Below are 115,343 nucleotides of genomic sequence, written 5' to 3' on the forward strand. Positions count from 1 at the left end.
GAAAAACGCATCGGCCAGAACGCCGGTCGCTTTCGCGATGCCGAGCTGGATCGACTGTTGGCCGCGGCACGGCGCAGTCACGATCCGGCGCAGTTGCAACCGCTGTACAGCAAGGCACAGCAGCGTCTGGCCGAGTTAGTGCCGGTGGTGCCGTCGTTCGAGAGCCATGTGCTGGTGGCGTATTCCAAACGCCTTGCCGGGGTGATCTTCGACACCTCCCACAACACCGTTTTCCTGCCCAGCCTGTGGCTGCAACCGGAGGCTGAATGAACAGTATCGCAATCAGGATTTTCTGGCGGCTGCTGGCCGGTGTCGGGGTGCTGTGGGGCGCGGCCAGCCTGACCTTTCTGGCCATCAACCTCAGCGGTGGCGACCCCGCACTGGCCATTCTCGGCGGCCCGGAATCCATGCCGACCCCGGAGATGATCGTGCGGGTGCGCGCCGAGTATGGCCTCGATCAGCCGCTGATCGTGCAGTACGGCCACTACATCGCTCGCCTGGCCCAGGGCGATCTGGGCGAGTCCTATCGCCTGCGCATTCCGGTCACGCGGGCGATTGGCGCACAGATCGGCGCCACGGTGCAGCTGTCGATCTGCGCGGCGCTGGTGGCCGTGCTGCTGTCGGTCATTAGCGCGATCACCACGGCCAAGCGCAGCCCGTGGGTGCGCTCGCTGGTGTCGGGAACCGAGTTGGTGCTGTCGTCGGCGCCCTCGTTCGTCATCGGCATCCTGTTGCTGCTGGTGTTCGCCTTTCACTGGCATGTACTGCCACCTTCGGGGTCGGGCAGCTGGCAGTCGCTGATCCTGCCGACCCTGGCCCTGGCCCTACCACTCGCCGCCGTACTGACCCAGGTGCTGCGTCAGGAGCTGGAAGACATCCTCGACCAACCCTTCATCGCCATGGCGCGCGCCCGGGGCATGTCCGAAACCGGCGTGCGCCTGCGCCATGCCCTGCGCCATGCGCTGGTGCCACTGGTGACCCTGGCCGGTTTCGTGTTCGCCAGCCTGCTGGGCGGGGCGGTGATCGTGGAGTTGCTGTTTTCCCGCCAAGGCATCGGCCGGCTGATGCTCGATGCCGCCAATGCCAAGGACGTGCCCATGGTCTTGGGCATCACCCTGTTGGCGGCGGCGATCTATGTGGCGGTGAACCTGGTGGTGGACCTGATCAACCACTGGGTCGACCCGCGAGTGAAGCCCGCATGACCCGAATTTTCATGGCTGCTCGGCAGCCCGATGACGCAAGGAATGATCATGAGTGTTGAACAGCGTACCGGCGGTTTTCCGCTGGCTTCCGACTACGCCCGCCTGCGGGCCCCCTTTGCCGAGATCTTCGCGCGCATCGAGGACACCGCGCTGGCCCGCGAGCAGCATCGCGAGCTGGCCTTCGATGCGGTGAACTGGCTGCGCGAGGCCGGCTTCGGCGCGCTGCGCGTGCCTCACGAGCAGGGCGGCGGTGGCGCCAGCCTGCCGCAATTGTTCGAGCTGCTGATCGAGCTGGCCGAGGCTGATTCCAACCTGCCGCACATCCTGCGCGCGCATTTCGGCTTCGTCGAAGGCCGCCTGTCCCGCGACGAAGCCGAGTCCCAGGCGTACTGGCTGGGCAAGGTGGTCGCCGGTGACCTGTGGGGCGCCGCCATGGCCGAGCGCACCGACACCAGCAAGCAGAGCGTGACCCTCACGGCCGAAGGTGAGCAGCGCTGGCGCCTGGACGGCAAGAAGTTCTACTGCACCGGCACCCTGTACGCCGACTGGATCGCCGTGTCGGCGCTGACCGGTGAGGACTTCGTCAGCGTCTCGGTGCCGACCAACGCGCCCGGCGTGAGCCGCGATGACGACTGGGACGGCTTCGGCCAGCGCCTGTCGGGCAGCGGCACCACGCGTTTCGACAATGTCCCGGTGCCGTCCGAGTACGTGTTGCGCCGCTATGCAGCCGGCGAGCAGCGTCCCGAGTCCTACATTTCGGCGTTCTATCAGCTGTTTCACCTGGCGACCCTGGCCGGGATCGCCAGGGCGGTGCTGCGCGATGCCAGCGAGTTCGTTCAGGGCCGGACCCGCGCCTTTGGCATGCCGGGCCAGTCCAGCCCCAAGGAAGATCCACTCGTACAGCGCGTCGTCGGTCGCCTGTCGAGCCTGGCCTATGCCGCGCAGACCCAGGTGCTGGCGGTCGCCCAGGTGTTGCAGAACGTCTACGAGGCCGAACGTGCCGGGCAGGCCAGTGAAGCCCATTACACCGAGGCCGAAGTGCGCGCCTTTCAGGCTCAGCAGATCGTGCTGGAGCAGGTGCTGGAGGCCACCACGCTGTTGTTCGAAGTCGGCGGCGCCTCGGCCACCAGCCAGTCGCGGCGCCTGGACCGGCACTGGCGCAACGCCCGCACGCTGGCCTCGCACAACCCGGCGATCTACCGCGAGCGGGCGCTGGGTAACTACTACCTCAACGGCATCAGCCCGAATGCCGCCTGGCGCGCCTCGCAGGCCGCGCACGACGCCGCCCAGTCCGAACCCGACGCTGCGCTGCACGACGAAGCCAGCGCCGTCTGAACCGTTTCCAAGGAACCGTCATGAGCCCCAAACCGCAAATGAGCATCGGCATGAACATCCTCGGCTTCGGCGCCCACGCAGCCGCTTGGCGGGCGGAGGAGGTGCCGGCCAATGCCTATCTGGACGCCGAGTATTACTGCAACATCGCGCGCATCTCCGAACGCGGCACGCTGGATGCGATCTTCCTCGCCGACGGTCCCGCGCTGGGCGGCGACGTGGCGCAGCACCCGGCCGGTCGCCTGGAGCCCACCGTGCTGCTGACCGCCGTGGCGCTGGCCACGCAACGCATCGGGGTGATCGCCACCGCGTCCAGCACCTACAACGATCCGTTCAACCTGGCGCGGCGCTTCTCTTCGCTGGACCACATCAGCGGCGGCCGGGCGGCCTGGAACGTGGTGACCAACGCCGGCGATGCCGCCGCGCAGAACTTCGGTCTGGCCGGCGCGCCGCTGCATGTGGACCGCTACGCCCGCGCCGACGAATTCATCGACATCACCCTCAAGCTGTGGGACAGCTGGGAAGACGACGCGATCATCGGCGATGCCGCCAGCGGCCGTTTCGCCGACCCGACCAAGGTGCACACACCCAACTTCGTCGGCGAGCACTTTTCGGTCAAGGGCCCGCTCAACCTGCCGCGCTCGCCCCAGGGCCGACCGGTGCTGGTGCAGGCCGGCTCCTCCGAAGGCGGCAAGGCGCTGGGCTCGCGCTACGCCGATGCGATCTTCACCACCCAGACCACCCTGGAAGACGGCCAGGATTTCTATCAGGAAATGAAACACCGCGCCCGGCAGTGGGGGCGCAATCCGGCGCACCTGAAGATCATGCCGGGCCTGTCGACGGTGATCGGCAGTACCGAAGCCGAAGCCCACGCGCGCTTCGATCGGCTCAACGATTTCCACGGCGAAGAAGGCTTGCTGTATCAGGTGGCGGCGCGCGTCGGCCTGAGCGTGGCCGAGCTGGACCCCGACGCACCCTTGCCCTGGGACAAGATCGGCCCGGTGGCCTCGTTCGAACGCGGCTCGCACGGGTTTCTCGAAGCCCAGCTGAACCTGGCGCGTCGGGAAAACCTCAGCATCCGTCAGTTGTCGCGGCGAATTCTGGTCGGCCACCGCCTGGTGGTGGGCACCCCGGAACAGGTCGCCGACACCCTGGAGCACTGGTTTCTGGCCGGTGCCGCCGACGGCTTCAACATCATGCCGGACATGTTTCCCTCCGGCGTCGAGATCTTCGTCGATGAAGTGGTGCCGCTGCTGCGCCAGCGCGGCGTGTTCCGCCACGAGTACAGCGGCCACACCCTGCGCGATCACCTGGGCCTGCCGTATCCGGCCAGCCAGTACGCACACAGCGCCTGAACCTCTCTCGCCCGCAACGGACCGATTCGAACCATGAACTATCGCACCCTTGGCAACACCGACCTCAACGTCAGCCTGCTCGGCCTGGGCACCATGACCTGGGGTCATCAGAACAGTGAGCAGGAGAACTTCAGTGCGCTGGACATCGAGTTCAGCCCAACCCTGCTGGACAAGATCGCCGAGATCCATCGCGCGACCCCCAACCCGGCGCCTTGATCGGCGCTTGCCGTACGGAGAATCGTCCATGGCAATCAGTTCATCGCCCACGATGCTGGGCCCGGTCCCGGCGGGCACCCTGGACGCCGGCATCGGCCGTCGGCGCGCCCGCACCCGGTTGCGCCCAGGCCTGGTGCTGGCCGGCGCCTTCGTGCTGCTGCTGGTGGTGGCGGCCATCGCCCCAGGCCTGTTGACGTCGAGCGATCCGCTCGATGCCGTGGCGCGCCAGGCGTATCGCGCGCCCGATGCGCTGCACTGGCTGGGCACCGACGAGAATGGCCGCGACGTGTTCAGCCGCCTGATTCACGGCGTGCGACCCTCGCTGCTGCTGGGCCTGGCGGCCACGGCCATGGGGCTGGCACTGGGCACCTTACTGGGCGTGGTGGCAGGCTTGGGTCCACGCTGGCTGGATGCTGCGGTCATGCGCAGCGTGGACGTGCTGCTGGCGTTCCCCGATCTGCTGCTGGCGCTGGTGATCATCACCTTCTTCGGCCAGGGCACCCTGAACCTGATCATCGCCGTCGGCATCGCCAGCGTGCCGCGCTACGCTCGCCTGGTGCGTGCGCAGACCCAGGTGGTGCGCGGCGCAGGCTACGTGGAAGCCGCCACCACCCTGGGCCTGGGGCGCGCCGCGGTGATCGGGCGACACGTGCTGCCCAATGCGATCAAGCCGGTGTTGATCCTGGCCACCATCGGCATTGGCAGCAACATCACCGCAGGCGCGGCGTTGAGCTTCCTCGGCTTCGGTGCGCCGCCGCCTGCGCCGGAGTGGGGGACCATGCTCGCCATCGGCCGCAACTTCCTCGCCAACGCCTGGTGGCTGGTCGCCTGGCCGGCGCTGGCGATCACCTTCACCGTCATTTCGATCACCGCCATCGGCCGTGAACTGCTGCGTCGCAGCGAAGGAAAACGCTTATGAATGCCATTGTCCAGCCAGCGCCGCCGGTCCTCGATGTACAGAATCTGCACGTCGCCTTCCCCGGCCAGGCGCAACCGGTGATCCGCGGCATCAGCTTCCAGTTGCACGCCGGTGAATGCCTGGCGCTGGTGGGCGAATCCGGTTCGGGCAAGAGCGTGACCTCGCGTACCTTGGCCGGGCTGACAGGGGCACACGCTCAGGTCCGCGCCGAGCGCCTGTCGTTCGCCGGGCGGGATCTGCGCACGCTGCGCGAGAAGGACTGGCTGCAACTGCGCGGCGCCCAGTTGGGGTTCGTCATGCAGGATGCGTTGGGTTCCTTGGACCCGCTGCGGCGGGTCGGCCAGGAAATCGCCGAGCCGCTGCGCCTGCACACCGACCTGAAGCGCCAGCAGCGCGATGCGCGGGTCATCGAGCTGTTGCGTTCGGTGGGCGTTCCCGAGCCGGAACTGCGTGCGCGCCAGCATCCGGGCCAGTTGTCAGGAGGCTTGCGCCAGCGTGCCCTGATCGCCTCGGCCATCGCCTGCAACCCGCGCCTGCTAATCGCCGACGAACCCACCACGGCGCTGGACGCCACCGTTCAGGCGCAGGTCATGAGCCTGCTCGAATCACTGCGCGGCGCAGACACGGCCATGCTCATCGTCAGCCATGACCTGGCGGTGGTCGCACGCCTGGCCACCCGGATTGCGGTGATGCATCAGGGGGTGATCGTGGAGCAGGGCAGTGTCGACCAGATTCTGCGCGACCCTCGCCATCCCTATACCCAGAGCCTGCTGTCAGCCGGTACCGCGGTGCATTTTCGCCGCGCCTACGGTGACTCCGCGGCCATTGCCGAGGTACCCCAAGCCGGCGAAGTTCTGCTTCGCGTCGAACACCTGAGCAAGTCGTTCCCAGGTCCGGACGGGCGGGTGCGCAGGGTGGTCGCGGAGGTGTCCCTGCGCCTGGAGCGCGGTCGGACCTTGGGTATCGTCGGCGAATCCGGCTCGGGCAAGACCACACTGACGCGCATGATCCTGGGGCTGGAACGTCCCGACAGCGGCCAGGTGTGGATCAACGGCCAGCGCTGGTCCGATCTCGACAAGGCGCAGCAGGCGAAGGCTCGGCACAGCATTCAGGTGGTGTTCCAGGATCCGCTCAGCTCGTTCGATCCGCGCTACACGGTGCAAAAGGTGCTGTTCGAGGCGTTGCAGGTGGCGGGTCATCCCCGTGCAACGTGGGAGAGCCGGGCCCAGCACTTGCTGGCGTTGGTGAAGATGGACGCTGCGGTACTCGATCGGCGGCCTATCGAGTTGTCCGGAGGCCAACGCCAGCGCATCGCGATCGCTCGCGCGCTGGCGGCCGAGCCGCAGATTCTGGTGTGCGACGAGCCGGTGTCGGCGCTGGACGTGTCGGTGCAAGCGCAGATTCTGGAATTGCTCGACGACCTCAAGAATCGGCTGGGGCTGGCGTGCCTGTTCATTTCCCACGATCTGGGGGTGATCAACCACGTCAGTGACCATGTACTGGTGATGAAGGATGGCGAGGTGGTGGAGGCGGGCGCGGTGCGACAGGTCCTCGACCGCCCGCAACACCCGTACACCCAAGCCTTGCTCAGCGCCGTACCGACCCTGCAGACCGGCGCCCTGCGTGCGCTCACCTATCTGCCCCTGGCAATCTGAGCCGAGCCCTACAGGGTCCGCTCGGCACACCGGACGCGGCTTGCGCCGCTGCTACACGGCGCGCTCGGCACACCGGACGCGGCTCGCGCCGCTGCTACAGGGTCCGCTCGGCACACCGGACGCGGCTTGCGCCGCTGCTACAGGATCCGCTCGGCACACCGGACGCACGGTCCACGCGTTCCTCTGTAGCAGCGGCGCGAGCCGCGTCGGCGGTATACGCGGTGCACCAGTAGAAACGCAACACCCCAAACGCGGCCCGCGCCGCTGACACTTGGAGACTACCGTTTGAAGCACTCGTACAAGGAACGTCAACACGCCCTGCGCAGCTGGAACATCCACTCGCTGCCGGAGACACCTTTCGCCTTCGCCCGTTTCTTCGTCGGCCATTTCCGGGGTTGGTACCTGGCGATCCTGCTGTTGCAGGTGGTGGCAGTCATCTGCACGGTGCTGGTGCCCTGGGTGCTGGGGCAGATCACCCGCGTGGTCAGCACCGCCAGCGCGGACAACCTCAACTGGCAGACCTTGAGCAAGCCGCTGCTGCTGTTCGCCGGCCTGCTGGTGCTCGAAGTGCTGTGTACCCGCGGCGCCACCGGCGCGCACATCCGGGTCTTGCCACTGCAACGGCGCACCGTGACCCACCCTGCAGCGGCATTCCCATCGCTTCGTCAGCAGCGAATTCGCCGGCGCCCTGGCGCACAAGATCTCCGAAGTCTCCATGGGCGTGGGCCAGGCGCTGGCGCTGTTGCTGTTCGACCTGATTCCGCTGCTGGTCACCCTGACCCTGGCCGTGGCGGTATTGGCCACAGCGTCGGTCTGGCTGGCGTTGTTCATGCTCGGCCTGGTCGGTGGGGTTCATCACCGTCTGCTATTTCCTGGCCAAACGCAGTCACCCGCTGTCCCAGCAATACTCGGCGGCGCGCAGCACCAGCAACGGCAAGGTGGTGGATGCGGTGTCCAACCTGACCAACATCCGCCTGTTCGCCCGGCATTCGTTCGAGCATCGCTACCTGGGCGATTACCTGGACCGCGAGCTGAAGGCCGCCGGCCGCTCGTTCGGTTACATGGAGAAGATCCGCTGGTTCCAGTCGATCTGCGGAATGTCGCTCAAGGTCGGCATGCTGCTGATCGCCCTGTACCTCTGGCGCCTGGGCAGTATCGACATCGCGACCTTCGTGATGGCCACCAGTCTGTCGCTGTTGATCATCACCGACGTCGCCAACCTGTCGCGGCGCTTCCTGGATTTCTTCGAGGCCACCGGCAACATCGCCAACGGTGTGCGCACCTTGATCCGCCCCCATGAAGTGGTGGACGAACCCGACGCGCAGCCGCTCGCCGCGGTGCGCGGGGCCATCGAGTTTCGCGATGTGAGCTTTGGCTACTCGCCGCAGAAGCCGGTCTTCGAGCACCTGCAGTTGTCCATCCCGGCAGGACAGCGGGTTGGCCTGGTCGGCACTTCCGGCTCGGGCAAGTCGTCGCTGCTCAACCTGCTGTTGCGGCTGTACGACGTCAATCAGGGTCAGGTATTGATCGACGGCCAGGATGTACGCAGGGTGACCCAGCATTCACTGCACCAGCAGATCGGCCTGATCCCTCAGGAGCCTGGATTGTTTCACCGCAGCATCGCCGAAAACATCAACTACGGTCGTCTGGATGCCAGCCCCCAGGAACTGGCCCAGGCCATCCACCGCGCCGGTGCGAGCGCGTTCATCGACGGCATGGACCAGGGCGCCGAGTCGCTGGTGGGTGAACGTGGCGTGAAGCTTTCCGGGGGCCAACGGCAACGCATTGCCATCGCCAGGGTGTTGCTCAAGAACGCGCCCATTCTGGTGATGGACGAGGCGACTTCGGCGCTGGACTCGATCACCGAACGGTTCATCCAGGAGAAACTCGACGAAATCATGCAGGACAAGACCGTGATCGTCGTCGCCCACCGGCTGTCGACGGTCGCCCACCTGGACCGCATCCTGGTGTTCGAAGACGGCCGCATCATCGAAGACGGCTCCCACGATGACCTGCTGGCCCAGCAGGGCCAGTACTTCCGCCTCTGGAGCCGCCAGGCCCAGAACCCCTACGACGAGGAGCTGGCGTTGGCGTAGTCCGGTGAAAACGCGTCAAGCAGGCCAGGCCCCTTCGCGGGCAGAGACCCGCTCCCACATTGGTGCGGCGGAGTCATCCCTGTGGGTGCGGGTCTCTGCCCGCGAAAGCGCCCTGGGGCCACGACACATCCAGTAGCCATTACCCTACCTCCCACAGCCACACCGCCCGGATCGCCCCTGGCCCATGTGGGAGCGGGTCTCTGCCCGCGAAAGCGCCCTCGGCCACGACACATCCAGTAGCCATTACCCTGCATCCCACAGCCACACCGCCCGGATCGCCCCTGGCCCATGTGGGAGCGGGTCTCTGCCCGCGAAAGCGCCCTCGGCCACGACACATCCAGTAGCCATTACCCTGCATCCCACAGCCACACCGCCCGGATCGCCCCTGGCCCATGTGGGAGCGGGTCTCTGCCCGCGAAAGCGTCCTCGGCCACGACACATCCAGTGATCATCAACCCGTTCCCGAGCATCACTGACCCTATACATTGCTGCTTTTCATCAAAGAGCCCGGCATGCCGAACTACACCTCGAAAAGCCTACGTCTTGGCCGATATTCCGAGCCTGGACGTCCGTATCTTCTCACCACCGTCGTGCTCGCACGCCAGCCCGTTTTCCTCGACTGGTCATTGGGTCGGCACGTCGTCACCGAACTACGGCGGGCACAGGCCAGTGGGCGTGTAACTTCGCTGGCATGGGTACTGATGCCCGACCACTTGCACTGGCTGATCGAGTTGCACTCCAGCTCGCTGGCGAATGTGATCCGCGAGGTGAAATCCCGTTCTGCGAAGTCTTTCAACCGGCACACCGGCCGCACCGGACCACTCTGGCAAACGAGTTTCCATGACCGCGCATTACGTCGCGAAGAGAACGTCGTGGCCGCTGCACGGTATGTGGTGGCCAATCCGCTGCGCGCTGGACTGGTCGAGCGTTTGGGCGACTATCCGCTCTGGGATGCTGTGTGGGTCTGAGTAGAGGTGGCAGGCAGGCCAGGCCCCTCTGCCCGCGAAGACGGTTTTCGATCCGCCGATGAACCCGGATCTGCAACGCAGAGAAAGCTTCCCACCAGCGGCGTGAGCCGCGTTGGCGGTGGTGGCGGTGTGCCTGATGCAGCGCGGTGAGGCCGGACGCGGCTTGCGCCGCTGCTACACGGATCGCGGTAGATGGGCGTGCCTTGTCGTCAGGGAGTCTGGCTGTGGCTGTGGCCATGGCGCTGCAAGGCTACCCAGATGATCACGGCCAAGATGCCGATCAAGGTCGCGGCGGACATCAGGACCAGGCTGTGCGAGGTACTGAACGCTGCTTGACCGGCAGCGACCAGGTCGGCCGCCTGCGGACCTTCCAGGGTCTTCGCCGCACTCATGGTTTCGCCGATCGACTGCCGGGCGCTGTCGGCAATTTCTGCCGGCAAGCCATCGGGCAATCGGATCGAACGGGTGTAGCCGCTGCCCAGCACGAGGCCGAAACCGGTGATCCCCAGGCCCGTGCCCAGGTCATAGCTGGTGGCTTCCAGTGCGCCGGCCGAGCCGGCCTTGTGCGGCGGAGTGCTGCTCATGATCGCCACCGAGGAAGCGGTCAGGCCGATGCTCAGGGACAGGCCCAGCACCACCAGCAGCCCGACCACCGCCCATCCGCTGTGGTGCAGATCAGCCATGGCCAGGCCCGCCAGGCTGGCGCTGGCTGCACCCAGCGACAGACTGCCGACCCAGCGCAGACCGATGGCCCGCAGCAGCAACCCGGCCATGGGGCCGCCGACCGCCGAGGCGACCATCAATGGCAACAGGAACATCCCGGCCTGCAACGGCGTCTGTCCGAGGACGAATTGCAGTTCCTGCGCCAGCATCAATTCCACCCCCGCCAAGGCGCCCATCACCACCAGCGCCATGACCACCCCGGCGCTGATCGCCGGCGAGCGGAACAGGCTCAGGTCCAGCATCGGCCGCTCGGCGTGCAACTGTTTGTGCCCGAACCAGCCCAGCATGCCCAGGCCCAAAACTACCGACACCGTGGTGAGCGACGCCGAACTGCCAGGCTTGAATCCCGACTTGAGCGCATAGACCGAGGCCATGATGCCCAGCATGAGGATCAAGGCCTGACCAATGGTCCAGTTGCCGTCGCCGGTGATGGCGGTGCGCGGTACGTGCCTGAGCACCAGCGGCATCACGATCATCATCACCGGCACATTGACCAGAAACACCGCGCCCCACCAGAAATGCTCCAGCAAGGCACCGCCCGCCAGCGGACCGATGGCCGCGCCTGCCGAACCCGTCGCACCCCAGATACCCAGCGCCAGCGCGCGCTCGCGCTCGTCGTCGAAGGTCTGGCGGATGATGGCCAAGGTGCAGGGAATGATCATCGCCGAGCCAAACCCCATGAACGCCCGCGCGGCAATCAGCGCCGCGACACTGGGCGAAAAGGCGGCCAGTACCGAACCGAGGCTGAAGATGCGCAGCCCGGTGATCAGGAGTTGGCGATGACCGATCCGGTCAGCGAGGGTGCCCATGGGAATCAACAGGCTGGCCATGAGCAGCGGATAGATGTCGATGATCCACAGCACCTCGGTGCCGCTGGCCTGCAACGCCAGGGTCAGCGATGGAACGGCCACGTGCAGGATGGTCACGTCCAGCACCACCGGCAGAAACACCATCATGACCGCGACCAGCACCCACCAGCGTTTTACAGATTCAGACGATGACACGGGACTTCCTTGTTTTATATAACGGGGCCAAACGGGTGCAGATACCAGCATGTCATCGGTTGCGAAGCAAGCGGCGGTGCTTTGCAACGCCCGACAACAAATCGGTCGGTAAGTCGGTTTACTGGCGTTGATGCGTAGCGGCGGCAGTGCCGGTGACGCTTTTTCTTAACAAACCTGTTTCGCAGGCGTTGCACATCCTATTCGGCTGCAATCGGCTGAACCCTCGCGAACCTTGGGTTGCGCCATCGAGTCGTGAGACTTTGCCAGGCTTTCGCCAATGAACCGTCGCCGGTTGACGGACTTTCGTCTTGCGCTGACAGGGAAACCTTTATTGGCGCCAATAAAAATAGCGCCATTGGCCTGCAGATATTTGGCGCCATCATTTCAGAATATACAAGTCTATGATTTTAAAGGGATTTATAAAAAATCAGGCTTTCGATTATTTATTTGGATGCCAGTAATAGCACTCAGCTTGCACTGCCGGAGTTTCGACACCTAGTATCACCTCGCCTTACCGATGCCGCCCCAGAGTCGGCACTGACAAAGAGCGACCGAACAGGACGCACACGATCGCCAATGCCATGGGTACACCACAGTTGCAGCGCCTCACAGTGCTGGGCAGGACGTGTACCTGATTTATTTTGCTCCAATGCCATGCTTATACGATGTCCGCACTGAACCTTGCTGCAATAGCTTGTCCAAGGTCAGCTCCTCAGGATGAACCGTCGGGCGTTGCACTGGTTGTTATTGCTTACCAAAGACTCTGGAGATTTGCATGAAAGCGATTGTCACCGGTGTAACCGGCCAGGATGGGGCGTATCTGACGCAGCTGTTGTTGGAAAAAGGCTATACCGTCTACGGGACCTACCGCCGTACCAGTTCGGTGAACTTCTGGCGCCTGGAAGAGCTCGGTGTAGCGACCCATGCCAACCTGCACCTGGTCGAGTACGACCTCACCGACCTGTCGGCCAGCATTCGCCTGCTGCAGAACACCGAGGCCACCGAGGTCTACAACCTTGCGGCGCAGAGCTTCGTCGGCGTGTCCTTCGAGCAGCCGTTGACCACGGCCGAGATCACCGGGGTAGGGGTGGTGAACCTGCTTGAAGCGATCCGCATCGTCAACCCCAAGATCCGCTTCTACCAGGCGTCCACCTCCGAGATGTTCGGCAAGGTGCAGGCGATTCCGCAGATCGAGAGCACGCCGTTCTACCCGCGCAGCCCCTACGGTGTCGCCAAGCTGTACGCCCACTGGATGACTATCAACTACCGCGAGTCGTACGGCATCTTCGCGACCAGCGGCATCCTGTTCAACCACGAGTCGCCCCTGCGCGGTCGTGAGTTCGTGACCCGCAAGATCACCGACAGCGTAGCCAAGATCAAGCTGGGCAAGCTTGACGTGCTCGAACTGGGCAACCTGGACGCCAAGCGCGACTGGGGTTTCGCCAAAGAATACGTGGAAGGCATGTGGCGCATGCTGCAAGCCGATGAGCCGGACACTTTCGTGCTGGCCACCAACCGTACCGAAACCGTGCGCGACTTCGTCAGCATGGCGTTCAAGGCCGTCGACATCAGCCTGGACTGGTCGGGCAAGGACGATTCGGAATGCGGCACCTGCCGCGCGACCGGCAAGGTGCTGGTCAAGGTCAACCCGATGTTCCACCGTCCGGCCGAAGTCGATCTGTTGATCGGTGACCCTGCCAAGGCGCGTGAAGTGCTGGGTTGGCAGCCGCAGACCAGCCTCGAAGAGCTGTGCCGGATGATGGTCGAGGCCGATCTGCGACGCAATGAAATCGGCTTTTCTTTCTAGTCGCCTCTGGCGTCTACCCGAATTACGCAGTGGGAATGGATATGAATAAACAACAGTGGATGGCATGCCTGGCGCTGGCGCCCTGGCCCTTGAGCGCTTGGGCGTTGGAACCGGCAAAGGTCGAGTTGGGCCCCGTGAACTTCACTCCGACACTGGAGATAAGCGAACGCTACGACGACAACTTTCGCGCCGTGGATCGCAATGAGGACGCGTCGTGGATCACCTCGGTCAAGCCGACCCTGTTGTTTACCCGCGAAACCCGCAACACCGGCTACAAGTTCCAGTACTCGGCCGACAGCCAGACCTATCTGGACCACGCCGACGCCAGCCACATCGACCACGATGCCGAGCTCAGCGGTATCTGGGCCTTCGATTCGCGCAACCGTCTGGACGCCACGCTCGATTACAAGCGCGGCGAAGAAACCGTCGACTCCGCCGACGAGCGTGAGAACGACAAGTACACCCGCCAGGGTGGTCGCTTGAAGTACACCTTCGGCGCCCTCAGCGCCATGAACCAGATCGAGCTGGGTGGCGGCTATCGTCAACAGCGCTATCGCAACGCCGATGGCATCAACGACGACAAGGAATACGACGCCACCAGCGTCAGCGGTACCTGGTTCCATCGTCTGGGCGGCAGCACCCGCGCCCTGGTCCAGCTGGACCACGTCGACTACGACTATCTGGACTTCGACCGCCGCAACAGCAAGGGCAACCGCGTGCTGTTCGGTATCGACCGCGACGTCACCGCCAAACTCAGCGGTACCGCCCGCGCCGGTTACGAGCGCAAGGATTTCGAAAGCTCGCAGAGCAACGACTACGGCAGCGGCACCTGGGAAGTGGGCATGGACTACAAGCCACGCACCTATTCCACCATCTCGGTGAACATGCGCCGCGCCTTCGACGAAGGTGACGACGGTGCCAACACCGTGCACGTGACCAGCAGCCGCCTGGGCTGGCGCCACAGCTGGTCGTCGTTCTTCGCCACCGACGTCAACTATCGCCACGCACAGCGCGAGTACCTGGGCACGGGCGGTCGCGACGACACCCAGAACGCCGCCGGTGCCGAGATCATCTACACCGCCAGCCGTTGGGCCGAGGTCTCCCTGGGCTACAACCGCGTGGACAACAACTCGAACGTGGACAGCGAAGACTACGTTCGCAACATCTACCTGCTCAGCCTCAAGCTGTCCCTGTGAACCTGACCCAAAGGGGAGAAGCCACCATGTTCAAGCAAGCATTGATCGTCGTACTGGCACTGTTCAGCCTGGGAGCCCAGGCCGATGCCTACAAACTCGCTTCGGGCGACGTCATCCGGGTCTCCGTCCTGGGTGAACCTGACCTGACCAACGAAGAAGTCCACCTCAACGACTCCGGGACCTTTTCGTACCCCTTTCTGGGCAACGTGAAAGCGCTCGGCAAGACCACCGACGAGATCGAGCGGGTCATCACCAAGGGCCTGAGCGGTGACTACCTCAAGGATCCGAAAGTGACCGTGAGCGTCGTCGAATACCGTCCTTTCTACATCGGCGGTGAAGTCAAGGCGCCGGGTGGGTATCCCTACAAGCCGGGCCTGACCATGGACCGCGCCATCGCTCTGGCGGGCGGTCTGACCGAGCGTGCTTCGGTCAACCGCATCAACATCAACCGCGGCGGCAGCGCCAAGCCGGCCCAGTTGGCAACACCGGTAGAACCGGGCGACACCATCACTATTGATCAGGGGTTCTTCTAAGATGAGCCAGATTGCCGTAAGAAACAGCCAGGGCATGGCCCCATGGCAGGCCTCGCCCGCGCCGGAAGATCGCGACGCACTGGACTCACGTAAACTGTGGCGCACGCTGTGGCGTCGCCGCGGCATGATCCTCGGCGTCTTCGCCGTAGGCACCGCTGCCGCCGTGATCTACGCGCTGAACATGACGCCGACCTACCGCTCCGTCGCCACCCTGGTGATCGAGCCCAGTGGCAACCAGGTCATCACGTTCCAGCAGACGCCGGACCGTCCGGATCCCAACAGCGACTACCTGCAGACCCAGATGGGCCTGATCCAGAGCCGCGAAGTGGCCGAGCGCGCCGTGCGTGAGCTGGACCTGTCGCACCATGAAGAACTGGACCCACGGCAGAAAGCCTCGCGTCTGTCCAAGATCAAGGCGCAACTGTCCAACTGGCATGCCGACTGGTTCCCACAGAGCTGGCACCAGGAGCTGAACTACACCGACGAGCAGGCCTTCAACAGCGCGGTGATGGAATTGCGTCAGCGCACCAGCGTCACGGTCGTCGGCAAGAGCCATCTGGTCAGCATCGGCGTGACCATGGCCGACGCCGAAACCGGCGCGGCCACCGCCAACGCCCTGGCCCAGGGCTACCTCGCCAGCCGCCAGTCTTCGCAGCAGCAGGAATCGCTGAACGCCAGCCGCTGGATGAACACCCGCATGGTGGAACTGCGTACCCAACTGCAGCAGGCTGAAAGCAAGCTGCAGGCCTACCGCGATGGCCAGGGCCTGGTCGACGTCGGCGGCGTTGCCACCATCACCGCCAACGAGCTGGCTCGCACCAGCGACCGTCTGGTCGATGCGCGCCGTGAACGTGCCGATGCCCAGAGCCAGTACCGTCAGGTGCAGGGTCTGTTGGCCCGCGGCGGCAACCTGGACCTGTCCAGCGTGCCTGCGGTCATCAACAACCCGGTGATCCAGCAGTTCCAGGCCGTCGCCGCCACCGCCCAGGCGCGTGTCGACGAATACAGCCAGCGCTACGGCGACAAGCACCCGCAGATGGTTGCCGCACGCTCCGAACTGCAAGCCGCTCAGGCCAGCCTGCGCAGCCAGGTGAGCCAAGTCGTCGCCGGCCTGCAGCACAACTATCAGTTGGCGCAGGACAACGAGAACGCACTGCGCTCCTCGTTCAACAGCAACAAGCAGGAAATCCAGGACATCTCCCGCAAGGAGTTCGCCCTGCGTGAACTGCAGCGCGACGTCGACAGCAACCGTGATGTGTACAACACCTTCATGACCAAGCTGCGCGAAACCATGGCGACCGCCGACCTGGTCTCGGGCAATGCCCGCGTGGTCGATCCGGCCATCGCACCGCTGTTCCCGACCACGCCACGCAAGGCCATCCTGGTGGTCCTGGCTGCACTGCTGTCGCTGATTGCCGGTTGCGCCATTGCCCTGCTGCGTGAAGCCTGGAACAACAGCTTCAAGAACAGCGCCGACGTCGAACGCAATCTGCACCTGCCGGTTCTCAGCGTGGTGCCGATGCTCAAGCGCCGCAACCGTTCGCGCATCCATCGCCAGTTCGAGCGCAACGACGACGCGGCTTTCGCCGAAGCCGTACGGACCCTGCGCACCGGTGTGATGCTCAACGACGATGATGTCCGTCGCAAGACCCTGGTACTGACTTCGACCACGCCGGGCGAAGGCAAGACCACCCTGGCCATCAACCTGGCCGGTGCCATGGCTCGCGTCGAACGCGTGCTGCTGGTCGAAGCCGACCTGCGCCGTCCGAAAGTGGCCACCAACCTGGGCCTGGACGCTCACCACATCGGCCTGGCCGAGTTGCTGGCCGGCAAGGCGGGCGTCGATGACTGCCTGCAGAGCATCGGTAGCCTGGACGTGATCTGCGCCGGCGAAATGCCCTACAACCCGCAGGAACTGCTGGCCAGCACGCGCATGCAGACCTTCCTGGAGTGGGCACGTCACCGCTACGACCGCGTGATCCTCGACACCCCGGCCAGCCAGTCGGTGAGCGATGCGGCACTGCTGTGCGGCATGGCCGATTCGGTGATCTACGTGATCAAGTCCGAGGCCACGAGCATGCCGCTGGTACGCAAGAGCATCGGTCAGCTGTTGCAGACCGGCGCGCCGATCACCGGCGTGGTGCTCAACCAGGTCTCGCGTCCCGAGCCCGGTCAGCGTCGCGACCACTACTACGATTACCTGCCGGCAGCCCCGGCCCAATAAACCTTTCCGACCTTGCAGCCGCGCCGCTCACCCCTTGGGGCGAGCAGTGCGCCCGGCTGGCCGCGTTACGGAAAATGCCAATCCACGCCGCATTTGTCTGCTGAGGAAACTTCCATGATTGCGCCTCGCTTGCACCCGATGGTAAACCGCCGGGGCCTGACGTTCTGGACCATGTGGCTCGCGGGTGCCGCTCTGGCATGCGCGCTCACATTCAGTGTGCTGTACGCACACTTCAATGAATTCCCGCCGCAGTACCGCGTGCTGATGATGATCGGGGTGCTTGCCTCGGTTCCGGTCTACAGCTTCCTGCACGTCTACCACAAACGCCTGAACTACCTCAGCGGCCTGCTGCGCCTGCTCGGCGGCTGGCTGACCCTGGTCGCCGCGCTGGCCGTGGTCATCTACCTCAGCGGCAGTCCGCAGAGCCTGGCGCCCGGCATGGCCGTCAAGCTGATCGTCTACGGCTTCCTGGCCCAGGCGGCGACGTTCATTCCCTTGCGCTTCCTGCTCAACCGCCATAACCAGCGGCTCAAGAACGAACGCAAGGCAGTGATCATCGGCGCCGGGGAACTGGCCGGCAAGCTGGCTCGTCAGCTCAAGCCGCGCGTTCCGGTGCTGGGCGTGATTGCTCCCGACGCCGAAGTCGATGCCGACTGGGTGCCGGTGCCGGGTGTACCGCACCTGGGTGGTTTCGACGAACTGCGCGACATCGTCCAGCGCGAACAGGTACGCCGGGTGTACATCGCCTTGCCACTGGATCGCATGGTGCAGATCGAATCGATCTACGTCGACCTGCTCGACCTGGCTGTGGACGTGGTCTGGGTGCCGGACTTCGGCAGCATGATGCTGCTCAACCAGTCGATCTCGCAGATCGAACAGTTCCCGGCCATCTACCTCAACGAAACCCCGTTGAGTTCGCACCCGGCCGCCGCCATGGCCAAGGATCTGATCGACCGCAGCCTGGCACTGCTGGCGATCGTGGTCCTGGCTCCGGTGCTGATCACCTGCGCGGTGGCGGTGAAGCTGTCCTCGCCAGGCCCGGTGTTCTTCCGCCAGGGGCGCGACGGTTGCAACGGCACCGTGATCCACGTCTTCAAGTTCCGCTCGATGCGCATGCACGACGACCAGGAAGTCAAGCAGGCCACCCGCAACGACTCGCGAGTGACCCGCGTGGGTGCATTCCTGCGTCGCTCGTCGCTGGACGAACTGCCGCAACTGATCAACGTGTTGCGTGGCGAAATGGCCCTGGTCGGTCCGCGTCCCCACGCGATCGCCCACAACCATTACTACTGCGACAAGCTGATGGCCTACATGGCGCGTCATCGCATCAAGCCGGGCATCACCGGTCTGGCCCAGGTCAGCGGTTTCCGCGGCGAAACCGATACCCTGGACAAGATGCAGGGGCGCCTGGAGCGTGACTTGGCCTACATCAATCACTGGTCGTTGTGGCTGGACATCAAGATCCTCATCAAGACCCCGTTCACCTTGTTCTCACGGAACATCTATTGAGCCCGGAGGCTGGGATGGAACACGACTTGAGCCAGGGGCCGGCAGCGGCCCCCGGCCTGATCCAGCAGCTGCGCCAGAACCGCATGGTGCGAAACCTGGCGACAGCGCTCGGCGGCTCGGCCGGCGCGCAGCTGATCAACCTGGCGCTGATCCCGGTGATCATGCGTATCTACGGCCCCGAAGCGTTCGGGGTGGTGGGTACCTTCCTCAGCCTGACGATCATCCTGATTCCGGCCTGCAGCCTGACCTGGTCGATGGCCATCGTCCTGCCGCAGCGCCATCGCGACGCCAGCGGGCTGGCCAAGCTGGCTACCGTGGTCGCCTTGCTGGTGTCCCTGCTGGTGGCGGTCGTGCTGTTGTTCTGGGGGCCGATGCTGGCCGAGCGCTGGAACCTGGAACTGCTCACCCCGTACCTGATGCTGCTGCCGCTGGTGATGTTCAGCTCGGCGGTCCTCGAAGTGCTCCAGCAGTGGCTGTATCGCCATGGCCGCTACCGCCTGACCGCCCGCGCGGCCACCAGCCATGCCCTGGTCTACAACGGCATGCGCAGTGTCGGCGGCCTGTTCAACAACAGCGCGACCATGCTGGTGGTCACCAGCGCGCTGTACTACGTGGTTCACAGCCTGCTGATCCTGATCGGCATGGCCATGAGCAAGCCAGCACCGGCCGACGCGACCGAGGTCGACGAGGCCCCGCGCAAGACCCTGCGCCAACTGGCCAGCGAATACCGCGACTTCCCCCTTTTCCGTGCCCCGCAGGTGTTGATCAACGCGCTGTCGGTGCACATGCCCACACTGGTATTGGCCTCGCTGTTCGGTGCCATACCGGCGGGCTATTTCGCCCTGTGCCTGCAAGTGCTGGCCATGCCCAGCAATTTCATCGGCAAGGCCATGGGCAGCGTTTTCTACCCGCGTATCGCCGCCGCGGTGCACGCTCGTGAGGCGGTGGTCGGCCTGCTGCTCAAGGGCGTCGGCGCGATGACCGCGATCGGCGCATCAGGCTTTCTGATTCTGGTCATCGCCGGGCCGTGGCTGTTCACCCTGGCCTTCGGCGCCCAGTGGCACGAAGCGGGCGAATACGCGCGCTGGCTGGCCCTGGCAGAACTGGCCCGGTTCGCAGCGATGCCGTGCGAAGTCGCCATCCCGGCGTTGCGCCTGCAGGCCTACTTCCTGGGCTTCGAAGTCTTCGCCACCTCCTTGCGCTTCGGCGCCGTGGCCATCGGCGCCCTGTGGGGCGGCTCGGCCCTGGCGGTGGTGATCGCTATCGCGGCAGCAAACATTTTCATCTATCTGGCGATGATGTCGATCGTCGTATTCAAGGCGCGTGCCTGGCAGAACCGCCAGAGTGGCACTCTACAGGAGGCTCAAGCATGACCCGATCCAACAACGATGTGTGCGCGATCATCCTCAACTGGAATGGCGCCGATACCACCATTGACTGCATCCGTGCCCTGGATGCCCATTGCCGCGTCCCGGTGGTGGTGATCGACAACGATTCCAAGGACGACAGCGTGTCGCGCCTCAAGCAGTTCCTCAACGACTCGACCGGCCCGGACGTTCAAGTCATCGACGAGCGCGCAGCCGGCAGTTATGACACACCGCACGAGCGGGTATTGATCATCAACGAAGGCAACCACGGCTACGCCGGCGGCAACAACGTGGGCATCGACTACGCCGTGCGCGCAGGCTATCGCTACATCTGGCTGCTCAACAACGACGTCACCGTCGAGCCCGGCGCCCTGGAAGCACTGCGTGACACCCTGGAACAGTCGCCCAAGTGTGGCTTCTCGGCCTCCGTGCTGGTGTACTCGGACCGCCCTCAGGTGGTCCAGTGCGTCGGCGGCGGCACCTTGTTCCCCTGGCTGGGCAAGACCAAGCTGATGGGCAAGAACATGGACCGTGCGCAACTGCCCACGGCTGGCCTGCCCGAGCCCGACTACCTGATGGGCGCGAGCCTCATGATACGCCGCGAGGTGATCGAAGAGGTCGGCATGATGGACCACCGCTACTTCATGTACTCCGAAGAAGTGGACTGGGAACGTCGTGCCGCCGCCGTGGGCTGGCATGGCCGCGTGGCCCTCGACAGTTTCGCCCGTCATGGCGACAGCGGCAGCACCAAAGGCCGCAGCCACATGTTTCATTTCTACCGCAACCGCGCCGCGATCATGTACAACAAGCGCTTCCATTCGACCGCATGCACCTTCTTCTCGGCGATCGCCCTGGGCGCGATCACCGTGTTGCAGAACCGCGGCAGTGCCAAGAACATCAAGTTCGGCATCAAGGGCATCACCGAGGGCTTGGCGTTCAAATGGCGCTGAGTGATCTATCGTCCACGAGGTAACGGACATGCTCCAGGCTTTGTTCAATCCGCGCACGTTGTTGTGCCTGCTGGTGGTGGTCAACTCCGGCTTTCTTTTCCTGACCGACAACAAGCTGGCAGGCTTGCCGTACCTGCGCGAACTGTACCTGGCCGGCGTGGTAGGCGCGGCCGTGCTGCTGCTGGCCATGTGGCAACGCCCGTGGCAGTCGCGGGCCAGTATGTGGATCCTGTTCATGGGCGTGGCACTGCCGGTGATGTCGGCACTGTTTTCCTGGTATCACTTCGAGCAGCCTGTGTTCTACGGCCTGCTCGAAGAGCGCCGCAACTTTCTGTACCTGCTGTTCTTTCCGGCGCTGTACCTGATGCTCAAGGCGCAGCCAACCCAGGAGCAGCTCGAGCGCTGCTTCCTGATCGGCGGCCTGGCGTGTGTGGCGGTCGGCTTTCTCTACTACTTCAAGATCGTCCCGGAAAACGCTGCGGTCGCCTTCAACGTCGACGAGAAGGACTACGGCCTCAACCCTCTGCGTCCGGACCGCTTCAGCATTGGCGGCTCCTACGTCTCGCTGTGCGCCATGATGCTGATGTACCGCCTGCGCCGCCGTATCGAGTTGGTACCGGTGCTGTTGCTGGGCCTGTTCGCCGCCTACCTGTGGCTGGTGCTGCAGACGCGTAACACCATGCTGGTGTGGACCCTGGCCGCGTTGTGGATCTTTCGCGCGCACCTGCACGTGCTGGTCAAGCTGGGCCTGGCGATCATCGTCGTGGGCGGGGTGGCCTACATGGTGATGCCAGCGCCGTTCGAAGCCCAGTACGAGCGTTTGATGGCCCTGGTGCAGGAAGCGACCGAGCCGGGTGGGGTGCGTGCCGATACAACGGCGATCATCCTGCGCGATACGGCCGCGAACTGGTACGTGGGGATGGGCGCACTGTCGCTGCAGTGGCAGGGCGGTTTCTCGCGCCTGTACAGCTCCTACTTCTACCTGTCCGACGTGGGTGTGCTGGGCGTGATGTACCGCTACGGCTTCATCATGCCGCTGATCATTCTGGTGTATTTCGTCGGATTCTGGAGAATCAGTCGCCAGTGCCGGAACAAAGGTGACCTGCTCGCTGCCTTTGTTCTCGACATGTGCTTCAACCTGATCAACCTGTTCCTGTCGCCGGCCATGATGTATGACGGCAACATCGCAGCGCTCGCGGTTGCGGCATTCGTGTATTACGGGCAGGTGAGGGTGCCGGCTTCGCAACCGGCCGATCGTCCGCTGGGACGACCGGCCGATACTGCGGGCCTTGCAGTTACGTCGGGCCGATAGCCTTGCACTTCGGCTCTTTGAGGAACCGGCCCATGACTGTCCATTGAGGACGAGGCTGGCCGTTGATCGGCTCGACCGCCATGAAGTAACCACCCCAGTAGGGGCCGCTCGACCAGTAGGTGAGGGGCATGCACTGCTGGGCCAGGTACTTGTGCAGACGCTCGGCCGCGTCCAGCCAGCGCGGGTCGTTGTCAGGGATGCCGAATTCGCCGATGTGGCCTTTCTTGCCGTTGCGCTTGAGCCACTCGACGAAGGGTTTGACCCGGTTCACGGCGATATCCGGATTCCATGTGCCGGAAATTCGATTCTTGTAGTTACCACTGCCGTCAGGATCGAGGTAGATATGCGCGGAAAAGATCAGCTTGTTGGACGGGTCCTTGAGCTTGAGCAGATCGTTGTTGTAGTTCGGCCAGCGCTCGGCACTGGCCCACGAACGACCCTCGACGTAGATCGGACGGTTCTTGTCGATCGCCCGAATGGCGTCGATGCCCGCCTGAGCGGCCGTCGGCCAGATGGCGTCGGATTCGTCGTGGGGCTCGTTCATCAGGTCGTAGCCGGCCAGGGCGCTGTAACCACTCCAGCGGCGCGCTATCTGACTCATGAGGTTCTTGTAGTGATCCACCGTGACGTCCCGGGTCCCGATGATCTTGCCGCGGTAGCGCCCGTAGTTGTGCACGTCCAGGATCACCTGCATGTTGGCCTGTGCGGCCTGCACCAGCATCTTGTCGATCAGCTTGGCGTAGACAGGGTCCAGCGGCCCCCCCAGCGTAGGCTGCAGTCGCTCCCATTTGAACGGGAAGCGCACGCTTTGAACGCCACGACGCTTCCAGTTGGCAAAGAAGCCTTCGCGCGGGAAGAAATAGTGCGTACCTTCCACGCCCGGAAACACATTTTCGGAGAACTCGGCCCCCGATACGTTGACCTGTGTCATCGGCACATCCGCGAATGCGGCGCCAGAGCCCAGCACCAACGCCATCGCCGCACTCAGCAGTGTGCGGCGAGGGCGTGAGGCATCGAGTTTCGGCACGAAAGGTACTGCGCGCCCGGACACTGCACGTGAATACAACCTTTTGATGTTCATGGGCTCAGCCTATGGATAGAAGACAATCGATTACCACGCTTCAGACGAATAAGCCGAATCGTCCAAGCTCCCGCAGCCTTTCTACGGCGCTGCATTAACGCATTCTAGAACTGATAGGACGGCCTGGATGAAAGTTTTTGGGATAGATTTCTACAAAGGTGACCAAAGGGACCTGATCCGTGCCATCAAGGGCGACGTGAACAAGCCTTTTGGTTACGTAGTGACCGCCAACGTCAACCACGTTGTGCTGCTTGAAAACGACTCGGTCTTCCGCAGTGCCTACGACGCTGCGGCCTACCGGGTCTGCGACAGCCGGGTATTGATGCCGGTATTGCGCAAGTTCGACGCCGGCGTGCCCGAGGCCATCCCCGGCAGCACCCTGACCGTGTCGGTGATGGACGAAGCCCAGCGCGAAGGCTGGACCGTGACGGTCGTCGGCTCCACCACCGATGTGGTGGAAATACTGACCCAGCGCTATCCGGCGGTGACGTTCCTGCACTACAACCCGCCGATGGGCTTCATCGACAACCCTGCCGAAGTGGAGGCCACCTTGCAGTTCGTCGAGCAGCATCGGGCGCAGCTGTTGATCATGTCGGTCGGCTCGCCGCGCCAGGAAATGCTGTGCAAGCTGATCGCCGATCGCGGTCGTACCCATGGCGTGGGCCTTTGCACCGGTGCGGCGCTGAACTTCCTGTCGGGCAAGGTCCAGCGTGCGCCGATGTGGGTACAGAAGCTCTCTCTGGAATGGCTGCACCGCATTCTCAGCGAGCCGAGCCGCCTGGCCGGACGCTATTGGAACGACGGACGGCGCATCCTGCCGATCATCCTGCGCCAGCGTTCGCAGCAGCGGCAATATGCGCAGCAGCGCGACAAGCCCTGAACCTGGTACACCCTGAAAATGACAAAGCCACCTTCGGGTGGCTTTGTCATTCTGGCGTCCTGACGAAAGGTATCAGCGCTTGCCCATGGAGCGGCGAGTGCCGTTCGGGGCGCGGCCTGGGGTCTTGTCATGGTTGGACTTGCCCGCGCCGGGGTAGCTGGCCGCTTGCTTGGTCGCGAACGCGCCGGGCTTGAACGGGAACGTAAAGGCCGGGATCGCTGCCTGGCCATCGACTTCGGCGTCCTGAACGATCGGCTCGGCATCGGGATGTTGGTTGGCAGGCATGGTGACTCCGGGGCAGCACGTTGAAAGGGAGCGGCAGTATACCCGAGCCTCCCTTGCAACGCTTGGTGCTGCGTGTGAACCCAGGCCCGCCGCTAGGCCGGGCAGGCGGTGTGGCCGTTGTCCAGGCCCTGCTTGACGTTGCGCGAGAGCAGGCTGGCCTTGCCATCGTGCCAGGTCAGCGTGAGCACGTACACCGAATCGAAGTCGTTGGCGGCCCAGTCTTCGGTGATGTTCATCTCCTGGCCCACCGCGCGGCCGGCCACTTCGTTGATCAGCTCGGGCAGGTAGCCATGGGACCAGGCGGTGTAGATCACCGCGTTGTGGTACTTGTCGCGCATCAGCTCACGGGCCAGGTCCTGGGTATCGTTGGCGCCATAGTCGATGTTCACCGGCAGGCCGAGCTTAATGGCGCTGGGGCTGATGGTCATGAGCGGACGCAGGTAGCTGTAGGATTCGTCGTTCTCGCCTTCCTCGACGTGCCGGCCGGGGTCGGCCGCGAACACGTAATCGGCATTGCCGAACCGCTCCGGCAGCAACTCGGCCAGGTTCAGCGCGCGGTTGAGGCCTTGGCAATTGAGCTGGCCAAGGCCGCCGGCGGGCTTCTCGGCGTGACGCAGGAACACCAAGGTCTGCGTGCCATCGACCGACTCGGCGCGGCTGTCGCTGATTTCCAGGGCGAGGAAGGAGCAGGTACCCGCCAGCAGCAGCGCAGGCAAGGCGTAGGAGGAGCGTTTCAACTGTCGGACACAGTTGCTCAGGATTTTCATAGGAAGGGTCTTCAACTCTCTTGGGTTAGCTGACACACCCGACGGCCGCGCGCTGGCGCCTGGGCTCTCCCTGTCTTTGTTTTTCCTGCCCATTATCCAGTGGCAGGGACGACTCTCTGAGTGTCATGTTGCCCGTTTGTTCACGGTTCGCGCTGATCAAAGTAATAGCATTTTGTTTCAAATTGACGATGGCTCGCTGGCACGCAAGCCCGCGCTGAGGACACCGGCCAGGGCCTCGCGAGTGTCGAACAGCGCTTCACGGAAGAACGCATGCTGCGCCTCGACCCGCCATACCGGACCCACCAGTGCCAGCGCGTACTGACCTTGCGAGGTCTGCAGGGCCACGGCCATGGCGCCCACACCCATCATGTGCTCGTTGGCGTCGCAGGCATAACCCCGCTCGCGGACCTCGGCCAGCTGTTCGAGCAGGCGTGGCAGATCCGGGGTGCTCGGGGTCAGTGGTTCCAACACCGGGCCGAGCAGTTGCACCACGGCCTCGTCGCTCATCTTGGCCAACAGTGCCTTGCCGCCCGAAGTCGCGTAGACACTGAGGAAGCTGCCCGAGGAGGGCGCTACTCGCAAGGGCTGCGGCGACACCACCGAATGCAGCAGCATCAGGTGAGTGCCGTTGCGGTTGACCAGCACTGCCGTCTCTCCGGTGCGTTCGGTCAGTGCCTCCATATAAGGACGCACCTGAGTAATCAGGTCGACATGGCTGTTCGACGCCAGGCGCATCAATGCCGGGCCAAGGCACACCCCACCGGCGCCTTGGACCTTGAGCAGCTCCTCATGGGCCAGCGCATCGACCAGCCGTTGCACCGTGGAGCGGGGCAGGTCGATGCGCTTGGCGATCGCGCCCAGGCTCAGGCCGTCGGGCTCGCTTTCCAGGCAGCGCAGAATGGCCGCGGCCCGAGAGATGACTTGTATGCCGCTACGGTCGTTGTCGCTGGTCATGCAATTTGCCTTTTGTATCGCTGTTCGGTACAGTGTATCGCAATTAGTGGTTCATCGTCATTTGCAGCAAGCAGGTCCCATCCGTGTCCCCACCTTCACCTCCGGTCCCGGCGCCGTTCGGCTGGCGCCTGGCCATCGGGCTGGTCGGCGTGCTGATCGCCGCCTTGACCTCCGGCATCAACGACCGCGTCACCGACATCACTCTGGCGGACCTGCTGGGGATCTATGGCTTCGGCCACGACGAAGGCAGCTGGATCAGCTCTGCCTACGCGGCGGCCGAAGTCTCGGCGATGCTGCTGGCGCCCTGGTTGGCCGTGACCTTTTCGTTGCGGCGCTTCGCTATTGTGGTGACCGTGGCCTTCGCCGGCTTCGGTGCACTGTGCCCGTTCGCCCCCAACCTGGAAAGCCTGCTGCTGTTGCGCGTGCTTCAGGGGCTGGCCGGAGGCGCGCTGCCGCCACTGCTGATGACCGCCGCACTGCGTTTCCTGCCGTGGCACATCAAATTGTACGGGCTGTCGGCCTACGCGCTCACCGCAACCTTCGGACCGAACCTGGCCATGCCCCTCGCCGCGCTGTGGACCGAGGGCAGCGACTGGCGCATGGTGTTCTGGCAGATCATCCCGGCGTGCCTGATCGGTGCCGCGTGCATCGCTTATGGTCTGCCGCAGGATCCACTGCGTCTGGAGCGCTTCAGGCAGGCCGACTGGCGCGGTGCACTACTGGGCACGGCCGGCCTGAGCATGCTGATCATCGGCCTGACCCAGGGCGAACGGCTGGACTGGCTGGAGTCGCCCTTGATTGCCTTGCTGCTGATCGGTGCCGGTGTCTGCCTGCCGCTGTTTCTGCTCAACGAATGGTTTCATCCACTGCCGCTGTTCAAACTGCAGTTGCTGGGGCGGCGCAACTTCGCCTTCGGCATCACCACGCTGTGCCTGTTCCTGTTCGTCGGCATGGCCGGCAGCGCGATTCCGGCGGGCTACCTGACTCACATTCAAGGCTATCGGCCGTTGCAGACCATGCCCACCGCGTTGTGCATTGCCATCCCGCAGTTGCTCATCGCGCCGCTGGTGGCGTTCGTCATCAACCGCAACTGGGTCGACTCGCGCTACGTGATGGCCGCAGGTTTCGGCCTGCTGACCCTGGCGCTGCTGGGCGGCTCGCAGCTCACCGGCGAATGGATTCGCGACGACTTCTATCTGTTGCAGGCGCTGCACACCTTCGGCCAGCCGATGGTGGTGGTGCCGCTGCTGATGATCGCCACCGGGGTCATCCATCCGCTGGAGGGGCCGTTCGCCTCGTCCATGGTCAATACCCTGCGCGGCTTGTCGTCGGTGGTCGCCGGCGTGGTGCTGGAAAACTTCGTCACCGCCCGTGAGCACCTGCATTCCAACACCTTGCTCGATCAGGTCGGCAACAGCTACCAGAGCCTGTTGCCGCTCTACGGCGAGCCGGCTGCCGAACTGGCCGGCCGCGTTCGCGCCCAGGCTTTCGTGCTCAGCTACAGCGACGCGTTCCTGGCGCTGCTGGCCTTCATCGCCGTGCTGCTGGTGGTGTTGCTGACCCTGCCCAAACGCGCCTATCCACCGCAACCCCCGGTACCGTCATGAAATCTGTCATCAAACATCGCACCGCTGTCTTCCTCATCGTTGCTGTCATCCTCGTCTGCGCCGCCTATGGCCTCTACCAGGTGCTGCACCGCAGCGGCGTACAGAGCACGGACGACGCCTACATCCGCGCCGACTCGGTGCTGGTGGCGCCGCGGGTGGCCGGGGTGGTCACCGAGGTACTGGTGCAGGACAACCAGTCGGTCAAGGCCGGGCAGTTGCTCGCGCGCCTGGACCCGCGCGACTACACGGCCTCGGTGGCGGCGGCCCGGGCCAACGTCGATGCCGCACAGGCGCAGGTGAAGAACCTGCGCGCCAGCATCGAGCGGCAGGGAGCGGTGATCGACCAGGCCAGCGCTGCCACGCGCGCCACCGCCGCTTCCCTGAAGTTCGCCCAGGCCAATGCTCAGCGTTACCGCAACCTGTCCCAGGCCGGCGCCGGCACCCAGGAAGAGCGGCAGAAGGCCGAGGCCGAGTTGCAGGGTTGGGAAGCGTCGCGCGACCGTGATGGCGCCTCGCGGGTCGCCGCCCAGCGCACCCTGGATGTGCTCAAGGCCGAACTGGAAGTGGCCGAGGCGGCGGTGGACAAGGATCGCTCGGCGCTGGAACAGGCCGAGCTGAACCTGTCCTACACGCAGATTCTGGCACCGGCCGACGGCATGATCGGTCAGCGCTCGGTGCGCGTCGGTGCCTATGTCGCCCCCGGTCGACCCCTGCTGGCCGTGGTGCCGCTGCATCAGGCGTTCGTGGTGGCCAACTTCCGCGAGACGCAACTGGCGCACATGCATGCCAATCAGCGCGTGGACATTCATGTCGACAGCATTCCCGACCAGGTCTTCCACGGCCACATCGACAGCGTGGCGCCGGCCACGGGTCTGTCGTTCGCGCAGATCAGCCCGGACAACGCCACCGGCAACTTCACCAAGGTGGTCCAGCGCATTCCGGTCAAGGTGGTGTTCGAAACCGATCAGCCCCATCTGGACCGGCTGCGCGTTGGCTTGTCAGTGGTTGCGTCGGTCGATACCACCCAGGAGCCCTGAGATGAAACGTGCATTGCTTGCCCTGACCCTGAGTGGCCTGGCTGCCTGCAGCGTCGGGCCGGACTTCCAACGCCCCGCAGCGGCGCTGCCCGCGCAGTGGCAGGACAGCGCCGGTACCCGCGGCGACGCAGCGCTGGACCGCGCCTGGTGGCAACAGCTGGGCGACCCGCAATTGACCGCGCTGGTCACCCGGGCTGCCAAGGCCAACCTGGACATCCGTTCGGCGGCCAACCGCGTGCAGCAAAGTCAGGCCCTGCGCCAGGTCAGCGGCAGCGAGCAGTTGCCGGGGCTCAGCGCGCGCGGTGGCTACCAGCGCGAGCGCAACAGCGCCGAAGGCCTCAACGACCCGTCAGGGCAGAGCGGCCGAGCACCGTTCGAGCTGTGGAGCGGGGCGCTCGACGCCAGCTGGGAGGTCGACCTGTGGGGGCACGTCCAGCGCAGCGTCGAGATGGCCGAGGCCGACGTCCAGTTCAGCCAGGCCCAGCGCGACGCGGTCGGCCTGAGCATCGCCGCGCGTACGGCCACCGACTACATCCGCCTGCGTGGCGTGCAGGCGCGCCTGGCCGTGGCGCGGGAGAACCTGGAGATCGCCCGGCAGAGCCAGCGTCTGACCCAGACCCGCTACGAGAACGGCGTCACCACCAACCTGGACACCGCCAACGCCGCCGCGCTGGTGGCCACCATCGAAGCCTCGCTGCCCGTGCTGCAGGCGCAGCAGGACCGTTTGATCAACGCGCTGAGCTACCTGCTGGCCGAACCGCCGCGCGCCCTGGCCGACGAACTGCGCACTCCACGCGCCATTCCCGACCCGGCCCCGGACGTGCCCATGGGCCTGCCCTCGGAGTTGGCCCAGCGCCGGCCCGACATCCAGCGCAGCGAGGCGGCATTGCATCGGGCCACGGCCGCCATCGGCGTGGCCAAGGCCGATTTCTATCCACGGGTGAGCCTGGGCGCCAGCTTCGGCTTTCAGGCCCTGAATGGCTCCGACCTGGGCGGCTGGGATTCGCGCAACTGGTCGTTCGGCCCCAGCCTGTACCTGCCGATCTTCCAGGGCGGACGCCTGACCGGCACCCTGGAGCTGCGCGAGCATCAGCAGCAGGAAGCGGCGCTGGACTACCAACGGGTGGTGCTGGCCGCCTGGCACGAGGTCGACGATGCCATGAGCGACTACGCCGCCGAACAGCAGCACCATGCTGCGCTGAGCGAGGCGGTGCGGCAGAACACGGTGGCCCTGGGTACGGCCCGCGACCGCTACAATCAGGGCGCGACCGACTTCATCAACGTCCTGGGTGTGCAGCGCGCGCTGCTGGCCACGCAAAGCCAGCTGGTGGACAGCGCCACCGCTGCGGCGATCGACCGCGTGCGTCTGTATCGGGCCCTCGGCGGCGGCTGGCCGAAAGACGCCTGAAGAAGCCGCGATGCACCCGGCAAGCCGTGCTAGGGTAAGGTCTGTCAGCCAACAGGAGCCTGCCCATGCCCGACCACGTCCCGCTCAAGCTCAGCAATCCGCCCGGCCTGTTCGACCCGGCGCCCTATGGTTACTCCCATGTGGCCGAGGTCGCCGGAGGCAGCAAGTTGTTGTTCATCGCCGGGCAAGGCGGTGAAAGCCTGGACAGCAGCATTTCCGCGGACTTTCAGTTGCAGGCCGGGCAGGCCCTGGCCAACCTGCGCACCGCCCTCGGTGCAGCCGGTGCCGACTACGCCCACGTCGCCAAGCTGACCGTATTGATCGTCGACCACGACCATGAGCGCCTGGCCATCTGGAGCGACACCCTGCGCGAGGCGTGGGGCGATGCCATGACCCCGGCCTGCACCTTGATCCCGGTGCCACGCTTGGCCCTGGACGGCATGCTCATCGAAGTCGATGCGGTGGCGGTGATGCCGCAATGAGCGAATTGATCAGCGCACTCCGAAATATCGTCGGCGCCAGCCATGTGCTCACCGACTCGGCCGAGACCGAACGCTTTCGGCAGGGTTTCCGCTTCGGCAGTGGCAACGCGCTGGCCGTGGTCCGCCCCGGCTCGCTGCTGGAGCAGTGGCAGGTGGTCAAGGCCTGCGTGGCGGCCGATGTGATCGTCATCATGCAGGCGGCCAACACCGGCCTGACCGGAGGTTCCACCCCCGACGGCGGTTACGACCGTGAAGTGGTGATCATCAGCACCTTGCGCATGCGCACGGTGCACGTGATCGAGGAGGGCCGTCAGGTCATCTGCTTCCCCGGCTCGACCCTCGATCAGCTGGAGAAGGTCCTCAAGCCTTTGGGTCGCGAGCCCCATTCGGTGATCGGTTCCTCGTGCATCGGCGCGTCGGTGTTCGGCGGCGTCTGCAACAATTCAGGCGGCTCGCTGGTGCGTCGCGGCCCGGCCTACACGCAGATGGCGGTGTACGCCCAGCTCGGCGCCGATGGCACCTTGCAACTGGTCAATCACCTGGGCGTCGAACTGGGCGATACGCCCGAGCAGATCCTCGGCAACCTGGACGCTCAGCGCTACACCGCCGCCGATATCAAGGCCGACGCCGGGCTGGGCTCCGACCAATTGCTACGCCGCCTATGTGCGCGAGGTCGACGCGCCCACGCCCGCACGCTTCAATGCCGACCACCAGCGCCTGTACGAGGCCAGCGGCAGTGCCGGCAAGCTGGCGGTGTTCGCGGTACGCCTGGACACCTTCGCCGCCGAGCGCGACACCGCGGTGTTCTACATCGGCAGCAACGACACCGCCGACCTCACCCAGATCCGCCGGCACATGCTCGAACGGTTCGACGAGCTGCCGATCGCCGGCGAGTACATGCACCGCGACGCCTACGACGTGGCCGCCGAATACGGCAAGGACACGTTTCTGATGATCCACCACCTGGGCACCCAGCGCCTGCCCAAGCTGTTCGCCTTGAAGAGCCGCGCCGACACTTTTCTCAAGCGCCTTCCCTGGCTGCGTGCCAACCTCGCCGACCGTGTCCTGCAACTGGCGGCGCGCTGCTTTCCCGAGCACCTGCCGCCACGCATTCGCGAGTTCCGTCAGCGCTATGAACACTACTTGATGCTCAAGGTGTCCGCCGGCTCGGTGGCGCCGACCCAGAAGCTGCTGGAAGAGCTGTTCGCCGGACGTGACGGTGATTTCTTCCGGTGCACCGCAGAAGAGGGCAGCAAGGCCTTCCTGCATCGCTTCGCTGCCGCCGGTGCTGCGGTGCGCTACCGCGCCGTGCACGATCGGGAGGTGGAGGATATCGTGGCGCTGGACATTGCCCTGGCGCGCAATGATCGGCAGTGGTTCGAGACGCTGCCCGCAGACATCGATCGGCAGATGATCGTCAAACTCTACTACGGGCATTTCTTCTGCCACGTGTTCCACCAGGACTACATCCTGCGCAAGGGCAGCGATTGTCTGGCGGTGGAGCATCGCATGTGGGCCCTGCTCGACGAACGCGGCGCCGAGTATCCGGCCGAGCACAACGTCGGCCATCTGTACCCGGCCAAGCCCGCGCTCAAGGCCTTCTATCAGCAACTGGACCCGTGCAACGCCTTCAATCCGGGTGTCGGCCAGACCTCGAAGTGCCGCCACTGGCACGAATGACCGCGGCGCCCCCTTCGCGGGTAGAACCCGCTCCCACAGGGTCACCGTTGTTTCTTGTCCATAAGGCCACCGCCGTTTCCTGTGGGAGCGGGCTCTGCCCGCGAAGGGCTCGACGCGGTGCATCAGGTAGACCGCTGCACCCCTTTCGCGGGTAGAACCCGCTCCCACAGGTCACCAGCGTCTCTTGTCCACAAGGCCACCGCCGTTTCCTGTGGGAGCGGGCTCTGCCCGCGAAGGGCTCGACGCGGTGCATCTGGTAGACCGCGGCGTCCCTTTCGCGGGTAGAACCCGCTCCCACAGGTTTCCACTGCTTCTTGCACGGGGCTGTTTCTTGTCCAGGGGGTTGCCGCCGATTCAGTCGGGCAGCCATTCCTGCAGGGTCAGTTCCACGGTGATGAACGACAGGTTGCGGCCGCGCTCCAGGCGTCCGGCGAAGATGTTGCCGTCGGCGTCGGCCACCACGGCTTGCAGTCGGCTCTCACCGATGACGATCTCGCCGCTGATGCTCAGTATCTCCACGCCGGGCCCGGGCACGGTCAGGGTCTTCATGCCCTGTCGGCCCAGATAGCCCAGCTGTGCGTCGATCAGGCTGCCCAACCCGCCGCGAATCACGGCCAGCTCGATGCCGTGGCTGGCACACAGGGCTTCGGCGCTTTCGACGATGTCTTCGTTGGGCTTGAGCCGCGCCACCACCAGACGCCCCAGGCGGCCGGTCTGGACGGTTGAAGGGGACAGGTCGGGTTCGAGTACGGCGCTGGGGTTCATGAGGCCTCCTGATCGATCGGGTGCAACAGGCTGAAATGGGTTTCCGCGTCGGGCTGGGCCTGGTAGGCCACCTGGTCGAACAGGCACAGGCGGATCACCAGGCTTTCGCTGCCGACCACCAGCCTGTCGAGCAGCAGATGGCCGCCGTGCTGCTCGCCGTCGCGATCCAGAAAGCCGGCGTGGCAGTGCAGCAATGGCCTGTTCTGCGCATCCCGGCCCACGGTGATGGCACCGCTGATGAAAGTGATGTAGCCGTCCAGCACCACCGGGGCGCCGTAGTCGTAGGGGCGCTCCGGCTTGTCGGTGACCACCATGCGGTGGTAGCTCAGGTGCGCCGCGCCACCACACAGGATGCGGCCCACGGCGCTGCCGTACCGACGCCCCTGCAGGGCTTGCAGTACGCCTGCGCCGACGTTGCACGCCAGCGGCAGCACCAGGCGCAGTTCTTCACCCTGGGCCACGCTGCGGTCCAGCCGACGCGGCTGCTGGGCCGGCCCGCCATGGACGAAAACCCGCACGCCGTCGCGCTCCTCGAAATGGGGATTCATCAGGCCACCTCCTCGCGTTCCTGCAGCAGGGTGCGGATCTGCTTCTTGACGATCTTGCCGTAGCCGGACTTGGGCATGGCGTCCCAGCGCACGAAGCGCTTGGGCCACTTGTAGCGGGCCAGGCGCGGCTCCAGGTGGGCCAGCAACTGCTCGTCGCTGACCTGGCCGGTGGTGACGATCACCGCGCAGCCGCACTCGCCCCATTTCTCGTCCGGCATGCCCAGCACCGCCACCTCGTTGACCGCCGGATGCGTCAGCAGCGCTTCCTCGACCTCGCGCGGGTACACGTTGGAGCCGCCAGAGATGTACATGTCCGAGGCGCGGCCGGTGATGAACAGATACCCCTGTTCGTCGACATGGCCCAGGTCGCCGGTGTGGAACCAGCCGTGTTTGAAGCAACTGGCGTTGGCCGTCGGGTTGTTGTAATAGCCGCTGAACACAGCCGGTCCGCGTACGCAGATCTCGCCGTCCTCACCGGTGGCCAACTCGTTGCCGGCGTCGTCCAGAATGGCCACCTGCATGCCCGTGCGCGGATAGCCGCAACTGCCGACCTTGGCGGCGGGCGAGTCTTCGGCGTCGTGGCAATCGGCGGGCAGCACGGTGATGTTGCCGGTGACCTCGCCCAGACCGTAATACTGCACCAGCACCTTGCCCAGCTTGCGCAGGGCGTGGCATTGATCGGCGCGGTACATCGGCGCGCCGGCGTAGATCACATGGCGCAGGCTGCTGTGGTCGTAGCGGTCGACGGCAGGGTCTTCGGTGAGCATCTTGACGATGGTCGGCACGGTGAACAGGTTGTCGACGCGGTGTTCCTGTACCAGGCGCCAGGCTTCGTCGCAGTCCAGCCGGTCGCTGGCCGGCAGTACGCAGGCGGCGCCACGCGCCACGTTGACCAGCGCGTGGATGCCGGCCCCGTGAGACAGCGGCGCCAGCACCAGCGAGCGCGAATGCTGGGAGAGGCCCGGCATCAGGTCGGCAATGTGGTTGTTGATGACGAAGGCCATCTGCCCGTGGGTGAGCACACCGGCCTTGGGATGACCGGTGGTGCCGGAGGTGTAGAAGAACCACAGCGGGTCATGGTAATTGACGTCGGCGGCGCGGAACGTGCTGGCGTGTGGCGCGCCTTCGTCGAGCAATTGCCCGTAGCTCAGTTCGCCCGCGCGCGGCTCGCCGATGGCGATCACCTGCGCCAGCGCCGGCGACTCGGCGCGCACCGCATCCACGTAATGCGCCAGCCCCTCGTCGTAGAGCATCGCCACCGCACCGCTGGAACTGCCCAGGTAGGCGGCCTCGGGCGGGGTAATGCGCACGTTGGTCGGCACCCACACCGCACCCAGGCGGAACGCCACCCAGGCGCTTTCGAACAGCGGCAGGTTGTTGCGCGAATGCACCAGCAGCTTGTCGCCCTTGCCCACCCCCCGCGCGCGCAGCGCCGCGGCGACGCTGTCGACCCGTTGCGAAATGCTGCGCCAGGTGTGCACCTGCTCGCCGCGAATGAAGCCCGGCGCGTCCGGATAGCGCCGGGCGATCTGGTTGAGCAGTTCGCCCAGGTTCATCACGTTGTCGATGCCGGTCATTGCACGCGCTCCAGAATGCTCACGTAGTTGGTCACCGCCGCGCCGCCCATGTTGAAGACGCCGGCGCGATCGGCCTTGGCCAACTGCATGTCGCCGGCCTGGCCGCTGAGCTGCATGGCCGCCATCACGTGCATCGACACCCCGGTGGCACCGATCGGGTGGCCCTTGGACTTGAGTCCGCCGGACGGGTTGACCGGCAGGCGACCATCCTTGCGGCTGATGCCTTCGGCAATCACCCGCGCGCCCTGGCCACGCTCGGCCAGGCCCATGGCCTCGTATTCCAGCAGCTCGGCAATGGTGAAGCAGTCGTGGGTTTCCACCAGCGACAGATCAGCCAGGCTCAGCCCCGCGGTGTCCAGCGCCTGTTGCCAGGCTCGCGCGGCGCCTTCGAACACCGTCGGGTCGCGGCGCGACAGTGGCAGGTAGTCGTTGACCTGCACCGCCGCCCTGAAGCTGATCGCCTGGCCCCGGCCGGGCGCGTGGTCGTCGCGGCTGATGATCAGCGCGGCAGCGCCGTCGGTGATCAGCGAGCAGTCAGTGCGCTTGAGCGGTCCGGCCACGAACGGGTTCTTCGCCGACGGTTCGCGACAGAAGTCATAGCCCAGGTCGCGACGCATGTGCGCGTAGGGGTTCAGTGCGCCGTTGGCGTGGTTTTTCGCGGCAATCATCGCCAGCGCGTCGGACTGGTCGCCGTAGCGCTCGAAGTAGGTCTGGGCGATGGTGCCGAACACCCCGGCGAAGCCACCTTCGATCTGCGCTTCCTCCTTGGCGTAGCAGCACTTGAGCAGGATCTTGCCGACCTCGTCGGTGGGCAGCGTGTTCATCTTCTCGAAGCCCACCACCAGCGCGTGCCGAGCCTGCCCCGAGAGCACCGCCTGCAGCGCCGAGTGGATGGCTGCCGAGCCGGTGGAGCAGGCGTTTTCCAGACGTACCGACGGGGTGAAGCGCAGCGCCGGAATATGATTGGCGAGCAGCGCGGAAGGAAAGTCCTGATACAGAAAGCCGGCATTGAAATGGCCGACGTGGACCGAATCGATCTGCTCGGCGTCCAGCCCGGCATGTTCGAGCGCGCCCACGGCCGCATCGGCCACCATCTGCTCGGGGTCGAGCTGGTCGAATTTGCCGAAGGGGGAGTGGAACCAACCGCTGATGACTGGCGAACCCATGAGGTGTGTCCTCGATTGAAGGCTTGTTGATGTTGTTTGCCAAGGGCGATAGCAAGAGCGGTGCCAAGGCCTTGAAACGCCAGCCGGCGGCGGGCTGGCTGTTACCCCGCAGACGTCGGGTGTCGCCCCAGGTGTCGCTTCGTCGGTGCTGGGCGACACCTGAGGGAGACACCTGTTAGATCGAGCCGGGCAGGGCTTGGCGCCTGACATCTGCGGATACATTCACATCGGTACGAGTTTGTTCAGACAAAACAGCAGCTTGCTGTCCGCTGCACGCCGATGGGCACGGTTTTTCCGCGGGTCGGGCAGGGGTGGCACCCGATTTGCTTTCTCACCGGTACCCCAGCGCCTGCCCCGGCAGCCCGGTGAATGAAAGCTGGTCAATAAAAACAAGAAGGTCAGGAGAGCTACATGAGTGATTTCTCGCGCCGCCGTTTTATCAAGACCGCCACCCTCGCATCGGCGGCCGTTGCCGCCACGGGGCTGGGCTTGTTCAGCCCACGCAGCGAGGCAGCGGATTTCAGGCTCAAGTTCGCCAACAACCTGCCCATGATTCACCCGATGAACGTGCGGGCGCGGGAAATGGCCAAGGCCATCAAGGAAGAAACCAACGGCGCGGTGCAGATCCAGGTGTTCCCCAGCAGCCAGCTGGGCAGCGATACCGACACCCTGGCCCAGGTGCGTTCCGGCGCGGTGGACCTGTTCGCGTTGTCGCCGGTCATCCTCGGTACCTTGGTGCCTTCGGTGCAGATCAGCGCCGTGGGTTTTGCCTTCAAGGACTACGATCAGGTCTGGAGCGCGATGGACGGTGACCTGGGCGCCCACGTGCGCAGCGAGATCGCCAAGACCGAAACCCTGTTCGCCTTCGACAAGATGTGGGACAACGGCTTTCGCGTCACCACCACCAGTACCCGCCCGGTGCTCAAGCCCGAAGATCTGGTGGGCATGAAGCTGCGCGTGCCACCCAGTCCGATCATCATGTCGATCTTCAAGGCATTCGAGGCGGCGCCCACCAGCATCAATTTCGCCGAAGTGTATTCGGCCCTGCAGACGCGCATCGTCGAGGGTCAGGAAAACCCGCTGACCCTGGTGTCGTCGGCCAAACTCTATGAAGTGCAGAAGTACTGCTCGCTGACCAACCATGTGTGGGACGGCTTCTGGATGCTCGGCAACAGCAAGTCGTTCGCCCGCCTGCCGGCCGACGTGCAGGCGGTGGTGCGCAAGCACATCGATGCTGCGGTCATGGGCCAGCGCGCCGACCTGGCCGCCTTGCAGGGCAGCATCCGCGACACCCTCAAGGAAAAAGGCCTGGAGCTGGCCGACACCGAGCCGCAGGCGTTCCGCGAGAAGCTGCGCAGCGCCAACTATTACGCCGACTGGCACGAGAAGTTTGGTGAGGCCGCCTGGGCCATCCTCGAAAAATACTCCGGGAAGCTGGCATGATGAGCGCCGAGGCGATGCCGGCCGAAACCGTTGCCATGCGCCTGCCGGCCCGGGCGCTGACCTGCCTCAATCGCTGCGCCATGCGCGTGGTCGAGGTGCTTGCCGTGGCCTTGATGCTGGTGGAAACCTGCGTGCTGCTCGCCGGCGTCGTCTCGCGCTACGTGTTTCACAACCCGCTGGTGTGGACCGACGAGCTGGCCTCGTCGCTGTTCATCTGGCTGGCGATGTTCGGCGCCGTGCTGGCGCTCGATCGGGGCGAGCACATGCGCATGTCGGCGCTGGTCAACAAGCTGCCGCCGGCCTGGCGCGGTTTCAGCGAAACCCTGTCGGCGCTGATCGTGGTGCTGTTCGTGGCCATGATCATCACCCCGGCGATGGTCCACTCCCACGAACAGATGGCGATCACCACGCCGGCCCTGGGCATTCCCGACGGCGTGCGCGCCGCCGCGCTGCCGGTCGGCGCCATGCTCATGCTGCTGGCGGCGGTCGCGCGCATGGCGCGCTATTCCACCCTGCGCCAGTTCGTCGCCGGCGTGGCCGTGGTCGCCGTGGTAGGCGGTACGCTGTGGCTGGCCCAGCCGCTGCTCGCCGAGATCGGCAACTACAACCTGGTGGTGTTCTTCCTGGTACTGCTGGGCGCCTGCGTGTTCGGGGGCATCCCGATCGCGTTCGCCTTCGGCACCGCCACCATGGCCTATCTGGCGCTGGCGACTCACGCCCCGTTGTCCATCGTCGTCGGGCGCATGGACGAAGGCATGTCGCACATGGTGCTGCTCGCCGTGCCGCTGTTCGTCCTGCTGGGCGTGGTGCTGCAGCTATCGGGCATGGCCCGCACGCTGATCGACTTCATGGCCTCGCTGCTGGGTCATGTCCGCGGCGGTCTGCAATACGTGCTGCTTGGCGCCATGTTCCTGGTGTCGGGGATTTCCGGCTCCAAGGTGGCCGACATGGCAGCGGTTGCGCCGGCACTATTTCCGGAGATGAAGAAACGCGGCTCCGAGCCCGAAGAGCTGGCCGCCCTGCTGGCGGCCACCGGGGCGATGACCGAAACCATTCCGCCGAGCCTGGTGCTGATCACCATCGGCGCCGTGTGCAGTGTCTCGATCACCGCGCTGTTCATCGGCGGCCTGATGCCGGCGGTGGTGGCCACCGTGGTCATCGCCATCGTCTGCTGGTGGCGCTCGCGCAAGGAAGCCATGCCCACCGTCAAGCGGGCACCGATGTCGGTGGTGGCGAAGACCTTCATGGTCGCGCTGCCGGCCCTGGCCTTGCCATTGCTGATCCGCGTGGCGGTGCTCGAAGGTGCGGCCACGGCTACCGAAGTCTCGACCATCGGCGTGGCCTATGTGGTGCTGGTGGGCTTGGTGATGCACCTGTTCATGCGCCACATCGAGTTCCGCAAGGTCTACCCGATGATGATCGAGGCCGCGGCGTTGTCCGGGGCGATCCTGTTGATCATCGGCATGGCTTCGGCCATGGCCTGGGCACTGACCCAGTCGGGGTTCTCGGCCAATCTGGTCGACCTGATAAGCGAAATCCCCGGCGGCGCCATCGGCTTCATGTTCGTCACCATCGTGACCTTCCTGATTCTAGGCAGCGTGCTCGAAGGCATTCCAGCCATCGTGCTGTTCGGCCCATTGATGTTCCCGCTCGCCGAAATGCTCGGCATTCATCCGGTGCACTACGCCATGGTGGTGATCCTGGCCATGGGCATCGGCCTGTTCGCGCCGCCCCTGGGCGTGGGTTTCTACGCCGCCTGTGCGATCAGCAAGACGCCGTCCGACCATGTCATCCGCCGCGTCTGGGGTTACCTGGCAGCATTGGTAGTGGCGCTGGTCATCGTTGCCTGTTTTCCGTGGATTTCCATCGGTTTCCTTTAAGAGAGTCCTGGTCATGAGCCAAGCAGTCAGACAGCTTCCCAGCAAGAGCGGCGAGGGCCGGGTGGCCTTCATCACCGGCGCGGCCATGGGGCATTGGCGCGGCGATCGCCCAGCGCCTGGGCGAGGACGGCCACAGTGTGGTGGTGGCCGACATCAACCGCGGCGCCGCCGAAGAAATGGTCGCCGGTTTGCACGCCCAGGGTATCGAGGCGCGGGCGGTGGTGATCGATATCGGTGATGCGCAGTCGATCGCCGAGGTGTTCGCCGGTCTGTCGCGTTGCGACGTGCTGGTGAACAATGCCGGCATCGCCAGGACCCAGGCCTTTCTGGACTGCGACCTGGCCGATTGGCAGCGGGTGTTGAACATCAACGTGACCGGTGCGCTGCTGTGCGGTCAGCAGGCCGCGCGGCTGATGAAGGAGCAGGGCTGGGGGCGGATCATCAACGTCGCGTCAATCAGTGGCATGCGGGCGAGCACGGGGCGCACGGCCTATGGCACGTCGAAGGCCGCGGTGATCGGTCTGACCCGGCAGATGGCGGTCGAACTGGCCGAGTACGGCATCACCGTCAATGGCATCGCGCCGGGGCCGGTGGATACACCACTGACCCAGCGCCTGCACTCCAGCGCCACCCGCGACTCCTATGCCCGCGCCGTACCCATGCGCCGCTACGGCACCCCGGCGGAAATGGCCGGCGCGGTGGCCTTCCTCGCCTCCGACGATGCTTCCTACATCAGCGGTCATGTGATTCCTGTGGATGGCGGCTACATGGCGTCCGGCATTCTGGAAATCTGAGCGCGTCGGCGAGCGCGAACGCTGACTTGTCAAAATCCCTGGGGTAGTGGAGCTTCCTATGGGAGCGGGGCAGGCGGCGAGCCCTCTGCCCGCGAAGGCCGCGCTTCGGTACATCAGACAGATCGCATGCACCGCCGACGCGGCTCGCGCCGCTGCTACAAAAGCACCGCTCCCATAATGTCAGCTCACCTGCCGGGTCAGCCTCCAGGATGTATCGCCCCTCACTGATCCTGCAGCGTCGCCTCTTCACCCGCGCGCATGGCGCTTTCCACGAAAGTGGCAATGCAGGGATTGTGATTGTCGGCCTTCCACACCGCGACCACCTCGACCACTGGCGGCGCCACCAGCGGGCGGAAGGTGGTGGTGGTCAGGCGCATGTTGCGCATCGAGCGCGGCACGATGGCGATGCCCAGGCCTTCGCCGACCAGGTTGACGATGGTCTGCTGCATGTTGATTTCCAGCCCGACGTTCGGCGTCACGCCATGCTGCAGGCAGTAATTGACGATCATGTCATGCAGCGCCGGGGCGATACGCCGTGGCACGATGATGAAGGTTTCCGCCGCCAGGTCGCGCGGATCGATCAGCGGCTGTTCGAGCAACCGATGCCCCGGCGGCAGCACCACCGTCATCTCTTCACGGTAGATGGTCACCGTTTCCAGCCCGCTGCAATCCTGCGGCCGGTACATGATCGCCACATCCTTGCTGCCGCTGCTGATGTCCTGGGCCAGGTCCATGGGCAGGGTTTCGGTCAGCTTGAGGTTCACCTGCGGGTACTGCGCCGCGTAACGCCGGGTGATGGCCGGAGTGACGCTGTAGGCCGTCGACATCATGAACCCCACCGACAGCTCACCCGCCGCCCCCCGCGCCGCCGCCAGCGCATTGCGCTTGGCCTGCTCGAACGCGGCGAACACCGTGCCGGTGTCCAGATAGAACCGCTGGCCGGCATCGGTCAGCTCCACATGGCGCCGCGAGCGATCGAACAGCTTCACGCCCAGCTCTTCCTCCAGCAGCGCAATCTGTCGCGACAGCGGTGGTTGGGAGATGTGCAGGCGCTCGGCGGCACGGCCAAAGTGCAGGGTTTCAGCCAACGCACGAAAATACTGTAAATGCCTGAGCTCGATCATGATGCTCGCAAAGGTATCAGTGGGTACCTGATTATGGATTGGAAAACATAACTCCGCCTGCCGTATTGTGAAATGGCCACAGCGTCGAGGCTTGCGTCACGAGCGCCAGACCTCGAGATAGTCACGAGCTATAAAACAATAAAAGGTGACGCCGATGTCTTCCGTTCGCGAACACACTGCACGTACCACTTCGCCCGCACTGTCCTGCGCGCCACTGCCCGAATCCGATATCGCCAACGACAGCGACCCACAGGTGCGCCAGGCCTTCCGCCGCGCCCTGCGCCTGATGGAACGCGGCATCGCCGTGCTCGTTCAGGGCGAAACCGGCACCGGCAAGGAAGTGCTGGCCCGCGCCCTGCATGCCCACAGCCAACGCCATCGGGCCCAGTGCGTGGCGCTCAATTGCGCCTCCATTCCGGAAAGCCTGATCGAGAGCGAGCTGTTCGGCTACTCGCGCGGCGCCTTTTCCGGCGCGTTGCCCTGCGGCAAGAAAGGCAAGGTTCAGCAGGCTGACGGCGGCACGTTGTTTCTCGACGAAATCGGCGACATGCCCTTCGAACAGCAAACCCGCCTGCTGCGGGTCATCGCCGAACGCGAAGTCAGCCCTCTGGGTGCCGAGCGCAGCGTCAAGGTCGACTTCGCGCTGATCTGCGCCACCCACCAGAACCTCACCGGTCTGGTCGAGCAGGGTGCTTTTCGCGAAGACCTGTTCTATCGCATCGCCACCGGCGTCGTACAGTTGCCGCCCCTGCGCGAGCGTACCGACCGCGCCGAACTGGTCTGCCGGATGGTGGCCAGCGAACTGCCCGGCTGCGACCCGCGGCAGGTCATCGCTTCGGATGTCTGGCCGCTGCTGCTCAATCACCCCTGGCCAGGCAATCTGCGGCAGATGCGTGCAGTGATTCGCTACGCCTGCGCGGTGATGGAGGGCAGCCGCATCCAGCGCAGCGATCTGCCTGCGGACTTTGTTGCGCAACAGGGTACGTCTACTCTGGCAGCGCCTGCCAACGTCACGCCGATCCGTCGTCCGGTAACCCTGGCGACGCCGGTCGACGAGCGCGCCGACGTGCTGGATGTGCTCAACGCCTGCCGCTGGAACATGTCCGCGGCAGCCCGTGCCCTGGGCATCTGTCGGCCGTCGCTGTACCGGGTATTACGCCGGCTGGGTATCCCGCCGCTCAAGGACCAACTCGCCCAGGGCGTTTACCAGCCGGCCTGACGACCCGCTTTGCGCTGCAGGCTCTTCAACCAAGGGAACAACAATAATGAATGCCCCTATCAGTCTTGCCATCACCGGCCAGGTGGCGGTGGTGACCGGTGCCGCGCGCGGTATCGGCTTTGCCATCGCTCAGGCGCTGGGTCAATGCGGTGCACGGGTCGCGATTGCCGATCTCGACGGCGCGGCCGCCAGCGCCGCTGCCGGGCAATTGTGCAAACTGGGCATCGACGCCATCGGCGTGGCCGTGGACGTGGCCGACGAAGGCCAGGTGCAGGCCATGGTCGAGACCATCGAACGAGCGCTGGGCGGTATCGACATTCTGGTCAACAATGCCGGGATCGTCTCGACCGGGCCGTTGCTGGACGTCAGCGCCGCCGAATGGAACCGGGTCCTGGCCATCGACCTCACCAGCGTGTTTTTCTGTGCCAAGGCCGTGCTGCCCGGCATGATGGCGCGGCGCGCCGGGCGCATCATCAATATCGCCTCGGTGGCCGGCAAACGCGGCGGTGGTCTGTTGGGCAACAGTTGCTACGCAGCGGCCAAGGGCGGCGTGATCGCCTTGACCAAGGGCCTGGCCCGCGAAGCCGGGCCATTCAACATCACCGCCAACGCCATCACCCCGGCCTTGACCGACACCGAGATGACCCGAGCTCTGGCGCCCGAAGCACGCGCCCGGGTGCTCGCCGACATGCCCCTGGGCCGTGCCGGCTCACCGCGGGACATCGCCGCAGCCGTGTGCTTCCTTGCCAGCGACGCCGCCAGCTTCGTTACCGGCGAGATCATGGACGTCGACGGCGGCTACATGCGCGACTAGCGCTGCACCGCAGCCGGTATCAACGCCAGGATCAGCGATACCGTGACCAGCGACAACAGGGTCGATACCAGAATCGCACGGGACATGGTATCAGCCTCGCGGCCATACAACGCGGCCAGCATGAACGGCCCGTTGCCGATGGGCAGGGCACTCACCAGCAGCGCTGCCCAGGCCCACATCGCCGGGATGTCGAACACCCAGAACGCCAGCCACGCCGTCAGCGCCGGTTGCAGCAGCAGTTTCATCGCTACCAGCATGGCCAGGGTCTTGCTGTCGGCTTTCTGGGATTTCTCCGCCGCCAGGAACAGCCCGATCGACACCAGCGCACAGGGCCCCGCCGCAGCACCCAGAAACTGGAACAACTGGCGAACGCCCACCGGGAGCACCAGGCCGCTGTAGGCCACCAGCGAGCCCAGCACCGGAGCCACCATGATCGGATTGCGCAGCAGCGACTGGCCGACCTTGAGCAGCGTGCGCCCCAGGTGTTTCTCGGTCTGCTGGAAGGTCTCGATCATGATGATGGCCACGGCGAACAGCAGGCAGGCGGTCATCACCGCGCCGATCACTGCCGGAGCGATGCCGGGGTCGCCAAAGGTCAGCAGGCACAGAGGAATGCCTAGAAATCCCGAATTGGGATAGCCGGCGCCCAGCGCGTCGATGGTGGCGTCGAGAAAGTGCGCGTGGGCGCGCAACCGCAGCCACAGGGTCAGCAGAAAAACGATGCCCATGCCCAGGCCGAAAGCCAGCACGTAGCCCAGGTTCAGACCCTGCAAGGTACCCAGCCGCGCCATGGCTTCGAACAGCAGGGCAGGGAGGCCCAGATAGATCACGAATCGGTTGAGCTCGATGGAGGCATTGGGCCCCAGAACGTTGCGCCGACGGCAGACGAAACCCACCAGAATCAAGCCGAACACTGGAAAGGCGACGTTGAAGATTGCAAGCATCGGGCACGGTGTCCTTTGCACGGTTGGATGCCGAAGTGTAGCAGTGCCGCGGTGGACGGCACGCCCGTTCGCCGCCGCCGGTTGCGGAGCGATTCGAGCCTACCGTTGGGCGTCTCGTCGTTTTTTACTTGAAGGGAGGGGGGGAGGTCCATCTACACTGATGGCACTATCACATTAGGAGGCGATAGTGCGTCATGACAGCCGATAACCTGATGGACCTGGTTGCGCTGAAGCCGTTGTCTGCCACCGAGGCGGGCTGCGTGGATCGTGTGTTGCGCGCCATGCGCACACATCTAGGCATGGATGTAGCGTTCGTTTCCCATTTTCGCGACAGCGACCGCGTGTTCACTCACGTCGATGCCGCCAGCCCGGTGCCGCTCAGCCCAGGGGATGTGCTCGAGATGAGCGCTGGCTACTGTCGCGGCGTTGTCAGCGGCGAACTGCCCGGATTGATTCGTGACACCGGTCAATTGCCGGCCGCCATGGCCGTGCCCCAAACCCCAGGCCTGCCGGTCGGTGCGCACATGAGCGTGCCCATCCACTTGAGCGATGGCCGATTGTACGGGACCTTTTGCTGCTTCAGCCACACGCCCGATCCGGGGCTGAGCGAGCGCGATCTGAAGATGATGAACGTCTTCGCCGAACTGATCGCCGAGCGGCTCGAGACCGATCTGCAGAGGGCCCGCGACCACGACATCAAGACCTCGCGAGTGCTGGAAGTCATCGAGTCGCGTCAGCCGCGAGTGGTCTATCAGCCGATCTTCGACCTGCACACCATGCGTGTGGCGGGGTGGGAGTGCCTGTCACGTTTCAGCGGCGTACCGGCACGCACTCCGGACGTGTGGTTCAAGGAAGCCGCCGAAGTCGGGCTGGGAACGGAGCTGGAATGCCTCGCCATCCGCGAAGCGCTGGCCGGGCTGTCACGGCTGGCGCCGGACACCTACCTGAGCATCAACTGCTCGCCGGAGCTGGTGCTCAGCGGCGTCTTGCTGGGGGTTCTCCAGGAGTATCCCGCCGAACGCCTGGTGCTGGAGCTGACCGAACATGCCGTGGTGCAGGATTACGCATCGTTGCAGGTGGCGTTGCAGCCATTGCGGGTGCGAGGCGTACGGGTGGCGATCGATGACGCGGGCGCCGGCTATGCCAGCATGCGGCACATCCTTCAGGTGCGCCCGGACATCATCAAGCTCGACATGAGCCTGACCCGCGGTATCGATCAGGATTTCCAACGACGCGCCATGGCGTCGGCCTTGATCGCCTTCGCCCGGGAGACCGGCAGCGTGATTGTCGCCGAAGGCGTGGAAACCGAAGCCGAACTGGCGCAACTCAAACGCCTGGGCGCCGCCAACGCCCAAGGCTTCCTCCTCGGCCGCCCCGAACCCCTGTAGCAGCAGCGCCCCCAGACGCGGCTCGCGCCGCTGCTACAGGGACCGCGCCCGCACCATCTCTGGGAACGTTCGCTTACCCCTGTAGCAGCGGCGCAAGCCGCGTCGGCGGCGCACGCGGAGAGTCAGAACAAACGCAGCGCCCCCGGACGCGGCTCGCGCCGCTGCTACACGGATCGCGCACGCACCGTCTCTGGAAACGTTCGCTCACCCCTGTAGCAGCGGCGCAAGCCGCGTCGGCGGCGCACGCGGAGGGTCAGAGCAAACGCAGCGCCCCCGGACGCGGCTCGCGCCGCTGCTACAGGGACTTGGGGTTTAGAAAACCACGCCTTGGCTGCGCAGGTAGTCGTCGTACGTGCCGCTGAAGTCGACCACGCCGCTGGCGCTCAGCTCGATGATGCGGGTGGCCAGGGAGGAGACGAACTCGCGGTCGTGGCTGACGAACACCAGCGTGCCAGGGTAGTTCTCCAGCGCCAGGTTCAGTGCCTCGATCGACTCCATGTCCAAGTGGTTGGTCGGCTCGTCCATGATCAGCACGTTGGGCTTCTGCAAGGTCAGCTTGCCGAACAGCATGCGCCCCTGCTCACCACCGGAAATCACCTTCACCGACTTGAGAATCTCGTCGTTGGAGAACAGCATGCGGCCCAAGGTGCCACGCACCATCTGCTCGCCCTGTGTCCACTGGCCCATCCAGTCGAACAGGTTCATGTCGTCTTCGAAATCGTGCGCGTGGTCCTGGGCGTAATAGCCAAGCTCCGCGCTCTCGGTCCACTTCACCGCGCCCGCGTCCGGGGTCAGTTCGCCGACCAGGGTACGCAACAGGGTGGTCTTGCCGATCCCGTTCGGGCCGATGATCGCCACACGCTCGCCAGCCTCGACCACGAAACTGAAGTTCTCGAACAACGGCTTGCCGTCGAAACCCTTGGACATGCGCTCGATGGTGACCGCCTGGCGGTGCAGCTTCTTGTTCTGCTCGAAGCGGATGAACGGGCTCACACGGCTCGAAGGCTTGACCTCGGCCAGTTGGATCTTGTCGATCTGCTTGGCCCGCGACGTCGCCTGCTTGGCTTTCGAAGCGTTGGCCGAGAAGCGCGAAACGAAGGTTTGCAGCTCGGCGATCTGGGCTTTCTTCTTGGCGTTGTCCGACAGCAGCTGCTCGCGCGATTGGGTCGCCGCAGTCATGTACTCGTCGTAGTTGCCTGGGAACAGACGCAGCTCACCGTAATCCAGGTCGGCCATGTGGGTGCAGACGCTGTTGAGGAAGTGCCGGTCGTGGGAAATGATGATCATGGTGCTGTTACGCGCCGTGAGAATGTTTTCCAGCCAGCGAATGGTGTTGATGTCCAGGTGGTTGGTCGGTTCGTCGAGCAACAGCACTTCAGGATCGGAAAACAACGCCTGTGCCAGCAGCACCCGCAGCTTCCAGCCCGGCGCGACTTCGGTCATCGGGCCGAAATGTTGTTCCAGCGGAATGCCCAGACCCAGCAACAGCTCGCCGGCACGGGACTCGGCGGTGTAGCCGTCCATTTCCGCGAACTCGGTTTCCAGCTCGGCGACGGCCATGCCGTCTTCTTCGCTCATTTCCGGCAGCGAGTAGATACGGTCGCGCTCGGCCTTGACCTTCCACAGCTCCTCGTGGCCCATGATGACCGTATCGATCACGCTGAACTGCTCGTAGGCGAACTGATCCTGACGCAGCTTGCCCAGGCGTACGTTCGGTTCGAGCATGACCTGCCCACCCGAGGGCTCCAGGTCGCCGCCCAGAATCTTCATGAACGTCGACTTGCCACATCCATTGGCGCCGATCAGGCCGTAGCGGTTGCCGTTGCCGAATTTCACGGAAACGTTCTCGAACAGCGGCTTGGCGCCAAACTGCATGGTGATGTTAGCTGTGGAGATCAAGGAGCTTACCTATCAATAACTGGGGGGAGCGTTGGGTTCAGGCGATACCGATTCGAGGCCGACGCGATAACACGCTGGAGCCGGGCAATAAAGGCGGGATGCAGACCGGACAGTGCGGCTATTGTCGCATAGGTACGGCGGTAGTTGTACGGCGGCCGGTCGCGAATTCATGGCCCCTGAAGCCCAGACAGGACATGGCTTTGCCCGCCGATCACCCGCAGACGCCGCGAAGGGCAGGGGTTGTTTTCTGTGATTCGAGCTCTGAAAATGTCGGCTTGGATTTTTTGATCAGGGATGAAACATTGAAGACTCTCGTCTGTTTGGTGGTTGCAGCCATTATCGCCTGGAAGTTTTTCCCACAGATCGCTGGATGGCTGAATTCCGATTCCTCAGCCAATTCAGGCGGCCTTGTATCCCCAACGCCGCTGAAGCCTCTGGCCAGCCGCGTCCCATTCAATTGTGATGGTCGACAGTACTGCTCTCAAATGACGTCCTGTGCCGAGGCGATGGCTTTTCTGCAGAATTGCCCTGGTATGAAAATGGATGGCAACAATGACGGCATTCCCTGCGAAACCCAGTGGTGCAAATGACAGCGTTTTTCCTACGCGGCTTCTGTACACAGAGGAGGCTAATCAGTAGTGCTTTCAGTTTTTCACCATCCGCCTAAGAGAGCCAAGCGACCGTCGACCTCTGCATGCACGGTCGCTGACGCGGCTCGTTCAAATAGCGTCGTTGCCAAATGATCAGGCAGCTTCAACTGAAACGGCGAGACGCTTGCCCATGGCAGCCAGTGCCGTCTCGATCTGCTCCATCTTGGATGTATGCAGAAAATCTACCAGACGATCCCCTTGGGTTTGATGAACCCCCAGCAACCGGCACAGATCGGCTTTGCGCATATCTCGCTCTATCATCGTATTCCAAAGCACAATCTTCGCTACGGTTACAGCAGGCAGGTGAATGATTCGCTCGCCCTGTTGCGGCGCTGATGCCTGCGGAATTGGACGTCGTTGGTCAACGTAGATCGACAGCGTTGTTTCTATTGCGTCAACGGCCTCGTTGGCAGCGTGCTGTTCGTCCTCCCCAAAGCTGTTCAGTTCGGGCAGGTCTCTGCAGTAGACCGCGAGACCCGGAACAGAGTCTTGTTCAAATCTGATTGCATAGTCATACATGGCTTCGTTCTCCGGGTAATAGTCCTGCTGTCAGGAAAGCGAAAACACTATCAAAGCCCCAGTTGTTTAATAATCCCCTTTCGGGTTCCTTCGGGCAGTTCCTCCGGCAGATAGAGCTCAGCCCTCACGCCCCAACCGCGCCAGACTCATCGCCAATTCATTTTTCCGAAACGGCTTGCTCAGCCGCGGCAGGTCGGGGTCGAGGCCTTCGCGCTCGGCATAGCCCGAAACCAGCAGGATCGCGGTCCCCGGCCGGGAGCAGCGGACTTGCCTGGCCAGATCGGTGCCGCTGATGCCCGGCATGAGGTGGTCGGTGATCAGCAGATCGAAGGCCTCGCCGGTGTCCATCAGGGCGATGGCTTCCTCGCCGGACGCGGCCTCGATGACGCAATAGCCCAACTCGGCCAGCATGTACGAGGTACTCGCCCGTACCAGTTCTTCATCATCCACCAGCAATGCGACGCCACGGCTGGAGGACAGCTCCGGCGTGTCGACCAAGCGCAGGGCCTCGGCGGGAAGGGCAACGCTGCGCGGCAGCCACAGCTCGACGTTGGTCCCCAGGCCCGGTGAGCTTTGAATGGTCAGCGCGCCGTTCAACTGCGAGGCCAACCCATGCACCATTGACAGACCCAGGCCGGTGCCCTGGCCAACGCCTTTGGTGGAGAAGAACGGTTCCACCGCACGCGCCAGCGTGGCGGCGTCCATGCCCGAGCCGGTGTCCGCGACGGACAGGCAGAGGTAGTTGCCCACGGCAAGCCCCGACCGATGCCCTGCCTCAATCGATTCCGTGCAGGCGGATATGCGCAGTGTTCCGCCCTCGAGCATTGCGTCTCGGGCGTTGACGGAGAGGTTGAGCAGCGCCATCTCCAGTTGGTTGACGTCGGCGATTGCGGCGGGCAGATGCTCCGGCGCATCGACGACGACCTTGATCTGCGGGCCGGTGGTGCTGGCCAGCAGGTCGCCCATGTCAGTGACCAGCTTGCCGACGTTGACGGCAACCGCCTGCAGCGGCTGGCGCCGGGCAAAGGCCAGTAGCCGCTGTACCAGCGTCTTGGCGCGGTCCGCCGATTGCACGGCGCCTGAGATCAGCCGTTGTTCCCGCTCGCCGCCCACGCCTCGACGCTGGAGCATGTCCAGCGTGCCGACGATCGGGGTGAGCAGGTTGTTGAAGTCATGAGCCACGCCACCGGTGAGTTGCCCCATGGCTTCCATCTTCTGGCTCTGCCGCAAAGCCAACTGGACTTCTTCACGCTCGGCGATGGCTTGGGCCACGCGCCCTTCGAGGGTGGCATTGAGCTCGCGCAGCTTTTCATCGGCATTCTTGCGGGCGGTGATGTCCATCGCCGTGCCAGTGACGCGCAGACAGCGTCCGTGCTCATCGAACACGGCCCGTCCCTTGGCCGCCACCCAGCGCACCACACCATCCTCGCGACCGATGGTACGGTAGTCCACATCGTAGAGCGCCCGGCGCTCAGGATCCATGGCCGCTGTGAAGGCCTCTATGGTCGCCCTGCGATCGTGAGGGTGAAGACCCTGATAAAAATCTTCCAGGGTGACCGACACATCGGCCGAGATGCCGAACATCGCCTTGGTCTGCGGTGGCCACACCAGCGTGTTCTGCACCAGGTCCACATCCCAGAACCCGACATCGGCGTGGTCCACCGCCAGGCGCAACCGGGCTTCGCTGGTGCGCACGGCGACATCGACTTGCGCGCGGTGCACCATGAGGCCAATGGTCTGCACGACGAAATCGATGATCTCGACGTCTGCCGGAACGGCCTGCCGTACCTCTGTGTGATACAGCACGACGGCACCCATCACGGCGCCCTGCGTGGAACGGATCGGAGTCGACCAGCACACCTGCAAGCCATGCTCGTTGGCCAGCACTGCCAGCTGGTTTGCCAACACGTCGTTCGAACTGTCGCCGGTGCTTGTCTTGCCAGCGTCCAAGTCCACGCAGAGGCCTTCGACCGCCCCGGTGTAGTGACCAGGAAGGTTGGGGCCCACGCAGCGCTGCACGTGCCGCCCCTGTTCGTCCAGCAGCAGGACGTTTCCCAGCAGACCGGACGTGGACAGAGTCTCGACCTCGCGCACGATCGCTTCCAGCGTGACGTCCAGGCTGCCTTCGGCCACTGCCAGCGCCAGCATGCGGTTCTGCGCAGCGCCGATGGCGGCCGCGCGGTTGCGCGCCTGGGTCAGACGCGCGTTTTCAATGGCAATGGTGGCCAGACGCGCCAGGCTTTCCAGGCGTTCGATGGTGTCGCGGTTATGGGGGCGCACCTGCGACCAGTACGCGCCGAGCGCGGCCACCGCCAGCGGTTTGCCGATCGGGACCATGACCAGGCTGCGCACGAACGTCGGGTCGTAGGCTTCCCGCGGGATACGCGGGTCCAGCCGCACGTCCGGGATGACGTAGGTCTTGTTGTCGAGCATCGCCCAGCCGGACACGCAGCGATCGATCGGAAACGTCTTGCCGCTCCACAGCGGGGAAACCGCATCCTCGGCCACGTAGGTGCAGTGCCCGCCGTTTTCGATGACGATCGCGATGCCCTCGGCACCCACCGTCGCCCGAGCCGTGTCGCGAAGAACGCTGACCACTTCCTCGATGGACTCGGCCATGGCCAGCCGTTCGCTGGCCTGCAACACGTGGGACAGTCGTTCATCACTGCCCAGACCCTTGGGTACGATGTGCAAGCGGAGCTCCGATGGATGAGAGAGGTACCGGGCGAGGTGCCCGACGGTCCAGTTTCTCAGAAATGCGGCCGAGCCGATAGCACGGCCGTAAAGCTGAAAACTGCCGTTGGTCTCCCTACCTGAGCACCGACAGCCGATACACACCGCCATCGTTCTCGATGCCATGGGTATCGTGGGCGAAGCCGGGAAACGCGCGGTCGAAACTCTCCAGCGCTTTGAGGTAGGCGAGCAGCGGACCGTCCGCAGCCCCGGCGTTCTCGCCGGGCATCAGCAGCGGAATGCCGGGCGGGTAGGGCACGATACCCGTCGCCACGACCCGTCCGGCCGCATCGTCCAGCGTCACCAGTTCGACCTCGTTGCGCACCAGTTTCTCGTAGGTCTGCACCGGGCTGAATTCGGCCTGTGGCAGCGTACCGAAGGCTGCGGCCATGGCGGCAGTGGTGCGGTTGGCCTTCATCGCCGTGAAGATCTCTTCGGCCAGATCGCGCAGGCCCATGCCGTTGTAGCGCTGCTGCGTAACGGCGAGCAGGTCGGGCAGGCACAGTTCCAGCTCAAGGTTGGCGTCGTAGTCGCGCTTGAAATCCAGCAGTGCGTTCACCAGGGTGCCCCACTTGCCCTTGGTGATACCGATGGAGAACAGGAAGAGCAGGGTGAAGTCGGTGGTTTTCTCGACCACGATCCCTTGCCGGCCCAGATACGCACTCACCACACAGGCCGGAATGCCGAAGTCCAGCAACTGCCCGTCGTCGCCCATGCCGGGGGTCAGAATCGACACCTTGATCGGGTCGAGCATGCAGTAACCGTCTTCGATGTCGCCGAAACCGTGCCAGATCTCGCCGGGGTGCAGCACCCAGCAGTTCGGGTCGGACTTGAGCCTGAGCGGGTCGACTTCATGGAAGTCGATGGCGGTCCCGCCGATGTCTATCGACGGCGGCTGCCAGCAGGACACGAACCAGTCGTCGTTGGCCCGCATGTCGGCGTGCATTCGTGAAATCACCTGGCGAAACGCGATGGCTTCCTCGATGGATTCATTGGTCAGGATCTGCCCGCTCGGCGCCTCCATCATGGCCGAACTGACGTCGCAGGAGGCCATGATCGCGTAGTTGGGCGAGGTCGAGGCGTGCATCATGTACGACTCGTTGAAGCGAGCGTGAGGGATAGGATTGCGCCCGTTGCGCACATGGATCATCGATGCCTGGGACAGCGCGGCCAGCAGCTTGTGGGTGGACTGGGTGGCGAACACCGTCGGCTTGGAGGCGTCGTGGTCATCGGGGCTGCCGTGCATCGCGAAGCGATCCTTGTACAACGGATTGAACCGCGCGTAGCCATACCATGCCTCGTCGAAGTGCAGCCGGTCGACGCTTTGCCCGAGCAATTCCTCGACCCGCGTGACGTTGTAGGTCAAGCCGTCATAGGTGGAGTTGGTGACGATGGCGTGTACCGGCGTGGGATCGATGTGCGGCCCGACCAGCGGGTTGCTCGCAATCGCCGCACGCACCGCGGCGGCGCTCAACGTCTGCGGCAGGATCGGGCCGATGATGCCGAAGCGATTGCGCGTCGGCACCAGGTAGGTCGGAATCGCCCCGGACAGGGTCATCGCGTGCTCGGCGGATTTGTGGCAGTTACGGTCGCACAGCGCGATCTGATCGCGGGTGACGCTGGCCATCAGGATCACCCGGTTCGACATCGACGAGCCGTTGGTGACGTAATAGGTGCGATGGGCGCCGAACACCTTGGCCGCATACCGCTCGCCCTGGCCAATGGGGCCACTGTGGTCGAGCAGCGAGCCCAGTTCGCCGACCGAAATGGACAGGTCGGAGCGCAGCAGATTTTCCCCGAAGAACTCATAGAACGCCCGGCCAGCCGTGCTTTTCAGAAAGGCCGTACCGCCGGCATGGCCCGGGGTGTGCCAGGAGTATTCATAACTGCGGGCGAACTTGAGCAGGGCGCCGAACATGGGCGGCAGCACCGCCTGGCGATAGCGTTCCATGGCCGCCAGGATCCGCCCACTGAGGAAACGACTGGTGTCCTCGGGCAGCCAGATGAAATCGTCGGCGTGCTGCATGACGATCAACGGCACGTTGGATGCGGTGCTGCGGTCGCTGATCAGGAATACCGGGACCCGCGTGTTGCGCTCGCGCAGTGTGGTGAGCAGGTCGATGCATTGCTGGTGGTCGGCACTCCTGTCCATTTCCCAACTGAGCAATACGCACTGGATCGCCGGGTCGGTGCTCAGGATCGACTTGGCATCGTCCAGACGCTCGGAGGTGATCACGCTGATGGATCGTTCTTCCACGTCGGTGATCAGCTGGATCAGCGCCCGCCCGAACACGGTGCGCTTGTCTGGCTGGTCGCTGATCAACAATGCCAGCATGCCGAGCAGGTTTCTATGGTCCATCATGGTCGCGCCTCCAGGGCTGGGGTCTTGAGTGTGGGCAGAGCGTTCACGGGGACCGCCTCACCGACGATATGTTGTGCCGCCACCGTCTGGGTCGGGACGCTGTTATTGACGGCTTCCAGGCGGATCAGCCGATTGTTGACGAAGCCGAACAGCGTGTAGCCGACGATGGTCGCCACGCCACCCAGCATCAGGGCCTGGGCCCCCGAGCTGTACAGTGCCAGGTAGCTGTAGGCCGTCGCGACCGCGGCGACGACGTTGGTTATCAAGGCCTTGTTGGCCGGGACATTCGACACCTTCTGCAAGGTCATCAAGGTGGCCATCGACAGAATGTACGGCACCAGGTTGGTGACCACCGCCAGGTTCACCAGGGTGTCGAACTGCTTGGCCAGGTCAGGGCTGATGGTCAGCAAGGCCATCGCGGTCTGGATGGCGAGCAGGATCAGCATGCTGATGATCGGCACCCCGTGCCCGTTGACCTTGGCGAAGATCGGCAGAAAGTAGCCGGTGTCGGCCGAGCTCTTGAACACTTGGGCCACGGTGAACTGCCAACCCAGCAGCGAACCGATACAGGCGAGCACCATCAGGCCCATGACCAGGTTGCCGATCATCGGCGTGAACATCTTGGCGAACACCAGGCCGAACGGCGCGGTGGAGGACACCAGTTCGGCATTGTCGACGATGCCGGCAATCACATTGGTAGACAGGATGTAGATCACCGCCGCTCCCAACGTGCCGCCGAGCACGGCAATGGGTACGTTTTTTTCCGGGTTTTCCACGGCGTCGCCGTTGGCACACGCCGATTCCAGGCCAAGAAACGCCCACAGAGTGATTGCCACCGAGGCACCGGCCGCTTCGTACCAAGGCATGTCGTGGGGGTTCCAGCCCGCCGCATAGGTGCCGCTGTCGAACCAGAACCAGCCGATCGTCGACACCAGCACCACGGGTGCGATCACGCCCCACACCGTGATCGAACCGATCTTGCCGGTAACGCTCGCGCCGCCGAAGTTGGCGAAGGTGGTCAGCCATAACAGCGCGATGGTCGCCAGGCCCACTTGCAGCGAATCGAGTCTGATATCGAACAGCGTCTGAATGTATCCGACCGCCGTGATGCTAATCGCCACGTTGGCGATCAGCAGGGACAGTCCGTAGGTGTAGTTGGTGATGTAGTTGCCCGACTTGCCGAAGGTGTATTCCGCGTAACCGCCCATGCCCCCGGTCTTGCGGCTGAGCATGCCGCAGCGGGCGAAGGCATAGGCCAGGGCCAGGGAGCCGGTAGCCGTGATCAGCCAGGAGAGGATCGAGATGCCGCCGACTTCGGCGAGCTTGGTGGGTAACAGAACGATGCCGGATCCCAGCATGTTGACGGCTGTCAGCATGGTCAGCTGACTCACACTCATCTTCTTCATGACGGCCACTCCATTGCCTGAATGATCAGAGAGGCCTTTAGCTATAGCAAAGAAACCTCAGAAGACAAGGCAGTGTCTGGTTTGCAGGGAAGGGCAAACCGCTCGTCACGTCAGCGGCACTTCCCGGGTTGCGGTGATCTCCCACTATCAGGTGCGGATGAACCGCGCCACGAAAGGAGACATATCATGGTCGAAGACAACAACCACCCGCAGAATCCGTATCCAGGGCCCGCCGAGCCAGGTAGCGGGGAAGAGGGCTACCCTGATATCCACGACGAGCATGATGACGAACAGGACGGCTCGCCTGGCAACAAGGCGGTGGAAGAACCCGATACCGAGGCCAATCCACCCGTCGACGAAGACGAAGAGCCTTCGCCCGGCAACAGCCTCTAGCTAATATCCTCTAGATAAGAGCCCGGCCTGCCCAGTGAACCTGCACCCTGCCTTGCGCAGGGTGCTTGCATTTTACGCCGAGCCCGAGGCGTCCTTCAGGCCATTGAGCTGCATGTACTCCTCCCACGGCATGCCAGCCATCTCGGCCACTTCCCTGTGAACCTCCAGCCGTTGCGCCTGAAAGTCTTCCGGGGTGTCGGCGGTGAGCTTGAGGGTCAGCTCCCAGGCGAACAGGTCCTGGCCATTGGCAGCTTCTTCGAAGGCCTCGTGCAGGCGTTCGGCGCGGTATTCCTCGATGCTCAGCCCTGCCGCACGTGCGGCCAGGGGGTTGAGGGTATCCAGTTCCGTTTGCAGCTCGGGACTCATCTCGAGGAAACGGTCCAGTGCGGCCTGGTGACGCGAATCGGGTTCTGCCATGGGGCCTTCGATCGGTGTGGGAAAGGGCACGATTGTGCAGGCCCCTGTCGATGCAGGCAATGCCGGGTGCGGCCGGTTTTGTGACGAACAGCACGTAACCCAGTGGAACGCGCCGTGTCTGGCGAGCACTAAGGCCTATCTTCATTCATCACCGCAGGACCTTGCGATGGCCTACGTGTTGTTGCTGTTGGCAGGCGCCGTGCTGGCGACTTCGGCCACTCTATGGCCGCAATGGTGTGGCCGCTCCGGGACAGTCGGGCGCTCGCGCCTCGGCATCTGGCTGCTGGGCCATTTCGAGGTGCTGGGTGCCTTCTTCCTGCTGCTCACCGCCATGCACCTTTGCCAATGATGTTTCGTCGCTGATGCTGCCTGTTCGCGTCGATGCTACATTCGCGGTTTATCTGAATCCGGAATGGAAACGACGATGCGAATCATCGCTGCAGTACTTGGCCTGTGCGTACTCACCGGTTGCACCAGCCTCAACATGAAACAGGCGCGCAGCACTGCGCCGGTGCAGACCATGACGTCGGAGAAACCGGCGCAGAAGATCGCCCAATGCGTGCAGTTCAGCTGGCAGGACGAAGCCATGTTCGGCGTGATGACCGATGCGTCCAGTGAAGCCAGCGAGGGCGGTTACACCGTGTTCACTCCCGCAGCCACGTACTTCGCCGACATCCGCCCACGCGGTGCCGGTAGCCAGGTCAGCTTCTATGCCCGCGAGCAGGGCGAGGTCGCCACGCGCCGACTGGCATCGCTGGCCACCTGCCTTTAAGCGCGAAACGTCCTGATTCTGCGTCAAAATAATCTGCACCCCTGCGCTGCAGTCGCGTCTGATGCCATGACTTCATCGATACAACAAAATCACTGTGCTTTGTGAGGATGATATGGCACCCAGCAGTTCGACGCAGATTCCAGACCCTCTGGACCGTCCCAACGATCCGGCCGCGCCCGAACCCTTCGCCGAGGGCAAGCTCGACGAGGACGTGCGGCCTGGCGACGAAGGCCTGTCGCCCATGCCGATGGACCGCGACCCTGAGCTGGACCCGCGCCAGGTGCGCACCCAGACCGGCGACGCCGACATGAGCCCGGACGATCCGGCCTGAGCCTACCAGCTGATTCGCAACCCCAGGCTGCCCTGCAGGCTTTCCTGAGGTTGTGAATCCAGGCTGCGGGCGTAGTCGGTGTTCAGGTACAGGCTGACGTCGTCGCTGAGCCGCGCGGCCAGGCCCACGCCCAGTGTGGCTTGGGTCGCCCGATGCTGGCTGCGCAGGGTATCGATGTCATCGAAGGTCACTGCGTCTTCGCCGTCCAACGTGTGCCGAAGGTTGGCCCGAACATAGGGTTCGACCGGCGTACCGCCCACCCGATACTCACCTTTCAAACGCACTCCCAGGCGTGTCCGCCAATAGTGCTCGCTGTGGAATGCCACTTTCGACACGGGATCACGCGCCGTGTCCAGCTTGATCTTCTGTCCGACCACCTGCACCTGCGGCTCCAGCAGCCATTGCTCGTTGAGTCTTAGCGGGTAACCGGCCTCCAGGGAAACAGCCACTCCGTGTCCGTCGAGGTCGAGCGTATAGCCGCGTTCGGAGCGGCTGCGCCCCTCGAATCGAGTGCTCATCGCGACCAGGTCAAGGTAGGCCCCTGCGGGGCTGACCACCGTCCAATAGGCGCCGAGGTTGTCGGCGCGCAGGCGAATGTTGCCCGAAGGGGTGTCGTCGAAGCCCAGGGCGAAGCCGCGCACCTTGCCATCCAGTCGAGCATTCCCGACGAACAGCCCGGCGTGCTGGCGGTAGCCACTGTCGCCAAGGATGGCGAACAGATCATGACCTACCTGGTAGCCACTGATATTGCTGCTCAAATTGGGGATCGCCGCGCCGGCCCACTGCTGTCGCCCGTGACTGCCGAAGGTTCGGGCCCACCCGGCAGGCAGGACGCCGCGTTCCCTGAGCAGACTTTGCTCGCCCTGACGCTCGTGGAAGCTCCCCAGGCTGTCCAGCGCCAGCAAGGCGGCAGCAGGCGGTACGACGCTGTAGGCGGGTACTTCGATGCGATACAGCACGATGCTCTGACCAGGGGCCGGGCGTGGCAGGTTTGGTGTGCCGATCGCCGCGATGGGTTCCTGAGCGCCCGGCGCAGGGGCGGGTGGCGTTGGCTCGGGTTCAGGAGGCGGCGGCTGGACTGGCGGCTCGATGATAGGTGGCTCGACTGCGGGCGGTTCGACTGCCGGGGGTTTCGGCTCGACCACAGGGGGTTCGATCACTGGCGGCTCGATCACAGGCGGTTCGACTATGGGAGGCTGGACCACAGGCGGTTCAATCACCGGCGGCTCAGTGACCGGCGGTACCACCACTGGCGGCGCCACCACGGATGAACGCAGGAACCAGCTGTTCTCGCTGCCCGCGGTGATCCCACCCTTGAACAGGTAATACTGATACGCGCCGACCGACAGGTCGTTGGCCAGGGTGAAGGCACCGTCGGTGCTGGTCGCGCCTTGCGTGGCTTCGACCAGGGCGATGCCGTTGGCGGCGGTCTGCGCACCTTGGCCATCGAGATTATCCACCGTGATGGCAGTGCGGCCACTGAGCGTGCCTTGGGCCACGACCAGCCGATCGGAAGGGGCGTCGTCTCCGGCCAGCACCGTCTGCAGTTTCAGCCGGGCATCATCGCCCACATAGTTGCCGATGACGGTCAGTCGATCACCGGCCTGGGCGCCGCTGCGGGTCAGGTCGATCAGGCCTGCATTGTTCAGCGTGATCGTCTGACCGGCGACGATCGGGCCCACCGAGCCTTGGGTGGCGCCCAGGGTACTGCTGCGGTCGAGGGTCAGCAGGCCGCTGTTCGCGGGTGTCGAGTCATCGGCCAGCGTCAGGCGATCGGGCAGGTCCAACACAGATCCGTTGCTCAGGTTGATCGTTTCCCAGTAGCTGTAGCGTGCGCCGCCCACGCTGCGACTGTTGTCGAAGGTCAGGGTATCGACTCCGGCGTCGCCGTAGATCAGGCTGGGCGACGCCAGCCGAGTCTCATTCAGATTGCTCAACAGCGCGGTGTCGTTGCCCGGGCCCAGGCTGATCGCGCCGTGAATCAGGCCCGCGTCGCGCCAGATGAAGCGATCGTCGCCAAAACTCATCAGGACGTTGGCGCCGATATCACCCCCGCTCACGGTCACTTGGTCGGTGCCGCCGCTGACGCTGATGCTGCCGCCGATACTGCCACCGGAGACGGCGATGGTATCGTTGCCGAAGCCTGCGACCAGGTTGCCGTTGATGCGGCCTCCAGACAGCTCGAACAGGTTGTTGTCCAGCTTCATGTCGACTCGGCCAATGGTGCCGCCGCTCATCCGCGCGATGTCGCCGTCCTCGAAGGCGCCAACGATGGTGCCGTCGGTCATCGAAAAGGTGTCCAGCCCGTCACCTTGGCTGAGCGACTGGATCTGCCCGCCGCGCATGATGAAGCTGTCGATGCCGCTGCCCTGGCTGACCGCGCCGCTGATGGTACCGCCCAGCACTTCGAGCGTATCGGCGCCATCGCCCTGAACCAGGGAGAACAATCGCCCGCCGCTGACGATCACCGTGTCCGCGCCTGCACCGGTGTTCAGCACGCCGCCAATGCTGCCCGAGCCCATCAGCACGCTGTCCTGGCCAGGGCCGAACTCGACCGCTCCTGTAATGGTGCCGTTGCCATCGGGTGGCAGGGTCAGGCTGTTGTTACCCAGCAGATCACTCAGCGAGGGAGCTGTTCCGCTGTCGCACACGTAGGCGTCATTGCCCAGGCCGGGGGCGAACGTGCAGTCGGCCGACGCCATGTCGGAGGCGGCCCAACTGGTCAACAGCGACGCGGTCAATAAGCAGCGGTGTCTAAACAACTCGTTGGTGTTCATCGACAACTCCCACACACGCGTTCGCCGCGAAACAAGACGCGGTGAGCAATCAAGTGGTTGATGGAATCAAATATTGCAACGAGTGTAGTCGACGAATGTTGGAAGTTGCTTTAAAAGACAGAACGGTATGAAGTTATTCAATAGCGGTATGGATGAAAAAAGTTATTCATCGATGCCGCTATTAGTTGCAAAGGTGTTCCTGGCTGTTCGTGCTCAAGAAGCCTTGCGCGGACTGCGTCTGGCCGGGGCTTTTTTTGCGGCGGTTTTCGCCTTGGCCGGCTTGGGCTTGGCAGCAGCGGATGGCTTGCCGGCAAGGCTGCGCTTGAGCAGCTCGGTCAGGTCGATGACGTCGGCGGTCTGCCGTGACGCTTGGCCGGCTTCGGTTTCCACGTCTTCGATTTCACCTTTATTGGCCTTCTTCTCGACCAGCGCCATGATCTTCTGCTCGAACTTGTCGACATATTCTTCGGGCTGCCAATCGCCACTCATGTCTTCGACCAGACGCTTGGCCATGTCCAGTTCTTTCTTGGTCAGTTCGGGCTTTTTCACGTCCTTGCCCAGTTCCAGAATATCCAGGTCACGCACTTCGGAAGGCCAGCGCAACTTCACCATCACCAGTGCACCGTCCAGCGGCATCAGCGCAGCCAGGTATTGGCGGGTGTGCAATACCACCAGAGCCAGTGCAACTTTCTTGGTGCTGATCAATGTTTCCCGCAACAGTGCATACACTTTTTCGCCACGGCGATCCGGGGCCAGGAAGTAGGGCGTGTCTATATTGGGCAGGGGGATCTGGGTGCGATCGACGAACGAGAAGATGTCGATGGTTTGTGTCGACACAGGGTGGGCCGCTCGGATTTCGTCTTCGCCCAGGACAACGTAGCGACCTTTCTCGTACTGGACGCCCTTGACGATGTTTTCCTTGTCCATCTCCTTGCCGGTCTTCTTGTTGATGCGCTTGTAGCCGACCGGGTCCATGCTGCGTTTATCCAGCCAATCGAAGTCGACGCCCTGTGAGGCAGTGGCCGAAACCAGGGCCACGGGGATGTGCACCAGACCGAAACTGATCGCGCCTTTCCAGATTGCTCTTGCCATGGTGAAAACTGTCCCTGAGCGGTGTGTCTGCAGGGGACCCTACGGTGATCGGCAAAGTTTCAATGGCTTGGTGTTATGCAAATTGCAAGGGCGGTGCACCGTAATCTTGCACAATGCACGACCCGTGGATCGAGCCTCAAGGCTAACTCATTGATAGATATGGGAAGTGCTTTTTGGTGCAGAGGGCATGAAAGGTGCACTGTCTTCGGGCAAGCCCGACTTCAGGGATAAGACCAAGAATGGAGTGTCATCATGTTGTCCACCCTTGAACTGCGCAACATCATTGAAAGCAGTTTCCTGCCCCAGCGCTGCCAGTGCACCCAGGCCACCGATCGGTCCTTGACCGTACGTGTGTTCGATCAGGCGACGCATAAGGTCGACTACACACTCAGCGGAATCCGCACCGAGCAGTTGACCAGCAGCCGAGCGATTTCCAATCTGATTGCGGGTATGCGCACCGATCTCAAGCGTCAGCATCAGATGCCGAAGGCTGTCGGCGAGTACCTCTGAATCAGCAACGACTGTGCCGTGTTCATTTCAACGAACCGCGTGTGCCGCCGACGCGGCTTGCGCCGCTGCTACAGGGGTGGTCGTTTTCAGGGACCACGGCGTTCGTCCATGCGGCATCGCAAGTGGGCGGTGGCTCTGATGGAGCGCGGTGTCTGCCGATGTGGTGTCAGTCGCGGTAGAACACTTGTACCAAGTGGTAACCGAATTTGCTCTTCACCGGGCCATGCACCGTACGCAGCGGCTTCTTGAAGATGATCTGATCGATCGCTCCGACCATCTGCCCAGGGCGAACCTCGCCCAGGTCGCCGCCGCGCTTGCCGGACGGGCAGGTCGAATACTTCTTCGCCAGCACATCGAACGCCTCGCCCTTGGCGATGCGCAGGCGCAGTGCTTCCGCTTCCTCGGCAGTCTTGACCAGAATGTGCCTTGCTTGTGCCTTCATTACCCGATGCTCGCTGAAAAAGCCGCTGATTATGCCGCAAATCAGGACAGGTTGATCATGTCGCGGATCTTGCTGCCCAGTCGCTCGATGGAAAACGGTTTGGTGATCATGTCCATCCCCTCGGCCAGGAATCCGTAACGCTCGGCGGCCTTTTCCGCGTAGCCGGTGATGAACAGCACCTTCAGGCCTGGCCGCTGCTGGCGCGCAATCTCTGCCAATTGTCGGCCGTTGAGCCCTGGCAGACCCACATCGGTGACCAGCAGGTCGATGTGCAAACCTGCTTCGAGCAGCGCCAATGCGGCACTGGCGTCGGCCGCCGAATGCGCGGCATAGCCCAGTTCATCCAGCACATCCAGCACCAGCATGCGCACCGCCGGATCGTCTTCGACCACCAGCACGCTTTCTCCGGCCTGGGCCATCGGTGCCACGACTGGAATGCGTTGCTCGGCGGTCTCGCCGAACGGTTCACTGTGGCGCGGCAGGTACAGGCGCACACAGGTGCCCTCGCCAGGCCGGCTCTGCAACGTCACCTGGCCGCCCGATTGCTGGGCGAAGCCATAGATCATCGACAGCCCCAAGCCGGTGCCCTGGCCGATGGGCTTGGTGGTGAAGAAGGGGTCGAACGCCTTGGCCAGCACCGGCGCGCTCATGCCGCTGCCGTTGTCGCTGACCCGGAACATCACATAGGCCCGTGGCTTGACCGGTTCCAGAGTCGCGCCCTCCGGCGAGGCGTCGAGTTCGCAGTTGGCAGTCTCGATGGTCAGTACGCCGCTCTCGGGCATGGCGTCGCGGGCATTGATGACCAGGTTGAGCAGGGCGTTTTCCAGTTGGCTGGCATCGGTGTTCACCGGCCATACATCGTCCGCCAATTGCAGCCGCAGTTGCAGATGCTCGCCCAACGTGCGGCTGAACAGCTCTTCCAGTGAATGCACCAGCTCGTTGGGCGCCAGGCGCTTGCGGTCCAGCGACTGGCGTCGCGAAAACGCCAGTAGCCGGTGGGTCAGGCCCGCCGCGCGATGCGCCGAACTGATCGCCGCCTCGCTGAAGCGCTTGATCTCGCTGCTGCGCCCGGCGTCGATGTAGCGCTGCATCAGGTCCAGGCTGCCGATGATGCCGGTGAGCATGTTGTTGAAATCGTGGGCGATACCGCCGGTCAACTGGCCGAGCGCTTCCATTTTCTGCGCGTGGCGCAAGGCCTCTTCGGCGCGTTCGCGCTCCTGCATTTCGTTCTGTAGCCGCAGGTTGACCTCGGCCAGGGCCTGGGTACGCTCGCTGACCCGGGTTTCCAGATGTTCGTTGAGCTCGCGCAGGGCCTGCTCGACCTGACGGCGATTCTGCACGTCCTCGGTCATGCCGAACCACTGCCGGATCACGCCATCGGCATCGCGCTCGGGCAGTGCGCGGGCATGCATCCAGTGATAGCTGCCGTCGGCCATGCGCAAGCGGTACTCGGCGTCGTAGGGGCGGCCGGTGCTCACTGCCAGTTGCCAGGTGTCCAGGGTCGGCAGGTGGTCATCCGGGTGCATCAGCTGTGCCCAGTCTTCGTCCGGCTGCAGACCGCGAATACCGGTCAGTTGTCGCCAGCGCTCGGTCTGGCTCTTGCCGTCGGTCCGGCCATTGGCCTCGGCCGTCCAGTGCACGGCGGGTGATAGCTCGATGGCCATGCGAAAATGCGCTTCCCGGTCGCGCAGCTCCTGCTCGGCGCGACGGCCCAACGCGCTGACTTCACGCCGCTCGTTGGCCTCGATGGCGGTCACCAGAATGCCGGCCACCGGCTCGTTTTCGTCACGGATCGGGCTGTAGGTGAGGTCCAGCCAGACCTGTTCGGAATCACCCTCGCGCGGCAGATTGAAGTCCTTTTCGCTGAAGGTGCGCACCTCACCCTGCAACACGGCGGCGTAGATCGGGTCGGTGAATGCCTTGAGTTCCGGCCAGATGTTGTCCACCGGCTGGCCGAGGGCGCGCGGGTGGTTGCTGCCCACCAGCAGCGCGAAGGCATCGTTGTACAGCTGGCACAGCTGCGTGCCCCACAGCAGCAGCATCGGCATGGGCGAGTGTGTGACGATGTCCACGGCGGTGCGCAGGCTCTGCGGCCAGGCATCGGGGGCGGGCAGGGGACTGTCGGCCCAGTCCATGCTTGCGATCAATGTCGCGACCTTGCCGCCCACAGGTGAGGCATTCATTGCGTTATCCTTTGATTTACCGCGGCTGCAGATGCAGCCAAGCTATAGCGTACTCACTATCGACGGCCTTCGCAGGACCCCAGCACATGGAAATTCAAGCATTGCTCAAGCTCCTGGCCAGTCAGGACGGCTCCGACCTCTACCTGTCCACCGGTGCGCCACCCTGCGCCAAGTTCAACGGCGTGCTCAAGCCCCTGAGCGCCGAGGCGTTGAAGCCCGGCGACATCGCCGAGATCGCGGCCGGCATCATGGACGCCGAGCAGCGTATCGATTTCGAGCGCGAGCTGGAAATGAATCTGGCGCTGTCGATCCACGGGGTAGGGCGCTTTCGGGTCAACATCTTCAAGCAGCGCAACGAAGTGTCCATTGTCGCACGCAACATCAAGCTCGACATTCCCAGCTTCGAGGACCTCAAGCTGCCGCGCAAGCTGCTCGACGTGATCATGGAAAAACGCGGCCTGGTGCTGTTCGTCGGCGCCACCGGTTCGGGCAAGTCGACGTCGCTGGCAGCGCTGATCGACTACCGTAACCGCAACAGCAGCGGGCATATCATCACCATCGAGGACCCGGTGGAGTTCATCCACCGGCACAAGAAATCGATCATCAACCAGCGCGAGGTGGGTGTCGATACGCGCAGTTTCCAGGCGGCTTTGAAAAACACCCTGCGCCAGGCGCCGGACGTGATCCTGATCGGCGAGATCCGCGATCGCGAAACCATGGAGCACGCGCTGGCGTTCGCCGACACCGGCCACCTGGCCATTTCAACTCTGCACGCCAACAACGCCAACCAGGCGCTGGACCGCATCATCAACTTCTTCCCCGAAGACCGCCGTCCGCAGCTGCTCAACGACCTGGGCAACAACCTGCAGGCGTTCGTCTCGCAGCGGCTGGTCCGCACCACCGACGGCAAGCGTCGCGCGGCGGTGGAAGTGATGCTGGGCACCCCGACCATCCGCGATTTCATTCACCGCAACGAGTTTTCCGAGCTCAAGGGCATCATGGAGAAATCCGTGAACCTGGGCATGCAGACGTTCGACCATGCGCTCTACGAGCTGGCCGTGGAAGGGGCGATCAGTGAAGAAGAAGCGTTGAAGAATGCCGATTCGGTGAACAACCTGCGCCTGCGCTTGAAACTGCAAGGCGAAGAAGGCGTGCAACACACCACCGCACCGGCCCCACCCACACCTGCCCCCGACCGCAAAAGCGCAGATTGGGGCCTGGTGGCAGATGACCCAGAAACCCCTCACTGACCCACCACCGCCCCTGTAGCAGCGGCGCAAGCCGCGTCCGGCTACACCGCGTTCATCCAGACACACCGCTCATACCGCCGACGCGGCTCGCGCCGCTGCTACAGGAAATGCGCAATACCACGGTGTGTGAAATGCCCACGGACGCTGTTGATGCAACGCGGCCCCCTGTAGCAGCGGTGCAAGCCGCGTCCGGGTACACCGCGTTCACCCAGGCACACCGCGTATGCCGCCGACGCGGCTCGCGCCGCTGCTACAGGAAATGCGCAAGGCCTCGGTGTTCCAGATGCACCGCAGACGCTGTTGATGCAACGCGGACCCCTGTAGCAGCGGCGCAAGCCGCGTCCGGCTACAACGCGTTCATCCAGACACACCGCGCATACCGCCGACGCAGCTTGCGCAGCTGCTACAGGAAATGCGCAAGGCCTCGGTGTTCCAGATGCACCGCAGACGCTGTTGATGGAACGCGGACCCCTGTAGCAGCGGTGCAAGCCGCGTCCGGCTACACCGCGTTCATCCAGACACACCGCGTATACCGCCGACGCGGCTCGCGCCGCTGCTACAGGAAATGCGCAAGGCCTCAGTGTCCCAGATGCACCGCCGACGCTGTTGATGGAACGCGGTCCCCTGTAGCAGCGGTGCAAGCCGCGTCCGGCTACACCGCGTTCATCCAGACACACCGCGTATACCGCCGACGCGGCTCGCGCCGCTGCTACAGGAAATGCGCAATACCACGGTGTGTGAAATGCCCACGGACGCTGTTGATACAACGCGGTCCCCTGTAGCAGCGGTGCAAGCCGCGTCCGGGTACACCGCGTTCACCCAGGCACACCGCGTATGCCGCCGACGCGGCTTGCGCCGCTGCTACAGGTGGATTTCCACTGCCAGGGGCAAATGGTCGGATAGGTGCGTCCACGGCTTGTTGCCGAGGATGATCGGCCCATGACTGGTCGCGTTTCTGACGTAAATCCGGTCCAGGCGCAGCAATGGGAACCGCGCGGGGTAGGTCTTGGCCAGCTGCCCGTTGTGCCGCTCGAACGCTTCGTGCAGGTCCTGGCGCTTGGCCAGCGTCGCGTTGCCGCGCAGCTGCCAGTCGTTGAAATCCCCGGCGATGATCACAGGCGCGTCTTCAGGCAGCGAATCAAGCAGTTGACCCAACAGCTTCAATTGCAGTTGCCGATGACTTTCCAGCAACGACAGGTGCACGCAGATCGCATGCACCTCATCATGCCCCGGCACCTGCAGAACGCAGTGCAGCAAGCCGCGGCGCTCGGGCCCGGTGATCGAGATGTCGAGGTTGGTGTAACGCAGGATCGGGTACTTGGACAGCACCGCATTGCCATGATGGCCGTCCGGATACACCGCATTGCGCCCGTAGGCGAAATCGCTCCACATGCTGTCGGCGAGGAATTCGTACTGCGACATCTGTGGCCAGTTGGAGAACTTCGACGCATGGCCATCGTGGCCGCCCAGCACTTCCTGCAGGAACACCAGATCGGCGCTGGTGCTGCGCACCGCCTCGCGCAACTCGGGCAGGATGAAACGGCGGTTGAAGGCGGTGAAACCCTTGTGGGTGTTCACCGTCAGCACCCGCAGGCGATGCACTTCACGAGGCTGGTCCGACGTTTGCGGGCCGAGGGGGTCGCTGGGGGGAGCGATGGTCACAGAAGCTCCTTGCACATGAGAATGTCCTTACTCCGACTTTGCCGGCACTGGGCGGTTCCCCGCCTCATTGCGCCAGCCAGCCACCGTCGATGTTCCACGCCGCGCCACGCACCTGGCTACCGGCTTCGCTGCACAGGAACAGGACCAACTCGCCCAGATGCTCGGGTGTGACGAATTCCAGCGACGGCTGCTTTTCAGCCAGCAGTTCGCGCTGGGCGGCAGCCGGGTCACCGCCCTTGGCCGCGCGGTCGTCGATCTGCTTCTGCACCAGTGGGGTCAGGACAAAGCCGGGACAGATGGCATTGCAAGTGATCTGCGTGGTGGCCGTCTCCAGGCCCACCACCTTGGTCAGACCGATCACCCCATGCTTGGCCGCCACATACGCCGACTTGCCGACCGACCCGACCTGGCCATGCACCGAGGCGATATTGACGATCCGACCCCAGCCCTTTTCGCGCATGCCGGGCAGCGCCAGGCGAATGCCGTGAAACACCGAAGACAGGTTGATCGCGATGATCGCGTCCCAGCGCTCCACCGGGAAGGCCTCGACCGCTTCCACGTGCTGGATGCCGGCGTTGTTGACCAGAATGTCGACACCGCCAAGGCTCGTTCGGACGTACTCGAACAACTCGGCCAATTGCGCTGGATCGCTGACATCAGCGCCATGGTGCGCAACCTGGGTGCCGTGCCGACGGACTTCGGCCAAGGCCGCCGTCGGATCGCCGAAGCCGTTGAGCACGACGTTCGCGCCGTGGGCGGCAAGCACCGAGGCAATGCCCAGGCCGATGCCGCTGGTGGAACCGGTAACCAAAGCCGTCTTGCCGTGGAGTGCCATGTGCGATGTCCTTGTGGTTGTTATGCACGCTATACCAGGCTACACCATCGCTGCCTGCAGCAGTTCCTGGGTGTAGGGGTGCCGTGGGTCGTTGAACAGCTGATCGGTGGGGCCATGCTCCACCACCTTGCCATCCTTGACCACGATCACATCATGGGCCAGCGCCCGCACCACCGCCAGGTCGTGGCTGATGAACAGATAGGTCAGGCCATGGCGCTCCTGCAACTGCTGCAACAGTTGCACCACCTGCTTCTGCACCGTGCGGTCGAGGGCCGAGGTCGGTTCGTCCAGCAGCATCAAGGCCGGGCGCAGCACCAGTGCGCGGGCGATGGCGATGCGCTGACGCTGGCCCCCGGAGAACTCATGGGGGTAGCGGTGCCGCGCCTCGGGGTCCAGACCCACCTCGCGCAGCACCTGGATCACCTGTTCATCACACGCGCGAGCGTCGGCGCCGCTGTGCACTTCCAGACCCTCACTGATGATCTGCGCCACCGACATGCGCGGGCTGAGGCTGCCGAACGGATCCTGAAACACCACCTGCATCTGCTTGCGCCACGGCCGCATCTGCTTCTGGTCCAGACCATCGAGCGCCTGGCCCTGGAAACGAATACCTCCTTGCGAATCGACCAGGCGCAGGATCGCCTGACCCAGCGTCGACTTGCCCGAGCCGGACTCGCCGACGATGCCCAGGGTCTTGCCTTGCTGCACGCTCAGGCTGATGCCATCCACCGCCTTGACGAACTCGTGCGGCTTGCGGAACAGCCCGCCGTTCAGCGGGTACCAGACCTTCAACTGCTCGACCTGCAACTGCTCGGGCCGCGCCTGGTGGGACAACGCCACGCCAGCGGGTTCGGCATCCAGCAGCAGTTGGCTGTAGGGGTGCTGCGGTGCGTTGAACAGCTGTTCGCACGGGGCCTGCTCGACGATTTCCCCGGCGCGCATCACGCACACGTGCTGGGCGATGCTGCGCACCAGATTGAGGTCGTGGCTGATCAATAGCAGCGACATGCCCAGGCGCTCCTGCAACGACTTGAGCAGCAGCAGGATGCGCCGCTGCACCGTGACGTCGAGCGCGGTGGTGGGCTCATCGGCAATCAGCAGCTGCGGCTCGCAGGCCAGTGCCATGGCGATCATCACGCGCTGGCGCTGGCCACCGGACAATTGGTGCGGGTAGGCCTTCAAGCGCTTGTGCGGCTCCTGGATGCCCACCATCTGCAGCAACTCCAGAATGCGCGCCTCGGCCTGCTTGCCGCCCATGCCCTTGTGCACCAGCAGGGTTTCACCGATCTGCTTCTGCACCATGTGCAGAGGGTTCAGCGAGGTCATGGGCTCCTGAAAGATCATGGCGATGCGATCGCCGCGCATGCGGCGCAGGGTGGCCGCATCGGCGCCCAGCAGTTCCTGACCCTGATAGCGGACACTGCCGCTGCTCTGGCAGCCACTGGCCGGCAACAGTTGCAGGATGGAGTGGGCGGTCACCGACTTGCCCGAACCCGACTCGCCGACCAGCGCCACGCACTGGCCGGCAGGAATGTCGAAACCGACATCCTTGACCACTGTTTGGCCATTGAAGGCCACGGTGAGGTGGCGGATTTCGATGAGGTTTTCAGCGGTCATGGGCAGTGGCCTTGTGGGGTGACAGTAAGGGCCTCTTCGCGGGTAGAACCCGCTCCCACAAGGATATTTGGGAAGCTGAACCTGTGGGAGCGGGTTCTACCCGCGAAGAGGCCCCCAAACCCACCACAAAACCCCACCTCAAGCACGCGGATCAAACGCATCGCGCAGCCCCTCTCCAATGAACACCAGCAGCGACAGTATCAGCGCCAGCGTGAAAAACGCCGTGAAGCCCAGCCACGGCGCCTGCAGGTTCTGCTTGCCCTGCGCGATCAACTCGCCCAGCGAAGCACTGCCGGCCGGCATGCCGAAACCCAGAAAATCCAGCGCCGTGAGGGTCGAGATCGCCCCGGTCAGAATGAACGGCAGAAAGCTCAAGGTCGCGTTCATGGCATTGGGCAGGATGTGCCGCAGGATGATCTTGCGGTCCGACAAACCCAGCGCCCGTGCGGCCTTCACGTATTCCAGATTGCGCCCGCGCAGGAACTCGGCGCGCACCACGTCCACCAGCGCCAGCCAGGAAAACAGCGCCATGATGCCCAGCAGCCACCAGAAATTGGGCTCCACGAACCCGGAGAGAATGATCAGCAGGTAAAGCACCGGCAGCCCCGACCAGACTTCCAACAGGCGCTGGCCGAACAAATCCACCCAACCCCCGTAGTAGCCCTGCAACGCTCCGGCAGCGATGCCGATCAGCGAGCTGATCAAGGTCAGCGCCAGGGCAAACAGAATCGACACCCGCGCACCGAAAATCACCCGCGCCAGCACGTCGCGGGACTGATCGTCGGTCCCCAGCCAGTTGGTCGTCGAGGGTGGGCTGGGGGCGGGCTGGGTCAGGTCGTAGTTGGGCGTGTCGGCGCTGAACGGAATCGGCGGAAACAGCATCCAGCCGCCACGCGAGGCGATCAGCTGGCGCACGTAGTCACTGCGATAGTCGGCCTGGAACGGCAACTGCCCGCCGAACTCCTGTTCGGTGTGGCGCTTGAACACCGGGAAGTACAGCTCGCCGTCGTACTTGAGCACCAGCGGCTTGTCATTGGCGACCAGTTCGCCGCCCAGGGTCAGGGCGAACAGGGCCAGGAACAGCCACAGCGACCACCAGCCACGGCGGTTCTGCTTGAAACGGTCCAGGCGGCGACGGGCCAGGGGCGACAGACGCATCAGGCATTCCTCGCGCTGAAGTCGATGCGTGGATCGACCAGGGTGTAGCACAGGTCGCCGATCAGTTTGATCAGTAGCCCCAGCAGGGTAAAGATGAACAGCGAGCCGAACACCACCGGATAGTCCCGCGACACCGCCGCCTCATAGCTCAGGCGGCCCAGGCCGTCGAGGGAGAAGATCACCTCGATCAGCAACGAACCGGCGAAGAACACGCTGATGAACGCCTGGGGCAAGCCGGCCACCACCAGCAGCATGGCATTGCGAAACACATGGCCGTAAAGCACCCGTCGCTCGCTCAGCCCCTTGGCCCGGGCCGTCACCACGTACTGCCGGGTGATCTCGTTGAGAAACGAGTTCTTGGTGAGGATGGTCAAGGTGGCGAAACCGCCGATCACCAGCGAAGTGACCGGCAGCACCAGGTGCCAGAAATAATCGGCCACCTTGCCCAGCAGGCTGAGCTCGGCGAAGTTGTCCGAGACCAGCCCCCGCACCGGAAACCAGTTCAACGAGGTGCCGCCGGCGAACACCACGATCAGCAGCATGGCGAACAGGAATGCCGGCATGGCGTAGCCGATGATGATCAGGCTGCTGCTCCATACATCGAAGCGGCTGCCATGGTGTACCGCCTTGCGGATGCCCAGCGGAATCGACACCAGGTAGGTGATCAGCGTCGCCCAGAACCCCAGCGAGAGGGTCACCGGCATCTTGTCCAGGATCAGGTCGGTGACCTTGGCACCACGAAAGAAACTGTTGCCGAAATCCAGCACCGCATAGCTCTTGATCATCAGCCACAGGCGTTCATGGGCCGGTTTGTCGAAACCGTACTGGCGCTCGATGTCCTTGATCAGCTTGGGGTCCAGGCCACGGCTGGCGCGCGAACCGCCTTGCAAGGTGTCGCCGCCACCGCCGGTGACGCTGCCGCCGCCCACACCCTGCAAGCGCGCGATGGCCTGTTCCACCGGGCCGCCCGGCGCAGCCTGGACGATAACGAAGTTGACCAGCAGGATCGCCAGCAGGGTCGGCACGATCAGCAAAAGGCGACGTAGTGTGTAACCCAGCATCAGTGAGTCTTCCCTGTCAGGCGGTCGCGCATCTGTTCGGTGGTCAGCGCCGTGGGGCTGACCTCCCACCAGGTTTCGATCGCCGGGTCATTGGGCGCTGGCGAGGCGGGCATGCCGAAGCGGTTCCACCACACCGTCGAGGTGCCCGGCGGGTAGTAGTTGGGCACCCAGTAGTAGTTCCACTGCAGCACCCGGTCCAGGGCGTGGGCGTAGTCGCGCATCTGCGTCTGCGTGCTGGCTGCGCCCAGGCCGTTGATCAGCGCGTCCACGGCCGGATCCTTGAGCACCATCAGGTTGTTGGAACCCGGGTCGGTGGCCACGCCGGAACCGAAGAAACCATACAGCTCGATGCCCGGCGTCGGTGTGACCGGGTAGCCGGTGATGATCATGTCGTAGTCGCGGGCCATCAGCCGGTTGACGTATTGCGACGAATCGATGCGGCGGATCTCCATGGTGATGCCAATCTGCGCCAGGTTGCGCTTCCACGGCAGCAGGAGGCGCTCCAGGCCGTTCTGGGTGTTGAGGAAAGTGAAGCTCAGCGGCTTGCCTTCGGCATTCACCAGCCGGTCGCCGTCGGCATGCCAACCGGCCAGTTGGAGCAGACGCAGCGCCTGCAACTGCTTGTCGCGGATCAGCCCGGAACCGTCGCTGACCGGTGCGTGAAACACCTGGGTGAACACCTCATCCGGCACCTGGCCGCGCAGTTTTTCCAGAATCTTCAGTTCACCGTCGCTGGGCAGTTCCCGAGCGGCCAGCGGGCTGTTGGAGAAGAAGCTCTGCTGGCGGATGTACATGCCGCGCATCATCTGCCGATTGCTCCATTCGAAATCCCAGAGCATGGCCAGCGCCTGGCGCACGCGTCGGTCCTGGAACACCGGCCTTTGCAGATTGAAGACAAAGCCCTGGGCTGACTGCAGACCCTCCTTGGCCAGGTGCGCACGTTGCAGACGGCCGTCGTCGAGCGCCGGGCCGTTGTAGCCGATGGTGTAGGCCGTCGCCGAGAACTCGCGGTTGTAGTCGTAACCGCCGCCGCGCAGCACCTGGCGCGCGACGTCGGTGTCGCCGAAGTACTCGATGCTGAAATGGTCGAAGTTGTACATGCCGCGCGCTTCGGGCAGGTCCTTGCCCCACCAGTCGGGGTTGCGCTTGAAGGTGATGCTGCGGCCGTTGTCGATTTTCTCGATCAAATAGGGGCCGCTGCCCAGAGGAGCTTCGAAACCGCCGCCGTTGGCGAAGTCACGGGTCTTCCACCAATGCTCGGGCAGCACCGGCAGGGTGGCCAGGTCCAGCGGCAGGGTACGGCTTTCGGCGTTCTTGAAATTGAAACGCACCTGTCGCGGACCCTCGACCTGCACATCGGCAACGTTGGCGAACTGGGTGCGGTAGCCCAGGCTGCCTTCGCGCATCAGCAGCTCGAAGGTGTAGCGCACGTCCTCGGCGGTGATCGGCTGACCGTCGGCGAACACTGCCTTGGGGTTGAGGTAGAAGCGCAGCCACAGGCCGTCATCGCCGCGCTCCATGCGCTCGGCCACCAATCCGTAGACGGTGTAGGGCTCGTCCAGCGAGCGCACGGCCAGGGGCGAGTAGAGCAGGCCGTCGACCTGGCTGACACCGATGCCCTTATCGATGTACGGCAGAATATGATCGTACTGGCCGATCTCGATGGCTGAGCGGCGCAGGCTGCCGCCCTTGGGCGCGTCGGGGTTCACGTAGTCAAAATGCTGGAAGTCGGCGGGGGGGTAGCGCGGTGCTTCGCCGTAGACGGTCAGCGCATGCTGCGCTGCGGCCTGGGCGTTGGCCGCCGTGGTGAACAGGGCACAAAGAACGAAAGAGAGGAAAACTGCGCGCATTGTCTGCCTGGGTCGAAAAGCGAAGGGTGCAGCCTAACATCATGGCCCGGTGGTATTGCAAACGCAGAACGGCCCGCGATAGACGGGCCGTTCGGGTGTAACGCAGACCGCGGACGAATCAGTCCTGACGGCTGGTGACTTCCAGCAGGTGGTAACCGAACTGGGTCTTCACCGGGCCTTGCACGACGTTGATCGGCGCGCTGAATACGACGGTGTCGAATTCCTTGACCATCTGGCCTGGACCGAACGAACCCAGGTCGCCGCCTTGGCGGCTGGATGGGCAGGTGGAATTGGCCTTGGCGATTTCCGCGAAATCGGCGCCGCCTTCGATCTGGGCCTTGAGGTCGTTGCACTTGGCTTCGTCGGCAACCAGGATGTGGCGGGCAGTGGCTTTAGCCATGGTGATTCTCCTTTCTGAAAAAGTGGGCAGGGTACCCGATTGAGGGGCGGTTTTCCTGCAAAAGTTCCATGGGAATCTGTACGCCGGGTCAGTCGCGGCTGTGCACCCGACGGCCAGCGGCGTAGGTCTGCAAGACCACGCGGTCGTCGCCCAGGGTCATCAGTACGAACAGCACCTCTTCGAAGGTCTTGGCTTGCGCGATACGGTAGCTGAGCAACGGCGTGGCATGGTAGTCGAGCACCACGAAGTCGGCATCGGTGCCCGGCTGCAGCGTGCCGACGCGGTCCTCCAGGCGCAGCGCGCGGGCGCCGCCCAGGGTCGCCAGGTACAGCGACTTGAACGGGTTGAGCTTCTCACCCTGCAACTGCATCACCTTGTAGGCCTCGTTCAGGGTATGCAACAGCGAGAAGCTGGTGCCAGCGCCGACGTCGGTGCCCAGGCCGACGTTGACCTTGAAGCGCTCGGCCTGGGGCAGGTTGAACAGGCCGCTGCCCAGGAACAAGTTGGAGGTGGGGCAGAAGGCGATGGCCGAGCCGGTTTCGGCCAGGCGCTCGCACTCGGCGTCGCACAGGTGCACACCGTGGGCCAGCACCGAGCGCTCGCCGAGCAGCTGGTAGTGGTCGTACACGTCCAGGTAGTTGCTGCGCTCGGGGAACAGCGCCTTGACCCATTCGATTTCCTGGAGGTTCTCGCTCAGGTGGGTCTGCAGGTAGACGTCCGGGTACTCGCGCAGCAGCTGTCCGGCCAGGGTCAGCTGGGCCTCGCTGCTGGTCGGCGCGAAGCGCGGCGTCACCGCGTAGTGCAGGCGGCCCTTGCCGTGCCAGCGTTCGATCAGCGCCTTGCTCTGGGCGTAGCTGCTCTGGGCGGTGTCGGTCAGGTAGTCCGGCGCATTGCGGTCCATCATCACCTTGCCGGCGATCAGGCGCAGGTCCAGGGCCTGGGCGGCCTCGAACAGGGCGTCGACCGATTCGGGGTGAACGCTGCCGAACACCAGCGCGGTGGTGGTGCCGTTGCGCAGCAGTTCCTTGAGGAAGATCTGGGCGACACCGTCGGCATGCGCCTTGTCGGCGAACTGGCCTTCACAGGGGAAGGTGTACTCGTTCAGCCAGTCCAGCAGTTGCTCGCCATAGGAGCCGACCATGCCGGTCTGGGGGAAGTGGATGTGGGTGTCGATGAAGCCGGGGGTGATCAAGGCATCGGGGTAATGGGTCACCTCGACGTCGTCTGCCAGCGTCGGCAGCACCTCGCTGGCGGCGCCCAACGCACTGATCCGCCCGTCCTCGACCACCAGCACGCCATCGGCGAAGTATTCGTAGGAGGCCTGGACACCGACCAGGGCAGGGTCGTCGAGGCTGTGCAGGATCGCGGCGCGATAGGCTTTGCGGGTAAGGCTCATGGTGCATCTCTCAAGGGAACGGGGCTGCGGCGCGAGCGCGGCAGCAGTTGGGCGACCGCCGGCGAGCTGGCTGTCCCCGGCTCGGCGCGGGCGCCAAAGTGCGCATTGTAGGTGGCGATGATCTCGGCGGCGATGGAAACGGCGATTTCCATGGGCAGCTTGCCCTTCACCGCCGCCAGACCCATGGGGCAGCGCATGCGCTGCACCACTGCGGGCGCGATGCCGCGGTCACGCAGGCGGTGCTCGAATCGCGCGCGCTTGGTGGCGGAGCCGATCAGGCCGAACCAGGTGAAGTCGTTGCGCTCGAGGATGGCTCGGGTCAGCTCCAGATCCAGTGAGTGGTCATGGGTCATGACGATGCAGTAGCTGCCCACCGGCAGGCTCGCGACCTCGTCCACCGGCTCGTCGGTGATCACCTGGCAGACACCGTCGGGCAGGCTCGCTGGAAACTCCTCGGGCCGCGAGTCGACCCAGCGTACCCGGCACGGCAGGCTCGCCAGCAGCGGCACCAGCGCACGGCCGACATGGCCGGCACCGAACACCACCACCTGCGCCTGCGTTTGCGCCACCGGCTCGAACAGCAGCACCGTGGCACCGCCGCAGCATTGCCCCAGGCTGGCGCCCAGACTGAAACGCTCAAGGCGTGTGGCGCGGGTGCCGTCGGCCAGCATTTCGCGGGCGATGTGCAGCGCCTTGTATTCCAGGTGACCGCCGCCAATGGTGTCGAACAGCGCCGTGGCGCTGACCACCATCTTCGCCCCGGCATTGCGCGGCGTGGAGCCTTTCTCTTCGATGATGGTCACCAGCACGCAGGCTTCGCCTCGGGCCTGGTGTTCGGCTAGGGCACTGATCCAGTCAGTCATGGTGCACGCTCCCCGGCGCCCCCTGGCGCATCTGCTCGCAGCCCCATAGCACCCGTTCGGGCGTAGCAGGGGCATCGATGCTGGGTTGCAGCCGGTAGTCACCCAGGCTGGCCACGGCATCCTTGATCGCGCACCAGGCAGCGATGCCCAGCATGAACGGCGGCTCGCCCACGGCTTTGGAATGGAACACGGTGTCTTCCGGGTTCTTGCGGTTTTCCACCAACCGCACGCGCAGGTCCTGGGGCATGTCGGCCACCGCCGGAATCTTGTACGACGCCGGGCCGCTGGTCAGCAGCTTGCCCTGATCGCTCCACACCAGCTCCTCGCACGTCAGCCAGCCTACACCCTGGAGGAAACCGCCTTCCACCTGACCCAGGTCGATGGCCGGGTTCAGCGAGGCGCCGACGTCGTGGAGGATGTCGGTGCGCAGCAGCTTGTACTCGCCGGTCAGGGTGTCGATCAACACTTCGCAGCAGGCCGCGCCATAGGCGAAATAGTAGAACGGCCGGCCGCGGGCCAGGCTGCGGTCGTAATGAATCTTCGGCGTCTTGTAGTAGCCGGTGCTGGACAGCGACACCTGGCCCATCCACGCCTGCTGCACCAGGCTCTGGAAGGTCAGCAACTGGTCGCGCACGCGGACGTGGCCGTTGCTGAATTCCACGTCTTCTTCACTGACCCGGTAGTGCCGCGCGGCGAACTCGACCAGCCGCTGCTTGAGAATCAGCGCCGCGTTCTGCGCCGCCTTGCCGTTCAGGTCGGCACCGCTGGACGCCGCAGTGGGCGAGGTGTTGGGCACCTTGTCGGTGTTGGTGGCGGTGATCTGGATACGCGCGATGTCGACCTGGAACACTTCGGCCACCACCTGCGCGACCTTGACGTTCAGGCCCTGGCCCATCTCGGTGCCGCCGTGGTTCAGGTGAATGCTGCCGTCGGTGTAGATATGGATCAGCGCGCCGGCCTGGTTGAGAAAGCTGGCCGTGAACGAGATACCGAACTTGACCGGCGTCAGCGCCAGGCCCTTCTTCAGCACCGGGCTGTCGGCGTTGAACGCGCGGATCGCCTCGCGGCGCTGTTCGTAGTCGCAGCTGGCTTCGAGCTCGGCGGTGATCTCTTCGAGCAGGTTGTGCTCCACCGTCTGGTAGTAATGGGTGACATTGCGCTCGGTCTTGCCGTAGTAGTTGGCCTTGCGCACCGCCAGCGGGTCGAGGGCCAGGTGGCGCGCGATGCGGTCCATCACTTCCTCGATGGCCACCATGCCCTGGGGGCCGCCGAAGCCGCGGTAGGCAGTGTTGGACGCGGTGTGGGTCTTGCAGCGGTGGCCGTTGATGGTGGCGTCGCCGAGATAATAGGCGTTGTCGGCATGGAACATCGCCCGGTCGACGATCGACGCCGAGAGATCGGGTGAATAGCCGCAGTTGCCGGCCAGGTCCAGATCGATCCCGTGCAGCCGCCCGCTGTCATCGAAGCCCACGTCGTACTCGATGTAGAAGGGGTGGCGCTTGCCGGTCATGAGCATGTCTTCGACCCGCGGCAGGCGCATCTTGGTCGGCTGTCCGGTCAGGTGCGCGACCACGGCGCACAGGCAGGCCGGGCTGGCGGCCTGGGTTTCCTTGCCGCCGAAACCGCCGCCCATGCGCCGCATGTCCACCACCACCTGGCTCATAGGCACGTTCAGCACCTCGGCCACCAGTTTCTGCACCTCGGTCGGGTTCTGCGTCGAGCAGTAGACGATCATCCCGCCGTCCTCGGTGGGCATCACCGAACTGATCTGGGTTTCCAGGTAGAAATGTTCCTGGCCGCCGATGTGCACGCTGCCCTGCAGGCGATGCGGTGCGCTGGCCAGTGCCGCTGCCGAGTCACCGCGCTGGTGAGTGTGGCTGTCGAGCACGAAATGCTGCTGGCGCAGCGCCTGGACCACGTCCAGCACCGGCGGCAGGTCCTCGTACTCGATCACGGCGGCCATCGCTGCGCGGCGGGCGCTGTCCAGGTCGCGGGCGGCCACGGCCAGCACCGGCTGGCCGACGAACTCGACCTTGTCGATCGCCAGCAGCGGGTCGCCCGGCAGCAGCGGACCGATGTCCTTGAGGCCCGGAATGTCCTCGTGAGTGATCGCCAGGCGCACACCGGGGATGTCGTAGCAGGCCGACGTGTCGATGCGCAGGATGCGCGCATGGGCTCGGTCGGAAAGCCGGGCATACACGTGCAGCTGGTTGGGAAATTCCAGGCGGTCGTCGATGTACACCGCCTCACCGGTGACGTGCTTGTCGGCGCTGTCGTGCTTGATCCCCCGGCCAACGCCGGTGGTCAGGCCCTGGGCGAACAGTTCAGCCATACGTGCCTGGCTGTCGGGCGCTTGATGTTCAGACATGGGCGATCACCCGCGTTTGGAGGTGGGGCGACTGCAATTCGATGAAGCACTTGCGCAGCAGGTTCTGCGCGGTCAGCAAGCGGTACTGCTTGCTCGCGCGAAAATCCGACAGCGGTGTGAAGTCATCGGCCAGGGCGGCGCAAGCGGTTTCAACGTTCGCCTGTGTCCAGGGCCTGCCGAGCAATGCGGCCTCGCAAGCGGCGGCGCGCTTGGGAATGGCCGCCATGCCGCCGTAGGCGATGCGCACATCAAGAACGCGGCCGTCTTCGATCAGCAGGTTGAACGCGGCGCAGACCGCGGAAATGTCATCGTCCAGCCGTTTGGAGACCTTGTAGGCGCGAAACACGCGGCGAGCGTCGCCGCGGGGGACGATGACCTTTTCGATGAACTCGCCGTCTTCGCGAGCGGTGACCCGGTAGTCGATGAAGTAGTCCTGCAAGGGCAGGGTGCGGCTGCGTTCGCCCTTGCGCAGGACCAGTTGCGCGCCCAGGGCCAGCAGCAGGGGCGGGCTGTCGCCGATCGGCGAGGCGTTGCCGATGTTGCCGCCCAGGGTGGCCTGGTTGCGAATCTGCAACGAAGCGAAGCGGTGCAAGAGATGGCCGAAATCCGCGTACTCGTTCGCCAAGGCCTGATAGCAATCGGTCAGCGGCGTGGCTGCGCCTATCTCCAGGCGGTCGTCGAAGGTCTCGATGCGCTTCATCTCGGCCACATGGCCCACGTAGATCATCACCGGCAGGACCCGATGCGCCTGGGTCACCTCCAGTGCCAGGTCGGTGCCGCCGGCCAGCAGTCGCGCCTCGGGCTGCTCGCTGTACAACTCGGCCAGATCGGCGACGGTCAAGGGCACCAGGCAGCGGTTGTTGCCACCGTGGAGCTCGTCGGTCTGCGCCGGCGCGATGGTTTTCAGCCGGGCGACGGTCTGCGCCTGCTGGCGGTCGAACTGATCGGGCAAGGCAGGTCCGCCGCAGGCCTGGGCTGCGGCGTCGAGAATCGGGCGGTAACCGGTGCAGCGGCAGAGGTTGCCGGACAACGCCTCGCAGGCTTGCTCGCGGTTGGCCTGCGGCTGGTTCTTCTGCAAAGCGAACAGTGACATGACGAAACCTGGGGTGCAAAACCCGCACTGCGAGCCGTGGCAGTCGACCATGGCCTGCTGCACGCTGTGCAGGCGACCCTGATGCTTGAGGTCCTCGACGCTGAGCAGTTGCTTGCCGTGCAGGCTGGAAACGAACGTCAGGCAGGCGTTGCTGCTGCGATAACGAATGTGTGATTGGCCCTGGTCTTCGACCAGCTCGCCGATCACCACGGTGCAGGCACCGCAGTCGCCGCTGGCACAACCCTCTTTGGTGCCCGGACGCGCCAAATCGGTGCGCAGGTACTCCAGCACAGTCAGATTCGGGTCCAGGGCGTGCTCGGTGTGCAGCGTTTGATTCAAAAGGAACTGGATCACGGATGGCCTCACGACACCTGATTCTTGGGTCTGCCTCAAGCAGAATCTATGCGGCGGCCGGGGAGCGGTCAACGATTAGTTGACCTGCGGGTCAAGAAGTTGAGCGAGCCCGTTTCCTGCACCCCGGCAGTCATGCCCTTTGCCAAGCCACATCCGTGCCAACCTGCCGCCTTTGCCCGGCAATTGGGGTACACTGCGCGCCATGCTGCGATCACAGACAGCCGATCACCGATTCCCGATTGTCGAAGGAAAACCATGACGTTCAAGGCGCCGGACAGCCTCGCCGAGCAAATTGCCCATCATCTGGCCGAGCGCATCATCAGCGGTGAGCTCAAGCCGGCCGAGCGCATCCAGGAACTCAAGGTCACCCAGGCGCTGAACGTCAGCCGTGGCTCGGTGCGCGAGGCCCTGCTGATTCTGGAACGGCGTCATCTGGTCGACATCCTGCCGCGGCGCGGTGCCCAGGTCAGCGAACTCAGCGAGCACAAGGTGCGCAGCCTGTGCGCCCTGATGGGCGAGATGTACATCATGCTCGGCGAGGCCGTGGCCCAGCGCTGGCAGAGCGAAACCGACCTGGCGCCGTTTCTGGTCATCCAGCGCCGTCTGCACACCAGCTTCGAGCGCCAGGACATCAACGCCTTCGTCGAGGACAGCTTCAACGTCATGCGCGCCGCCTATCCATTCGCCAATAACCCGTACCTGCAAGAAACCGTCGAGAACCTGCAACCGGCCATGAACCGCACCTACTACCTGGCGCTGGAACAACGCAAAGCGTCAATGAGCGAATACCTGGCCTTGTTCGGGCGCTTGCTGGAAGCGGTGTCCGCGCGCGACCTGGCGCTCATCCGCAAGGTGCTGGGCGAATACTGCCAACGCAGCTGCGAACTGGTGCTCAGCGCCTTGGCGGCCCGCTGAGCATGCGCCTCAAGTGCATTCGTCTGGCCGGGTTCAAGTCGTTCGTCGACCCCACCACGGTCAATTTCCCCAGCAACATGGCCGCCGTGGTCGGGCCCAATGGCTGCGGCAAGTCCAACATCATCGACGCGGTGCGCTGGGTCATGGGCGAAAGCTCGGCGAAGAACCTGCGCGGCGAGTCGATGACCGACGTCATCTTCAACGGCTCCACCAGCCGCAAGCCGGTCAGCCAGGCCAGCATCGAACTGGTGTTCGACAACAGTGACAGCACCCTGGTCGGCGAGTACGCCGCCTACGCGGAAATCTCGATCCGCCGCAAGGTCACCCGCGAGAGCCAGAACACCTATTACCTGAACGGCACCAAGTGCCGTCGGCGCGACATCACCGACATCTTCCTCGGCACCGGCCTGGGCCCGCGCAGCTACTCGATCATCGAGCAGGGCATGATCTCCAAGCTCATCGAGGCCAAGCCCGAGGACCTGCGCAATTTCATCGAAGAGGCCGCGGGCATCTCCAAGTACAAGGAGCGCCGTCGTGAAACCGAGAGCCGCATCCGTCGCACCCACGAGAACCTGGCGCGCCTGACCGACCTGCGCGAGGAGCTGGAACGCCAGCTCGAACGCCTGCACCGCCAGGCCCAGGCCGCGGAAAAATACCAGCAGTACAAGGCCGAGGAGCGCCAGCTCAAGGCGCAGCTGTCGGCCCTGCGCTGGCAGAGCTTGAACGAGCAGGTCGGCCAGCGCGAAGCGGTCATCGCCGATCAGGAAGTGGCCTTCGAGGCCCTGGTCGCCGAACAGCGCAACGCCGATGCCAGCATCGAGCGCCTGCGCGACGGTCATCACGAGCTGTCCGAGCGGTTCAATACCGTGCAGGGACGCTTCTATTCGGTGGGCGGCGACATCGCCCGGGTCGAGCAGAACATCCAGCACGGCCAGCAGCGCCTGCGGCAATTGCAGGATGACTTCAAGGAAGCCGAACGCGCGCGCCTGGAAACCGAATCGCACCTGGGCCACGACCGCACGCTGCTGACCACCTTGGGCGAGGAGCTGGAAATGCTCGAGCCCGAGCAGGCGATCAGCACGGAAGCCGCCGAGGAGGCCGCCGCAGCCCTTGAAGAAGCGGAAACCCGCATGCACGGTTGGCAGGAACAATGGGACCGGTTCAACACACGCTCGGCCGAGCCGCGGCGCCAGGCCGAAGTCCAGCAGGCGCGCATTGCCCAGCTGGAACAGTCGATGCAGCGCCTGGCCGAGCGGCAGCGGCGCCACAGCGAAGAGCGCGAACTGCTGGCGGCCGATCCGGAAGATGCCGCCATCCTCGAGCTGGACGAACAACTGGCCAGCAGCGAAATGCTCATCGAAGAATGGACCGCGCAGGAACAGCAGCAGGCCGAGCAGTTGGAAACCACCCGTCAGCAACTGCAAGAGGCTACCCAGGCCCAACAGCAGGCTCAGGGCGAGTTGCAGCGACTCAACGGCCGCCTGGCCTCCCTGGAAGCGCTGCAGCAGGCCGCGCTGGACCCGGGCACGGGAACCGCGCAGTGGCTGGACCGCCAGGGCCTTGCCCAACATCCGCGTCTGGCTGAAGGCCTGCGGGCCGATGCGGGCTGGGAACTGGCCGTGGAAACCGTTCTGGGCGCCGACCTGCAAGCGGTGCTGGTCGATGATCTGGCGGGGCTGGACCTGGCCGGCTTCGACCAGGGCGAGCTGCGTCTGGTCAGCCCTGCCAAGGGCGCCCCTGCCTCGGCAGATAGCCTGCTGCACAAGGTCCACAGCGACGTCGATCTCAGCCCTTGGCTGGCCGGCGTGCGCGGCGTCGCTGACCTCGACACTGCGCTGGCCTTGCGCAGCCAGTTGGCCGAAGGCGAGAGCCTGGTCAGCCAGGACGGCTACTGGCTGGGACGGCATTTCCTGCGGGTCAGCCGTGGCAACGACGCGAGCCGCGGCGTCCTGGCACGCGGGCAAGAGTTGCAAGCCCTTCAGGCGGACGTGCAGACCCATGAGGCGACCCTGGCGCACTGGCAGGAACAATTGCTCACCTGCCGCGAGCAGCAGCAAGCCCAGGAACAACTGCGCGAGCAGCTGCGTCGGCGCATCCAGGATGAAAACCGCCAGCAGGGCGAGCTCAAGGCCAAGCTCTCGGCCAGCCGGGCCAAGGCCGAGCAACTGTCGCTGCGCCGCCGCCGGCTCGACGAAGAGTTGAGCGAGCTGTCCGAGCAGCGCGCGTTGGAGCACGAGCAGGTCGGCGAATCGCGCCTGCAGTTGCAGGACGCGCTCGACGCCATGGCCAGCGACACCGAACAGCGTGAACGATTGATGGCGCAGCGCGATGAGCTGCGCGAGGGCCTGGAGCGCATTCGCCAGGACGCGCGTCAGCACAAGGACCGGGCTCACCAGTTGGCGGTCCGCCTGGGTTCGCTGCGCGCCCAGCACGATTCCACGCGCCAGGCACTGGAACGCCTGCAACTGCAGGCCGAACGCCTGACGGAAAAGCGTGAACAACTGACCCTGGGCCTGGAGGAGGGCGAAGCGCCTCTCGAAGAGCTGCGCCTGAGCCTGGAGGGTCTGCTCGAACAGCGTATGGCCGTGGACGACGAGATGCGCCACGCGCGACTGGCGCTGGACGACGCCGATCGTGACCTGCGTGAGGTCGAAAAGCGCCGTACCCAGGCCGAGCAGCAGAGCCAGCTGTTGCGCGGCCAGCTGGAACAGCACCGCCTGGAATGGCAAGGGCTGAGCGTGCGCCGCAAGACCCTGCAGGAACAACTGCAAGCCGACGGCTACGACCTGCACGGCGTGCTCGCCACTCTCGACGTGCTGACCAGCGAACAGGAGGCCGAGGAAGAACTGCAGCGCATCGATGGCCGCATTCAGCGCCTGGGCGCAATCAATCTGGCCGCCATCGACGAGTACCAGCAGCAATCCGAGCGCAAACGCTACCTCGACGCCCAGGATGCCGACCTGGCCGAAGCGCTGGACACGCTGGAAAACGTCATCCGCAAGATCGACAAGGAAACCCGCAGCCGTTTCAAGGACACTTTCGACCAGATCAACGCCGGTTTGCAGGCTCTTTTTCCAAAAGTTTTCGGCGGCGGCAGTGCTTATCTGGAACTGACGGGCGAAGATTTACTCGATACAGGGGTAACGATCATGGCGCGTCCGCCCGGCAAGAAGAACAGCACCATTCATTTGCTCTCCGGTGGAGAGAAAGCCCTGACCGCACTGGCCCTGGTTTTCGCCATCTTCAAATTGAATCCGGCACCGTTCTGCATGCTCGACGAAGTCGATGCACCGTTGGACGACGCCAACGTCGGTCGTTACGCGCGGTTGGTGAAAGAGATGTCGCAGACGGTGCAATTCATCTATATCACCCACAACAAGATCGCCATGGAAATGGCCGATCAATTGATGGGGGTGACCATGCATGAACCGGGCTGTTCGCGTCTGGTGGCGGTGGATGTGGAGGAGGCCCTGGCCATGGTCGAGGCCTGAAAAACCCTCAAACCGACGTTAAAATCGAGCCATGTGCGACAGACGGTGTAAAGTTGTTTCTGGTCGTGCTAGTTTTACCGCATCGTATTTACGCGTGGAGAAAACGCCTGTCAGAACATAGAGTTGGCGCCACGTCTTAAAGAGGGTTCAAGCCCTTTATTTTTCAGCATTTTTATTAGAGGCACGGGATTACATGGAAATCGGTCTGCGCGAGTGGCTGATCCTCATCGGCATCATTGTCATTGCCGGCATTCTTTTCGATGGCTGGCGCCGGATGCGCGGCGGCAAGGGCAAACTCAAGTTTCGTCTGGATCGCAACCTTTCCAACCTGCCCGACGAAGACACCGGCGCCGAAGTGCTGGGTCCGCCCCGGGTGCTGGACGATCACAAGGAGCCGCAACTGGACGAGCACGACCTGCCGTCCATGAGCGCCCAACGCGATGGCGGCAGCAAGCGCGCCAAGCGCGAGCCCGTGGCTGATCATGCCGACTTGAACCTGGCCGTGGAGCCGGACGAAATCAAGGAGCCTCGCGAGCCGCGTCCACCCAAACCCCCACGCGAGCCCAAGCCCGCCAAGCCGCAGCCGCCGATGAAAGCCGCGCGTGACAGCAACGAAGACTTCGCCAGCGATGCCAAAGGCTTCTCCAGCACCGGTGCTCCGGCTGTTGAGAAGGATCTGCCACCGGTCGAAGAAGTCCTGGTCATCAGCGTGATTTCCCGCAGCGAAAGCGGCTTCCGTGGCCCGGCGTTGCTGCAGAACATTCTGGAGAGCGGTCTGCGTTTCGGCGAGATGGACATCTTCCACCGTCACGAAAGCATGGCGGGCAATGGCGAGATCCTGTTTTCCATGGCCAACGCGGTCAAGCCGGGTATTTTCGATCTGGACGACATCGACCACTTCAGTACCCGTGCGGTGAGCTTCTTCCTTGGCCTGCCCGGCCCGCGTCATCCCAAGCAGGCCTTCGACGTCATGGTGGCCGCTGCCCGCAAGCTCGCCCACGAACTGGACGGCGAGCTCAAGGATGACCAGCGCAGCGTGCTCACCGCGCAGACCATCGAGCATTATCGCCAGCGCATCGTCGAATTCGAACGCCGCGCCTTGACCCACAAGCGCTAGGCTACAAACCGCGGCGCCCCCTTCGCGGGCAGAGCCCGCTCCCACAGACATCGCGCTCCCATCTGTGGGAGCGGGCTCTGCCCGCGAAAGCCCCACCGCCAACCCCCCAGATTCAACCCAAGAGCAGCCCCGGCTGCTCTTTTGCTTCAAGCGAGAACCGATCATGAACGACGCCAACCGTATCCTCGAACTGCGTGCCGAACTCGACCAGCACAACTACCGCTACCACGTGCTCGACGAACCCAGCATCCCCGATGCCGAATACGACCGTCTGTTCCGTGAACTCAAGGCCCTTGAAGCCGACCACCCGAACCTGATCACCCCCGACTCGCCCACCCAGCGAGTCGGCAATGCGGCCCTGACCGCGTTCACCCAGGTTCGCCACGAAATCCCCATGCTCAGCCTCGGCAACGCCTTCGAAGAAGTCGACCTGCGCGAATTCGACCGCCGCGTCACCGAAGGCCTCGACTTGCCCACCGGTGACCTTTTCGGCAGCGGCGCAGCGATTCACTACAGCTGCGAACCCAAGCTCGACGGCCTGGCCGTGTCGCTGCTTTACCAGGACGGCGCCCTGGTCCGCGGCGCGACCCGCGGCGATGGCACCACCGGCGAAGACATCAGCGTCAACGTGCGCACCATCCGCAACGTCCCGCTCAAGCTGCATGGCAGCGGGTGGCCGCCGGTGCTGGAAGTGCGCGGCGAGGTGTTCATGTCCAAGGCCGGGTTCGAACGGCTCAACGCCAGCCAGATGGAAGTCGGCGGCAAGACTTTCGCCAACCCGCGCAACGCCGCAGCCGGCAGCCTGCGCCAGCTGGATTCGAAAATCACCGCCAGCCGGCCCTTGGAATTCTGCTGCTACGGCATCGGCCAGGTCACCCAGGACATCGCCACCACTCACACCGGCAATCTCGAACAGCTCAAGCAGTGGGGCATGCCGATCAGTCGCGAACTCAAGGTCGCCGAGAACATCGAGCAGTGCCTGGAGTACTACCACGACATCGGCGCACGGCGGACCCAGCTGCCGTACGAAATCGATGGCGTGGTGTTCAAGGTCAACAGCCTGGCGGCGCAGCGCGAGCTGGGTTTCCGGGCCCGCGAGCCGCGCTGGGCCATTGCCCACAAGTTTCCAGCGATGGAAGAACTCACCGAACTGCTCGACGTGGAATTCCAGGTCGGCCGCACCGGCGCGGTCACACCGGTGGCGCGGCTCAAGCCGGTCAAGGTGGCCGGCGTGACGGTGGCCAACGCCACCCTGCACAACATGGACGAGGTGGCACGCTTGGGCCTGATGATCGGCGACACCGTGATCATCCGCCGCGCGGGGGACGTGATTCCCCAAGTCATGCAGGTGGTGACCGAGCGTCGTCCGGAAAACGCACGTCCAGTGCACGTCCCGGAAACCTGCCCGGTGTGCGGTTCCCACGTCGAGCGCACCCAGCTGATCAAGCGCAGCAAGGGCAAGCAGACCGTCAGCGAAGGCGCGGTCTATCGCTGCGTCGGGCGTCTGGCCTGCGGTGCGCAACTCAAGCAGGCGATCATCCATTTCGTCTCGCGGCGCGCCATGGATATCGACGGGCTGGGTGAGAAAAGCGTCGAGCAACTGGTCGACGAAGGCCTGGTGAACTCACCAGCCGACCTCTACACCCTGCAGTTCGACGACGTGGTCAAGCTGGAGGGTTTTGCCGAGGTGTCCAGCAACAACCTGCTCACGGCCATCGAAGACAGCAAACGACCCAGCCTGGCGCGGTTCATCTACGCCCTGGGCATTCCAGACGTAGGCGAGGAGACGGCTAAAGTACTAGCGCGCTCCTTGGGTTCGCTGCAACGCGTCAGCGAAGCGTTGCCTCAGGTGTTGACCTATCTGCCCGACATCGGTCTGGAAGTCGCCTTTGAAATCCACAGCTTTTTCGAAGACCCGCACAACCGCACCGTCATCCAGCAACTGCTCGAGCGCGGCCTGCAGTTGCAGGAGGAGGGCGAGGTGCATCCCGAGTACGCCGCCAGTACCACGCTGGCCGGGATGATCGCCAAACTGGACATCAACTCGGTGGGGCCGACCGGCGCCGAGAAACTGGTGGCCAAGCTGGGCAGCCTGGACAAGATCATCGCTGCCGACGGCATCGACCTGCGCCAGGCGCTCAATGCTCGGCAGGCGGAGGCGGTGCGCGAGTACTTCAAGGAACCGCACAACGCCGAGACGGCGAGGGCGGTTGAAGCTCAGTTGCAAGCTTTCGGCATGCATTGGGCAAGCGAGAAGAAAGTCGTCGAAGGCCTGCCGCTGGCAGGGCAGACCTGGGTGCTGACCGGCTCGCTCGAACAGATGAGCCGCGACGAAGCCAAGCAGAAACTCGAAGCCCTCGGCGCCAAGGTTTCAGGCTCGGTTTCGGCCAAAACCCACACCGTCGTCGCCGGCCCCGGCGCCGGCTCCAAGCTGGCCAAGGCCAACGAACTGGGCATCGAGGTCCTCGACGAAGAGCAATTCCTGACGTTCCTGACCAAGGTGTAACATCATGACAAGATAGCGCGCTGCCACCCCAGCGCGCCTGATCGTGGCCCATAATATGTAACATCATGACAAGCCCCAGTCGAAGCTCGCCCGCCTACGATGTACCCCCAAGTAATCAACGCAAAACCCGCCGCCCTGTAGCAGCGGCGCAAGCCGCGTCCGACCACGACGCGTTTACCCTCATGCAACGCATCTACCGCCGACACGGCTTACGCCACGTCAACAACCCCCACGCCCCCTGTAGCAGCGGCGCGAGCCGCGTCGGCGGCGCACGCGGTGCATCAGGATAAACGCAGTGCAACCGGACGCGGCTTGCGCCGCTGCTACACGGTCCGTTTTCAACCTCTCATCCGCATTTCGCGTTTCACCAACATCGCAGATGAAACCTTTCTCGCAGCCGCAAGCTCTAGTCATGGCAGGCCACTGGAGATCGCCATGTATCGTTTTTTCGAACAACTCAGCACCCGAATCACCGCTCCATTCACCAAGCCGGACAACCGCCACAGCAAGGTCTGGGAATGCACCTGCGGGCAGTCGATCTTCTTCCGCAACAGCCAGTGCCTGGCCTGCCACGGACTGCTCGGTTTCTGGCCGGAAAAGAACGTGCTATCCACACTGGACGCCGGCCCCGAAGCGGGCACCTGGCGCCTGCACGCCGCGCCAGACGCCGGACTCTTCCGCCGCTGCGCCAACCTCGACACCCCGGCAGCCTGCAACTGGGTGGTGCCGGCAGAGAAGGGCGCCGCCGCCCTGTGCACCGCGTGTAGCCTGAACCGCACCATCCCCGACCTCAGTGTCCCGGAAAACCCCGAACACTGGCGCAAGGTCGAAACCGCCAAGCGCCGCCTGATCGCCCAGTTGATCAACCTGGGCCTGCCGGTAATCGCCAAGACCGAAGACGAAGACACCGGCCTGGCATTCGACTTCATCGGCACCGACATGAACGGCAACGCGCCCACCACCGGTCACGCCAATGGCCTGGTGACCCTGGATATCAAGGAAGCGGACGACGCCCACCGGGAAAAGGTCCGCGTGCAGATGCGCGAACCGTACCGCACGCTGCTCGGACACTTCCGGCACGAAGTAGGGCACTACTACTGGGATCGTCTGATCGCCGACACCCATTGGGTTGCCGACTACCGCCGTCTGTTCGGCGATGAAAGCCAAAGCTACGCCGACGCACTGCAGCGCCATTACGACCAGGGCGCCCCGGCCGACTGGCAGCAGAACTTCGTCAGCGCCTACGCCACCATGCATCCATGGGAAGACTGGGCCGAAACCTGGGCGCACTACCTGCACATGATGGACGCCGTCGACACCGCTCTGGGCTTCGGCATGAGCGCAAAGGAAATGGACCTCGACTACACCCCGTTCCCTCTGACGACCCTGTACGACCCGGACCACACCAGCGGCCCGGCATTCCTCGCGTTCGTCAACGCCTGGATCGAACTGGCCGGCATGCTCAACGAACTGTCACGCGCCATGGGCCAGCCCGATTTCTACCCCTTCGTGCTGCCACCGGCCGTGATCGCCAAGCTGCACTTCATCCACGTCGTCGTCCAAGAAGCCGGCGGCCGCGCGGATGACGTCCTGCAGGTCTGAACCCGGCAAGCCCACCCCCTCAAGCGTGAGCCCCTCCCTCTGTCAGGTCCCCACTCCAGATGCAGGACTGACTCTGTGAGGGTGGGCCCCACTCTATGTCCAGGCCTGCCCCTGTGAGGGTGGGCCTCGCTCTATGTCCAGGCCTGCCCCTGTGAGAGTGCCCCCCCCTCAATGTCCAGGCCGCCCCTGTGAGTGTTGACCCAACTCTATGTCCAAGCCTAACCCTGTGGGAGCGGGCTCTGCCCGCGAAGACGTATTCCCAATCACCACATCTTTCAAACTGTGCACCGCCCATCCGGACGCCTTCGCGGGCAGAGCCCGCTCCCACAATCACCGGTTCCTGCATGGATTTATGCCAGGTGCAACCTATGTCCAGGCTTGCCCTTGTGGGAGTGGACCCCACTCCATGCCCAAGCCTAACCCTGTGGGAGCGGGCTCTGCCCGCGAAGGCGTCCTCCAGATCACAGCATTTTCCCAAACTGTGCATCGCACATCCGGACGCCTTCGCGGGCAGAGCCCGCTCCCACAATTACCGGCTCTTGCCCAGATTCACTTCAAAACCAACAGCGTCCCCCTAAAGCTCCAGCACAAACCTGCGCTCGAAACCAATCCGCCCACGATAAGCCTCACCACGATCCACCCACCCCAACGCCTTATACAAACCAATACCCGCCACATTATCGGCATCCACCGACAACTCCAGCTGCTTAACCCCAGGCCACGCGCCCCTCGCGGCCTCCGGCAGACCCTCCAGGCACGCCCGACCCAGCCCGCGCCCCTGCATCCGCCAATCCACCTGCAGCGCATGCAACGTCACCGCTTGCGGGTCAGCCCACTCCGGCACGTATCGCCCGTGCTTGAGCAACAGAAACGCTTTGGGTACTTCATCCACCAGCAGGGCAAAGCCCCGGATTTCACCGTCCAGGCAGCCCAGCAGCGTATACAGCGCCATGTCCACATCTCCCGAATAGCGCTTCTGCTCAGGACGAATCTCGATCTCCATCAACTGGTGCATTTGATCTGGAGACAAGTCGGGGTAGGGCATCAGAACATTCATCGCAGACAACCGGGCAAGGGACATGGGGCGACGTTACCAATTCACATGCTGTCTGTCGCTTCACTTGCGCGCAAACAAATGCTTGCGAAGATGATCACCATCATGCACGCCACGCCAAGTCCCTGAAGACCCTCGAAATTTTATCTTGCGCCACGGGTTGTAACTTCCGTCAGGACCGGTACAATGGCCCCCGCTCGCTACCCAGCGAGTGTCGTTATGGTGACCCTGCCGGTCCCCCCGCAACGATTACCCGTGAACCTGGTCAGATCCGGAAGGAAGCAGCCACAGCGGGAACATTGTGTGCCGGGGTGTGGCTGGTAGGGTTGCCACCTCTTTCTGAATTCGTCGTCGCACGGGTTCATCGCAATGCCCACCTTAAGTCACCATCCATCTCCTCGTCTCGTGCGATCAATCGTCTTGGCCAGCTTTCGCCTAGGTTTTTACGACCCGACGCAGCAATAGAGCAGGGCACGGATGCAATTTTGGCCCTGCTCTATTAGCATTGGCGGTCTTCCGCTTTCATGTCGCGACGGTTTTCGATGAGTTATCAGGTTCTTGCACGTAAATGGCGTCCGCGCTCGTTCCGCGAAATGGTCGGCCAGACCCATGTGCTCAAGGCATTGATCAATGCGCTGGACAACCAGCGGCTGCATCACGCCTACCTGTTCACCGGCACCCGGGGGGTGGGCAAGACCACCATCGCGCGAATCATTGCCAAATGCGTCAACTGCGAGACGGGCATCACGTCCACGCCCTGTGGTGAGTGCTCGGTCTGCCGCGAGATCGACGAGGGTCGTTTCGTCGATCTGATCGAGATCGACGCCGCCAGCCGGACCAAGGTCGAAGACACCCGCGAGCTGCTCGACAACGTGCAGTACGCCCCCAGCCGCGGGCGCTTTAAGGTCTACCTGATCGACGAAGTGCACATGCTGTCCAGCCACTCCTTCAACGCGCTGCTGAAGACGCTGGAAGAGCCACCGCCCTACGTCAAGTTCATCCTTGCCACCACCGATCCGCAGAAACTGCCTGCGACCATTCTTTCGCGCTGCCTGCAGTTCTCGCTGAAGAACATGACCCCAGAGCGCGTGGTCGAGCACTTGAGCCATGTGCTGGGTGTGGAGAACGTGCCGTTCGAAGACGATGCGCTGTGGTTGCTGGGCCGCGCCGCCGATGGCTCGATGCGTGACGCCATGAGCCTGACCGACCAGGCCATTGCCTTCGGCGAAGGCAAGGTGCTGGCAGCCGATGTGCGAGCGATGCTCGGCACCCTGGACCACGGTCAGGTGTATGGCGTGTTGCAGGCACTGCTCGATGGCGATGCGCGTGCGCTGCTCGAGGCCGTGCGCCATCTGGCGGAGCAGGGGCCCGACTGGAACGGCGTGCTGGCCGAAATGCTCAACGTGCTGCACCGCGTGGCGATCGCCCAGGCGCTGCCCGAAGCGGTCGACAACGGCCAGGGTGATCGTGATCGCGTGCTGGCCCTGGCCCAGGCGCTGCCGGCCGAAGATGTGCAGTTCTATTACCAGATGGGCCTGATCGGCCGCCGCGACTTGCCCTTGGCCCCGGAGCTGCGAGGCGGCTTCGAAATGGTGCTGCTGCGCATGCTCGCGTTCCGCCCGGCAGGCACCAGCGATGGGCCCGATCAACCCCTAAAGACAGTGGGGATCAGCCAGGCCACAGTTGATTCCACCCAACCCGTGGCAGTCTCGTCTCCTGTGGAGCCACAATCTCCAAGCGTGGTCCCCGCGGACCCGGACCCGAACCCTGTGGGAGCGGGCTCTGCCCGCGAAGAACCCACCGCGGCCCCCCAGAACGACCGCGCCGCACCGGCGCCCCCCCCTGTGGGAGCGGGCTCTGCCCGCGAAGAAACCACCACGGTCCATCAGGCAACCGCAGAACCCATCGACCTCCCCTGGAACGACCCTGTAACGCCAGTCGCCGCCCCGGCGCCAGAGCCGATCCTCGACGTCGTTGGCGAACAACCTGCACTCACGCCCATGCCGGCCCCCACGCCCGCCAGCGCCGTGCCCGATGCCCCGGAAGCCGAAGCAACACCGCCCGCTGACGACACCGACCCAGTCGACTACATCCCCGCGGGCATGGAACGCGACGACGAGCCACCGCTCGACGAAGACTACTACGCCCCTGAAACCGATGGCGCCGCCTACAGCTACCTCGACGAACTGGCCAGCGAAACTGTTCACGAAGTCCCGGTCGAAGCCGAACCTGAGGTGCTGCCCGCCGCGCAGCCTGCCACCGGTCTAGCCCTGCAATGGCTCGAACTGTTCCCGAAACTGCCGATTTCGGGCATGACCGGCAGCATCGCCGCCAACTGCACATTGATCGCCGTCGAGGGTGACGACTGGCTGCTGCACCTGGATCCGGCCCACAGCGCCTTGTTCAACAGCACCCAGCAGCGCCGGCTGAACGATGCGCTGAACCAATATCACGAGCGCACCATCAGCCTGACCATCGAGCTGATCCGCCCGGAACAGGAAACTCCAGCCCAGGCCGCGGCGCGCTGGCGTGCCAATCGCCAGGCCGATGCTGAGCAGTCGATTCAGCAGGACCCGTACATTCAACAAATGCTGCAACAGTTCGGTGCCATCATTCGCAACGATACGATTGAACCAGTCGAAGCGGTGGCGAGCCCAACGCGTTAAGCAACCTACCCGAACCCGCGCAGGATGCTTCTGGCACTGCGCGGTCATACCCATTGACCTTTGAGGTGAATCCCATGATGAAAGGTGGCATGGCCGGCCTGATGAAGCAGGCCCAGCAGATGCAGGAAAAAATGGCTCAGATGCAGGAAGAGCTGGCCAAGGCCGAAGTGACCGGCCAATCGGGCGCAGGCCTGGTGAGTGTGGTGATGACCGGCCGCCATGACGTCAAGCGCGTCAGCTTGGACGACAGCCTGATGCAGGAAGACAAAGACGTGCTGGAAGACCTCATCGCTGCCGCCGTCAACGACGCCGTGCGCAAGATCGAGGCCAACAGTCAGGACAAGATGTCCGGCATGACCTCCGGCATGCAACTGCCGCCAGGCTTCAAGATGCCGTTCTAAAACAAAATGCCAGGCACCAAGCCTGGCATTTTTGTATCCGGGTCACTGTGGGGCTCGCGACGTGGCTACACAGGCAGCGCGATCCCTGTGGGAGCGGGCTCTGCCCGCGAATGCCGCGCTGTAGTGCATCCGACAGACCGCATGCACCGCCAACGCGGCTTGCGCCGCTGCTACAAGGGTACCGCGATCCCTGTGGGAGCGGGCTCTGCCCGCGAAGGCCGCGCCGAGGTTTAGCAGGCATACCGCGGCGTTCGCTTCGCGGGCAGAGCCCGCTCCCACAATTCATCTGCTCCCACAATTCATCTGCTTCCACAACTCACTTGCCCCACACAATCTACTCACCTACAACCACCCCATCTTTTCCTCCAACCATCACCCGTTTGAACATCCCGCCACCCCTCGCTGTCCTTTTCCTATAGCCACTTGCTCAAGGAATACCCCGCAATGTCCCAAGACCTGACCCTCAACCAGCGCTTCGTGCTTGCTTCCCGCCCGACCGGTGCACCCACGCCGGAGAATTTCCGCCTGGAGCGCGAAGCCTTGCCGGATCTCGAAGACGGCCAAGTTCTGCTACGCACCTTGTATCTGTCCCTGGACCCCTACATGCGTGGCCGCATGAGCGACGCGCCTTCCTACGCCGCTCCCGTCGAAATTGACGACGTCATGACTGGTGGCACCGTCAGCCGCGTGGAAACGTCCAAGCACCCCAAATTCCGTGAAGGCGATCTGGTCGTCGGTATGACTGGCTGGCAGACCCACTGCATCTCCGACGGCAGCAACCTCACGCCGCTGCCTGCCGGCATCCCCAGCCCTTCCATGGCGCTCGGCGTCCTCGGGATGCCCGGCATGACCGCCTACATGGGCCTGACCCACATCGGCCAGCCCAAGGAAGGCGAAACCCTCGTCGTAGCCGCAGCTTCCGGCGCAGTCGGCTCGGTAGTAGGGCAGGTCGGCAAGATCAAAGGCCTCAAGGTCGTCGGCATCGCCGGCGGCCCGGAAAAATGCCGCTACGTCGTTGAGGAGCTGGGCTTCGACGCCTGCGTCGACCACAAGAGCGACACCTTCGCCGATGACTTGGCCAAGGCCTGCGACAAAGGCATCGACATCTACTTCGAAAACGTCGGCGGCAAAGTCTTCGATGCCGTCATGCCGCTGCTAAACGCCCGCGCGCGCATTCCGGTGTGCGGCCTGATCGCCGGTTACAACGCCACCGACCTGCCCGAAGGCCCGGATCGCTTCGCGCTGCTGCCGCGCATGCTGCTGACCAAGCGCATCCGCATGCAGGGCTTCATCGTCTTCGACGACTTCGGCGATCGCCATGCCGAATTCTTCTCGGCCATGGTGCCGTGGGTTCGTGACGGCAAGATCAAATTCCGCGAAGACGTGGTGGACGGCCTGGAGCGCGCACCTGAGGCCTTCATCGGCCTGCTGCAAGGGCACAACTTCGGCAAGCTGGTGGTCAAGGTTTCCGACGCTTGATCATTTGACGTGGTCCAGAGGCGCGGGTATAAACCGCGTCTCGTCGTCACCTCAGGCCGCCTTCCATGAGCTTCAGTCCACTGATTCGCCAACTGATCGATAGCCTGCGCACCTTGCCTGGCGTCGGTCAGAAATCCGCCCAGCGCATGGCCTTGCAGCTGCTCGAGCGCGACCGCAGCGGCGGCAGTCGATTGGCCCAGGCGCTGAGTCAGGCCATGGAAGGCGTCGGCCATTGCCGCCAGTGCCGTACCCTCACCGAAGAAGAACTGTGCCCGCAATGCGCCGACCCCCGGCGCGACGACACGTTGCTGTGCGTGGTGGAAGGGCCGATGGACGTCTATGCTGTAGAGCAGACGGGCTACCGCGGCCGCTACTTCGTGCTCAAGGGGCATCTGTCGCCTCTGGATGGGCTCGGGCCGGAAGCGATCGGCATTCCGCAACTGATGTCACGCATAGACGAGCAGGGCACCTTCGCCGAAGTCATCTTGGCCACCAATCCAACCGTCGAAGGCGAAGCCACCGCTCACTACATCGCGCAGTTATTGGCGAAAAAAGGTCTGGTCGCGTCACGCATCGCCCACGGTGTTCCATTGGGTGGCGAATTGGAGTTGGTAGACGGCGGTACCCTGGCCCATTCTTTCTCTGGCCGCAGACCAATCACCTTGTAACCGGTTACCATAGCCCCCGTAGCAGCGACGCAAGCCGCGTCGGCGGTACGCGCGGTGGGCCTGAACAAACGCGCCGGATCGGACGCGGCTCGCGCCGCTGCTACAAAGACCGCGCGAACCGGTAACCTGTAGGAGCGGCGCAAGCCGCGTCGGCGGTAGATGCGGTGAACCGGAACGCGTCATCACCGCGCTCCCACGATCCCTGTAGCAGCGGCGCAAGCCGCGTCGGCGGCACACGCGGTGGGCCTGAACAAACGCGCCGTCGCCGGACGCGGCTCGCGCCGCTGCTACAGAAAATCGCCGTATCACTGCTTCCACACACCCATCTGCAGGGCCGACCATGCACCGCTTAGCGTTCAAGCAAGTCGACGTCTTCACCACCCAGCGATTCAAGGGCAACCCTCTGGCGGTCGTCCTGCAGGCCGAAAGCCTGACGCGCGAGCAGATGCAGCAGATCGCCCACTGGAACAACCTGTCCGAAACCGCCTTCGTATTGCCCGCCACACGTTCCGACGCGGACTACCGTCTGCGCATCTTCACGCCCAATTGCGAGCTGCCATTCGCAGGCCATGCCACCATCGGCAGTGCCCACGCGTTGATCGAAGCCGGACTCATCGAGCCTCGCAACGGCAAACTGGTGCAGGAATGCTATGCAGGCCTGATCGATGTCGACATCGCACGCGGCTCCGATGGCTCGCAACTGATCACCTTCGAACTGCCCCCGGCCACCATCCAGCCGGTCAACGACAGCGACCATCGCGAATTGCAGGCCGTGCTCGGCGTGAGCGTGGTGCGCGATCGCCGGCCCTGTTTCGTGACCGTCGGCCCGCGCTGGCTGGTGGTGCAACTGCGCGATGCGCAAACCGTGCTGGCCGTCATACCCGACCTGGCGCGCATGGCCATCAACGATCACCGCACCAGTACCACCGGTGTGGTGATCTTCGGCCCGCACCCCGAAGGCAGTAACGAGCACATCGAAGTCCGCACGTTCGCGCCCACCTGCGGCATCACTGAAGACGCCGCCTGTGGCAGCGGCAGCGGGGCGGTCGCCGCCTTCATTCGTGCCACCGGTCAAACCACCTCCCTGGGTTCACAACTGCGCGTCGCCCAAGGCGCGGCGCTGGGGCGCGCCGGCAAGCTGCACCTCTCGATCACCGACCAGTCGATCAAGGTCACCGGTGCCTGCGTCACTTGCCTCGACGGCTCTCTTGATCCTTGAACGCTGACCGAAAGGCGGTCAGCCACCCACCACTTCAATGCTGCCATCGGTGTGCTGCCGGTACAGCGTATAGGGCAGCATCAAGGTATCGGTGACGGCCGAAATGGCCATGTCTATCCCCACGAAACCAATCTCCGGCCCGCTGCCAGGTCGGCTGGGCGTTGGTGCCTCGCCGTTGAGCAAGCAGAAGTCGTACATCACGCCGCTGTAGACGCGCGGCACCGCGCCGCAGAACGACTTCGCTTCCTTGAGTTTGTCACTGGTCACAACGTCGTCGCGAAACACCGTATTGATGGTGCCGCAACCCGCGAGCAAAGCCCCTAAAACCATGCCTGCCACCGCTTTCATACCTGTCACTCCTTGTGTGAGGCCGGCACTATAACCGTTTCTTTCGAACCGGTTGCCGATGCCCGAGAGGTGCCTTTCGTCAGATGAATGGAACGATCATTTACGAAAGTGCAAAAGACGTTGTCCATAGCCTCGCGAAATCCGACCGCAGAGCCACATTGCGCGTTACAAGCTATGCGGGTTACCTCCAGTAACATCTTTTCCGCCAGTGTGTTCAAGCGGCGTTACAGACTTGCCTCGCGGCCCGCACGTCCCGTGCGGACACGCCTTGGGTGGTTTGGTATCATCTGGCTTCGCGCGGTTTTGCCTACGACAAACGCGTTCTGAATCGATACAGCGCGTCCCTTCTTCCACTCGATGGTGTTGTTTAACGTGAAAATCCTTGTAACCGGTGGTGCAGGCTTCATTGGCTCGGCAGTCATTCGCCATATCCTGGCGAATACCGACGACGCGGTGGTCAATGTCGATAAACTGACCTACGCCGGCAACCTGGATTCCCTCATGGGCAGCGAGCGCACACCGCGCTACGCCTTCGAGCACGTCGACATCTGCGACCGGGCGCAAATGGATCGGGTGTTCGCCGAGCATCGCCCCGACCGGGTCATGCACCTGGCCGCCGAATCCCATGTCGATCGCTCGATCACCGGCCCTGCGGCTTTCGTCGAAACCAACGTCATAGGCACCTACACGCTGCTCGAAGCCGCGCGCCAGTACTGGTCGCAGCTCGATGCCGTACAGCAGGCAGCGTTTCGCTTCCACCACATCTCCACCGACGAAGTCTATGGCGACCTGGAAGGGCCCGAAGACCTGTTCACCGAAACCACGCCGTACCAGCCGAGCTCGCCATATTCGGCGAGCAAGGCCAGCTCCGATCACCTGGTCCGCGCCTGGCAGCGCACCTACGGCCTGCCGACGCTGGTCACCAACTGTTCGAACAACTATGGGCCGTGCCATTTCCCGGAAAAACTCATTCCGCTGATCATCCTCAATGCCCTGGAAGGCAAAGCGCTGCCCATTTATGGCAAAGGTAATCAAATTCGCGACTGGCTGTATGTCGAAGACCACGCACGGGCTCTGTATCAAGTGGTGACCGAAGGTGAAGTAGGGGAGACCTACAACATAGGCGGTCACAACGAGAAACAGAACATCGAAGTCGTGCACACGGTCTGCGCCTTGCTCGACGAGCTCTGCCCGCAGTCACCCCATCGTCCGCATGCGCAATTGATCACCCACGTACAAGATCGCCCCGGCCATGACGTTCGCTACGCCATCGACGCCAGCAAGATCCAGCGCGAGCTGGGCTGGACGCCGGTAGAAACGTTCGAGTCGGGTATCCGCAAGACCGTGCAGTGGTATCTGGATAATCCCGAATGGGTGAACCGCGTGAAGAGCGGCGCCTACCAGCAATGGATCGATACGAATTATCAAGGGCGTGAACTGTGAAAATATTGCTCCTGGGTAAGAACGGTCAGGTGGGTTGGGAGCTGCAGCGTGCGCTGGCGCCGCTCGGCAAGGTTGTGGCGCTGGGCAGGAACATCGATGAGGCCGGCCTCTGCGGAGACCTGGCGGCACTCGACGGGCTGGCTGAAACGGTACGACGCATCGCGCCGAACGTGATCGTCAACGCCGCGGCGTACACTGCGGTAGACAAGGCCGAAAGTGAGAAGCAGACCGCTGATCTGATCAACCACCAGGCCAGTGCCGTGCTCGCCCGCGAAGCACTGGAGCTGGACGCCTGGCTGGTGCATTACTCCACCGACTACGTGTTCGATGGTAGCGGCGACCGGCCATGGCGCGAAAGCGACACCACGGCGCCGGTCAACTACTACGGTGCCAGCAAACTGGCCGGCGAAGAAGCCATTCGCCAGTCCGGCTGCAAGCACCTGATCTTCCGCACCAGTTGGGTCTATGCCCCACGGGGCAACAATTTCGCCAAGACCATGCTGCGCCTGGCCAAGGACCGCAAGAGCATGAGCGTCATCAGCGATCAGATCGGCGCACCCACCGGCGCCGAGCTCCTGGCCGACGTCGTGGCCCATGCGATTCCCAAGGCGCTCGCCCAACCCGACCTGGCAGGTACCTATCACCTGGCGGCCAGTGGCGAAACATCCTGGCATGCTTTCGCCAAGCTGGTCATCGAAAACGCCCGCAGCCAAGGTACCAAGCTGGCCGTGGAAACGGTCGAAGCCATTCCTACCAGCGCCTACCCGACGCCCGCTCGGCGCCCACTGAATTCGCGTCTGGATACCAGCAAACTGACCGAGCGTTTCGGCCTGGAGCTGCCTCATTGGGAACTGGGCGTAAGACGCATGCTGGCTGAAATCAGCGCCAGGTGACGGTCGCTGAACTACCGTGCCGGGTCAGCTGTCCAAGCGCGAACGATTTGCGCTTGGCCCCGGATTTCCTGATATTCTAGCCGCCACTTCCTTGACTCATCAGCAGCGAGCGGTTTTAGGGGTTTGACGTATATGTTGTCTGCGGCGCAGGGAGCCGCCAGATCTTCGATGCGCAGGGGTGTTCTACCCATGTACAGACGGTCTACAGATTGATTTCACAGTGCCGCTACACCGGCAAACAAAGGATCCAATACGCATGAACCTGATCCCCGTTATTCTTTCCGGCGGCGTTGGCAGCCGGTTGTGGCCCGTGTCCCGCGAGGCCCATCCCAAGCCATTCATGGCGCTGCCCGACGGCCAGAACCTGATCCAGAAGACTTTCCTGCGCGCTGCCAAGCTCGAAGGCGTGTCCGAAGTGCTGACCGTCACCAACCGCGAACTGCTGTTCAAGACCGAAGACGAATACCGCACCGTCAACAAGACTGGCCACGCCCAAGGCTTCATCCTCGAGCCCTTCGGCCGCAACACCGCAGCTGCCGTCGCCATGGCCGCACTGCAACTCAATGATTCCCACGGCCCCGATGCACACATGCTGGTCCTGGCCGCCGACCACCTGATCCAGAACGAAGACGCCTTTTCCGCCGCTGTCGCCAAGGCTGTGAAACTGTCGGCCGACGGCTGGCTGGTCACCTTCGGCATTCAGCCCCAGTACCCTGAAACCGGCTTCGGCTACATCGAAGCCGGCGTTGGCACCGGCCTGGATGGCACGCTGAAAGTCGCCCGTTTCGTCGAGAAGCCAGACCTGGAAACTGCCAAGGGCTACGTAGCCGCCGGCAACTACTTCTGGAACTCGGGCATGTTCTGCTTCAAGGTCGGCACCGTCCTCGAAGAACTGAAGAAACATGCGCCGGACGTACTGGCCGCCGCCACAGCCGTCAAGGAAGCCTCGCGTCTGAGCGAAGCGCCAAATTACCGCTGCCTGGCGCTGGATGCCGATGAGTTTGCTCAGGTCCCGGACATCTCGGTCGACTACGCGCTGATGGAGCGCTCGGACAAGGTCGCCACCGTGCCGTGCGACATCGGCTGGAGCGACATCGGGTCGTGGAACGCGGTCAGCGAGCTGACTGAAGCCGATGCTCAGGGCAACCGCTTCGAAGGCGAAGTGCTTTCGCACAACGCCCGCAACAACTTCGTCCACAGCGAAGACCGCCTGACCGCGCTGGTCGGCGTCGACGACCTGCTGGTCATCGACACGCCGGACGCGCTGATGATCAGCCACAAGGATCACTGCCAGGACGTCAAGCACATCGTCGGCCAGCTCAAGGCCAATGGTCACCACCTGCACAAGCTGCACCGCACCGTGCACCGTCCATGGGGTACCTACACCACCCTGGAAGAGGGCGAGCGCTTCAAGATCAAGCGCATCGTGGTCAAGCCCCAGGCGTCGTTGTCGCTGCAGATGCACCACCACCGCAGCGAGCACTGGATCGTGGTCAGCGGCATGGCCGTCGTGGTCAACGACGACCGCGAACTGATGCTCAACACCAACGAGTCGACCTTCATTCGTGCCGGCCACCAGCATCGCCTGAAAAACCCGGGCGTGATCGATCTGGTCCTGATCGAAGTGCAGAGCGGCGACTACCTCGGTGAGGACGACATCGTCCGTTTCGAAGACGTCTACGGCCGCGTTGACAAGGCCTGACCGACATCCTCCGCCTCGGCCTCTGCCCGTGTTCGAAAAACATGCGCAGGGGCCGAATCGTGCTGGTCGTTCGTCAGCGACCGTCCAATCTACCGACGTCCGCACCGATTGCGCGTCGGCCCCATAGAGCGAGCGATTGCCATGTATCCCCCTCTTCAGACCCGTTGCTTCAAGGCCTATGACATCCGCGGCCAGGTTCCCGCCGACCTCAATGACGACATCGCCTACCGCATCGGTCGCGCGCTGGTCTCCGAGCTGCACGGTAAAGCCTATGTCGTCGGGCGCGACATGCGCCTGGAAAGCCCAGGCCTGGCCGCTGCCCTGATCAAGGGCCTGACCGAGGCCGGCGCCGACGTGCTCGACCTGGGCCTGTGCGGCACCGAAGAAGTCTATTTCGCCACCAGCCACCTCAAGGCCGACGGCGGCATCATGATCACTGCCAGCCATAACCCCAAGGGCTACAACGGCATGAAACTGGTGCGCGAGCACTCCAAGCCGATCAGCGGCGACACCGGCCTCGACGCCATCCGTGCCCGCGTAGAGGCCGGCAACTTCGACGACAAGGCAGCCACTGCAGGCCACGTTCGCGAAGTGTTCGACAAGAGCGCCTACATCGAGCACCTGCTGACCTACATCGACGTCAACTCGCTCAAGCCCCTCAAGGTCCTGGCCGATCCCGGCAACGGCGCCGTGGGCCCGACCATCGAACTGCTCAAGACCAAGCTGCCCCTGGAATTGATCGTCATCAACGGCGAGCCAGACGGCAACTTCCCCAACGGCGTGCCCAACCCGCTGTTGCCGGAAAACCGCGAGCTGACCCGCAAGGCCTTGCTGGAAAACGGCGCCGACATGGGTATCGCCTGGGACGGCGACTTCGACCGCTGCTTCTTCTTCGACGACAAGGGCCGCTTCATCGAGGGCTATTACCTGGTCGGCCTGTTGGCTGAAATGCTGTTGAAGAAACACCCCGGCAGCAAGATCATTCACGACCCGCGCCTGACCTGGAACACCATCGAACAGGTCGAAGCCGCAGGTGGCGTCGCCATCCAGAGCAAGACCGGCCACGCCTTCATCAAGGAACGCATGCGCGCCGAAGACGCAGTGTACGGCGGCGAGATGAGCGCCCACCATTATTTCCGCGACTTCGCCTACTGCGACAGCGGTAACATCCCGTGGCTGCTGGTGGCCGAGTTGATGAGCGTCACCGGCAAGACCCTGGCCCAACTGGTGGACGAGCGCATCGCAGCGTTCCCGTGCAGCGGCGAGATCAACTACGAAGTCGCCGACGTGAAAGGCTCCATCGAGAAGATCCTGGCGTTCTACACCGCCCAGAACCCCAGCGTCGACCGCACCGACGGCATCAGCGTTGAGTTCGCCGACTGGCGTTTCAGCCTGCGGGGTTCGAACACCGAGCCATTGCTGCGTTTGAACGTGGAAAGCCGCGGCAGCGAAGAATTGGTGGCTCAGCGTGTCGCTGAGATTGAGCGTTTGATCAAAGGATAATTATGTTTGGCATGTTAAGAGGCATCTGGGACTACAGAGGCTTCATCGTCACCTCCATCAAGAACGAGTTCGTCGCGCGCTTTGCGCGCAGCAAGCTCGGTGGCCTCTGGATGATCATTCATCCCCTGGCCCAGGTCGCTATCTATGCGCTCATCCTGTCGAACGTGCTCGGTGCCCGCTTGCCGGGCATCGACAACAAGTACGCCTACGCGCTGTACCTCATCGCTGGCATTCTGGCGTGGAACCTGTTCGCGGAGATCGTCGGGCGCTGCCTGACGGTGTTCATCGAGCAGGGCAACCTGATGAAGAAGATGCGCTTTCCGCGTATCGCGTTGCCGATCATCGTCGTAGGCTCCGCATTGCTCAATAACCTGCTGCTGTTCGCTGCGGTATTGATCATCTTCGCCGCACTGGGCCATGCCCCGAACGTTCAGATGTTCTGGTTGATCCCGCTGACTTTCACGATCGTTGCGCTGGCCGTCGGCGTGGGCCTGGTGCTGGGCGTCTTGAACGTGTTCATCAGGGACATCGGGCAGGTCATGCCCATCGTGCTCCAGGTCTGGTTCTGGTTCACCCCGATCGTGTACTCGATAAACATCGTGCCTGATTATCTGAGAGGCACACTGGACTCCAATCCCATGTACCCCATCGTCGCCGCCTACCACAACGTGTTGGTGTACAAGGTGCAGCCTGATTTCGCGCAGATCGGCGTGGTGGTCTTGATCGCCTTGGGCTTGATGCTGCTGGGCTTGTTCCTGTTCCGTCGGGCATCCGCAGAAATGGTGGACTCCCTATGACACTCCTCACAGTCACCAATGTTGGCAAGGCCTACCGCTCTTATCGTTCGGAATGGCAGCGCATGGCGCGTTGGTTCTACATGCCGGTCAAGGCCACCGAAGAGCATTGGGTGCTCAAACACATCAGCTTCAGCCTGGGCGCCGGCGAAGCCATCGGCCTGGTCGGCCAGAATGGCGCCGGCAAATCCACGCTGCTGAAGATGATCACTGGAACGCTGCAGCCGACTGAAGGCAAGGTTCAGGTGAATGGTCGCATTGCGGCCATCCTCGAGCTGGGCATGGGCTTCAATCCCGAGCTCACAGGTCGGCAGAATGTCTACCACGCCGCCGGCCTGATGGGTTTCAGCGTCAATGAGATCAACAGCGCCATCGACGACATCGAAGCGTTCGCCGAAATCGGCGAGTATTTCGATCATGCTGTGCGCACCTACTCCAGCGGCATGCAGATGCGCGTGGCATTTTCGGTAGCCACGGCGTTCCGCCCCGAGATACTGATCATCGACGAAGCCCTGTCGGTGGGTGACAGCTACTTCCAGCACAAGAGCTTCGGTCGCATCAAGGAATACCAGAAAGCCGGTACCACTCTGCTCATCGTGTCCCACGACAGAGGCTCGATCCAGGCGCTGTGCAGTCGCGCGATTCTTCTGGATGGCGGCACCATCATCAAGGATGGCCCGCCTGAAGAAGTCATGGACTACTACAACGCGATCATCGCGCAGAAAGAAAACTCGGTGGTCGAGGTGAATACGCTGGCCGATGGCGGTCGCCAGACCAAGTCCGGCAGCGGGAAGGCTTCCATCGAAAGCGTGGCGCTGTACAACGCCGAAAACGCCCCGGTCGAGTACATCGCGGTAGGGGAGGACGTGTGCCTGACCATCAAGGTGAAGATCAACGTCGAGTTGCCGGAGCTGGTCGTGGGCTATGTGATCAAGGATCGGTTGGGTCAGGATGTCTTTGGCACCAACACTTACTTTCTCAAGCGCGTGCGAACCGATTTGCGTGAAGGCGAAGAATTGACATACGAATTCCGCTTCCCGGCCATGCTAGGCGTCGGATCGTATTCGGTGGCCGTTGCCCTGCACGCGACAGACAGCCATGTCGCGGACAATTACGAGTGGCGCGATCTGGCGCTGCTGTTCAATGTGGTCAACATGTCCAAGGACAGCTTTGTAGGCTTGGCCTGGATACCTCCGGTCGTGGAGTGCAAATGATGGATGACGGTTTCTACCGCGCTTTTGAAGACCGCCATCGCGGTTCCAGAGAGCTGATTAGCGAGCGTTTGAGGGTGTATCTGCCATTTCTGGAGCCGCTGAAAAGTCTCTATCAGGATTATCCGATACTGGATCTGGGCTGCGGTCGTGGCGAATGGCTGGAGTTGCTTCAACGCGAAGGCTACGCCCCTATGGGTGTGGACCTCGACGAGGGAATGCTGCAGGCCTGCCAGGCGCTGGGCCTGCCCGCGCGCAACGCGGATGCCTTGGCGGCCCTCAGGGAGTTGCCGGACAATAGCCTGATAGCCTTGACCGGTTTTCACATCGCTGAACACATTCCGTTTCCCATTCTGCAAGAAGTCGTTGCCGAGGCGTTGCGCGTATTGCGTCCGGCTGGACTATTGATTCTCGAAACGCCGAATGCCGAAAACCTTGCCGTGGGCAGCAACACCTTTTATCTGGATCCTACCCATGAGCGACCTTTGCCCAGCCCTTTACTGTCATTCCTGACCGAACATGCTGGTTTTGCCAAGGTGAAGGTAGTGCGGCTACAGGAGCGCCCGGAGCTGCGTACTGCTGAGACCGTTATCGGTTTGTCGGATGTCCTCTCGGGCGTCAGCCCAGACTATGCGGTAATAGGCCAGAAGCAGGCTGGCCTGGATGAATTGGGCAGTTTCCTGCCAGCGTTCGACACTGCCTATGGCGTCTCTCTGGATCAACTGGCAGCGCGTTACGATCATGTCCTCGATCAGCGGCTAAGTGCGATGGAAAGCAAACTCGCGCAAGGTCCAGCACAAGAATCCCTTGCGCAGTTCGTCACCTACCCGGGTTTGCAGGACGCACTGGAGCGTATCCATACTCATCATGCCGAACAGTTGAAGCTGTTGCATGAGAACTTCCAGCACTCGGCGGATGTGCACGAAGACCGCTTCGGTCAGTCGGTCCAGACTCAAGAAAAGCGATTCAACGAAGCGTTGCTGGCCCAGGAAGAGCGGTTCACCAAGGCGGTATTGGCGCAGGAACAACGCTTTCAGGACCTCGTCATTGCTCAGGAGGGGCGCTTCAGCAACGCTGTGGTGGCCCAGGAGCAGCGTTTCGTCGATTCGGCCGCTGCCCATGAGCAACGGCTCTTCGGATCGTCCTTGACGCAAGAGCTCGAGCAGGTTCGCACCGAGCTCAATGCTTCGTTGGGGAATGCCCATCACTGGTACTTGCGTGCGGTCGCCTTGGAGCAGCAGCTGCAAACGATGCAGCGCAGTACCTTCTGGCGCATGACCGGCCCGGCCCGTTGGGTGGTACACGGCGTGCGCACTGCCCCGAGTGCCATCGTCAGGGGCGTGCGCGGCACGGGTCGTCAGGTTCTGGGCGGTGCAGTCCAGTTCGTGCTTGGGCGACCGATGCTGCGTCAACGTCTGGACGGCTCGCTGAAGCGTTATCCGCGCCTGTACATGGCCCTCAGGAGCGTGGTGCACAACCATGGGATGATGGCCGATGCCGCGATGGCTTCCAGTCCTCCTGGCGACGGTTCAGTGCCTCCGCACCTAGAAGGGTTGTCGGTTGAAGCGCGACAGGTTTATCACGACCTCAAAAAAGCTATTGATCAAAAGGACTTGGGCTGATGCGGATTGTAGTAGATATGCAGGGCGCTCAGGTTCATTGCGCTAACGCCCAGTCACCCTGCTACGTCATGGATCTGGTCGAAAGCCTGGTCGAGAACCGTGGCGAGCATGAGATCTTTCTGGCCTTGAGCAGCTTGCTCGATGGGACCATCGAAGCCATTCGTGCGAAGTTTCACGGTGTCTTGCCTAGCGAGAACATCCGCGTTTGGTCCGCTCCCGGGCCTGTAGACCTGCGCCATGGCAAAAACGCCGGGCGCGCCAAAGTCGCCGAACTGGTGCGTGAAGCCTTCCTGGCCAACCTCGAGCCGGACCTTTTGCTGTTGTCCCATACGGTACATGACGGCAGCAAAGAGGCGGCATCGGTCATCGACGCGCTGCCCAGTGGTATGTCGGTAGGCGTTATCGTCGACAGTGCCAGCGGATTCGAAAACAACGCGCCCATCCCGCAGTGGGCCCGTCAGTTCGACCGAAGTGGTCAGACCCACAGCGTATTGCTGCTGCGCCCACTGCACGCAGAAACCGTCGGCCAGGCGCTCGACATACCTTCCGAGCGGATGATTTCTCTAGCAACGCATTCAAGCGCTGCCTTCGACGAGCAAGATCTGCGCAGCGATGCATCAAGCATCTTCGCACTGTTGAAGCGAAGTGCCGTTGCTCCGCTGGAAAAGCCTGCGTCTCGTCATCGCCTGGCTTACGTTTCGCCGTTGCCGCCACAAAAAAGCGGGATTGCCGGATACAGCGCCGAGCTGCTGCCCGAGCTCAGCACCTACTATGATATCGACGTCGTGACCGGCTATTCGGAAGTGAGCAACACGTGGGTGTTGGCCAACTGCACACTGCGCACCGTCGAGTGGTTCCGGGAAAATGCATCGCAGTATCAGCGGGTCATCTATCACCTGGGCAACAACCCGATGCATGCCTTCATGTTCGATTTGCTCGATGAGATTCCAGGCATCGTGGTGCTGCACGATTTCTATCTGGGCAACGTGCACTGGTACCGCCAAGCGCATTCGCTCAAGCCTGGCGCATGGATACAGGAGTTGTACCAGAGCCATGGTTACAAGGCGGTGGCGGATTTCTTCGAGGACGGCGTTCATGAGACGCTACCTCGTTATCCCGGGAGCCTGGGCGTGCTCAGCAAGGCCCTGGGGGTGATCGTGCATTCCGAATACTCGCTGGCGCTGGCACGGCACTGGTACGGCAACTCGGAACACTGCTCCATGATTCCGTTGCTGCGGGTTCCCGCAACAACGCCGGACCGGGCCGCAGCCCGGAAGGCACTGGGTTTGGAGCCGGATGACTTCGTGGTTTGCACCTTCGGATTCATGGGCAAGACCAAGCTCAACCACCGCCTGCTCTCTGCATGGGACGACTCCGCGCTGTTGAGCGAGGACCGCAAGTGCAAGTTGTTGTTCGTCGGGCAGAACGAAGCGTCCGACTACGGTCAGGACATCGAGAAACAGCTCAAGGCACGCAAGCAGGCGTCAGGCGTAAGCATCGTTGGCTGGACCGACAACGCGACCTACGAAATGTACCTGGCGGCGGCGGATGTGGGTGTGCAGTTGCGTGAATTGTCTCGCGGCGAAACCTCGGCCGCGGTGCTCGACTGCTTCAACTTCGGCTTGGGAACCATCGTCAATGCGAACGGCGCAATGGCCGATCTGCCTGACGACGTCTTGATCAAGCTGCCGGATCAGTTCAGCGACACGCAATTGACCGAAGCGCTGGAGCAATTGCGCGGTGATCCACAGCTATGTCGGAAGCTGGGCGACCGCGCAGCTGCCTTTGTGCATGCCGAGCATGCTCCCGCACAGTGCGCCAAGTTGTATATGGAGCGAATCGAAGCCCACTACGATGAGCACAGTCGCTACAAGGCCTTCGTGTCCTCGGTGGCCGACGTCATCGCGAGTAACAAAGACGGCGTCGATATTCTCGAAACTTCCAAGTGCATCGCGCTCAATCAGCCGCCAACCATCGGTCTGCGTCGTATCTACGTCGACGTGTCCGCCATGGCGCGTATCGATCTACGGACTGGCATCCAGCGCGTTGTCCGAGCACTGTTGCTGGCACTGATCGAATCACCGCCGCCGGGTTACCTGTTCGAGCCTGTGCTGCTGAGTAACGTGGGTGGTGCGTGGCACTGGCGCTATGCGCGCAGTTTCATGATGGCGCTCATGGGTTGCCCCAACGAGTGGTTGCGCGATGACCCGGTCGACATGCAGCCGGGCGAGCAATTCCTCGGTCTGGACTTTTGCGGTTCGTATACCGTGGAAGCCGGTAAGGCCAATGTCTTTGCTCGCATGCGCGAGCGCGGCGTGAGAACGTCGTTCGTCGTCTATGACCTGATCCCGATCCTGTTCGAGGAGCACTTCCCGCCAGGCACCAAGGATGCGCATGCGCAATGGTTGTATGAAATCACCCAGGCCGATGCCGCTCTGTGCATTTCCGCTGCCGTGGCCCACGACCTTCAGTATTGGCTGGCGGTGCACGGCGCCCCGCGCCCTGATCACAAGCGCCTGGAAACAAGCTGGTTCCATCTGGGCGCAGACCTGAACTCCTCGGTGCCAAGCACCGGGATGCCGGACGGTGCTGTCGAGATTCTCGCCCGTCTGCGCAGCGCACCGACCTTCCTCTCGGTAGGTACCATTGAACCGCGCAAGGGCTACGCCCAGACGTTGGCCGCCTTCGACCTGCTATGGAATGAAGGCGAGGACCTGAATCTGGTCTTCGTCGGCAAGGAAGGCTGGATGGTCGACAAGCTTGCAGCCAGTGTGCGCAAGCACCCGCAGCTGAACAAACGCCTGTTCTGGCTCGAGGGCATCAGCGACGAATACCTCGAGAAGCTGTACGAGTCTTCGTCTTGCCTGCTGGCCGCTTCGGAAGGAGAGGGGTTCGGGCTGCCGCTGATCGAGGCGGCCCAACATAAGTTGCCGATCCTGGCGCGGGCGCTTCCGGTGTTCCGTGAAGTGGCAGGCGAGCATGCCGCCTTCTTCGAAGGGGATACGCCGCAGGCCCTGGCCGATGCGGTGAGCCAGTGGGTCCGCACCGATGCGGAGGGCAATACCATTCGTTCCGACGAAATGCCATGGCTGACCTGGAAGCAAAGCGCGGAGCAATTGAAGAGGGCGCTGTTCGGTTTCGAGTGCGACTCGCCTTCGATAAACCACTGCGCTGGAGAAGTCGGGCAGCAGGAAAGGGAGTTCGAAGGTAGCAAGTAGCAACGATATAGCTTGCAAGCCGTGCCTGACCGCCAAGGCTTGCAAGCGGCCATGTCGCCATGTTCGCAGCAGACTCCAGGGGAAGGCTGGCTAATACCCAAGCGACATTTTCTAATGTATTATTGCCGGCTATATGCGTTCTCCCGTTGATGGGCAAGGACCGAGCTAAACCAATGACGGTGCACGTATAATGACAACCCGCTTGAAGCTTGAAGACCGACTCGTTGGCAAGAAAATTCTGGTGACCGGACACACCGGATTTACCGGAAGTTGGGCATGCCTGTGGTTGACATCCATCGGCGCGAAAGTTGCCGGTTACTCCCTGGCTCCGGATACCACCCCCTCGCTCTATCAGCAAATGGGTCTGGATCAGGAAGTCGACAGCACACTCGGCGACATCTGCGACTTCGAATCGCTGCACAAGGCCGTCGAAGCCTTTGAGCCGGAGTTGATCCTGCATCTGGCCGCGCAGCCGCTGGTGCGCAAATCCTACCGTGAGCCTGTTCAGACGTTCCTCGTCAATGCCCAGGGAACCGCTCATGTGCTGGAAGCGGCACGGCTGGTCAAGAGCGTGCGTGGCGTCTTGTGCATCACCACGGACAAGGTCTACAAGAACAACGAGTGGGCGTGGCCGTACCGCGAGAACGACCCTTTGGGTGGCAAGGACCCCTACAGCGCCTCCAAGGCTGCTGCGGAAATGGTCATCCAAAGCTATGCGGCGTCCTATCCTTTCTCCGAGGGGCAGGGGCCGGCGATCGCCACCGCCCGCGGCGGCAACATCATCGGGGGCGGTGACTGGTCGGAAGATCGCCTGGTACCGGACTTCGTCCGTGCCGCCATCGAAGGTCAGCCGATGACGCTGCGGTACCCGGATGCCACGCGTCCATGGCAGCACGTACTGGCGCTGGTACACGGGTATCTGGTGATCCTGGGTGAACTGGCTTCGGAAAATCCGCAGCGTGTCGCCAAGGCCTGGAACCTGGGCCCACAGGAGCTCAAGCAGTACTCCGTCAGAAGCGTTCTGGAGCTCATGAGTGAGCATTGGCAGCGTCCAGACCTCAAGTACATGGACAACCCATTGCCCGAAGCTGGCTCGCTGGCATTGGACAGCTCGATCGCGAGAAATCAGCTGAACTGGATTCCTGTGTGGGATACCGAAGAAGTCGTCCGGCAGACAGCCGTTTGGTATCGCGACTTCTATGCCAACCCTGAAAACGCCCGCGAGATCACGCTCGCCCAGATCAACGAGTGGCGTGCAGGCGTTCAGGAGTGATCTACATCCTCGGGGGGCGCGGCCGGTTGGGCCAAGCCCTGGCAGCGCTCTACGAGCCGACCGAGGTCGGCTGCCTCGACAGGGCGGATTATCAAGCGTGGCCCACCGAAGGTCCGGCCGCCGTCGAGTCGTACTTTTCCCAAGGCAAGCCTGCACCCTCGGTCATCTACGTGTGTTCGGGTCTGCTCGACCCGCGGCTGAGTGACGAAGCGCTGCTGGCCGTCAACTACGACCTGCCGCGCGCTGTCATCGAAGGCGTCGAAGGTCTCGGCACCAAAGTCGTTACATTCGGCACGGCCATGGAACATGGCTTGACCGACAATCGCTACGTCAAAAGCAAGGTCAGACTCGGCGAGTTCGTGGAGCAGGCCAACGCAACAGGCGCACGCGCAACCCATGTCCGTATCCATACCCAATACGGTGAAGGCGAGCCCAGTCCGTTCATGTTTCTGGGGCAGATGTTGACTGCGTTGCGCAGTGATAGCGCCTTCGCCATGACGCTGGGCAAGCAGCTGCGTGAATATCACCATGTCGAAGATGATGCACGGGCCATCAAGGCCTTGGTGTCGAACGATGTGGCAGGTCTGGTGGATCTCGCGCATGGCAAGCCGGTTACTCTGCGCAGCCTGGCCGAGGCGGTCTTCGAAGCGCTAGGCAAGTCTCATCTTCTGCAGGTAGGCGCCGTACCGGAACCTGCGCAGGACAATTTCGACAGGGTCTTCAGCGTCCCTGAATCACTCAAGACCCATTCGTTCAGGGACACGCTGCCAGCGGTCGTTGAATACATGAAGTCAAGGATGAATGGTTAATGCAAGGTTTCGATACGCACATGCTTGAATCAAACAAAAAACCTTTGGTTTCAATATCGATTCCGGTCCTCAACGAGTCGGGCAATCTCGCAAATCTCTATCAGCGTCTGGTTGCATTGGGCGCGAAGATGGAAAGTCGCTGCGACCTGGAGTTCGTGTTCTCGGACAACCACTCCGATGACACCACCTGGGAGATGCTCACCGAGCTGGCCGCCAGGGACCCACGAGTTCGCGCCATCCGTTTTTCAAAGAACTACGGTTTCCAGCGTTCGATTCTGGCCAACTACATGCACACCCGCGGCGATGCCGTGATGCAGATCGATGCCGATCTGCAAGATCCGCCCGAACTGCTGGAAGCGTTCTTCGAGCGCTGGCAGGAAGGCTTCGACGTCGTCTATGGCGTGCGCCGCAAGCGCCCCGAGAGCTGGCTGCTGAACAACTTCCGTCGCGTGGGCTATTGGGCGATCGACAAGGTCAGCGAGCATCCCATTCCGCGCGATGTCGGCGACTTCCGCCTGATCGATCGCAAGGTGGTGGACGTCCTGCTCAAGACCAAGACCGCCAACCCCTATCTGCGCGGCATGATCGCAGGGATCGGCTTCAATCAGACCGGTATCGCCTACGACCGCGACGCACGTGTGGCGGGCGAGAGCAAGTTCAACGTCAACCGCCTGGTTCGTCTGGGTCTTACTGCGGTGTTCAACCATTCCACCGTACCGCTGCGGGCCGCTTCCTTCGTTGGCAGTCTGATCCTTGCAGCGAGTCTGATCGGCGCCCTCTATTACGTGGTGCTCAGGGTATTCCATCCTGAACTGCCGCCCGGTCTTGCCAGCATTCACATTCTGGTGTTGTTCGGTATCGGCTTGAATTCGTTCCTGCTGGGTATCATCGGGGAATACATCCTGCGCATCTATCTGGTATTGCGGGCCGATCCGGTCGCCGTTATCCAGCAAAGTCTGAACTTCGATCCCTCCGATCTCAAATTATAAGGAGCGTAATATGAAAGCTGTCATTCTGGCCGGTGGCCTGGGTACTCGCATCGCCGAAGAATCGGACACCAAGCCAAAACCGATGGTCGAGATCGGCGGCAAGCCGTTGCTGTGGCACATCATGCGTTCGTATGCCAACCATGGCATCAAGGAATTCGTCATCTGCCTGGGCTACAAGGGCTATGTCATCAAAGAGTTCTTCTTCAACTATTACCGTCACATGTCGGACATGACCATCGATCTGTCCACCGGCGATACCCAGATTCTCAACAGCCAGGCCGAAGACTGGAAGATCACGCTGGTCGATACCGGCCCTGAAACCATGACCGGTGGCCGGTTGAAGCGCGTTGCCCCCTATCTGGACAACGAGACCTTCTGCCTTACCTACGGTGACGGCCTGTCCGACATCAACATCAGCGCGGAAGTCGAGTTTCACCGTCAGCACGGCAAATTGGCCACCGTCGCCGCAGTACAGCCACCAGGCCGTTTTGGCGTTTTGAACATCGACGCCCAGAACGCCGTATCCAGCTTCGAAGAAAAGCCAAGCGACGAGATCGGCTGGATCAACGGTGGCTTCTTCGTTCTGGAACCTGAGGTCATCAAGTACATCGATGGCGACAGCATTTCCTGGGAGCGTGAGCCCCTGACCAACCTGGCAAAAGACGGTCAACTGTCAGCGTTCCACCACACCGGTTTCTGGCAGCCTTGCGACACCCTGCGTGACAAGCGTGAACTCGAAGCCCTGTGGGCGGCCAACAAAGCCCCGTGGCGGATCTGAGCAAGCACATGACTCAAGCGACAGCGGTAAAGGAACGGCGCTGGATCAAGCACCTGATAGGGGGCGGGATCACGCTCATCTGTCTGGCAGCCATCTTCCGTCTGGTGAAGTTCTCCGAAGTGATGGAGGCTCTCAAGCAGTTCGAATGGCATTACCTGATCCTGGGTGTGCTGTCCCTGGCTTTCGGCTATGCCGTCCGGATCTTCCGCTGGTCGGTGATGCTCTCGGCGACCGGCAGCAACGTCAGCTTCAAGAACTGCGCCGCACCTTTTCTGGGTGCCATAGCGCTGAACAACGTGCTGCCGCTGCGACTGGGTGACGTGGTTCGTGCATTGGTATTCCCCAGTGCCATGGGGGTGACCAAAACCGCTGCAGCGACAAGCCTGGTGGTCGAACGGCTGATTGATCTGGTTACGCTGCTGGCCTGTCTCGCCTTGGGCGTGCTGGCCATCCAGACGCTCGAAGTCCCGCCTGCACTGCGCGAAAGTGCGGTGGTGCTGGCACTGCTGGGAGGCATCGCGCTTGCGGTAGGTTTCTTCTTCTCCGGCAGCTTCGCGCGCTTGTTCAACAAGCTGGGCGGAGAGACTGACGCGGGCAGGGGCTCACCCAAGCTGCAGCAGATCTTCCGCACCATCGCCGGCCTGTTCGAAAGCTTCGACGTGATGTCCCGCCCACGAGTGCTGGGGAGTATGTTGCTGCTGTCGGTACTGGTGTGGATGGGCGAGGCAGGGTTGTTCTACTTTGCCCTGCAGGGTCTTGGTCTGGAGGCGACCCCGCTGATGGCGCTGCTGGTCATGGCGATCACCACGCTGTCCACCCTGGCGCCGTCTTCACCGGGTTATGTAGGTCCGTTCCACCTCGCGGCATTCACCGCAGTTTCCCTGATCGGCGGCACTTCCGCGCAAGCGGGCAGTTACGCCGTGATCGTACACCTGGCGCTTTGGCTGCCGACCACCATCGTCGGTGCTCTGGCCATCTGGTCCCGGCCGGCTCTGTTCAAGGCCGCTCGCAAGTGATCAAGACCCTATCCATTCTGGT

At 63.5% G+C, this 115,343-nt stretch carries 94 protein-coding genes, 1 other RNA gene and 2 pseudogenes (1 of these 97 only partly in view); 62 read left to right on the top strand and 35 right to left on the bottom strand.

Translation table 11 applies throughout. The features are described from left to right. The 10 genes from ABMD26_RS20885 to ABMD26_RS20930 form a co-directional block, all read left to right on the top strand. Positions 1-270, top strand: the final stretch of a protein-coding gene (locus ABMD26_RS20885) for an ABC transporter substrate-binding protein (protein ID WP_354311553.1). It extends 1,449 nt beyond the left edge of the window; 270 of the gene's 1,719 nt are visible here — the last part of the coding sequence; its start codon lies beyond the left edge, outside the window; it ends in the stop codon at positions 268-270. After that, positions 267-1,202 carry an ABC transporter permease gene (locus ABMD26_RS20890; RefSeq protein WP_354311555.1) on the top strand — a complete coding sequence of 312 codons (936 nt, stop codon included), beginning with the start codon at positions 267-269 and terminating at the stop codon, positions 1,200-1,202. Before ABMD26_RS20885 ends, ABMD26_RS20890 begins: the two co-directional genes overlap by 4 nt. Before the next feature lie 48 nt (positions 1,203-1,250). Next, a complete protein-coding gene (locus ABMD26_RS20895) occupies positions 1,251-2,537 on the top strand; it encodes an acyl-CoA dehydrogenase family protein (protein WP_354311557.1) in 1,287 nt (428 codons plus the stop codon). Between the two features lie 20 nt (positions 2,538-2,557). Continuing rightward, positions 2,558-3,889 carry an LLM class flavin-dependent oxidoreductase gene (locus ABMD26_RS20900; RefSeq protein ID WP_354311559.1) on the top strand — a complete coding sequence of 444 codons (1,332 nt, stop codon included), beginning with the start codon at positions 2,558-2,560 and terminating at the stop codon, positions 3,887-3,889. 33 nt (positions 3,890-3,922) lie between these two features. Then, entirely contained in the window at positions 3,923-4,105 is a 183-nt protein-coding gene (locus tag ABMD26_RS22295; RefSeq protein ID WP_122741984.1) for a hypothetical protein, read from the top strand. Between the two features lie 52 nt (positions 4,106-4,157). Then, positions 4,158-5,024 carry an ABC transporter permease gene (locus ABMD26_RS20910; RefSeq protein ID WP_354311854.1) on the top strand — a complete coding sequence of 289 codons (867 nt, stop codon included), beginning with the start codon at positions 4,158-4,160 and terminating at the stop codon, positions 5,022-5,024. Further along, positions 5,021-6,679 (top strand): dipeptide ABC transporter ATP-binding protein, encoded by a 1,659-nt coding sequence (locus tag ABMD26_RS20915; RefSeq protein ID WP_354311561.1) that lies wholly within the window; start codon positions 5,021-5,023, stop codon positions 6,677-6,679. Before ABMD26_RS20910 ends, ABMD26_RS20915 begins: the two co-directional genes overlap by 4 nt. 285 nt (positions 6,680-6,964) lie before the next feature. Next, positions 6,965-7,642, top strand: a complete 678-nt coding sequence (locus ABMD26_RS20920; protein ID WP_354311563.1) for a hypothetical protein — start codon at positions 6,965-6,967, stop codon at positions 7,640-7,642. After that, positions 7,525-8,775 (top strand): ABC transporter ATP-binding protein, encoded by a 1,251-nt coding sequence (locus ABMD26_RS20925; RefSeq protein ID WP_354311565.1) that lies wholly within the window; start codon positions 7,525-7,527, stop codon positions 8,773-8,775. Before ABMD26_RS20920 ends, ABMD26_RS20925 begins: the two co-directional genes overlap by 118 nt. 512 nt (positions 8,776-9,287) lie before the next feature. Beyond that, positions 9,288-9,743, top strand: coding sequence for an REP-associated tyrosine transposase (locus tag ABMD26_RS20930; RefSeq protein WP_134721868.1), 456 nt, complete (start codon positions 9,288-9,290; stop codon positions 9,741-9,743). 209 nt (positions 9,744-9,952) lie between these two features. Here the strand turns inward: ABMD26_RS20930 and ABMD26_RS20935 are convergent, their stop codons facing one another. Continuing rightward, positions 9,953-11,470, bottom strand: coding sequence for an MFS transporter (locus tag ABMD26_RS20935; protein ID WP_354311568.1), 1,518 nt, complete (start codon positions 11,468-11,470; stop codon positions 9,953-9,955). 775 nt (positions 11,471-12,245) lie between these two features. On the opposite strand from ABMD26_RS20935, the gene gmd reads away from it, so the two are divergent. The 8 genes from gmd to ABMD26_RS20975 all read left to right on the top strand — a co-directional run bounded on the left by gmd (position 12,246) and on the right by ABMD26_RS20975 (position 22,368). Continuing rightward, the gene (gene gmd, locus ABMD26_RS20940) at positions 12,246-13,277 is read left to right on the top strand and encodes a GDP-mannose 4,6-dehydratase (RefSeq protein WP_049859290.1); all 1,032 of its coding nucleotides are present in this window, start codon (positions 12,246-12,248) and stop codon (positions 13,275-13,277) included. A 41-nt stretch (positions 13,278-13,318) separates the two neighbouring features. Continuing rightward, positions 13,319-14,473: an outer membrane beta-barrel protein gene (locus ABMD26_RS20945; RefSeq protein ID WP_049859291.1), complete on the top strand. Its 1,155-nt coding sequence runs from the start codon at positions 13,319-13,321 to the stop codon at positions 14,471-14,473. A 26-nt stretch (positions 14,474-14,499) separates the two neighbouring features. Continuing rightward, positions 14,500-15,006 carry a polysaccharide biosynthesis/export family protein gene (locus ABMD26_RS20950; RefSeq protein WP_049859292.1) on the top strand — a complete coding sequence of 169 codons (507 nt, stop codon included), beginning with the start codon at positions 14,500-14,502 and terminating at the stop codon, positions 15,004-15,006. A gap of 1 nt (position 15,007) precedes the next feature. Beyond that, positions 15,008-17,230 (top strand): GumC family protein, encoded by a 2,223-nt coding sequence (locus tag ABMD26_RS20955; RefSeq protein WP_122743316.1) that lies wholly within the window; start codon positions 15,008-15,010, stop codon positions 17,228-17,230. Between the two features lie 114 nt (positions 17,231-17,344). Next, positions 17,345-18,739 (top strand): undecaprenyl-phosphate glucose phosphotransferase, encoded by a 1,395-nt coding sequence (locus tag ABMD26_RS20960; RefSeq protein ID WP_049859294.1) that lies wholly within the window; start codon positions 17,345-17,347, stop codon positions 18,737-18,739. Positions 18,740-18,753: 14 nt separating this feature from the next. Then, the gene (locus tag ABMD26_RS20965; RefSeq protein WP_192067130.1) at positions 18,754-20,112 is read left to right on the top strand and encodes a lipopolysaccharide biosynthesis protein; all 1,359 of its coding nucleotides are present in this window, start codon (positions 18,754-18,756) and stop codon (positions 20,110-20,112) included. Next, positions 20,109-21,056, top strand: a complete 948-nt coding sequence (locus tag ABMD26_RS20970) for a glycosyltransferase family 2 protein (RefSeq protein WP_122743314.1) — start codon at positions 20,109-20,111, stop codon at positions 21,054-21,056. Before ABMD26_RS20965 ends, ABMD26_RS20970 begins: the two co-directional genes overlap by 4 nt. A gap of 28 nt (positions 21,057-21,084) precedes the next feature. Then, complete coding sequence (locus ABMD26_RS20975; protein WP_192000529.1) at positions 21,085-22,368, top strand: hypothetical protein; 1,284 nt, start codon at positions 21,085-21,087, stop codon at positions 22,366-22,368. Here ABMD26_RS20975 and ABMD26_RS20980 read toward each other — a convergent pair. Beyond that, complete coding sequence (locus tag ABMD26_RS20980; protein ID WP_354311573.1) at positions 22,352-23,449, bottom strand: glycoside hydrolase family 5 protein; 1,098 nt, start codon at positions 23,447-23,449, stop codon at positions 22,352-22,354. The genes ABMD26_RS20975 and ABMD26_RS20980 overlap by 17 nt on opposite strands. 127 nt (positions 23,450-23,576) lie before the next feature. Between ABMD26_RS20980 and ABMD26_RS20985 the strand changes: the two genes are divergently transcribed. Beyond that, positions 23,577-24,329 carry a WecB/TagA/CpsF family glycosyltransferase gene (locus ABMD26_RS20985; protein WP_134721873.1) on the top strand — a complete coding sequence of 251 codons (753 nt, stop codon included), beginning with the start codon at positions 23,577-23,579 and terminating at the stop codon, positions 24,327-24,329. Between the two features lie 72 nt (positions 24,330-24,401). Here the strand turns inward: ABMD26_RS20985 and ABMD26_RS20990 are convergent, their stop codons facing one another. From ABMD26_RS20990 to ABMD26_RS21000, 3 genes are all read right to left on the bottom strand, one after another. After that, on the bottom strand, positions 24,402-24,614 hold the full coding sequence (locus tag ABMD26_RS20990; RefSeq protein WP_056842937.1) for a hypothetical protein: 213 nt from the start codon (positions 24,612-24,614) through the stop codon (positions 24,402-24,404). Positions 24,615-24,706: 92 nt separating this feature from the next. Next, positions 24,707-25,381: a histidine phosphatase family protein gene (locus ABMD26_RS20995; protein ID WP_134721874.1), complete on the bottom strand. Its 675-nt coding sequence runs from the start codon at positions 25,379-25,381 to the stop codon at positions 24,707-24,709. 177 nt (positions 25,382-25,558) lie between these two features. Continuing rightward, complete coding sequence (locus tag ABMD26_RS21000; protein WP_320521710.1) at positions 25,559-26,335, bottom strand: IclR family transcriptional regulator; 777 nt, start codon at positions 26,333-26,335, stop codon at positions 25,559-25,561. Between the two features lie 83 nt (positions 26,336-26,418). Here ABMD26_RS21000 and ABMD26_RS21005 point away from each other — a divergent pair, with 83 nt between their 5' ends. The 5 genes and pseudogenes from ABMD26_RS21005 to ABMD26_RS21025 all read left to right on the top strand — a co-directional run. Then, positions 26,419-27,942, top strand: a complete 1,524-nt coding sequence (locus ABMD26_RS21005) for an MFS transporter (protein ID WP_354311577.1) — start codon at positions 26,419-26,421, stop codon at positions 27,940-27,942. Then, a complete protein-coding gene (locus tag ABMD26_RS21010) occupies positions 27,939-28,979 on the top strand; it encodes an HlyD family secretion protein (protein WP_354311579.1) in 1,041 nt (346 codons plus the stop codon). Before ABMD26_RS21005 ends, ABMD26_RS21010 begins: the two co-directional genes overlap by 4 nt. A gap of 1 nt (position 28,980) precedes the next feature. After that, positions 28,981-30,387, top strand: coding sequence for an efflux transporter outer membrane subunit (locus tag ABMD26_RS21015; protein WP_354311581.1), 1,407 nt, complete (start codon positions 28,981-28,983; stop codon positions 30,385-30,387). A 65-nt stretch (positions 30,388-30,452) separates the two neighbouring features. Beyond that, entirely contained in the window at positions 30,453-30,869 is a 417-nt protein-coding gene (locus ABMD26_RS21020; RefSeq protein ID WP_090357745.1) for a RidA family protein, read from the top strand. Then, positions 30,866-31,327, top strand: a pseudogene (locus tag ABMD26_RS21025) (FAD-binding protein); the annotation flags it as partial. The gene ABMD26_RS21020 and the pseudogene ABMD26_RS21025, both read left to right, overlap by 4 nt. Here the strand turns inward: ABMD26_RS21025 and ABMD26_RS21030 are convergent. Continuing rightward, the gene (locus ABMD26_RS21030) at positions 31,313-31,516 is read right to left on the bottom strand and encodes a hypothetical protein (RefSeq protein ID WP_354311866.1); all 204 of its coding nucleotides are present in this window, start codon (positions 31,514-31,516) and stop codon (positions 31,313-31,315) included. The pseudogene ABMD26_RS21025 and the gene ABMD26_RS21030 sit on opposite strands and share 15 nt — an antisense overlap. Before the next feature lie 16 nt (positions 31,517-31,532). Between ABMD26_RS21030 and dld the strand changes: the two genes are divergently transcribed. After that, positions 31,533-32,549 carry a D-lactate dehydrogenase gene (dld, locus tag ABMD26_RS21035; protein WP_354311855.1) on the top strand — a complete coding sequence of 339 codons (1,017 nt, stop codon included), beginning with the start codon at positions 31,533-31,535 and terminating at the stop codon, positions 32,547-32,549. Positions 32,550-32,903: 354 nt separating this feature from the next. Here dld and ABMD26_RS21040 read toward each other — a convergent pair whose 3' ends face one another. Genes ABMD26_RS21040 through ABMD26_RS21055 form a run of 4 tightly spaced genes read right to left on the bottom strand, consistent with a single transcriptional unit; the run spans position 32,904 to position 36,605 of the window. After that, positions 32,904-33,314 (bottom strand): PPC domain-containing DNA-binding protein, encoded by a 411-nt coding sequence (locus ABMD26_RS21040; protein WP_354311584.1) that lies wholly within the window; start codon positions 33,312-33,314, stop codon positions 32,904-32,906. Further along, positions 33,311-33,862 carry a PPC domain-containing DNA-binding protein gene (locus ABMD26_RS21045; RefSeq protein WP_134721880.1) on the bottom strand — a complete coding sequence of 184 codons (552 nt, stop codon included), beginning with the start codon at positions 33,860-33,862 and terminating at the stop codon, positions 33,311-33,313. Before ABMD26_RS21045 ends, ABMD26_RS21040 begins: the two co-directional genes overlap by 4 nt. Continuing rightward, the gene (locus tag ABMD26_RS21050) at positions 33,862-35,439 is read right to left on the bottom strand and encodes an acyl-CoA synthetase (RefSeq protein ID WP_320521715.1); all 1,578 of its coding nucleotides are present in this window, start codon (positions 35,437-35,439) and stop codon (positions 33,862-33,864) included. The genes ABMD26_RS21045 and ABMD26_RS21050 overlap by 1 nt, the downstream gene beginning before the upstream one ends. Then, a complete protein-coding gene (locus tag ABMD26_RS21055; RefSeq protein ID WP_354311587.1) occupies positions 35,436-36,605 on the bottom strand; it encodes an acetyl-CoA acetyltransferase in 1,170 nt (389 codons plus the stop codon). The genes ABMD26_RS21050 and ABMD26_RS21055 overlap by 4 nt, the downstream gene beginning before the upstream one ends. Positions 36,606-37,016: 411 nt before the next feature. On the opposite strand from ABMD26_RS21055, the gene ABMD26_RS21060 reads away from it, so the two are divergent. The 3 genes from ABMD26_RS21060 to ABMD26_RS21070 all read left to right on the top strand — a co-directional run bounded on the left by ABMD26_RS21060 (position 37,017) and on the right by ABMD26_RS21070 (position 40,722). Then, positions 37,017-38,048: a TRAP transporter substrate-binding protein gene (locus ABMD26_RS21060; protein WP_049859310.1), complete on the top strand. Its 1,032-nt coding sequence runs from the start codon at positions 37,017-37,019 to the stop codon at positions 38,046-38,048. After that, the gene (locus ABMD26_RS21065) at positions 38,045-39,928 is read left to right on the top strand and encodes a TRAP transporter large permease (protein ID WP_122743300.1); all 1,884 of its coding nucleotides are present in this window, start codon (positions 38,045-38,047) and stop codon (positions 39,926-39,928) included. The genes ABMD26_RS21060 and ABMD26_RS21065 overlap by 4 nt, the downstream gene beginning before the upstream one ends. Positions 39,929-40,071: 143 nt before the next feature. Continuing rightward, the gene (locus tag ABMD26_RS21070; protein WP_502948326.1) at positions 40,072-40,722 is read left to right on the top strand and encodes an SDR family NAD(P)-dependent oxidoreductase; all 651 of its coding nucleotides are present in this window, start codon (positions 40,072-40,074) and stop codon (positions 40,720-40,722) included. Between the two features lie 221 nt (positions 40,723-40,943). Here the strand turns inward: ABMD26_RS21070 and ABMD26_RS21075 are convergent, their stop codons facing one another. Next, entirely contained in the window at positions 40,944-41,846 is a 903-nt protein-coding gene (locus ABMD26_RS21075) for a LysR family transcriptional regulator (protein WP_122743298.1), read from the bottom strand. 154 nt (positions 41,847-42,000) lie between these two features. On the opposite strand from ABMD26_RS21075, the gene ABMD26_RS21080 reads away from it, so the two are divergent. Together ABMD26_RS21080 and ABMD26_RS21085 are read left to right on the top strand one after the other, a co-directional pair. Continuing rightward, the gene (locus tag ABMD26_RS21080) at positions 42,001-43,065 is read left to right on the top strand and encodes a sigma-54-dependent Fis family transcriptional regulator (RefSeq protein ID WP_354311590.1); all 1,065 of its coding nucleotides are present in this window, start codon (positions 42,001-42,003) and stop codon (positions 43,063-43,065) included. Positions 43,066-43,111: 46 nt separating this feature from the next. Beyond that, positions 43,112-43,879: an SDR family NAD(P)-dependent oxidoreductase gene (locus ABMD26_RS21085; RefSeq protein ID WP_354311592.1), complete on the top strand. Its 768-nt coding sequence runs from the start codon at positions 43,112-43,114 to the stop codon at positions 43,877-43,879. On the opposite strand, the gene ABMD26_RS21090 is transcribed toward ABMD26_RS21085, so the two are convergent. Then, positions 43,876-44,823 carry an AEC family transporter gene (locus tag ABMD26_RS21090; RefSeq protein WP_122743295.1) on the bottom strand — a complete coding sequence of 316 codons (948 nt, stop codon included), beginning with the start codon at positions 44,821-44,823 and terminating at the stop codon, positions 43,876-43,878. The genes ABMD26_RS21085 and ABMD26_RS21090 overlap by 4 nt on opposite strands. Positions 44,824-45,017: 194 nt before the next feature. On the opposite strand from ABMD26_RS21090, the gene ABMD26_RS21095 reads away from it, so the two are divergent. Continuing rightward, a complete protein-coding gene (locus ABMD26_RS21095) occupies positions 45,018-46,211 on the top strand; it encodes a sensor domain-containing phosphodiesterase (RefSeq protein WP_134721888.1) in 1,194 nt (397 codons plus the stop codon). 312 nt (positions 46,212-46,523) lie between these two features. On the opposite strand, the gene ABMD26_RS21100 is transcribed toward ABMD26_RS21095, so the two are convergent. After that, on the bottom strand, positions 46,524-48,110 hold the full coding sequence (locus ABMD26_RS21100; protein ID WP_354311595.1) for an ABC-F family ATPase: 1,587 nt from the start codon (positions 48,108-48,110) through the stop codon (positions 46,524-46,526). 449 nt (positions 48,111-48,559) lie between these two features. On the opposite strand from ABMD26_RS21100, the pseudogene ABMD26_RS22300 reads away from it, so the two are divergent. Further along, positions 48,560-48,700: pseudogene (locus ABMD26_RS22300) on the top strand (excalibur calcium-binding domain-containing protein); the annotation flags it as partial. Between the two features lie 153 nt (positions 48,701-48,853). Here ABMD26_RS22300 and ABMD26_RS21110 read toward each other — a convergent pair. The 4 genes from ABMD26_RS21110 to potE all read right to left on the bottom strand — a co-directional run bounded on the left by ABMD26_RS21110 (position 48,854) and on the right by potE (position 55,789). Continuing rightward, positions 48,854-49,279: a type II toxin-antitoxin system HicB family antitoxin gene (locus ABMD26_RS21110; protein WP_354311597.1), complete on the bottom strand. Its 426-nt coding sequence runs from the start codon at positions 49,277-49,279 to the stop codon at positions 48,854-48,856. A gap of 117 nt (positions 49,280-49,396) precedes the next feature. Next, the gene (locus tag ABMD26_RS21115) at positions 49,397-51,898 is read right to left on the bottom strand and encodes an ATP-binding protein (protein ID WP_502948351.1); all 2,502 of its coding nucleotides are present in this window, start codon (positions 51,896-51,898) and stop codon (positions 49,397-49,399) included. A 190-nt stretch (positions 51,899-52,088) separates the two neighbouring features. Beyond that, positions 52,089-54,374 (bottom strand): Orn/Lys/Arg family decarboxylase, encoded by a 2,286-nt coding sequence (locus tag ABMD26_RS21120; protein WP_320521724.1) that lies wholly within the window; start codon positions 54,372-54,374, stop codon positions 52,089-52,091. After that, positions 54,371-55,789, bottom strand: coding sequence for a putrescine-ornithine antiporter (potE, locus tag ABMD26_RS21125; RefSeq protein WP_354311602.1), 1,419 nt, complete (start codon positions 55,787-55,789; stop codon positions 54,371-54,373). Before potE ends, ABMD26_RS21120 begins: the two co-directional genes overlap by 4 nt. A gap of 177 nt (positions 55,790-55,966) precedes the next feature. Here potE and ABMD26_RS21130 point away from each other — a divergent pair, with 177 nt between their 5' ends. Further along, positions 55,967-56,173, top strand: coding sequence for a hypothetical protein (locus ABMD26_RS21130; protein ID WP_090358644.1), 207 nt, complete (start codon positions 55,967-55,969; stop codon positions 56,171-56,173). Between the two features lie 72 nt (positions 56,174-56,245). Here ABMD26_RS21130 and ABMD26_RS21135 read toward each other — a convergent pair whose 3' ends face one another. Next, positions 56,246-56,590: a DUF6388 family protein gene (locus tag ABMD26_RS21135; RefSeq protein ID WP_192067162.1), complete on the bottom strand. Its 345-nt coding sequence runs from the start codon at positions 56,588-56,590 to the stop codon at positions 56,246-56,248. A 166-nt stretch (positions 56,591-56,756) separates the two neighbouring features. Between ABMD26_RS21135 and ABMD26_RS21140 the strand changes: the two genes are divergently transcribed. The 3 genes from ABMD26_RS21140 to ABMD26_RS21150 all read left to right on the top strand — a co-directional run bounded on the left by ABMD26_RS21140 (position 56,757) and on the right by ABMD26_RS21150 (position 57,693). After that, positions 56,757-56,939: a hypothetical protein gene (locus ABMD26_RS21140; RefSeq protein WP_354311605.1), complete on the top strand. Its 183-nt coding sequence runs from the start codon at positions 56,757-56,759 to the stop codon at positions 56,937-56,939. Positions 56,940-57,014: 75 nt separating this feature from the next. Next, a complete protein-coding gene (locus ABMD26_RS21145; protein ID WP_354311607.1) occupies positions 57,015-57,362 on the top strand; it encodes a hypothetical protein in 348 nt (115 codons plus the stop codon). 112 nt (positions 57,363-57,474) lie between these two features. Then, complete coding sequence (locus ABMD26_RS21150; protein WP_122743225.1) at positions 57,475-57,693, top strand: hypothetical protein; 219 nt, start codon at positions 57,475-57,477, stop codon at positions 57,691-57,693. Positions 57,694-57,695: 2 nt separating this feature from the next. Here the strand turns inward: ABMD26_RS21150 and ABMD26_RS21155 are convergent, their stop codons facing one another. Both ABMD26_RS21155 and ku read right to left on the bottom strand, forming a co-directional pair. Continuing rightward, positions 57,696-60,470, bottom strand: coding sequence for an autotransporter family protein (locus ABMD26_RS21155; RefSeq protein ID WP_354311609.1), 2,775 nt, complete (start codon positions 60,468-60,470; stop codon positions 57,696-57,698). 213 nt (positions 60,471-60,683) lie between these two features. Then, positions 60,684-61,562: a non-homologous end joining protein Ku gene (gene ku / locus ABMD26_RS21160; protein ID WP_354311611.1), complete on the bottom strand. Its 879-nt coding sequence runs from the start codon at positions 61,560-61,562 to the stop codon at positions 60,684-60,686. A 252-nt stretch (positions 61,563-61,814) separates the two neighbouring features. On the opposite strand from ku, the gene ABMD26_RS21165 reads away from it, so the two are divergent. Beyond that, positions 61,815-62,072: a DUF1652 domain-containing protein gene (locus ABMD26_RS21165; protein WP_192067172.1), complete on the top strand. Its 258-nt coding sequence runs from the start codon at positions 61,815-61,817 to the stop codon at positions 62,070-62,072. Positions 62,073-62,238: 166 nt separating this feature from the next. Here the strand turns inward: ABMD26_RS21165 and ABMD26_RS21170 are convergent, their stop codons facing one another. Continuing rightward, a complete protein-coding gene (locus tag ABMD26_RS21170) occupies positions 62,239-62,514 on the bottom strand; it encodes a peptidylprolyl isomerase (RefSeq protein WP_043189034.1) in 276 nt (91 codons plus the stop codon). A gap of 41 nt (positions 62,515-62,555) precedes the next feature. After that, positions 62,556-64,697 carry a hybrid sensor histidine kinase/response regulator gene (locus ABMD26_RS21175; protein ID WP_354311614.1) on the bottom strand — a complete coding sequence of 714 codons (2,142 nt, stop codon included), beginning with the start codon at positions 64,695-64,697 and terminating at the stop codon, positions 62,556-62,558. Positions 64,698-64,783: 86 nt separating this feature from the next. Between ABMD26_RS21175 and ABMD26_RS21180 the strand changes: the two genes are divergently transcribed. Continuing rightward, the gene (locus tag ABMD26_RS21180) at positions 64,784-65,947 is read left to right on the top strand and encodes a PilT/PilU family type 4a pilus ATPase (RefSeq protein ID WP_049859379.1); all 1,164 of its coding nucleotides are present in this window, start codon (positions 64,784-64,786) and stop codon (positions 65,945-65,947) included. Positions 65,948-66,808: 861 nt separating this feature from the next. Here the strand turns inward: ABMD26_RS21180 and ABMD26_RS21185 are convergent. The 11 genes from ABMD26_RS21185 to xdhA all read right to left on the bottom strand — a co-directional run bounded on the left by ABMD26_RS21185 (position 66,809) and on the right by xdhA (position 80,604). Beyond that, positions 66,809-67,603 carry an endonuclease/exonuclease/phosphatase family protein gene (locus tag ABMD26_RS21185; RefSeq protein WP_414704788.1) on the bottom strand — a complete coding sequence of 265 codons (795 nt, stop codon included), beginning with the start codon at positions 67,601-67,603 and terminating at the stop codon, positions 66,809-66,811. A gap of 70 nt (positions 67,604-67,673) precedes the next feature. Continuing rightward, on the bottom strand, positions 67,674-68,444 hold the full coding sequence (locus ABMD26_RS21190; RefSeq protein ID WP_354311617.1) for a 3-hydroxybutyrate dehydrogenase: 771 nt from the start codon (positions 68,442-68,444) through the stop codon (positions 67,674-67,676). A gap of 39 nt (positions 68,445-68,483) precedes the next feature. Beyond that, a complete protein-coding gene (locus tag ABMD26_RS21195; RefSeq protein WP_354311621.1) occupies positions 68,484-70,061 on the bottom strand; it encodes an ABC transporter ATP-binding protein in 1,578 nt (525 codons plus the stop codon). A gap of 138 nt (positions 70,062-70,199) precedes the next feature. Then, positions 70,200-71,222, bottom strand: a complete 1,023-nt coding sequence (locus ABMD26_RS21200) for an ABC transporter permease (protein WP_049859808.1) — start codon at positions 71,220-71,222, stop codon at positions 70,200-70,202. After that, positions 71,219-72,280 (bottom strand): microcin C ABC transporter permease YejB, encoded by a 1,062-nt coding sequence (locus ABMD26_RS21205; RefSeq protein WP_090358619.1) that lies wholly within the window; start codon positions 72,278-72,280, stop codon positions 71,219-71,221. Before ABMD26_RS21205 ends, ABMD26_RS21200 begins: the two co-directional genes overlap by 4 nt. Continuing rightward, positions 72,280-74,130, bottom strand: coding sequence for an extracellular solute-binding protein (locus ABMD26_RS21210; protein ID WP_354311628.1), 1,851 nt, complete (start codon positions 74,128-74,130; stop codon positions 72,280-72,282). Before ABMD26_RS21210 ends, ABMD26_RS21205 begins: the two co-directional genes overlap by 1 nt. A gap of 118 nt (positions 74,131-74,248) precedes the next feature. Further along, positions 74,249-74,530 carry a peptidylprolyl isomerase gene (locus ABMD26_RS21215; RefSeq protein ID WP_043189047.1) on the bottom strand — a complete coding sequence of 94 codons (282 nt, stop codon included), beginning with the start codon at positions 74,528-74,530 and terminating at the stop codon, positions 74,249-74,251. Between the two features lie 88 nt (positions 74,531-74,618). Continuing rightward, on the bottom strand, positions 74,619-75,926 hold the full coding sequence (guaD, locus tag ABMD26_RS21220) for a guanine deaminase (RefSeq protein WP_354311634.1): 1,308 nt from the start codon (positions 75,924-75,926) through the stop codon (positions 74,619-74,621). Further along, on the bottom strand, positions 75,923-76,789 hold the full coding sequence (xdhC, locus tag ABMD26_RS21225) for a xanthine dehydrogenase accessory protein XdhC (RefSeq protein ID WP_354311638.1): 867 nt from the start codon (positions 76,787-76,789) through the stop codon (positions 75,923-75,925). The genes guaD and xdhC overlap by 4 nt, the downstream gene beginning before the upstream one ends. Then, positions 76,782-79,157 carry a xanthine dehydrogenase molybdopterin binding subunit gene (gene xdhB, locus ABMD26_RS21230; RefSeq protein WP_354311643.1) on the bottom strand — a complete coding sequence of 792 codons (2,376 nt, stop codon included), beginning with the start codon at positions 79,155-79,157 and terminating at the stop codon, positions 76,782-76,784. The genes xdhC and xdhB overlap by 8 nt, the downstream gene beginning before the upstream one ends. Beyond that, positions 79,150-80,604, bottom strand: coding sequence for a xanthine dehydrogenase small subunit (gene xdhA / locus ABMD26_RS21235; protein WP_354311648.1), 1,455 nt, complete (start codon positions 80,602-80,604; stop codon positions 79,150-79,152). The genes xdhB and xdhA overlap by 8 nt, the downstream gene beginning before the upstream one ends. A 255-nt stretch (positions 80,605-80,859) precedes the next feature. Between xdhA and ABMD26_RS21240 the strand changes: the two genes are divergently transcribed. The 5 genes from ABMD26_RS21240 to ABMD26_RS21260 all read left to right on the top strand — a co-directional run bounded on the left by ABMD26_RS21240 (position 80,860) and on the right by ABMD26_RS21260 (position 90,235). Next, the gene (locus tag ABMD26_RS21240; RefSeq protein ID WP_354311652.1) at positions 80,860-81,519 is read left to right on the top strand and encodes a GntR family transcriptional regulator; all 660 of its coding nucleotides are present in this window, start codon (positions 80,860-80,862) and stop codon (positions 81,517-81,519) included. Between the two features lie 2 nt (positions 81,520-81,521). After that, complete coding sequence (gene smc / locus ABMD26_RS21245) at positions 81,522-85,010, top strand: chromosome segregation protein SMC (protein ID WP_354311656.1); 3,489 nt, start codon at positions 81,522-81,524, stop codon at positions 85,008-85,010. Between the two features lie 193 nt (positions 85,011-85,203). Continuing rightward, positions 85,204-86,127, top strand: coding sequence for a cell division protein ZipA (gene zipA, locus ABMD26_RS21250; RefSeq protein ID WP_056842896.1), 924 nt, complete (start codon positions 85,204-85,206; stop codon positions 86,125-86,127). A 163-nt stretch (positions 86,128-86,290) separates the two neighbouring features. Then, a complete protein-coding gene (gene ligA / locus ABMD26_RS21255; protein ID WP_354311662.1) occupies positions 86,291-88,633 on the top strand; it encodes an NAD-dependent DNA ligase LigA in 2,343 nt (780 codons plus the stop codon). A gap of 435 nt (positions 88,634-89,068) precedes the next feature. Further along, on the top strand, positions 89,069-90,235 hold the full coding sequence (locus ABMD26_RS21260) for a zinc-binding metallopeptidase family protein (RefSeq protein ID WP_122742746.1): 1,167 nt from the start codon (positions 89,069-89,071) through the stop codon (positions 90,233-90,235). A gap of 574 nt (positions 90,236-90,809) precedes the next feature. Here ABMD26_RS21260 and ABMD26_RS21265 read toward each other — a convergent pair. Next, positions 90,810-91,292, bottom strand: coding sequence for a GNAT family N-acetyltransferase (locus ABMD26_RS21265; protein ID WP_134721949.1), 483 nt, complete (start codon positions 91,290-91,292; stop codon positions 90,810-90,812). Between the two features lie 226 nt (positions 91,293-91,518). Between ABMD26_RS21265 and ffs the strand changes: the two genes are divergently transcribed. The 6 genes from ffs (at position 91,519) to ABMD26_RS21295 (ending at position 97,722) form a co-directional block, all read left to right on the top strand. Beyond that, positions 91,519-91,615: signal recognition particle sRNA small type (gene ffs, locus ABMD26_RS21270), an RNA gene on the top strand. Positions 91,616-91,831: 216 nt separating this feature from the next. Beyond that, positions 91,832-93,955, top strand: coding sequence for a DNA polymerase III subunit gamma/tau (dnaX, locus tag ABMD26_RS21275; protein ID WP_354311671.1), 2,124 nt, complete (start codon positions 91,832-91,834; stop codon positions 93,953-93,955). 74 nt (positions 93,956-94,029) lie between these two features. Further along, on the top strand, positions 94,030-94,356 hold the full coding sequence (locus tag ABMD26_RS21280) for a YbaB/EbfC family nucleoid-associated protein (protein ID WP_043189078.1): 327 nt from the start codon (positions 94,030-94,032) through the stop codon (positions 94,354-94,356). A gap of 444 nt (positions 94,357-94,800) precedes the next feature. Next, entirely contained in the window at positions 94,801-95,835 is a 1,035-nt protein-coding gene (curA, locus tag ABMD26_RS21285; RefSeq protein ID WP_354311678.1) for an NADPH-dependent curcumin/dihydrocurcumin reductase, read from the top strand. A gap of 65 nt (positions 95,836-95,900) precedes the next feature. Continuing rightward, positions 95,901-96,503 (top strand): recombination mediator RecR, encoded by a 603-nt coding sequence (gene recR, locus ABMD26_RS21290; protein WP_122742750.1) that lies wholly within the window; start codon positions 95,901-95,903, stop codon positions 96,501-96,503. A gap of 340 nt (positions 96,504-96,843) precedes the next feature. Then, entirely contained in the window at positions 96,844-97,722 is an 879-nt protein-coding gene (locus tag ABMD26_RS21295) for a PhzF family phenazine biosynthesis protein (RefSeq protein ID WP_354311685.1), read from the top strand. A gap of 18 nt (positions 97,723-97,740) precedes the next feature. Here the strand turns inward: ABMD26_RS21295 and ABMD26_RS21300 are convergent, their stop codons facing one another. Beyond that, positions 97,741-98,070, bottom strand: coding sequence for a YceK/YidQ family lipoprotein (locus ABMD26_RS21300; RefSeq protein ID WP_134721926.1), 330 nt, complete (start codon positions 98,068-98,070; stop codon positions 97,741-97,743). A 372-nt stretch (positions 98,071-98,442) separates the two neighbouring features. Here ABMD26_RS21300 and rfbB point away from each other — a divergent pair, with 372 nt between their 5' ends. From rfbB to ABMD26_RS21365, 13 genes are all read left to right on the top strand, one after another. Then, positions 98,443-99,513 (top strand): dTDP-glucose 4,6-dehydratase, encoded by a 1,071-nt coding sequence (rfbB, locus tag ABMD26_RS21305; RefSeq protein WP_354311692.1) that lies wholly within the window; start codon positions 98,443-98,445, stop codon positions 99,511-99,513. Further along, the gene (gene rfbD / locus ABMD26_RS21310) at positions 99,510-100,406 is read left to right on the top strand and encodes a dTDP-4-dehydrorhamnose reductase (protein ID WP_134721927.1); all 897 of its coding nucleotides are present in this window, start codon (positions 99,510-99,512) and stop codon (positions 100,404-100,406) included. Before rfbB ends, rfbD begins: the two co-directional genes overlap by 4 nt. Positions 100,407-100,662: 256 nt before the next feature. After that, positions 100,663-102,108, top strand: a complete 1,446-nt coding sequence (locus ABMD26_RS21315) for a mannose-1-phosphate guanylyltransferase/mannose-6-phosphate isomerase (protein WP_354311698.1) — start codon at positions 100,663-100,665, stop codon at positions 102,106-102,108. A 141-nt stretch (positions 102,109-102,249) separates the two neighbouring features. Continuing rightward, the gene (locus ABMD26_RS21320) at positions 102,250-103,611 is read left to right on the top strand and encodes a phosphohexomutase domain-containing protein (RefSeq protein WP_134721929.1); all 1,362 of its coding nucleotides are present in this window, start codon (positions 102,250-102,252) and stop codon (positions 103,609-103,611) included. Positions 103,612-103,613: 2 nt separating this feature from the next. Beyond that, on the top strand, positions 103,614-104,408 hold the full coding sequence (locus ABMD26_RS21325; RefSeq protein WP_122742756.1) for an ABC transporter permease: 795 nt from the start codon (positions 103,614-103,616) through the stop codon (positions 104,406-104,408). Next, positions 104,405-105,619, top strand: coding sequence for an ABC transporter ATP-binding protein (locus ABMD26_RS21330; RefSeq protein ID WP_354311708.1), 1,215 nt, complete (start codon positions 104,405-104,407; stop codon positions 105,617-105,619). Before ABMD26_RS21325 ends, ABMD26_RS21330 begins: the two co-directional genes overlap by 4 nt. Continuing rightward, positions 105,616-107,238 carry a methyltransferase domain-containing protein gene (locus tag ABMD26_RS21335; protein ID WP_354311711.1) on the top strand — a complete coding sequence of 541 codons (1,623 nt, stop codon included), beginning with the start codon at positions 105,616-105,618 and terminating at the stop codon, positions 107,236-107,238. Before ABMD26_RS21330 ends, ABMD26_RS21335 begins: the two co-directional genes overlap by 4 nt. Then, positions 107,238-110,456 carry a glycosyltransferase gene (locus ABMD26_RS21340; protein ID WP_354311712.1) on the top strand — a complete coding sequence of 1,073 codons (3,219 nt, stop codon included), beginning with the start codon at positions 107,238-107,240 and terminating at the stop codon, positions 110,454-110,456. Before ABMD26_RS21335 ends, ABMD26_RS21340 begins: the two co-directional genes overlap by 1 nt. A 190-nt stretch (positions 110,457-110,646) precedes the next feature. After that, on the top strand, positions 110,647-111,729 hold the full coding sequence (gene rfbG, locus ABMD26_RS21345) for a CDP-glucose 4,6-dehydratase (RefSeq protein WP_122742760.1): 1,083 nt from the start codon (positions 110,647-110,649) through the stop codon (positions 111,727-111,729). Further along, positions 111,726-112,538: an NAD-dependent epimerase/dehydratase family protein gene (locus ABMD26_RS21350; RefSeq protein ID WP_354311713.1), complete on the top strand. Its 813-nt coding sequence runs from the start codon at positions 111,726-111,728 to the stop codon at positions 112,536-112,538. The genes rfbG and ABMD26_RS21350 overlap by 4 nt, the downstream gene beginning before the upstream one ends. Positions 112,539-112,558: 20 nt before the next feature. Further along, positions 112,559-113,527 (top strand): glycosyltransferase family 2 protein, encoded by a 969-nt coding sequence (locus tag ABMD26_RS21355; protein ID WP_354311714.1) that lies wholly within the window; start codon positions 112,559-112,561, stop codon positions 113,525-113,527. Positions 113,528-113,537: 10 nt separating this feature from the next. Beyond that, the gene (gene rfbF / locus ABMD26_RS21360; protein WP_122742762.1) at positions 113,538-114,305 is read left to right on the top strand and encodes a glucose-1-phosphate cytidylyltransferase; all 768 of its coding nucleotides are present in this window, start codon (positions 113,538-113,540) and stop codon (positions 114,303-114,305) included. 8 nt (positions 114,306-114,313) lie between these two features. Next, positions 114,314-115,321, top strand: a complete 1,008-nt coding sequence (locus ABMD26_RS21365; protein ID WP_122742827.1) for a lysylphosphatidylglycerol synthase transmembrane domain-containing protein — start codon at positions 114,314-114,316, stop codon at positions 115,319-115,321. Positions 115,322-115,343 lie beyond the last annotated feature (22 nt).

The organism is Pseudomonas sp. PvP001 (assembly GCF_040546375.1).
Taxonomy (GTDB): Bacteria; Pseudomonadota; Gammaproteobacteria; order Pseudomonadales; family Pseudomonadaceae; genus Aquipseudomonas; species Aquipseudomonas coleopterorum.

Bases quoted from the DNA above. Each gene is read 5' to 3' on its own strand.
- ABMD26_RS21085 (WP_354311592.1), top strand. From the start codon at position 43,112: ATGAATGCCCCTATCAGTCTTGCCATCACCGGCCAGGTGGCGGTGGTG.
- gmd (WP_049859290.1), top strand. From the start codon at position 12,246: ATGAAAGCGATTGTCACCGGTGTAACCGGCCAGGATGGGGCGTATCTG.
- ABMD26_RS20980 (WP_354311573.1), bottom strand. From the start codon at position 23,449: ATGAACATCAAAAGGTTGTATTCACGTGCAGTGTCCGGGCGCGCAGTA.
- xdhB (WP_354311643.1), bottom strand. From the start codon at position 79,157: ATGTCTGAACATCAAGCGCCCGACAGCCAGGCACGTATGGCTGAACTG.
- ku (WP_354311611.1), bottom strand. From the start codon at position 61,562: ATGGCAAGAGCAATCTGGAAAGGCGCGATCAGTTTCGGTCTGGTGCAC.
- ABMD26_RS21205 (WP_090358619.1), bottom strand. From the start codon at position 72,280: ATGCTGGGTTACACACTACGTCGCCTTTTGCTGATCGTGCCGACCCTG.
- ABMD26_RS21240 (WP_354311652.1), top strand. From the start codon at position 80,860: ATGACGTTCAAGGCGCCGGACAGCCTCGCCGAGCAAATTGCCCATCAT.
- ABMD26_RS20890 (WP_354311555.1), top strand. From the start codon at position 267: ATGAACAGTATCGCAATCAGGATTTTCTGGCGGCTGCTGGCCGGTGTC.
- ABMD26_RS20970 (WP_122743314.1), top strand. From the start codon at position 20,109: ATGACCCGATCCAACAACGATGTGTGCGCGATCATCCTCAACTGGAAT.
- ABMD26_RS21115 (WP_502948351.1), bottom strand. From the start codon at position 51,898: ATGGCCGAGTCCATCGAGGAAGTGGTCAGCGTTCTTCGCGACACGGCT.
- ABMD26_RS21010 (WP_354311579.1), top strand. From the start codon at position 27,939: ATGAAATCTGTCATCAAACATCGCACCGCTGTCTTCCTCATCGTTGCT.
- ABMD26_RS21210 (WP_354311628.1), bottom strand. From the start codon at position 74,130: ATGCGCGCAGTTTTCCTCTCTTTCGTTCTTTGTGCCCTGTTCACCACG.
- xdhC (WP_354311638.1), bottom strand. From the start codon at position 76,789: ATGACTGACTGGATCAGTGCCCTAGCCGAACACCAGGCCCGAGGCGAA.
- ABMD26_RS21075 (WP_122743298.1), bottom strand. From the start codon at position 41,846: ATGATCGAGCTCAGGCATTTACAGTATTTTCGTGCGTTGGCTGAAACC.
- guaD (WP_354311634.1), bottom strand. From the start codon at position 75,926: ATGAGCCTTACCCGCAAAGCCTATCGCGCCGCGATCCTGCACAGCCTC.
- ABMD26_RS21050 (WP_320521715.1), bottom strand. From the start codon at position 35,439: ATGACCGGCATCGACAACGTGATGAACCTGGGCGAACTGCTCAACCAG.
- ABMD26_RS21325 (WP_122742756.1), top strand. From the start codon at position 103,614: ATGTTTGGCATGTTAAGAGGCATCTGGGACTACAGAGGCTTCATCGTC.
- ABMD26_RS21215 (WP_043189047.1), bottom strand. From the start codon at position 74,530: ATGGCTAAAGCCACTGCCCGCCACATCCTGGTTGCCGACGAAGCCAAG.
- ABMD26_RS21175 (WP_354311614.1), bottom strand. From the start codon at position 64,697: ATGAATGCCTCACCTGTGGGCGGCAAGGTCGCGACATTGATCGCAAGC.
- ABMD26_RS21260 (WP_122742746.1), top strand. From the start codon at position 89,069: ATGTATCGTTTTTTCGAACAACTCAGCACCCGAATCACCGCTCCATTC.
- ABMD26_RS21355 (WP_354311714.1), top strand. From the start codon at position 112,559: ATGCTTGAATCAAACAAAAAACCTTTGGTTTCAATATCGATTCCGGTC.
- ABMD26_RS21065 (WP_122743300.1), top strand. From the start codon at position 38,045: ATGATGAGCGCCGAGGCGATGCCGGCCGAAACCGTTGCCATGCGCCTG.
- ABMD26_RS21295 (WP_354311685.1), top strand. From the start codon at position 96,844: ATGCACCGCTTAGCGTTCAAGCAAGTCGACGTCTTCACCACCCAGCGA.
- ABMD26_RS21170 (WP_043189034.1), bottom strand. From the start codon at position 62,514: ATGAAGGCACAAGCAAGGCACATTCTGGTCAAGACTGCCGAGGAAGCG.
- ABMD26_RS21320 (WP_134721929.1), top strand. From the start codon at position 102,250: ATGTATCCCCCTCTTCAGACCCGTTGCTTCAAGGCCTATGACATCCGC.
- ABMD26_RS20955 (WP_122743316.1), top strand. From the start codon at position 15,008: ATGAGCCAGATTGCCGTAAGAAACAGCCAGGGCATGGCCCCATGGCAG.
- ABMD26_RS21315 (WP_354311698.1), top strand. From the start codon at position 100,663: ATGAACCTGATCCCCGTTATTCTTTCCGGCGGCGTTGGCAGCCGGTTG.
- ABMD26_RS21265 (WP_134721949.1), bottom strand. From the start codon at position 91,292: ATGAATGTTCTGATGCCCTACCCCGACTTGTCTCCAGATCAAATGCAC.
- ABMD26_RS21015 (WP_354311581.1), top strand. From the start codon at position 28,981: ATGAAACGTGCATTGCTTGCCCTGACCCTGAGTGGCCTGGCTGCCTGC.
- curA (WP_354311678.1), top strand. From the start codon at position 94,801: ATGTCCCAAGACCTGACCCTCAACCAGCGCTTCGTGCTTGCTTCCCGC.
- ABMD26_RS21130 (WP_090358644.1), top strand. From the start codon at position 55,967: ATGGTCGAAGACAACAACCACCCGCAGAATCCGTATCCAGGGCCCGCC.
- ABMD26_RS21190 (WP_354311617.1), bottom strand. From the start codon at position 68,444: ATGGCACTCCACGGCAAGACGGCTTTGGTTACCGGTTCCACCAGCGGC.
- ABMD26_RS21000 (WP_320521710.1), bottom strand. From the start codon at position 26,335: ATGACCAGCGACAACGACCGTAGCGGCATACAAGTCATCTCTCGGGCC.
- ABMD26_RS21180 (WP_049859379.1), top strand. From the start codon at position 64,784: ATGGAAATTCAAGCATTGCTCAAGCTCCTGGCCAGTCAGGACGGCTCC.
- ABMD26_RS22295 (WP_122741984.1), top strand. From the start codon at position 3,923: ATGAACTATCGCACCCTTGGCAACACCGACCTCAACGTCAGCCTGCTC.
- ABMD26_RS21120 (WP_320521724.1), bottom strand. From the start codon at position 54,374: ATGATGGACCATAGAAACCTGCTCGGCATGCTGGCATTGTTGATCAGC.
- ABMD26_RS21165 (WP_192067172.1), top strand. From the start codon at position 61,815: ATGTTGTCCACCCTTGAACTGCGCAACATCATTGAAAGCAGTTTCCTG.
- ABMD26_RS21145 (WP_354311607.1), top strand. From the start codon at position 57,015: ATGCGAATCATCGCTGCAGTACTTGGCCTGTGCGTACTCACCGGTTGC.
- rfbG (WP_122742760.1), top strand. From the start codon at position 110,647: ATGACAACCCGCTTGAAGCTTGAAGACCGACTCGTTGGCAAGAAAATT.
- ABMD26_RS21335 (WP_354311711.1), top strand. From the start codon at position 105,616: ATGATGGATGACGGTTTCTACCGCGCTTTTGAAGACCGCCATCGCGGT.
- ABMD26_RS21140 (WP_354311605.1), top strand. From the start codon at position 56,757: ATGGCCTACGTGTTGTTGCTGTTGGCAGGCGCCGTGCTGGCGACTTCG.
- ABMD26_RS20950 (WP_049859292.1), top strand. From the start codon at position 14,500: ATGTTCAAGCAAGCATTGATCGTCGTACTGGCACTGTTCAGCCTGGGA.
- ABMD26_RS21045 (WP_134721880.1), bottom strand. From the start codon at position 33,862: ATGAATCCCCATTTCGAGGAGCGCGACGGCGTGCGGGTTTTCGTCCAT.
- ABMD26_RS20945 (WP_049859291.1), top strand. From the start codon at position 13,319: ATGAATAAACAACAGTGGATGGCATGCCTGGCGCTGGCGCCCTGGCCC.
- dnaX (WP_354311671.1), top strand. From the start codon at position 91,832: ATGAGTTATCAGGTTCTTGCACGTAAATGGCGTCCGCGCTCGTTCCGC.
- ABMD26_RS21080 (WP_354311590.1), top strand. From the start codon at position 42,001: ATGTCTTCCGTTCGCGAACACACTGCACGTACCACTTCGCCCGCACTG.
- ABMD26_RS21095 (WP_134721888.1), top strand. From the start codon at position 45,018: ATGACAGCCGATAACCTGATGGACCTGGTTGCGCTGAAGCCGTTGTCT.
- ABMD26_RS21340 (WP_354311712.1), top strand. From the start codon at position 107,238: ATGCGGATTGTAGTAGATATGCAGGGCGCTCAGGTTCATTGCGCTAAC.
- ABMD26_RS20930 (WP_134721868.1), top strand. From the start codon at position 9,288: ATGCCGAACTACACCTCGAAAAGCCTACGTCTTGGCCGATATTCCGAG.
- ABMD26_RS21330 (WP_354311708.1), top strand. From the start codon at position 104,405: ATGACACTCCTCACAGTCACCAATGTTGGCAAGGCCTACCGCTCTTAT.
- ABMD26_RS21055 (WP_354311587.1), bottom strand. From the start codon at position 36,605: ATGGGTTCGCCAGTCATCAGCGGTTGGTTCCACTCCCCCTTCGGCAAA.
- ABMD26_RS21090 (WP_122743295.1), bottom strand. From the start codon at position 44,823: ATGCTTGCAATCTTCAACGTCGCCTTTCCAGTGTTCGGCTTGATTCTG.
- ABMD26_RS21280 (WP_043189078.1), top strand. From the start codon at position 94,030: ATGATGAAAGGTGGCATGGCCGGCCTGATGAAGCAGGCCCAGCAGATG.
- zipA (WP_056842896.1), top strand. From the start codon at position 85,204: ATGGAAATCGGTCTGCGCGAGTGGCTGATCCTCATCGGCATCATTGTC.
- ABMD26_RS20990 (WP_056842937.1), bottom strand. From the start codon at position 24,614: ATGCCTGCCAACCAACATCCCGATGCCGAGCCGATCGTTCAGGACGCC.
- ABMD26_RS20910 (WP_354311854.1), top strand. From the start codon at position 4,158: ATGCTGGGCCCGGTCCCGGCGGGCACCCTGGACGCCGGCATCGGCCGT.
- ABMD26_RS20985 (WP_134721873.1), top strand. From the start codon at position 23,577: ATGAAAGTTTTTGGGATAGATTTCTACAAAGGTGACCAAAGGGACCTG.
- ABMD26_RS21365 (WP_122742827.1), top strand. From the start codon at position 114,314: ATGACTCAAGCGACAGCGGTAAAGGAACGGCGCTGGATCAAGCACCTG.
- ABMD26_RS20960 (WP_049859294.1), top strand. From the start codon at position 17,345: ATGATTGCGCCTCGCTTGCACCCGATGGTAAACCGCCGGGGCCTGACG.
- ABMD26_RS21195 (WP_354311621.1), bottom strand. From the start codon at position 70,061: ATGACCGCTGAAAACCTCATCGAAATCCGCCACCTCACCGTGGCCTTC.
- ABMD26_RS21135 (WP_192067162.1), bottom strand. From the start codon at position 56,590: ATGGCAGAACCCGATTCGCGTCACCAGGCCGCACTGGACCGTTTCCTC.
- ABMD26_RS20900 (WP_354311559.1), top strand. From the start codon at position 2,558: ATGAGCCCCAAACCGCAAATGAGCATCGGCATGAACATCCTCGGCTTC.
- rfbF (WP_122742762.1), top strand. From the start codon at position 113,538: ATGAAAGCTGTCATTCTGGCCGGTGGCCTGGGTACTCGCATCGCCGAA.
- ABMD26_RS21060 (WP_049859310.1), top strand. From the start codon at position 37,017: ATGAGTGATTTCTCGCGCCGCCGTTTTATCAAGACCGCCACCCTCGCA.
- ABMD26_RS20975 (WP_192000529.1), top strand. From the start codon at position 21,085: ATGCTCCAGGCTTTGTTCAATCCGCGCACGTTGTTGTGCCTGCTGGTG.
- ABMD26_RS21155 (WP_354311609.1), bottom strand. From the start codon at position 60,470: ATGAACACCAACGAGTTGTTTAGACACCGCTGCTTATTGACCGCGTCG.
- ABMD26_RS21110 (WP_354311597.1), bottom strand. From the start codon at position 49,279: ATGTATGACTATGCAATCAGATTTGAACAAGACTCTGTTCCGGGTCTC.
- ABMD26_RS21040 (WP_354311584.1), bottom strand. From the start codon at position 33,314: ATGAACCCCAGCGCCGTACTCGAACCCGACCTGTCCCCTTCAACCGTC.
- ligA (WP_354311662.1), top strand. From the start codon at position 86,291: ATGAACGACGCCAACCGTATCCTCGAACTGCGTGCCGAACTCGACCAG.
- recR (WP_122742750.1), top strand. From the start codon at position 95,901: ATGAGCTTCAGTCCACTGATTCGCCAACTGATCGATAGCCTGCGCACC.
- ABMD26_RS20995 (WP_134721874.1), bottom strand. From the start codon at position 25,381: ATGAAAATCCTGAGCAACTGTGTCCGACAGTTGAAACGCTCCTCCTAC.
- smc (WP_354311656.1), top strand. From the start codon at position 81,522: ATGCGCCTCAAGTGCATTCGTCTGGCCGGGTTCAAGTCGTTCGTCGAC.
- ABMD26_RS21150 (WP_122743225.1), top strand. From the start codon at position 57,475: ATGGCACCCAGCAGTTCGACGCAGATTCCAGACCCTCTGGACCGTCCC.
- ABMD26_RS21020 (WP_090357745.1), top strand. From the start codon at position 30,453: ATGCCCGACCACGTCCCGCTCAAGCTCAGCAATCCGCCCGGCCTGTTC.
- ABMD26_RS20965 (WP_192067130.1), top strand. From the start codon at position 18,754: ATGGAACACGACTTGAGCCAGGGGCCGGCAGCGGCCCCCGGCCTGATC.
- ABMD26_RS20895 (WP_354311557.1), top strand. From the start codon at position 1,251: ATGAGTGTTGAACAGCGTACCGGCGGTTTTCCGCTGGCTTCCGACTAC.
- ABMD26_RS20915 (WP_354311561.1), top strand. From the start codon at position 5,021: ATGAATGCCATTGTCCAGCCAGCGCCGCCGGTCCTCGATGTACAGAAT.
- ABMD26_RS21300 (WP_134721926.1), bottom strand. From the start codon at position 98,070: ATGAAAGCGGTGGCAGGCATGGTTTTAGGGGCTTTGCTCGCGGGTTGC.